Origin of the sequence: Cognataquiflexum nitidum, from assembly GCF_022538055.1 — a bacterium.
Classification (GTDB): domain Bacteria; phylum Bacteroidota; class Bacteroidia; order Cytophagales; family Cyclobacteriaceae; genus Cognataquiflexum; species Cognataquiflexum nitidum.
Window position 1 is genome coordinate 1 of record NZ_JAKZAM010000009.1, and the last position, 115,343, is coordinate 115,343.

A 115,343-nucleotide genomic window follows, 5' to 3' on the forward strand; every position below is an offset into this window, starting at 1 on the left:
CTCCATTCAACATTCACTAAACGCAATACCGGGGACTGCCAAATGGCACGGAGCAGTACAGCGTTTAGTTAACCGTTGGCGTGCATGCGAAACAAGAAATAGAACCACGAGAAAGATGCTAACTTTACATTCAAGCAAAGAATAAATGGAAAGATTATCAACGAAGAAATATCAGAAGGATATATCAAATGCGATCCAGCACTTTTGGAACACACGTGAAGCTCAGTTAAAGGGACAAAAAAGATCTGACCAAGGATCAAGAGGTTCAGTTACTGGTGGAAAACAACTTGATGGATTTATACAGATATTGGTTAAAGTATCAAAAGATTTAGGTGTTCCTGAAGAGTGCCTTTATATCAAAGGGAATAACCTACCCGGGTTCTTCAGACCTACCAAGGACTGGGACTTCTTGATTATCACACCTAATAAACAGCTGATTGCAGTTGTGGAGCTTAAATCTCAATTTGGTTCATTTGGCAATAATTTCAACAACAGAACAGAAGAGGCATTAGGAAGTGCTGTTGATTTATGGACTGCATTTCGAGAAAATGGGTTTCCACAAAAGCAACAACCTTGGGTAGGATATGTATTTCTAGTGGAACAAACTTCCAAGTCTACCAGCCCAGTTCGATTACAAGAGCCACATTTTAAAGTGAGACCTGAGTTTGAAAACACAAGCTATTTAGATAGATATGCCCTCTTTTGCCAAAAGCTTATGCAGGAGCGTCACTACTCCTCAACAGCAATGATATGGACTGATAGAAATATGAAGTTTGGATACCCGGATGATGATATATCCTTTGACACATTCTTGCTATCTTTCATGGGATTTATTCAAGGTAAGCTAAAAGAATTTGAAAAATGATTTACGGAATCAGATCAAATGGAAATAAGCACGGCCTAGTTTTAACAAAACCAATTGTCGTAGAGACAATGTTGGATAGGGTTCTATATACGAAAAATCATGATCTTAGAAACATTAGGGTCATCGAACCTTCTGCTGGTGATGGTGCTTTTGCTATTAAAATTATTGAACGGCTTTATCATTCATCTTTAAAATTCGACTTTTGTTTTCAAAAAGCCCTTTCAAATCTATTTTTCTTCGAATTAGATAATGAAATAGGTGTTCTTTTGAAGGAAAGAATCGAATCCGCACTGAATAAATATGCTAGTGTTATTCCCGATAACTTAATACGCATTGAAGATTTCCTCTTGTCCAAGTCAGATAAGTGTGATTTAATAATAGGCAATCCACCATACGTTAGACATGAAAATATTCCAGAGGAAAAAAAGGAATTATATAGAAGAAAATTTCCCACTTTCAAGCATAGGAGTGACCTTTACATTGGATTTTATGACAAAGGGCTTAGGTTGTTAAAAGAAAACGGTGCACTTTCATTCATTTGCTCTAATCGTTGGTTAAAAAATCAATACGGTGAAAGTCTCAGGAGCTTGATCCAACTAAACTACTCTCTAGAGGAAATTATTGACTTGGAGGAAACATGCCCTTTTGAAGAGGAGGTAATAGCTTACCCCGCAATTACAACAATCCGGAATTCTAAGACAAATACCAAAGCTAATTATTACTTAATTGATGATCTAGCCAAATTGCGGGATATAAATAAAGACTCTGAGATTACGAGGACTTTAGATATTGCTAACTCAAAAAATTGGTTCTCTTATGTATGGAGTGGTGAAGTTCACGAAAAGTTCCTGACCACAATTGAAAGCCAGGGATTTAACATAGGAATTGGTGTTGCCACTGGATTAGATAAAGTATTCATAAGAAATGATTTTAAGTCATTAGTTGAGGAAGAACTTCTGTTACCTATTTTAACCTCAAAAGATTTAAAAAATAACAAACTTAATTGGTCTGGAAATTACATTTTAAACCCTTTTGATTGTACAGGGAAACTTATTGACTTAACAAAACATCCCATGGCAAAAGAATATCTTGAATCTCATAGAGAGGTGCTAGAAAGACGTCATGTGGCTAAAAAGAATCCACAGCATTGGTATAAAACGATTGATCGAATTAAGCCTTCATTGACAAGTCAGTACAAAATTATTCTACCTGATATTTCAGGAAACAATCACATTTTTATAGATAAGGGCAATTTCTATCCACATCATAACTTGTACTACATTACAGGTAGAGATAAAAACAAACTTGTAATTCTAGCATCTATTTTAACATCCAAATTCATTAGAAACCAACTTTTAGAGCTAGGAACAACAATGAATGGTGGATACCCACGATGGCAAAGTCAGAACTTGAAGAAGCTCCGAATACCTATGATAGATGCCATGCCGAAAGAAACTTCTGATGCACTCATCAAAGCATATCATGATAAGGATTATCGGACTATAAATAAGTTAGTTGCTGAGGACGAGATTGGAAACTATAGTTTTCAAGTTGGTCAAACAACACTATTCGAACCAAAAGGAGTGGAATATGGTCAAAAATAAAAAAGCACGACACGCCAACATTGTATAAGCGTAATGCGGGCTGAACAGCAAAATTGAACTTATTTGCTCCTAAGAGACTATAGGGTGGTCAGATAATTATTCGCCCCAAAACCCGCACAACGCTTATACTTGACCGTTATGCTACACTTTAGAAAAACCACCTAAGCATTTTTCTCTTTTAAATAACTTCCATGTTCCATTATTCGTTAACTTTACAGCATGGAGAAAAAAAGAACACTGATTTTCTTTAAGGATTATTTTAATGACTTTTTTGACAAGCTTCCTGAAAAGGTGAAAGGCAAGATTGATGAAGTGCTTTATATGATTATGGTTCTTGAGAGAATTCCGGCAAAGTTTTTCTCACATATGACCGCTAATGATGGACTCTATGAAATCAGGATAGAATATAGCAGCAATATCTACAGGATATTTTGCTGTTTTGATGAAGGTAATTTGGTACTGTTGTTCAATGGCTTCCAGAAGAAGTCTCAAAAGACCCCTCAGAAGGAAATTGACAAAGCATTGAAAATCAAAGCCGAGTATTTTGAAGAAAAGAATAAACAAAAGAAAAATGGAAAAAATTAGCTCAGTTACAACATTTGAACAACACCTTGAAAAAAGGTACGGTCATGCTGGAGAAGAAAAAAGAATGGCTTTTGAAGCGAAAGCCAAAGCTTTTGCTATTGGTGAACTTATCAAAGAAGAGCGAAGACTTTCAAAAATGACTCAAGAACAACTCGCTACTAAAACAGGGACTAAAAAAAGCTTTATCTCGAGGATTGAGAATGGAAAAAGTGATATTCAACTTTCAACCCTTTATCGAATATTAGAATTAGGATTAGGTAAAAAAGTCTCATTCACGATAGAATAAAAGCGAAACACAAGATCACCTTGGATACACCGTGCGATTCATAGTAAATTGAAAGTTTAGTATCTTTAAGAAGTTAGGAGTATGCTTGAGGGATTCGACTCAATCTCAGCCTAGAAGAATATGGGTTGCGACTAGCAGTAGATTTCATTTCCACCTTTCTATCCTCACAAAATTGTAATTGATTCATATATGGTGTAATTTTACACCAAAAAAATAAAGCTATGGCAAGACAAAGTATATCTTTTTCGAAACCAAATGATGAATGGTTAAAATCCCAAATTGAAAACGAGGAATATTCAAGCAAAAGTGAACTTGTCAATGATTTGGTCAGACAGGCGAGAAAACAGCAGGCCACTATTGACTGGCTTAGGGCAAAGCTAGAAAAATCCGAAATGGATGGATTTACTACCGATTCCAAAGAGATGATTTTAAAAGAGTCAAAGAGCAAACTCAGTGGCTGATTATAGACTAAGTAATGCAGCCAAAGAGGACTTGATTCGCATTCATCATTATGGAGCTGGAAGGTTTGGTGTTATCCAGGCTGACAAATACTTCAACGCATTTTTTGATTATTTTGAAATGATTGCCGAAATACCCTATTCATTCGAATCTGTAGATTATATAAGAAAAGGTTATAGAAGATGTCCCTGTGGCTCTGATACCATATACTTTAGAATCACAGACAATGTCGTTGAGATTATGGCAATAGTTGGAATGCAGGATTTGAATAATCTACTCTAATTCATAATCACGATGGAAAAAGATATAGAAACTTTTTATCCCAAAAGCCGGCAGGAGTGGAGGGATTGGCTACAGGAACACCATGATAAAAAGCAATCCATTTGGATTATTTACTACAAAAAGAAATCAAATGCTCCGACTGTCGCCTACTCGGATGCAGTGGATGAAGCGCTTTGTTTTGGTTGGATTGACAGCAAGCAAATGCCTATTGACGCTGAGAAATTCATGCAGTTTTTTAGCAGACGGAAACCCAACTCTGTCTGGTCAAGGATCAACAAAGAAAAAATTGATCGGTTGATTTCCCAAGGACTGATGACCGAAGCCGGTTACCGGACCATTGAAATAGCAAAGCAAAATGGTTCTTGGACGATTTTGGATGGTGCCGAAGCCTTGCTTATTCCTGAGGATCTGGAGTCGGAATTCCAGAAAGTGCCTCAAGCCAAAGATTACTTTTTAGGATTAAGCAGGTCAGACAAACGCAATATCCTGCAATGGCTTGCCTTGGCCAAAAGGCCGGAAACCCGGCAAAACCGCATCACCGAGATAGTGGAACTTGCTGCCCAAAAACTTAAACCCAAGCAATTTCGCGGACCGAAAAAAGAGGGTTAGTGGAATATGGACTTTTTTGAGGTAAAAACTGAAGTATTGGATATTCGCTTCATTGCCAGTTACCCAATAATCTACTTCAGTCGGGACGGAAGACCGAAGTCGGAAGACCGATGTTCCGGACACCTCAGTCTCCAACATTTAATTACTTTGAATTAACGCTTTCACTGGCATCATTCCGAACATGCATGAAACAGAGATTTCAGATTCCTTGAAATTATATCTAATTGCATATAATTTCAATAAAATCTTATAAATTATATCTTATTGCATATAATTTGATAAAATTATCTATTTTTGTATGCAAATACATATAGAAATGAACTCAATTTCCGAATTTGTCAAAAGTAGACGAAAACTTTCCAAGCTTACGCAGGAGGAATTGGCTATGAAATCCGGTGTTGCCTTGACTGTCATCAGAAAGATCGAGCAAGGAAAAGACAATCTTAGCATGTCCAAAGTAAATCAGGTCTTGCAGATGTTTGGTCATGTATTGGGTCCTGTTAATGAGAAATTACCATGAGACAGGCCTTAATCAAATACAATAATATTCAGGCTGGAGTACTTAGGGAATTGGATACGGGAGAATATGAGTTTGTATATGACGAACGATATATTCAAAGCCATCCTGATAGGTTCATCACCTTCAAAATGCCTGTGAGTACCAGACCTTATCAAAGCAAGAGGTTATTTCCTTTTTTCGATGGTTTGATTCCGGAAGGATGGCTATTGAGCATTGCGACAGAAAGTTGGAAAATCAATAAAAACGACCGTATGGGTTTGCTTTTGGCATGTTGTCAAAATACAGTTGGAGCTGTGAGTGTTCACCCTATGCCTGAAAATCAAGATGTCGAAGTGTTTTTATTGCTACAGGGAATTGGAGGCAAATGATATCGGGGATTATCATCCTAAATGTATCAAAGCTTTTTACGGAACAAAATCTGCACCGGCCTTGCCTTATAGTTTTGAGGAAATAGAACAATTGGCAAAGGATGCGGTGGAATTGTCAGTGACGGTTCCCGGAGTACAACCTAAACTATCTCTTGGGTGGGTAAAAAACACGTTGGCAAATGGTTTCCTTGGCCGCTTGACCATCATGGATGCCCTCGAGGGATCCTATATTTTGAAACCACAAAATATCCAATATGAACAGATGCCTGAAAATGAACATTTGTCCATGAAATTGGCAGAACTTTTCAAAATCGATGTTGTTCCATCCAATATGATTCGGTTAGCTTCTGGTGAATTGTGCTACATCACCAAACGCATCGACCGAAAAGAGGACACCAAAATCCATATGATTGACTTTTTGCAAATCATGGAGTTGGAGGACAAGTATATGGGAACCATGGAGAATCTTGGCAAAACAATTGGAGAATTATCTGCTAATACTTTGATGGATAAACTCCGCTTTTTTGAACTGACGGTTTTCAACTTTGTCATTGGAAATAATGACATGCATTTAAAAAATTTTTCGATGCTTTTCACAGATATAGGATGGGTGTTGTCACCGGCTTATGATCTTTTCAATGTAAAAATCATCCTTCCAAAAGGTCACGAAGATATCGCCTTGCTCATGGGAGGGAAAAAAAGAAATTTCAATAAAGGGTATTTCGACCGTTTTGGGGCAGGTCTTAATTTGAATGAAAAACAAATCCAAGCTGTATATAAAAGATTGGGAAATTGGTTTCCAGGAGCACTCCAACTTATTGAGAATTCCTTTTTGACAGACAGTAATAAAACAAAATACAAAGTACTGGTTGAGGAGAGGGTAAATTTGATAAGTCATTGATCCAATTAGGACTCCTGATTTTACACTCGATCCCGGGATTTTTGAAAAATATTGACCCCTGATAAGCAGAAGAATTCCAAAAAAGACCTGAAACCCGGCAAAACCGCATCACCGAGATAGTGGGACTTGCTGCCCAAAACCTTAAACCCAAGCAATTTCGCGGACCGAAAAAAGAAAGCTAACTCGTCTTGATGGCGATAAGACTATTCAGAAAAAGGCAACTCAAAGTTTTTTACCTGCTTTTTCATAGCCGGCACTTCACATTTCCAGCACTTCCAAAAAGTATTTTTTAAGCTCTTTTTCTTCTTCGATATCAACTTTACCGTCTTCCATCACTCTTGACAACAAAGCATACATTTCTTTGAATGGGGACAAGCCGAGCACCGTGTTATTTTCCTCCAGCCACTTTTTGAGGACAGTGACTTCATACTTATTGATCTCCGCATCGGCTAATATTCCATAACAGATTCCCTGAAGAAAATGAATTTTGGCTTCTTTACTTTCAGAGACGCTAAGCTCAGATTCATACTTTTTGAGAATAGATTTCAGTTCCATGATTTCTTCAGCTGTCATCATCCCACCATCCAAAATCGCTTTGACTTCAGTAAAGAATTCTTTGAAAGGAGATTCTTCGCAAAGGCCCTGATGGGCTTGGCACCAAAGTTTCATTTCGGTGAATTCGCCTCTGGTGATTCTCCCGTCGCTGCTGATACCATGAATGATTCCTTTGAGGTGATTGAATGGTTTTTGGGTTTTCATATTCCGGTTTTTAAAAGTTACTCTTCTAAAGTAAGGATTGTTGTCTTTAGGTGTATATCAAGTGTAGGGAATTTTAACGGAATTGTAGAGAAGATATCTTGATTGCTATGGTTTTACAAGGATGAAAGAAAAAAATGCAGTGGATTTTGATCTTTGCAGAAAGTATCATGGAGTCTCTCTCAGAAATAAACTCCAGAAATATGGGATTTTGATTTCGGGAGTTTTGTGAAAAGAGAATGGTGTATGGAGGAAATTAGAAGTTTAAATTCTCAATTCGCGAATCGCGAATTGAGAATTTTTTTCTAGATTTGCTAAAAATCAGGTAATTATGAAAAAGCACAGTGGTATGAGGCCGCATGATATCGTCATCCTGCTCAAAATTGCTGCCAAAGGAAACAGCCCTTGGCTAATGAAAGATTTGTCAATAGAATTGGGTATCAGCGCAAGTGAAATTACTGAAAGTTTAAACCGATCAGCAATTGCGGGGTTGATTGCACGGGACAAAAAGCGTTTGATGAAAATGGCCATTCTCGATTTTTTGGAGCATGGGCTTCGGTATGTCTATCCCCAACAACCTGGAGCAAGGGTAAGAGGACTCCCCACTGCCCATTCAGCTCCACCTTTAAATGAAGAAATAGTTAGCGAAAACCCTTATGTTTGGCCTTATGAGGAAGGAATGGTCAGGGGTGAATCCATCGAGCCACTTCATCCAAAAGTACCGGAAGCATGCATGAGAGACCCTAAGTTCTATGAACTTCTAGCGTTGTGCGATGCACTGAGGGTGGGTAGAGCGCGGGAGAAAAACATGGCCATGATGGAATTGAGAAAAAGAATATGCTGAAAAATACACGTATCAACAGAGAGGCTACCAAAAAAATTGCTTTGGCTCTGGGCGAATTAAATGATCAGGTGGTTTTTGTAGGTGGTGCGGTGGTCAGTTTGTATATCGATGATCCTTCAGCGGATGATGTCAGACCCACAAAGGACATTGATATCACAATGGAAATTGACAACTTGTCTCAATTGGAGTCAATGCGTGAGTCAATCACCAATAAAGGATTTTACCAGTCTAGTGAAGATTCTGTAATTTGCAGGTTTAGATATGACGATGTAAAAGTAGATTTGATGTCCACCAAAGAGGTAGGTTGGGCTCCTGCCAGTCCCTGGTTTGCGCCAGGTTTTAAGAATTTGGTCACTTTTGATATAGACGGATTTCAAATCAAATGTTTGTCTTTGCCCTATTATTTGGCCTCTAAGTTTAACGCATTTTATGATCGGGGTATAAAAGATCCAAGAACCAGCCAGGATTTTGAGGATATTGTTTATTTACTTCAATACACCACAACAGTGAAGCGAGAAATCCTTGAATCGGAAGAAGACGTAAAAAAATACCTAGTTGATTGCTTCAAGGATATTCTTGAAGATCCTGTAAAGCAAGAAGCTATATTGGGGAATTTATATTTTGAAAATCAAGACTTTCATTTCCAAAAAATCCTAAAAACATTAAAAGATACCATTATTGAGATTTAACGAACTCAATAGCGTAGAACATCGCATTATCTTTACGTCCTTATTCTTTCCCAATCAAGTCCTTTTCGATCTGTTCCAAAGTTTTGCCTTTGGTCTCGGGCAAAACAAGATAAATCACCACAAATCCAAAAGCGCAGATGGCGCCGTACAGCCAAAAGTTATTGGCCCAACCCAGGTTTTCTTTGATCGTGGGAAAGGTGTAAGTCAGTGAAAAATTCCCGACCCAATGCGCCAAAGCCGCGATGGAAATCGCTGCCCCACGGATCCTTGTAGGAAATATCTCGGACAAAACCACCCAAAGCAAAGGTGCCAGGGTGAAGGAATAAAACATCACATTTGCCAGTACCAGAAATACAATCGCCAAACCGCCTTGCCCGACAAAAAAGGAATAACCGATAAAAAGATAGATGATGGCCATGGCGGATGTTCCAATCAGAAGTAGTTTTTTTCTCCCAAATCGGTCCACGGTAACAATGGTGATGAACACCGAAAGCACCATTACCCCACCGATCACGACGATATTGAGCATCATCTGCTTGAGGTTATAGCCAGCCGCCTGAAAGATATCCGCGGCGTAATAAATTACCACATTCAATCCGCTCCATTGTTGGAGAAAGGAAAGGAATATCCCGATTCCCAATAGCCGGATGATTCTTTTGTTGAGAAGTTCTTTGAAATTCACTTTGGCAAGGCTCTCCTCATCGACCGTGGATTTGATTTCGGTGATGGCAAGGTCTGCATAAAAGGTTCCTCCGATTTTTTCCAGAATCTTCCTTGCTTTGGTCTCGTGGTTGTTTTTGACAAGCCATCTTGCGCTTTCGGGAACAAAAAACATCAATCCAAAAAACAACAATGCGGGAATGGCTTCCACTCCGAACATCCACCTCCAGCCATATTGTCCGCTCCAGCTTGCTGCCAGCGTCGCAAAATCCGGATTGTCGGGAAGAGAATTATCTAAAAGTGAAATCTGCCAGTTGACAACCTGCGCCAATAACACACCAACCATCACCAAAAGCTGCATCAAGGTGACAAACATGCCCCGCTTCTCCGGTGGTGCCACTTCTGCGATGTAAAGCGGTGACAGGTTGAGAGCGATACCCATAGCCACACCCCCAAGGATTCGGTAGAAGTTGAACCACCAAAATGTATCCGCAAGGGCAGTTCCCACTGCCGAAACGGAAAAGAGAAAACCCGAAAAAATCAGGAGTTTTTTTCTTCCTAACTTATCACTCAATACAATACATAGAATGGCGCCTGCCATACAGCCTATGAGCGCGGAACTTGTCCCCCAACCTTGATCAGCAGGAGAAGTGATGTTGAAGTAAGGTTCATAAAAAGGTTTGGCTCCTCCGATCACTACCCAATCATAGCCAAAAAGAAAACCGCCCAAGGCGGCTGTCATGCTGATAAGCCAAATGTAAGTTTGGTTGTAGCTGATTTTTTGGTCCATGGTGGTTTGGGTTTGGGAATTCCAATTTAAGACGCTGAGGTGAATTTGCAACAAGGGTTAGAAATAAAAAGCTGAAAAATAACGGTGAGACAGGCATTTATTTGCCAAAAATCCATATCAGGCAAACAAATCAGGAAGTAAACATGAAAAGTTGGCTTTATTTTTTTGAATGATTTCAATTATCAATAAATTGTTTGGAATTATGGGCGGAAACCGAAAAGCCAAAAGAGTAGGTGAAAAAAATTTGATTGATTATTGACATGAAAAGATTTCTTTTTGGGATTTTGTTTTTGGGTCTTGTTTCGATGCAATTGGAGGTCAATGCGCAGGGAATAGGAGTAAGGGCCGGTTATCAGACTGCAAGTACTACCAACAACGGGAATCAGGTTGCGGGTAGTTTGGGAAATTTTTACTTAGGGGGGTACAAAAATATCAAGCTTGGAGTAGGTGATTTGCTCAGATTGAATACCGGATTGGAATACATGCAAAATGGGCACAGAACCAATGATGCCAATTTTAGAAGTATCAATTACCTCAGCATTCCTGTTGGGCTTAGAGCAAAACTTGGACCTCTATATGCCCAAGGCGGCATCAATGCCAATTTTAAAATAGGGGAAAGATATGAAGTCAATAGTCAGAGTGCCTTGAATGATTCCAACCGAACCGGCGCTTTTGATTTGCCTGTTCATATCGGGATAGGATTCAGGCTGTTTATCATTGATATAGAAGCAAGGTACCACCAAGGCTTTATGGATGTCAACAACGGAAACAAAAATTCTTACCTGCAGATAGGAGCCTCTTTTGGGTTTTAAGCAACATCAGGTGTTTTGATTTTCCGTGAATAGAGGAGGATAAAATCTTCCTTTTTTATTTCCGTCCCCAAAACAGTCAGGGTTATGATATTGTGTTTTAAATCGACATATTTGTTGAGTTGATATACTTGGAATTTTGTTTTATTTACAATGAATGCTTGTAAAAAATCCTTTTGATGACCATTCCTTCGCTTATGAAAAAAGTAGTGATGTTGATATTTTTTGGGGTGGCGGTATTGAAAGCAGGCTTTACTTTTTCTCAGGGAGATACCCAACTTTGGTTAACATATAACAATCAAACTCGAATTTCTGAAAAATGGGGCTATACTTTCGATGTCAATTATAGGACCTATGGATTTTTCCCTTTTTTTTCAACCTTGGCTGCAGGCAGGGTAGGTGGCAGTTATCTTGTGAATGAAAGAATGAGAGTCACCGGGGGGTATGCCTGGTTTGGGACTTATGTTTCTGACTTTGATATCAAATGGCTACCCGAGCACCGCCTATGGCAGCAGGCACAGTGGATGATTCCAAAATCCAAGTTTCAATTGGTACACAGGTTTAGATTGGAGCAGAGGTACAGGCAGGAATTGCTCAAATATCCTTCATCTAAGTATAGTTATGCTTATGCAACTAGAGCAAGGTATATGATCCAATTCCAGGGTCTGTTACTTCCTCCCAAAACTCCGGACGGGTTTCAACTCAGTTGGCAGGCTGCCAATGAAATCATGTTTCAGTCGGGGGATGTTATAAGTAATCAACTATTCAATCAAAACAGGACTTTGGCAGGTCTGGTGATTTCTCCAAACAGAAAATTTGACCTGGCGATATTGTACCAATTGATCATGCAATACCAGCCTGTGTTGGCTAGAGGGGAGGATATCCAATCCATCAGGTTGACGGCTTTCCATGTTTTGGATTATAGGAGAAAGAGATTATAGGTATAGAATTCCTGTAATTGTTATTAAATTTATAAATTGAATCTGGATTTTAAGTGAATCAATCGAGGAAAACCTTAGGATAGTTTTCACCATCCAAATTTCAAAAACATGAATAAATTATTATTCCTCCTTTTCTTCATCCAATTTCCCAACATTTCAATTTTAGTTGCTCAAAATCTCAAAGTGACTGAGAAAACCAAAAGTGAACTTATGGCTCTGATAGACTCCTATTCGGAAGCGAGGGACAAAAATGACACGGTTTTACTCAAATCAATTCTGACAGCAGACGTTGACCAATTGGTTTCCTCTGGAGAATGGAGAGAGGGCATCTCTGAGGCTGTGGAAGGCATGCAAAAGAGTTCCTATACCAATGTCGGGGCCAGGACCTTGACAGTAGAAAAGTGCCGATTACTTATGCCGGAAGTGGGAATAATAGATGCCAGGTATCAGATTGAAAGTGGGGATGGTTCTATCCGAAAAATGTGGAGCACCTTTTTCGTGGTCAGGGAAAAAGGTAAATGGAAAATCTCCGCTATCAGAAATATGCTTCCTTCCTCTCAATAAATGTTTTGAAAATTTCTAAATTCCCAGATGACTAGATTCTGCAAGATTGTACTGAGAGGCGCCTTTTTTGCTTTGGTTTTTCAATTTTTTGGGTTCGTAGCTTTTTCCCAAAGTGACAGCACAGCTGTGGATAGGGAAGGAATGCGAAAGGGTATCCAAGGTTTCCCAGTTTTGGGAATCATGAATGATACCATATTCTATGTGTACATCAAGATGGGAACTTCCAATCCTAGTGAAAGGGCTAAGCTTATAACTGAAAAAATCAGGAGGTTATATGATGATCCAAATTTCAGTGCCGATTCCCTGACCATTGTCGAATCTGAATACACCGTGGACCTTGTGTATCGTGACATCATCGTGACAAGTGTATCGCCTCCTGATGCAGCCATTTATGACCTTGGTCTCTATGAAATAGCCGAGGAAGCCAAGAGACGAATTTCCCAATCAGTCAAAAATGCGATTGAAGAAAACAAATTGAGCAAAATACTTTTTAGGATATTGTATACCTGTATCATGTTTTTGATTGCCTTTCTCCTCTATTGGCTTATCAATAAAGGTTATACGGCTGTTTTAAAGTATCTGAGAAAGAACCGGGATATACTACTCAAAAACCTGACCTATAAGGATTATACTTTTTTGACTGCAGAACAGGAATTGAGGGTAATACTTATTTTCTTGAAAGGGCTGCGCCTGTTTTTATTAGTGGTTCTCGGGTATGTAGTCTTATCCATAGGGTTCAGTATTTTTCCTCTTACCAGGGGCTGGGCCGCCACTTTGTTGGGCCTGGTTTGGTCCCCTTTCAGAGCGATTTTCATGGCAATTTGGGATTACCTGCCCAACCTTGTTACCATCTTGGTGATTTCTATCGTGATGCGTTTTTTTATTCGTTTTGTCAGGTACATTTTCTTGGAGATTGAAGCAGAAAAACTGAAACTTTCTGGATTCCATGCTGATTGGGCTATGCCTACATATGGTATAGCCAGGGTGCTTTTATATGCCTTTATGGTAGTGCTTGTCTTTCCATATCTTCCGGGTTCTGAGTCAAATATATTTAGAGGGGTGTCTGTTTTTATCGGGATCTTATTTTCTCTAGGTTCTTCCTCTGCCATAGCCAATATGGTAGCAGGATTGGTGATTACTTACATGCGTCCCTTCAAAATAGGAGACAAAATTAAAATCGCTGATACTACCGGGGTCGTTTTGGAAAAGACCCTATTGGTGACACGGATTCGTACCATCAAAAACGAGGAAATAACCATCCCCAATTCCTCAGTTCTTGGAGGAAATACTACCAATTACACCACCTTGGCTAAAACAGAAGGGCTGATTATCAATACCACTGTGACTATCGGCTATGATGTTCCGTGGAGAGAAACACACGCAGCCTTGATAGAGGCTGCTTTGAGGACAGATTTGGTATTGAAAGAGCCATATCCTTTTGTTTTCCAGACCAGCTTGGATGATTTTTATGTATCCTATCAGCTCAATGCTTACACCCGAGAGTCAATAGGAATGGCAGGAGTTTACTCAGAACTTCACCAAAATATTCAGGATGTGTTTTTCGAAAAAGGAATTGAAATCATGTCCCCTCATTATAGGGCTGCAAGGGATGGAAATACGTCCACGATTCCGTCCAAATACCTTCCCTTAGATTACCAGGCACCTCCCTTTAATATGAAGATAGACCAAAAAAATAAAATTTAATTTGATCAGGGTTTAAGCTACGCATTAGAAAAATGTCAGATACTTTAAAAATTGTACGTACCAACTCCCAAAATCTGGATTTCATCAGTCTTGTAAGGCAATTGGATGACTACCTAGCGGTCACCGATGGTGATGATCATGCTTTTTATGACCAATTCAATAAAATTCATAACATCAAAAACGTGGTGGTGTTGTACGAAAATCATTTACCGGTTGGTTGTGGTGCCATCAAGCAATTTTCCGAAGGGATTATGGAAGTCAAGCGGATGTTTGTCTCCGAATCCCACAGAGGAAAAGGCTTTGCAGGAAAAATCATAGCCCAACTTGAAACTTGGGCTGCAGAATTGGGTTATTCCAAATGTGTCCTGGAAACAGGAAAAAGGCAAATGGAAGCGGTAGCTTTCTATAAAAAATGTGGCTATACCATCATCCCTAACTATGGTCAATATATCGGAATGGACAATAGCCTCTGTTTTGAAAAAAAAATCTAAACAAAACATCCCGAAAATCCAGGCATCAATGAATCAGGAATTTGACTATATCATCGCAGGGGCAGGTGCGGCAGGACTGAGTCTGGCGCTTTATATTTTGGAAGAACCCGCGCTCAAAGACAAGCAGGTCTTGATTCTAGATAAACATGTCAAAAACAGCAATGACCGAACATGGTGTTTTTGGCAAAAGGAGTCCAGTCCCTTTGACCAAATTCTGCATGCAAGTTGGGATGAGCTTTATTTTCATTCTCCTGTTTTTTCCAAGGTTATGGAGATCCAACCCTATCGCTACAAAATGCTCCGAAGTAAGGATTTTTATGAATTCTGTTTGGGTAAAATACAAGAGTCAAAAAACTTCTGTTTTGTTCAGGATGACATCAAGGAAATAATGGCCGATGGCACTGTCATCTGTCAGGGACAAAAATTTAAAGGAAAGTATATTTTCAACAGTGCCTTTGTATCTATTCCCAAGACTGCAGGAAAATACCATCTGCTGCAGCATTTCACAGGTTGGTTTATCAAAAGTACCAAGCCCATATTTGATCCCCAACGGCCGGTTTTGATGGATTTTCGTATTGACCAAAAGGGGGATTGCAGGTTTATGTATGTATTGCCAAAAAACGCATACCAAGCCTTGGTAGAGTATACCATCTTTTCAGAAAGTCTTCTCGAGGAGGCGGAATATAGGACCGCTCTAGAAACATACTGCCGGGAGGTTTTGAAATTGGACTCCTATGAAATTGAAGAAACGGAGTACGGCGTCATCCCGATGACCAACGAACCGATTCCCAAAATCCAAAGCGGATATGTCATCAATATCGGTACCGCAGGAGGCCATACCAAAGCCTCAACAGGCTACACTTTTGCTTTTATCCAAAAGAAATGTAGGAAGATTGCTGCCAACTTGAGGGATGATAAGCATCCTTTGGATGGATTAGACAGCAAATTTGACAAGTACCTGCTTTATGACTCCATCTTTCTCAGGGTCTTGTCTGAAAAAAAATTTCCGGCATGGCGGGTATTCAGCGAACTTTTCGAAAAACTTCCTCCAAAAACAGTATTTGATTTTCTGGATGAAAACACCAACCTATTGACTGACATCAGGGTCATGAACTCCACCCATATCCCCACCTTTCTCAAAGCCGCATTAAAAGAGGTTTTCTGATTTATTTAAATGATGGAATTACAGAAATCATGTTTTTTAATTCCGATAATCACAAAACCCTTTTCAAATGATTGACAGTAATTCATATTTAAACTTTTTAAAAAATATCCTAATGAAATCATCTCATTTCCACATGTCGACAAATAAATTTCTTACCGCAGTTTTGTTTTTTTCTTTTGTCATCGTCGGATTTGATTCTTATGGACAGGAGATGAGTTTTGAGGAATACAATCCCCCTTCGACATTGGTGGTACCTGAAAACCCTATCAAAAGAGCCAAATTCCCTTTTATTGACATCCATAGTCATCAGTGGAATGTCTCCCAGGAAAGGGTCAATATTTTGGTCAAGGAAATGAATGAACTCAATATGGGCGTCATGGTCAACCTCAGCGGACGCGGTAGGGGAGCAGCTGGAGACATCGATGGACAGGAATACATGTACTCGATGATCAGGAGATTTAATGGGGTTGCGCCGGGAAGGTTTATAGTATTTACTAATTTATCATTCAGGGAATTTGGTGCTCCTGGTTGGAGTGAAAGAGCTGTAGCGGATTTGGAGAATGACGTTAAAAACGGAGCCAATGGATTGAAAATTTATAAAAGCCTTGGTCTTTCTACCAGAGATATCAATGGAGTCCGTGTGCCGATAGACCATCCTGACTTGGATCCGGTATGGAAAAAATGCGGCGAACTCGGAATTCCTGTCATTATCCATGCTGCAGACCCTGAGGCTTTTTGGCAGCCTTTGGATGCCAACAACGAAAGATGGTTAGAATTGAAACTAAATCCGGGAAGGAAGCGAAGCGATACGGACCCTGCACCTTTTGATCAGATTATCGCCGAGCAGCATCATGTATTTAAGAAGCATCCAAAAACCACTTTCATCAATGCCCATATGGGGTGGATGGCCAATAACCTAGACAAAGCAAGTGCGCATCTAGACATGTACCCCAATGTTTATTTCGGGATTGGGGCTGTGATTGCTGAGTTTGGAAGGCAGCCGAAGCGTGCCAACAAGTTTTTTAATGAATATCAGGACAGAATCCTTTTTGCTAAAGATGCTTATAACAAGGAGGAATTCTATACCTACTTCCGGGTTTTGGAAACCGAGGACGAATATTTTCCCTATTACAAAAAGTACCACGCTTTTTGGAGCATGTATGGATTAGGGCTATCGGATGGAGTCCTGAAAAAAGTTTACTACAAAAACGCCATCAAAATCATCCCAAATATTGACAAAAGCGGCTTTCCGGATTGAGTTAATTGAATGATGATTTTCACATGCCGTAAAATATCTACTTAATGATAGGCTTGAAGTTTAAATTAAGCAACTGTCGACTATGGACTATGGTCTATGGACTTACTAAATCCCCTCAAACAACTCAAAACTCTCTAGGTATTCAGGGATAATCGGATGCCAATCCAATTCTTCTTTGAGCCGAACTGCCAATCCTTCGGCAGCTTCCTTTTCCCCATGGATTAGGAACACTTTCTTGGGTCTAGTTGTAAATCCTTCCGCCCATTCTACCAACTCGTCTTGGTCAGCATGGGCAGAAAGTCCTTCTATGTAGAATACTTTTGCCTTTACTTTAACATCAATACCATACATTCTAACAGTATCTTCTCCGTCGAGAATTCTCCTGCCCCGTGTTCCTTCGGCTTGGTAGCCTACAAAGATGATGCTGTCCTGTTCATTGGGAAGTCTATGATAAAGGTGATGAAGAATTCTGCCTCCTGTAGCCATGCCACTTGCAGAGATGATGATGGCGTCTCCGCGCAGGTTATTGAGTGACATGGAGGATTCTTGGCTTTGGTAATAGTGAAGGTTTTTATGCAAAAAAGGATTGCATCCTTCCTCCTCCAAAACCGGCCGTATCCGGTGATAGGATGAGAAATCCTTGTACATCTTGGTGACGTCAATGGCCATCGGACTATCGACATAGATAGGGATATCAGGAATTTTTCCTTTTTGTAGGAGCAGGTGGAGGTAGTACAGGATCATTTGGGTCCTTCCCACCGCAAAGGCAGGAATGACGGCTACCCCACCATTTCGGAATGTTTCCCGGATCGCCCTTCCAAGTTCCTCTTCAGGTTTGGGATTGGACTGCTTTCTATTGCCGTAGGTAGATTCCATTAAGAGTATGTCTGCAAAGGGAACCCTTACCGGAGGATTGAAAATGGGGTCATGGTACCTGCCCAAGTCTCCGGAAAAGACAATTTTCTTTTCTTGGGTTACCCCTTTTACTTTGATTTTGAGGATGGCGGCACCTAGGATATGGCCGGCATTGAAATAGGTGAATGAGATCTGATCGTTTATTCGTTCCTCGCGCTCCATATAGACGGGCTGCAGCAGCGGGAATACCTTTTCAGCATCTTCTCTGTTGTAAAGCGGCTGTGGCTTTTCATGTTTGGAATATCCCTTCTTCTGCGCATAAGCGGCCTCTTCTTCCTGCAACTTTGCCGAATCCAACAATAGTATTTTGGTGAGTTCCATGGTAGGGAAGGTACAATAGATAGGACCTTCAAAACCCTCTTTGACCAGTTTGGGCAAATACCCCGTATGGTCAATGTGGGCATGGGTAAGGATTACCATGTTGATTTGGGAAGGATCCATGGGGAATTTATCCCAATTCCGAAGTCTGTATTCTTTCATGCCCTGAAAAAGGCCACAGTCCACAAGGATTTTGAGATGGTCGATTTCGAGTAAATACCTGGAGCCTGTGACGGTCTTGGCCCCGCCTAAAAATTTGAGTTTGACTTGCATCTTCTTTTGGGTTTGTTGATTTATAAAAATACGATTTTAATTGTAGCATGAAAGTGATTATTGTCAGCTAGGCCCAGAAAAAAGGGGTGTTTTATCAAATAAGGTTTTGTTACTGTTCCACCCATGTTTTCTGCAAAGTCAAATAGACTTAAAAAAATAGCGGGATACTTGTTGGTATCCCGCCAGTGCTTGTTGGTTCTGTCTTTTATTTTACTATCACTTCATAAAATAAGCCTCTTCAAACTTTACCCTTGACAGGCTATCAGCAGAAGTGGTTTTGCCGGCATCATTACAGGTGAGGCAGAGAAGGCCGTTTTCATTGAATACCCAATGGTTGCGGGAGTTGATGTCCCTTGTTTTGTAGCCATTGCGGTGGATAGTGTTCTGGATAATCGGAATGATCGACTTGTCCATCACAAAGGCTCTGTCATAGGGAATCTCTAGGTTAAGTCTGAGGTTTTGTACCCTGAATTTATCCAATTCATTTAGGTTGATGGATCTTTGAAAGGTAACCGTGGAGTCCGCGATGGTGTAGATGTATTTGATAGACTGTGCATTTTTCAAGGCATCAGCTTTGTTTTTTCCCCTGGCTTCAAAGTGCTGTAGCAGGATAGGTTCTGAGGCATCCGTACCATCAAGCTGAAGTTTGATCTGGTCAAAGATTCCATCTGCACTGTCATTTTCAACTGATTTGAGAACAATCGTTCCCGGAGCAAAAGTTAAGGGTTGCTCAACCGTATGAGTGGCTTCGGACTTGAAAGTGGCTACCACTCTTGGTATCTGGAAGGCACAAAATCCTATGCTCAACAACCAAATCCCCAAGGCAACCAAGCCAAATTTTGCATCGATAATACTTTTCTTGATGAGGACAGAAATTCCAAGTAGGACGATAATGATACCGGGGACTAGCAATACTACACTTGCTGATATTGCCAGCCATACTGGTACGATTTCGGTAATCCATTCCATAGGAATGCTTTCTCTGAGTCCTAGGTAGACATCATTTCCCGGGGCAATTCCGAAATAAACGCCTAACAATGCCAAAGGTGCTATGGTGATAGCCATTCCAATTATGAAAATTACCAATCCAAAGAAGACCCTGATAACAGCTAGCAGGAATGAACCCAAAGGCCCCAATGCTTCTCCTAGGGCATTGATTATTTTGCCAAGAAATCTGAACGGTGCCAATAAAATTTTTCTGGCTTGGCTTTCTTCTCTCGGCATGATCGGATTCTGGTTTTCCCTGATGGTAGTTTCGATATTGTCCAAAGTAATGGCCCCACCTTTCATTTCAATTCGCTCTGTGATTGATTTGGCCACCGGTGTGATGATCCACAGGATGATGTAGATGACGAATCCCGATCCACCGGCAAATATCAACCCGATAAACAGCAGTCTCATCCAGATCACTTCGATACCAAAGTATGCTGCAAGGCCACTTGCCACACCTCCTAGGGTTTTATCGTCAGGATTTCGGTAAAGTTTCTTGATGTTTTTATCCTCAGGCTCGTCATAAGATACCGGCAGTATTACCCACAATACGATATAGGCAATGATGGCAAAAAAGCCAAACGAAAGGCTGAAGTTGAAGTTCCAAGGAAGAAAATCCCAACCTGGGCTTCCGAGTTTCAAGTTGCCGCTGAAGATCAAAAGAATAGCTACCAACCTGGTCCACAGGGGATCTATGGAAAGGTAATTTGCCATGCCGGCGCATACACCACCTAGGATTTTGCGGTTTTCCAGTCGGGTCAGTTTCTTGTAACCTTTGGTGTTTTCGTTTGGAGTGATATGTTTGTAATAATCATATTCCTCTTGGGTTTCTTCTTTTTTGTCTGTAGAGGCATCATCCAATTCCTCTTCTATGGCTTTGAAATCAGCAATCGTCCCCATTTTTTCAATGAGGCTGTTGACATTGTCAGCAGTGATAACCTGCTTGTTGTTTTTTAGGTTGCTTAGGAAGATTTCAGCAATTCGGTTTTCGATATCGGAAATGATTTCCTGGTTGTCCGCATAATGGGAAAAATGCCTGTTGATGGATTCAAGGTATTTTTTTAATGTGGCATAACCATCCTCTTCTATGTGAAACAGGATCCCACTGATGTTGATGCTTATTGTCTTTTTCATGGCTTATTTCTTTGAGGTGATTAATTGGGTAGAATTGACCAGGGAATTCCAAGTTTCATTCAGTGTTTCCAAAAACCGTGATCCTTCTTCGGTAATGGAATAGTACTTTCTTGGGGGACCTGATTCGGACTCGACCCATTTGTAAGACACCAAGGAGGCATTTTTTAGTCTGTTTAGCAGAGGGTACAAAGTGCCCTCCACCACAATCATCTTGGCATCGGTGAGTTCCTCGATCATATCAGAGGCATACACTTCTCCTCTTGCGATGATATGCAAAATGCAGAACTCCAGAAGTCCTTTCCGCATTTGTATCTGGGTGTTTGAAGCGTTCATTTTTTCTAAGTGGTTTGGTTACCAAAGGGCTTTTTTTAAAGCTCGGATATGCCCCTTTTCTCTTCATCAATTAGAAAAACTATACCAAAGTGTAATACAGTACCCTGTATTGTAAGCCTAGTGTGTATTGAAAGGTACCTAAATCTGGAAAAAAAATAAAAAAAGTTGATTTTTTTTCATTGGAGCCATTTTTTAACCAAAAGTTGACCAAAAGTTTTTTTTTAGGCTTAACATACAAAAAGGATTTTAGGAAAAACAGGTGTGGCTGAAGTGGACAATATTATGTACGCTTGCGAACAGGTTTTTGGCTTCAAAACACTTTTTATTTTTGATTGAGACGCTTTTTCCTTAGCTATTTATTTTTACTTTGCATCATAATTTAATACATGATTAATGGTGATTATCAGGTGTTTTTTTGGAATACTGTTGTTTTTTAGCCTAGCCAAGCTTGATGCCCAGACAATAGCACCCAAGTATTCCAATGAATTCATGAACATAGGTATTGGCGCACGTGCCCTCGGAATGGGAGGGGCGCAGGTATCTTCTGTCCGGGATGTGACAGCAGCTTATTGGAATCCGGCGGGGCTGATCGGTATCCGTCATCAGCATGAGTTTGCGATGATGCATGCAGAGTATTTTGCAGGTATAGCCAAGTTTGATTACCTCGCCTACAGTACCAGTATCGACATGGATAATTCCATCGGAATTTCCCTTATTCGTTTTGGTGTGGACGACATTCCGGATACTAGGTTTTTGTACGATGCCAACGGCGCGCTCAATTACAACAATATCCAGTTTTTTAATGCAGCAGACTATGCCCTGATGCTGTCTTATGCCAGGGATGTCAGTGACGTATTCAAAATCGGATTCAACGGAAAAGTGATCCATAGAAACGTAGGTAAATTTGCCAAAGCATGGGGATTTGGTTTAGATGTAGGGGGAATATTCCTTTTGGAGCAATGGCGGTTTGGCTTTATGCTTCGCGACATCACGACGACTTTCAATGCTTGGTTTCACAATGCTGATATGGTCAGGGATATTTATTCTCAAACCAACAATGAGATTCCTGTCAATTCCATTGAACTTACCTTACCTAGAGCTATATTCAGTGTGACAAGGGATGTCATGATTAATGATGAATTCCGGGTGCAAGGTGTATTTGACCTTGATTTGACATTTGACGGAAGGAGAAATACACTGGTAAGAACAGGTTTGGTCAGCGTCGATCCTAGATTAGGAATAGAGGCCTCGTATAGAAATATGGTTTTCCTTAGGGCTGGAGGGAGCAATGTACAGCGGATCAAGGATTTTGATGCAACATATTATACATCTTGGAAGCCGAGCTTTGGCTTGGGTGTTTTTCTGAATGAAAAGTTTCAGATAGATTACGCCCTTTCGGACATCGGAGGTGTATCCCAAACACCCTATTCGCATGTTTTCAGTGTGAAGGTGAGTTTGAAACAACATGAACAGAAATTCAGATTGAACAAAGGCTGGGAATATTAAAATGGCAAAAAGACTCTTTTTTTCAGTGATGGCGGTCCTCTTTTCTGCTTTGGCATTTGGCCAAGGTGGATGGATCAACTATGACCAGACCTATTACAAAATCTCCACCGCCTCAGACGGCATACACAGGATTAATTTTACCTCTCTATCTGCTTCGGGGATCAATCCCAATGTAATCGACCCAAGGAATATCAGGGTGTTCCATCGGGGAGAAGAGGTAGCTATATTTGTCCAAGGGCAGGAAGACGGTAAATTTGACCCTTCAGATTTCATTGACTTTTATGGCAAAAAGAATGATGGTACCCTTGATGCCAAATTTTACAAGGATCCGGCCTTTCAAGGCAATACCATGTACAATATTCACAATGATTCTACGGCTTTTTTTCTGACTCTTTCCCCCGATATTCAAGGAAAAAGGATGGCAGTAAGGCAAGAATCCAATACCTCTTTCCCCCTTCTGACCAATTACCAAACTGTAAGGCAGGAAGTTTATTCTGAAAATTACAACCTTGGACAGATATATAATCCAGGCGTTTATCTTTCTGATTTTGAAGAAGGTAGTGGTTGGGTAAGTGCTGCAATTACCAAAAACAATCCCCGAACAATAACTTTGGCTGAACTTGGTCAGGTGCCGGCTGCAGGAGGGGTAAAAATAGAAATTGGACTCACAGGGAGATCTGCCACACCACATATTTCCATTATCAGTGTAGGCCCTAACTCCAGTAACTTGAGGCAGGTGGCTTCTTTTGATTACACCAATTATCAGGCAGTTCATAGGGAGCTTGAAGTATTGCCTTCGGATTTTAATGCCAATGGCTCTATTGCCATCAGGGTGGCTTCAGCAGGTACTAGTGCCACAGACAATGTCTCTATCGCTTACCTCAGGCTGACCTATCCAAAAACAATAGCAAATGGAGATTTTTCCAAGGAGATATTTATATCAGGTCCGGATAATGGAAGGATTCAAATAGGAAACGTGCTTTCGGATTACCTTGCACTTGAAGTATCGGATCCTAATAATCCCATAATTGTTCCTGTCACAAAAAGTGGAAATCAAATTAGCTTTACGGCAGGAATAGCAAGTACACGTAGCAAAATATGGGTTGAAAATCAACTTGACATAGTCAGGATAGCAAGTATGACACCGGTTAAATTCCGCAATCTGCTTGGCCAAAGCGCTGATTACATCGTGTTGTCTCACAAGACTTTGAGGAGACCTTCCTCTACTTATCCTGATCCTGTCAAAGCACATGCGGCCCACAGAGCTTCTGCCCAAGGTGGTGGATTTGATACCTTAGTAGTCAATATCGATGATCTTTATAATCAGTTTACTTTTGGAGAAAAGACACCGTTGGCGGTCTATGAGTTTTTGAGAGCTTATTACCCCATCCACAAACCTGATTTTCTCCTGATGATAGGTCGGGCCATGGGGATTTTTTCTACAGCAAGAGCGGGAGGTGTCAATCACTTTTACCGAAAAAACCCTTCAGTATTTCAATTTCAAGACATCATTCCGCCTGCCGGCTATCCCTATGCCGACAACAATTACTCCATGGGCCTTGATCCTGAAAACCCAAGTTTGGCTGCGATTTCGATAGGAAGAATTCCTGCCCGAAATCCCGAGCAGGTCGCAGCTTATCTTGACAAGGTAAAGGAAAAGGATGCCCTTGGCATATCAGAAGACTGGCAAAAAGAGGTAGTTCATCTCAGCGGAGGTGTTTCGGCATTTGAACTCAACAGGTATTTTAATTTTCTCAATGGCTTCAAAAATATAATTGAAGGACCCTACATGGGAGCCAATGTCACCACTTACCGAAAGCGCTCCAATTCCACCATTGAATTGATTGATATTTCCGGAGATATCAACAGAGGTACAAGTTTGGTTACTTTCTTTGGTCATGGATCGCCTTCGTTGATTGATATTGAAATAGGGTTTGCCTCAGATCCCAATTTGGGATACAACAATAAAGGGAAATATCCGATGTTGCTGCTCAACGGATGTGATGCAGGGAATTCCTTTGGAAATGCTTATACATTTGGCGAAGATTGGGTTTTAACTCCAAATAAAGGTGCTACAAATTTTATGGCACATGCTAATATCGGGGTGGATGTTTATCTAAGGAGATATAGTGAGTCATTTTATATCAAGGCTTTTTCTGATTCTACCACCATCTACCAACCTGTTGGAATGGTAAGAAGAGAAGCGGAAAAGTGGTTTTTTGACAGATATGGACAATCGGCGGTCAACCGCTCCCATGCCGAGCAGTTGGTCATGTTGGGAGATCCTGCTGTAAGACTTTTCCCAGCAAATAAAGCAGATTATTCCGTTGTGGAGCCTGATGTTACTTTGGGGAGTTTTGAGGGCGAGACCTTCAATGCACTTGTTGATTCATTGAAGCTCTCATTTATTCTAAAAAATATTGGTCGGGTAAATGTGGATTCTCTGGATTTCAAAGTGACCCGAAGGCTGCCCGATGGGACGCAGATCAATTATCCATTGGTAAGGATACCCGCGGTTTACCGGAAAGACACAGTTGACTTCACGATTCCAAATACCGGAATCCAATCTTTTGGAGATAATATTTTTACTTTGGAAATCAATCCAACTAGGGTAATTCCTGAGATGACATTTGGGAACAATGCGGTTACAGTGACCAAGTTTATACCTCTTAGTGGGACGATACACCTTATTCCTGAGGATTTTGGAATCGTCAATGAAGCCGACATCAACCTTATTGCTCAGATTCCCGGAAAATCCGTAGAGCCTAGAAATCTTGTCATTCAGCTTGATACTGCGGCTAACTTTTCTTCAGCCATCAGGAGAGAGACGAGGATTACCACTTCCAATCTTGCCAATTGGAATGTCAATTTATTTCAAAATGTACCCCAAAGGGATTCGGTAACTTTTTATTGGAGATCGAGGTTTTTGGATCCAAGGGAAGGTGAGAGTCAATCATGGACGGAAGGAAGTTTCTCTTTTATTGCCAATGGTCCTGAAGGTTGGACCCAAAGAGAACAGGCGCAAATCCAGAGTAACCAGCTAAACAACCTTGAAGTAGACCCTGTCAAGCGTCAATGGAAATATAAGGATACAAATTTGGATATCGGTGTGTTTACATTTGGAAACCAGACCGACAGTCTGACATTCCGAAATACCCAATTTTACCTCAAAGGTGTGCCTTACATCCTCGATAATGTGAACAATGCCAATTCAAGACTTTGTCCGGATGGATCACTAGGTTTGGTGGCATTTGAACAAAGGTCACTGACACCGTATTTGGTAATTCCTGTACCGGGATTTGATATTTTGGATGGAAGGAGCTGTGGAAGGGTACCTCAGGTAATACAAAGTGTCCGAAATGCATGGATTACGCAACCGGGCCAAAGGATGCTGTTAGACTATATAGATGGGCTAAAAGAAGGGGATTATGTTGTGATTTTCTCTGTAGGAAATGTGACTTACCAGCAATGGCCTGATGCCGTTTTTGAGAAAATGAAAGAAATCGGCGCCAATGAAGCTGTACTAAGAAATCTTCAAAATGGAGATCCCTACATCCTTTACGGCCGCAAAGGAATGGCTCCTGGAGAGGCAGTGGAGATCGTTTCCAAACAAAACATTGAACTTGAAACCAACCAGCAAATCATTGAGTTTGAAACTGAAATCCAGGGTTACTTGTCCTCGGGAAGTATAGTCACCCCTCGAATAGGGCCTTCATCAGAATGGAAGCGGTTTTTCAATCAGGTCAACTCGAGGGATTGGTTTGATGAAGAACTGGCCTATTTTGATGTCATCGGTGTCAAACCTACAGGCGAGGAACAGGTACTATTTAATCAGGTGCAGGATGGTGAGATTGACCTTTCTAGCGTCAACCCAGACCTTTTTCCTTTCCTTAGATTGAGGTATGCCATGGAAGATGAACTGTCTACAGCACCTGCCTACTTGGATAAATGGCAGGTAAATTATACAGGAGTTCCTGAGGGGGTATTGATTTTCAATGGTAAGGATGACAAAATGAACCTTCAGGAAGGTCAAGTGGTGAACCTCAGCTTTGAATTTGTGAATATTTCTCAGCTAGATTTCCAAGATTCAATACTTGTAGAATGGGAATTCAATAATACAACGACTAAGAAAATAGAGAAGTTTTCAAAGAAAATCCCTGCGGTAAAATCCGGTGAAAAACACGAATTCAATATTGTGTTTAACTCCACCGGAAATGGGGGAGATGTGCAGGTAGAGGTTTTTGCCAATCCAAGAATAATCCTGGAGCAGACATTCAGGAATAATATCATCGATCTTGGAACCTACTTTATAGTAGTGCCCGATCAAAATAATGCCATTTTGGATGTCAATTTCGATGGGGTTTATATCCTTGACGGAGATATAGTATCCCCGACAGTGATGATTACTTCCATTCTCAAAAATGAAAAATCACTTATACTCAAAAAGGATACATTGGGATTGGAAATTTTCCTCAAAAAACCTTGTGAAAACTGTCAATTAGAAAAAATTAACTTCTCTTCTCCTCTTGTGACATGGTCTGAAGCAACTGAGAGCAGTAGTTTCAAAGTGGAATTCCGTCCGGGACCTTTGGATGATGGCATCTATACCTTGCGTATCATTACAGAAGACTTAGGGGTAGACAAGTCTTACGAAATTAACTTTGAAGTTATCAACGAATCTACCATTACCAATTTTTATCCGTACCCTAACCCATTTAGTAGCAGTACAAGGTTCGTCTTTACGGTTACAGGATCAGAAGTCCCGGATCAGATCAAGATCCAGATTATGACGGTGACCGGAAGAGTAGTCCGTGAAATACTTCAGGATGAACTCGGACCAATTAGGATTGGCAACAATATCAGTGATTATGCATGGGATGGCAGGGATGAATTTGGAGATCAGCTTGCAAATGGAGTTTATATTTATAGGGTTTTGGTTAGAAAGGATGGCCAATTTGTAGAGCTCCGTGGGACTGCAGGAGACAAGGCCTTCAAACAAGGTTATGGGAAAATGTACCTTCTGAGGTAATCAATGGTAAACAAATAAAGCTTGGAGTTTTGCCAGGTAGTTAGTTTGACATTTGGTATTCTTTAAGATATAGAATTATTCGTGTTTATATGAAGACAAAAACGCTTATTTCTAATTTGAAATAAGCGTTTTTGATTTCCGTTAGTCTAGATTATTGGAACTTCAACCCTCCTCATCCTCATATTCCAAAACTATAATTTCGTACATGTTTTTGCCATTGACCTGTACAGGCTGGAAATAAGTTTCTCCGTACCTGACCAAAGTTCTTTCTCCAATTTTCACTTCCTCACCTCCTTCGGAAAGATTTTCTACCAAAGCTCCGGCCGTTGGTGGGACGACAACATAGCCGTTGGCAGTTTTTTCGTAAAATGCTCCGCCCCAATAATAGTTGACTTCATTGTCCTCTAATTTAACTATCTCGTAATTATCAGGTATGGATCTCACTTCTGCACCGATTGGTGCTGGTACGACCACCCATCCTTCATCATCCTGTTGGTAAAAAACCCCATCAGCATATTGGAATTCATTGATGACATTGGTCACATTGGTTACGTTTGTGATATTGGTTTCATTAGTGACGTTGGTCACGTTGACCACCTGGGCCTGTGGTGGAGGCATCGGCATCCAAAAACCCCAAGGATGCCACATTGGGCCCCAAAAGAACGGTCTGAAAGGGAAAAAGAAAAATGGGTGGAAGGCAAAAACCCTCATTCCTCCCCACATAAACGGTGGTCTCATCATCATGGGTGACATCACGTTTACCCTTACCACAGTGTTTCTTTGGGCATTGATATTTATATTGTTGTTGTTACCGATATTGATATTATTATTTCCACCGCCGGGTCTGTTACCTCCTCCGGGTCTGTTTCCATTTCCAGATCCCGGTCTGTTACTGTCTCCCACTCCGGGGTTTCTTCCTCCATCCGGACGGTTTGAAGGTCTATTTCCTGCCGCAGTTCCAGTCCTGTCGGACTCTCTATTCCCTGCCCTGTTTCCGGAAGCACTACCCTGTCCTTCAGAGCCTGTGCCTGGTCTGGACGCCTGGTCCCTTGACTGACGGGAAGAGTTGATAGATCTGTCATTAGTTGCCTGATTGGTATTTACTTTTCTGTCAGGGGCTCTTTGTGCTCCACCATTGATGGACCCTTGAGAACCTGTAGAAGGTCTCGCTGTAGGCTGAGATGCACGGTTTGATGGTGCTGCAGCGGGTTGCCTTGAAGGCCCGCCTGTGCTTGGTCTTGAGGCTGCTCCGCCACTCGGTCTAGATGGAGAGGTACTGCTTGGTCTTGTGGCTGCTCCTCCGCTTGGCCTTGCTGTGCCACCTCCCCCCGGTCTCGCGGCGGCACCACCGCTTGGCCTCGCTGCGGCAGCGCCGCCGGCTCTACCTCCTCCATGATTCATTCTTTGTGCCATCAGGCTATTTGGATCGGTAGCTAACAAAAGCATTAAAAGTGCTGTTCCTGCCAATTTGGAATATTTTTTAATCATTTTCATGGAATTTCAATTCAATAGGTGGATGATTTTGAAACGATTTTGAGACGTCTTGCGCTTTCGGGTACTACAAAATCAAAAATTGCCTCAGGCAAATCTGGGTTTAACTTCCAATTGGAAAATATCCCCTCAAACTGAAGTATTTCCCCATCCTTTTTCTCATGTATCACATATCTGGCAGGAAGGGCAAAAGTATCATTATGTATCCAAATCTGAATGTGTTTATCTATTCCTTTGGCAACAATATGGTGGTAATCTCTGCCGTCAAAATGTACCAATCCCACGTAATAGATACTTTCGCTATGTTCGATCAAATCATCTGTAAATGATGGATAAAAGAAATCACCCGCAGGAAAATCAACCCCATAATCCGCATTGACCATATCGATGGTTTCTAGGATGTTGTCAGGAGTCTCTATGAATCCGTAGGTATTGGCTGTAAAAGAGTAATACATCAGCATGTCCGTATTGTACCAGTACCCTAATTCTTCTTTGGGACCTTTGGTATGTACATGCATTTTGTCAGGACCTACCAAATACACATCATGCACTGAATACTGTCTGATTATCCCTTTGTCAGGATCATTGACATCTATTCCGGTTTTGAGCTGAAAGCTGCAGGATTTAAGGTTTCCAATAACCTCGCTCATTCGGTCCAAAAGAACCACCGCTCTTGCATCCATGGTACTATCCTGTGCTTTTGCACCGAATACCATAAAAAATGCAACTATAAAACATCCTATTTTTTGCATATACATAAGGAAAATTATAAATGAATACTCTTTAACGGAAATTTGATATTAAAATTAAAAACTATTGGGACAAACAACTATAGCATGTCAAAAAAATCAGGGGTGCTTTTGGTAGGAATCCTCCTTAAAGCATTATTGGCTGAAAATGGTTAGGTTTTTGGTTTTTATTTTCTTTTGAAAAACCGCCAAATCCCCCATAAACTCAACACTAATAGAAGAATGAAAATCCAAGCTTTTCCTGTGATACCTTCCTGATTGACTGCGCTATATACATCTGTACCAAGAGTTCCAGCCCAAAAGGTAAGAATTGTTCTTGGCAACATTCCGATACTTCCAAAAAGTACAAGTCTTTTCCATCCAACATAAAGGAGTGAAAATAGCAAATTGGATACTGCAAATGGCAGAACCGGACTAAGTCTGCCAAAGAATATCAATTCCCCAATCCGGGTTCTTTTTGAAGCTATCAAATTTCTAGCCTTTGGGTATCTGGCCAAAATGAGATCGAGACTGTTGCCTCCAAGCCTTTTTCCCCATCCATATCCAAGGATGGAGGCTAGGTTATAAGCAATAAACAAAAAGGGAAATGCGCCCCATCCAAAAACAAATCCAGAAAGTCCTGCCACTAAGGTCGTGGGCATCAGTGCCAATCCCATTAGAAATGTAGCCAAAAAAAGATAAGTGAACGCAACCAAATAGTCAGAAACAGCCATGTTTTGGAGGAATTCAGAATATTTGATCAATATCGGAACAGAGGTAAGACTTCCTACAGATGGCATAATTGCCACCCAAAGAAGCGCCAAGGCTATACTAGGATTAATCCTGTAGGCGGATTGGAATTCCTTGAATATGCCTTGCTTTTTTTCCATCTTTGGACCACTGAAGCGCAAAGGAAAACAAAACTTCGGAATTAAACCCAAAGAAATTAGATAGCATAAATATGAAATTTGGAACAAAAGCAATCCATGCCGGCGTAGAACCGGATCCATCCACAGGGGCAATCATGACTCCGATTTTTCAAACTTCGACATATGTCCAAAAATCCCCCGGAGTTCATAAGGGATATGAATATGCAAGAACCCAAAACCCTACCCGGGATGCACTGCAAAAAAACCTTGCTGCCCTCGAAAACGGCAAGCATGGTCTTTGCTTTTCATCAGGTCTTGGAGCGATAGACGCCGTTATCAAATTGCTCAATCCCGGTGATGAGGTGATTAGTACCAATGATCTCTATGGAGGTACTTACAGGATTTTCACCAAGGTTTTTGAGCGCTATGGGATCAAATTTCACTTTATCTCAATGGATGATCCCAAATCGATCGAATCTTACATCAACAAAAACACTAAATTGATTTGGGCAGAGACTCCCACTAATCCTATGATGAATATCGTTGATGTGGAAGAAATCGGTAAGGTGGCCAAGAAGCACAAGATATTATTTGCGGTCGATAACACTTTTGCGACCCCGTTTCTCCAAAACCCTTTGGATATGGGTGCTGATATCGTGATGCATTCTGTTACCAAATACCTTGCAGGTCATTCTGATACAGTCATGGGTGCATTGATAGTCAATGACGATGAATTGGCAAAGCAATTGGCTTTTATACAAAATGCATGCGGGGCAACCCCCGGACCGCAAGATTGCTTTTTGGTGTTAAGAGGAATCAAAACTCTCCATATCCGTATGGAAAGACATTGCCAAAACGGAGCGGAAATTGCCCGTTTTCTGAAATCCCACCCTAAAGTGGATAAGGTTTATTGGCCAGGATTTGAGACTCATCCCAACCATTCTATTGCCAAAAAACAGATGAGGGACTTTGGGGGAATGATTTCTTTTGTCATCAAAGGCAACAAATTGGAAGATGCCCTCAAGGTGCTAGAAAACATGCATTACTTCTCCCTTGCGGAATCTCTCGGTGGCGTTGAATCCCTTTGTGGACATCCTGCGACCATGACCCATGCAAGCATTCCAAAAGCAGAGAGAGAAAAAGTAGGGTTAGTGGATTCCCTGATACGATTGAGTGTGGGGATTGAAGATATCCAAGACCTGAAAGAGGACCTAGCGCAGGCTTTGGAACTGGTGTAGTATTGGCGGGTTTTCAGAAATGAAGGCATGTGATTTAAAAATAAATTTTAAGTGGGAAACATGGAAAAACAGAAATTCCATGTTTCTTTTTTTGGACGGGACAAAGGGTTTTAGAGAGGTGATTTGTGGCTTAAAGTCGCTCTAAAAATTCGCGGGAAGAAATGATCGGAAGAGCAATGGTTGATTTCTTTGAAAAATCTTTTTTTTGGGTTACAATATCGATAGTATTTTTTTCAACTATATGTTACGAGAGTCGAAACGTCAAGAAATAAATTTGATTTATTGAACCCGTACTGATTTCCGATGGTTTTAATTCTTTATTGTACACATTTTTAAACCAAAAATGACCATGCAGAATCTTGAAAACAAAACAGCACTGATCACCGGCGGTAGCAAGGGGATCGGATTTGGAATTGCAGCCGCATTGATGGCTCAGGGGATGAATATAGCCATAACAAGCCGATCTCAAAAAAGTGCAGATGAAGCGGCTATTGAACTGAATAAATCCGGAAAAGGAAAAGCAATAGGGATTAAGGCTGATGTAAGGAATTATGAGTCCCAACAGCAAGCCGTAGAAATCGTATTGAAAAAATGGGGGAGTTTAGACCTTTTTGTGGCCAATGCCGGAGTGGGATTTTTTGCATCCATAGAGGATATGACTTTGGAGCAATGGCATGAAACAATAGATACCAACCTGACAGGGGTTTTTTACAGTTTAAAAGCCGGATTGGATGGGTTGAAAGCCTCAAAAGGCTATTTTATTTCCATTTCTTCTCTTGCGGGGACAAATTTTTTTGTCAACGGATCTGCTTATAATGCTAGTAAATTTGGGGTCACAGGTTTTACCCAAGCTGCTATGCTTGACCTACGTCAGCACGGTGTCAGGGCGACTACGATCATGCCGGGCTCAGTTGCCACCTATTTCAACAACCACCAACCCAATGAAAAAGATGCATGGAAGATTCAGATCGAAGATATTGGACAGATGGTAGTGGACTTGATGCAAATGAACCCAAGGACACTTCTAAGTAAAATTGAAGTTAGACCAAGCATGCCTGCTTGATTAGGAAGAAATTTGTTTATTATTCAATCCTGGCTAAAAATTGTATCAACGATTTTGAGCCAGGATTTTTTTATTTTGCTGTCTCATTTCCGATAGCTCTAATTGACTTCTATGGATTTTATTATTGAAACTGACCGCCTATTTCTAAAGAAATTGGATATCGAAGATTTCCGATTTGTAATTACTTTGCTTAACAGTCCCGGTTGGTTGCAATATATCGGCGATAGGAAAGTTAAAAATGAGGAGCAGGCAATCAATTATCTACAGACAGGTCCACTCAAAAGTTATGCGGATCACGGATTCGGCTTGTACAAAGTAGAAGAGAAAATTTCATGTCTACCTGTTGGATTTTGTGGGCTTCTCAAAAGGGACACCTTGAACCATCCCGATCTCGGGTTTGCGTTTTTACCTGAATTTATCGGCAAAGGCTTTGGTCATGAGGCTGCACATGCGATTGTCGAATTTGCAAAAACCGGTCTTGGAATTGCTGTCTTACAGGCGATTGCTTTACCTGATAACATGCCTTCAATTAGACTTTTAAAAAAGCTCGGTTTTCATTATCAAAGGCCTTTCCGTTTTTTGGAAGGGAATGAGTTGACTCTTTTTGAACTCCACTTGTAAATCATGAGGAATCCAAAAATATTATTTTGACTCAAACGATCAGTCCGATACCACCGAAAATAGAACCAACCAAAGAGCCTAATACTAACTCCGTGTTGTTATGTCTGTTCATTTTCCTCCTAGACCAGGATATAGCCAGTGCAAAAATAAGGGCTAAAATTCCCGGCAATGGCCCAATTTCAAAGACATTCACAACGATATAAAAAGCAATTCCTGCATGCATGGAAGCCTTGATCTTTAGGTTGGCCAATGCCATTGTCAGTACCATCACAAAAAAAACCAGGGTTTGACGGATGACTTCCTCTGGGAATTTCAAAACCCAAAATGCCATTAATAATACTACAAAAAGGCTGATAGCGAAAGGATAGAATCCCATCCTTTGTTTTTGGTCCGATACATCAAAGTTGGAATATTCTCCCTTTTTCATTTTTTTCCAATTATGCCATATGATCGGAACCGCTACGAGCAAGATGACCAGGAGAGAAACCAAGATGGCCGTATTCCTATCCAGATTTTTAAATGACATAAAGATGACATAGGCATTTCCAAATAGGAGTGGATGTCCGACTATGGAGATTGCTTTTGCGGTTTTTTGGCTGTCCAATATCATCTGATTGGCTGTATAAGATCCCAAAGATTGCCATACAGGTCCTCAAATACCGCTACAGTCCCATAAGGCTCAGTGCTTTTTGGACGGAAGATTTTGATGTTCTGATCAAAGAGATTTTGGTAATCCCTTTCGAAATCATCGGTGTACAAAAACAAAAATACACGTCCCCCGCTTTGGTTTCCGACTGCCTGGAGCTGGACTTCATCTGCCGCTTTGGCCAATAAGATTTCGCATTGTCCATATTCATATCCCGGAGGTGCGATTCTGACCCATCTTTTGGAATCAGACATGCGGGTGTCTTCCAATAATTGAAAGGAGAGTTTTTTGGTGTAAAAAGCGATGGCTTCGTCATAGTCCCTGACTACCAAGGCAAATTTTGCGATGAATTGTTTCATTGTTTTGTCTTTTGATTGATTTGGTTCAACTGGAATATCCATGAGTGTTCCAAGCCAACAATTAATTATTTTCTACAGATTTTATTCCTGTTTTTTGTTATGGTTATTTTTTTTGATTCCGCGTTGTTGCACCCAGCCATAAAATTAATAGTAGAAGAATGATTAGCGAGCTCTGTGGATAGTGGACTGTCCATGGACGAATTCCACATCTGATAAAGTCTCTTCAAACCCTTGGTGCAATATTGCTGTTACTCATAATTATTTTTTGGATTTTGAGGTGGGAGATGGGGATGGTCTTCTTTTTTACATGTCATTTTTTATTTTCTCAGCGACGGAGGCAGCGATATGTTCATAGCCATTGTCGGAAGGATGTATTCCATCTTCGGAAAAAAAAGTATCTGACAATATAGCTTCGTGATTTTCAAAGGAAAGGTGTGGCAATTTTCTTTCTAGAAGTTGGAGTTCTCTAGTCAGCAATCCCCTATGCCACCCTAAGAAAAAACGCATGATACCCGGTATCAGCGGGAATTCTTGAACAGGTGGAATCAACGGAATAATTACTTTTTTCACTCCTTTTTTTTCTTTCAAAAATGCAATGAATGACTCCATTTCCTTTCTGAATTTCCAAGGGGCGGTGAATTTAAAACAATCATTGGCACCGATAAGAATGATGGTTTTGGATATGGAAATGGCTACTTCTTTTTCAGATTTTCCAAATAAAACCTTAAGACTTTCTGCCTTTAGTCCATTTTCTCCAATATTGAAAATGGTGAATTCACCTCTGGTATGTCTGAAAATCTGAGCTGCAAATGTGGTTTCAATGCTGCTTGCGCCTACCCCCGCGGCAGTGGATTCTCCGATAATAAGGAGGTTATTGGCTGTCTTGTCACCTGCAATTTTCAAAAAGTTGCTCCTTGAAGGAAGTTTGACAATATTTTCTTTAAGTTTTTTTCCTTTGACATAAAGGATCGGGAAAACTGAGACCAAAAGTACCATTTCCAAAAAATACAAAAAGGAGTTACGCATGGTTTATCGAAGTGGCTTAAACAAAACACCAAGTCTTAGTCTAAGACTTGGTGTTGATATTATCAACAATTGGAAGCTTATCCTCCCACTTTTTTGACTTTATAGCCCTCTTGAATCAGAATCTGAAGGACTTTGTCACGGTGGTCGCCTTGAATCAAGATTTCTCCTTCTTTAGCACTTCCCCCGACACCGCATTTGTTTTTGAGCAATTTGCCAAGTTCTTTGAGGTCATCCTCCGTCCCTACAAATCCTTCTATCAAAGTCACCTGCTTGCCGCCCCGGGATTTTTTGTCCAACATCACTTTTAGGTTTTGCTTTTGGGGAGATAATGTTTCTTCTTCCTGTTCACCTCCAAAATTAAAAGCAAAATCAGTACTTGTGGAATAGACAACTCCGTCTCTTTTCTTCCAATCGTTATTATTCTTTTTTGACATTTTATTTTTTTGATTTCATAGTCCATACTGGCCTTTGGGCAGCATTGACAACATCCTCCGCAATACTTCCGCTCAATAGGTGGAGAAATCCGGTCCTGCCATGGGTGGCCATGGCGATCATGTCTGCATCTACGTCGTCTGCAAACTCAAGGATACCTTCCTCCTCTGATGTGCTGTTGTACACCTGCATGGAAGCCGCATTGATCTCAAAATCTTCCACAAAGGTTTTCATCTTTTCAATAGAAGTCCTCGTGCTCTCAAACATCGATGGGGTATTGATTTTGACAAGATGTAAATCGGCATCGATCGTACCGATAGCAGCCTTTAGTCTGTCAATTACCTCACTTGGAACATTGCTGAAGTCACTTGCAAAGATCACTTTACGGATACTATCTGCCGAGATAGGTCCTTTGATCGTGATGACTGGGCAGGATGCATGCCTGACGACTTTTTCCGTATTGCTTCCTATCAAAACCTCTTCCATTCCCGTAGAACCCTTGCTGCCCATGATCACGATATCCGCTTTGGCATCGATTATTTCTTTTGAAATACCTGCATATGGATTTCCAAAAACCATTTTGGTTTCAAATTTAAATCCACTGTCTTTGAATTCATCTTCAAGAGCAGCCAATTGCCTTTTTCTCTTTTCAATCAATTCGATCATAAAAATCTGATTGGACTCACTGCTAAAAGAACCAACTTCACCTATAGTCGAGAAACTCTGGGGCGAGGGAAGTTCAATTACATGCAAGAGTTCTAGTTTGTTTTTTGTCCTTTTTGCCATTTCTGTGGCAAATTCAAAAGCATAGTCTGCTTCTTTGGAAAAATCATAAGGAACGAGAATTGTTTTCATGGTGTAGGGTTTTTATTGATTCTTGAAAATACAAAAATTAGCTCAATCCTTTAAACAACTAACTCTTTTTATCTAAAAAAATAATATTCCAATACCAAATGCTAGTACCCAAAGTAAAGTTGAAATCGCCATTTTTTTTAGGTAAGGGTCAAGTTCCCATGCTTCAATTTTGGATGCTACGGATCTCCCTACAAACACCATTCCAGGTAATGCTGCCAAAGCAATCAAACATCCATAGGTTTGATTCATTATCGCAAACAAGATCAAAAAAAGATTGCCTCCAAAAATCAATACCCAATTGTAGACAACAGCATTTTTTCTACCGATCCGAACTGGAATGGATTTTTTTCCGGCTAAAGTATCCGCTTTGATATCCCGGATATTATTGATGTTCAACACCGCTGTACTGAAAAAACCCAATGAAACAGCTGGCAAAACAATACTCCAATCGAAGGATAGGGAATGCAGAAAATACGTGCCTAAAACCCCCAGCAACCCAAAAAACAGGAATACCGAAATATCCCCTAATCCGGCGTAGCCATAGGGTTTGCTACCTGAAGTATAAGTCACAGCAGCTACGATGGCAGCGATACCCAAACCCAAAAACAAGAAAAATATCTTCCAATCCTGAAGAGAAATGAATAGGAGGATTATTCCGGATACAAACGAAAGCACACCCAAAAAGACCATTGCTTTTTTCATTTCTTCCAAGCTTATGATGCCCGACTGTACAGCCCTGATAGGACCTTCGCGCTCAGCAGAATCCGCACCATGGATACTGTCACCATAGTCGTTTGCGAGATTGGAAAGAATCTGAAGAAATACAGTAGTGATTGCTGCCAATAAAAATACCCAAAAGCGAAATTCCTCTTGGTAGGCTGCAAGAAATGATCCCATTAAAATACTTGATAAAGCCAACGGTAACGTTCTCAAACGGATGGCGTGCATCCAGGCTTGTTTTTTATTGGATAAGGTAACTTCCACGTTTTTATTTTGGGTCAAAACTAACAAAAAGACCTGTTTTCGGAAGGAAAACAGGTCTTTTTGTAACAAGAATTTGTGTTATGCTGCAATTAATTTCAAGATTTCCTCATCCATAGGTTTTACAGAGGAAGGGAAGAATTTTACCAATTCTCCTTTTTCATTGATGAAGTATTTGCAGAAGTTCCACGTCGGTTCTTTCTCGTTCCAACCGTTCATATCCTTGTCAGAAAGCCATCTGTAAAGGGGGGATTTGTCAGCACCTTTGACGGACACCTTGTCCATCATTTGGAATGTGACACCAAACTTTGAAGAACAGAATTCTTTTATTTCTTCATTTGTTCCGGGCTCTTGGCCGCCAAAGTTATTGGCAGGAAATCCAATGATGGTCACATCATCTCCATGTTCTTCGTGGAGTTTTTGTAAATCTTCATATTGTGGCGTATAGCCGCACTTGGAAGCGACGTTGACGATTAGAAGTTTTTTTCCTTTGTACTGGGAAAAATCAACTTCCTCGCCATTGATATCTTTCATTTTAAAATCGTAAATGGATTTTTCCATCATCATTTGGTCTAGTGTTACATCGGTGGATGGCTCTTGCTTTTGAATGCCTGCAGTGCAGGCAAAAGCGATGATTGCGAAAACAAAAAGGATTTTTTTCATATTACATTCTGTCTGGGACTTTGATACCTAATAACTGCATGCCCTTGCGGATTGTTTTGGCGGTAATGGCAGAAATCGCGATTCTGAAGGATTGGACCTTAGGGTCATTTTCATGAAAGATCGACAATTCTGCGTAGAATCTATTGTATTCTTTAGCCAAGTCAAAAAGATACTGGGCTAATACTGAAGGGGAATATTCTTCTCCTGCTGCTGTGATTTTTTTCTCAAATTCATTCAATATCACAATCAGGTCTCTTTCTGCAGGCTCCAATTTATCTAATCCTTCAAATCCCGCACTGCTGTAATCTACTCCGATCTGATCTGCTTTTCTGAGAATAGACGCGATCCTTGCATGCGAATATTGGATAAACGGACCGGTATTTCCCTGGAATTCTATGGATTCCTGAGGATTGAAAAGCATCCTTTTTTTAGGATCGACTTTGAGTAAGAAATATTTCAAAGCACCCATTCCCAATATTTCATAGAGTTCAGCGGCTTTTTCAGCGCTAAAACCATCGATTTTGCCCAACTCTTTGGTATGGCTTTCGGCAGTGTCTATCATTTCCTGCATGAGGTCATCTGCATCGACTACGGTTCCTTCGCGGGATTTCATCTTTCCGGTAGGCAAATCCACCATTCCGTAGGACAAGTGATACAGGCCATCTCCATATGGACGGCCTAACTTGCGCATGATCTTGAATAACACGTCGAAATGGTAATCCTGCTCGTTGCCGACTACATAGACCGATTTGTCAAAATGGAAATCCTGGTATTTCAATTCACAGGTTCCCATGTCCTGCGTGATGTAGACCGAAGTGCCATCAGCCCTCAGGACCAGTTTTTCATCCAAACCATCGGCTGAAAGATCGACCCAAACTGAACCGTTTTCTTTTTTAAAAAAGACGCCTTTTTCCAGGCCTTCGTCTACTATGTTTTTTCCCAAAAGGTAAGTATCTGATTCGTAGTAAAACTTATCGAAATCGACTCCCATTTTTTTGTAAGTCGCATCAAATCCCTCATAGACCCATCCGTTCATGGTTTTCCAAAGGTCTACGACATCTTTGTCTCCTGCTTCCCAGAGTCGAAGCATTTCCTGTGCTTCGAGCATCAGAGGAGAATTTTTCTTGGCCTGTTCTTCTGTTTGGCCTTCGGCAACAAGCTGTTGTATTTCTTTTTTATATTCCTTGTCAAAAATCACATAGTATTTTCCTGCCAAGTGGTCTCCCTTCAATCCGCTTGATGCTGGAGTTTCTCCATTGCCATGCTGTCGGTATGCCACCATTGATTTGCAGATGTGGATACCGCGGTCATTGACCAGGTTGGCTTTGACCACTTCATAGCCGTTGGCTTTCAGGATTTCAGCAACAGCATAGCCTAGGAAATTATTCCTCAAGTGCCCAAGATGTAGCGGCTTGTTGGTATTTGGGCTGCTGTATTCTACCATTACCTTTTTGCCATTTGTGGGAAGTTGGCCCAGATCCGCATTGCCGTAGATCTTTGAAAAAATATCCAACCAAGATGTCTCGCTCACGGAAATGTTCAGGAATCCTTTGACGGTGTTGAAAGAAGATACCACATCGCAGTTTGCCACGAGGTATTCCCCAATCTTTGCGCCAGAAGCCTCAGGATTGAGTTTGGTGATTTTCAAAAACGGAAACACCACAAATGTAAAAGTGCCCTCAAATTCCTTGCGGGTGGGTTGTAGGGCCAGTTCTTCTAAAGTTGCTTGATGGCCAAAAAGCTCTTGAAAAGCTTGTTGGATGCTGGCTGTTATTTTCTGTTCTATATTCATGAAATAGACATGAGACGTGAGATATGAGACGTGAGACTGTAACCATCGATCGGTATTAGTATCTCTTTCTCAGTTTTTAAATTTTATTTTTTTATTAACCAATAACCAAATAACCAATAACCAAATAACCAATAACCCTTAAACTTAAAAGTTATCCACTAATGACTTGGTAGTCGCTTCTAGAATGTCGAAGGCGTTTTCGGCCATCAGGTTTTCGGAATCTAGGGTTGGATTTACTTCGACGATTTCCCAACAGCAAACCCGTTTGTCTTTGATCAACTCTGTGTTGAGTTCAAGGGCTTCTTTCACGGTTAATCCATTGGCAACGGGCGTTCCGGTGCCCATAGAGATTGAGGAGTCTAGGCTGTCCACATCAAAGGAAATGTATATCTGATCACAATCTCCAAGGGTGCTGAGAGCTTCTGCGGCTACTTTGGTGATGCCAAGATTCCTGACTTCCTCTGTCGTGAAATTCTTGATCCCATATTTTTTTATCAGAAAATCCTCAGGTGCTTCTGTATCCCTTACGGAAATGAAGACAATGTCCTGCGCTTTTATTTTTGGTGCGTCTCCGCCGATTTTTTTTATTTTCTCCCAATATTGAACCGTCTCTTGGGTAGGCTGATTGACTTCGCAGTCCCTGTTGTCAGTCTGAATACACATCGCCAAAGGCATCCCGTGCATATTTCCAGATGGGGTGGTGTATGGGGTGTGGAGGTCTGCATGTGCATCGATCCAGATTACCCCGAGTCGCATTTCAGGATGCGCAGCCTTGATACCCATGATTGTTCCTGCTGCGGTGGAGTGGTCTCCTGCCAATACGATTGGGAATAATTTTTCCAATCTTAAAGATTCAATGGTGCTATAGACATTTTTCAAAACCTGATACACACCATCGATATATTTGGCATGTGGATGTTTGTTTCCTTTCCAAAGAAAATTGTTCGCGTCGGGGACATTTATTGGATCAAATCGGGTGAAGAAATCTGAAGTTTTGTCAAGACTGGCGATTTTAAGCGCGTCAATTCCAAGACTCGCACCTCTCGTTCCTGCTGCAATTTCAGATCGCACCTCGACCAATTTTATATCTCTCATAGATGGGTTATCCGGGCTTAATTCAATTTTTCTTCATTCGAAGTGCCGCAAAAGTAGTCAAAAAAAGGCTGAAAAACCATTAGGATGGATTGATTTGAGAAAGTCTCCTCTTCCTAAAACAGGCATTTTCCCAAGGTTGATTTTTTGGATCCCATGGTTTTGATGTTAATTCAATATTTCTGGTTTATTTCGGAAAATGATTTGTAAAATATGAAAATCGGGCTTTGCTAATGAACATCAAAAATAAAGTCGGATGGAAGACCGCATCAGGTTTGGTGATTGCCAACATGATCGGAACGGGGGTTTTTACCAGTCTGGGTTTTCAGGTTGCGGAAAGTCAGAATACCTGGAGCATCATCCTGCTTTGGGTGATAGGAGGGTTGATGGCGCTGATAGGTGCATTTGTCTATGCCGAGCTGGGTACCCATTTCAAACAATCCGGGGGTGATTACATCTTTCTTTCGAGAACCATTCATCCTGCTGCAGGCTACCTCTATGCCTGGATTTCCCTTACTGTGGGTTTTTCGGCGCCGATTTCCATTGCGGCCATGGCCATGGTCGAGTATTGGGAGCCATTGATAGGTTTCCACAATAGCAGGTCTATTGGTATGGCAGCGATTTTGATGATGGGTTTGTTTCACTCTTTTTCAGTCCACCAATCAGGTCTTGTCCACAATATCCTTACCGGTATCAAATTGCTTTTTGTCTTTCTCCTCATTGGATTGGGATTCGGATATGCTTCAGTTCTCTCGGAAAGTAGTTTTGATTTTAGCGCTTCTTGGAAAGGGGAGATTTTTGCTCCGGGATTTGCGGTCTCATTGATCTATGTTTTTTATGCCTATACAGGATGGAATTCTGCAGCCTATATCGTGGAGGAGATAGACAAACCGCGAGAAAGTCTTCCTAAGGCCTTGATATCTGCAGCTGTCCTTGTTATGGTCGTTTACGTGTTGTTGCAACTTGTATTTCTTAAGCATGCATCCATTGAGCAGCTGCAAGGAAAGGTTCAGGTGGCCACATTGGCATTTGGAAACCTTTTTGGAACACACGGGGTGTTTTGGGTAAGCCTGTTTATCGGAATCCAGCTCATAGCCACAATAAGCGGCTATACTTGGGTAGGACCAAGGATTACCAATGCGATGGCCAAAGAATATGTGTTTTGGAAACCATTGGCTTTGGTCAACAAAAACGGTATTCCAGTCAGGGCTATATGGTTCAATACTTTTGTGAGTCTTCTATTGATGTTTACAGGGTCTTTTGAGGCGATCATGTTGTATGCGGGTTTTGTTCTTCAAGTCATGGGAACCTTGACCATAGCGGCTTCATTGCGGCTGAAAAACAGGTCGGGGTTTCAAAGTCCATTCCGGCCATGGCTGCAATGGATATATATTGGTTTTAGCCTTTGGGTGATGGTATTCATGGTTTATGACCGTCCAAAAGAAAGCCTTTTTGGATTGGGAATAATCTTTGTAGGTTTCATACTTTATCTTTTTGATACATTGAAAAAGTCGAATAAAGTATGATCAAATCAAAGCTTCCTGATGTAGGTACCACCATATTTACAGTCATGTCCAAGTTGGCTACGGATTGCAATGCCATCAACCTTGCGCAGGGATTTCCTGGATTTGATTGCTTTCCCTATCTCCATGATCTGGTGACCAAATATGTAAGTGAGGGGTTTAACCAATACGCTCCCATGAGCGGAGTGCCGATTTTCAAGCAAAGGATTGCCGAAAAAACCAAATTGGCTTATGGGGTGGACTTCAAGGAAGAATCGGAAGTTACCGTTGTTTCCGGCGCTACTGAAGCCCTTTTTGCAGCTGTGACGGCAGTGGTTAGGCCGGGTGATGAGGTTATTTTGCTCGAACCCTCCTATGACAGCTACGCTCCGGCTGTGCTGTTGAATGGCGGAATTCCGGTATATGTTTCTCTAAAGCTTCCTGATTTTTCGGTGGATTGGGACAGGGTAAAATCAGCCATCTCTGACAAAACAAGACTGATCATGGTAAATACTCCCCACAATCCATGCGGCTATGTCTGGACTCAGGATGACCTCAACACCTTAGCCGAATTGATTCAGGACAGGGAAATATATGTTGTAAGTGACGAAGTATATGAGCATATTACTTTCGATGGAAGGAAGCACCGCCCCTTGTTCAGTCATCCTCTGCTTAAAGAAAGGACTTTTGCCTGTGGCTCTTTTGGAAAGACTTTCCATATCACAGGATGGAAAATAGGATATTGCCTCGCTCCCGAAAAACTGACTGCAGAATTCCGGAAAATCCATCAATTCCTGACCTTCAGCACAGCTACTCCATTACAGTATGCATTGGCAGATTTTATGGTGGAACCATCCAGGTACCTCCATCTCAATGACTTTTATCAACGAAAAAGGGATTTGTTTTGTCAGGGTTTGAAAAATACGCCTTTTGAATTCACCCCCTCTCAGGGAAGTTTTTTTCAAATGGTTTCCTATGCCCACCTTTCCCAGGAATCTGACTATGACCTCTCAGTGCGGATGACCCGGCAGATTGGTGTTGCAAGTATTCCAGTCTCTGTTTTTTACCATAACAAAACCGACCATAAAATGCTCAGGTTCTGTTTTGCCAAGGAAGATGATGTCTTGGAAAAAGCACTCGAATTGTTTCAGAAACCTTTGTTTTGAGGGATAAGCCTTATTCTATAAACTCTTAAGCCTTTACAGACATAAAAAATAACAGCCTTACTCTATTTTGGTAAATAGAATGGCGATGGAATGCGATGTGACTTCATAGGTAGGCTCTGTATAATTTCCACCTTCTGACCAAAGACAGATGTCGCAAGGCCCATCAAGGCTAGTATCTATCCACCTTCTCCAGATGACTTGTTTTCCATTGATTGTTGGGGGGATTTCGAAGTCGAGATTTTGGTTGTAGGAATTGATCAGGTAATGCATTGCCATTTTTCCATTAAGAGACATGATAGTCATGGCTATGCTGAGTGAGGTTGGAGACCAATCAGGTTTGTTGAGTTTGACCCCGTGCCAATTGATTTTGGAATTCATGAGCATTTCCTTCAGGCTCATGTTGAAGGTGGATTGGGAAGTTTCCCGCAACAAGCGTTTTTTGATCAGGATCTTGACAAATCTGAAAATTTCTGCATTTTTTTCTACCAAATCCCAATTGAACCAAGTGAGTTCATTGTCTTGACAATATGCGTTGTTATTGCCTTGTTGGGTGTGGAGGATCTCATCTCCCATCAAAAGCATGGGAGCCCCTAATGACAATAAGGTGACGGTGAAAAAATTTTTGATCTGCCGTTTTCGAATTGCCAAAACCTCAGGATCGTCAGTCGGCCCTTCGATACCACAATTCCAGCTTAGATTGTCATTGTGTCCGTCTCGGTTGTTTTCGCCGTTTGCAAAGTTGTGCTTGACATTATAGGAAACAAGGTCATTCAAAGTAAAACCATCATGGCAAGTGACAAAGTTGATGCTTTGCTCCAATTCTCTGTTTTTGGATTCATACATGTCAGGGCTTCCTATGAGCCTTGTTACAAAATCACCCACTTTTCCCTTGTCTCCGCGGAGAAAACTGCGGGCATCATCCCTGAATCTTCCATTCCATTCCTTCCAACTGTCGCCGGTGAAGTTGCCTACCTGATATAATCCTGAGGCGTCCCAAGCCTCAGCAATCAGCTTGGTGCCTGCCAAGATCGGGTCGGATTCGATATCCCAAAGAATCGGTGCGTTTTCGATAGGATTACCCCTTTCATCCCTTGACAAAATAGAAGCAAGGTCAAACCTAAAGCCATCCACATGCATGTCCCGCACCCAAAAGTGCAGACTTGAGATGATCATCTTGCGGACTATTGCTTGGTTGGCATTAAGGGTATTACCGGTTCCTGAATAGTTTTTATACTTGGAACGGTCATTGTCCAAGATATAATAAATGCTGTTATCTATTCCCCGGAAAGTATAAGTCGGGCCTTCTTCGTGGTTTTCTGAGGTATGGTTAAATACTACATCCATGATCACTTCCAATCCTGCGCGGTGAAGGGCTTTGACCATATCCCTGAATTCATCCAACACTTTCAAGGGATTTTCGGGATCGGTACTGTAGCCCTGATGCGGGGCAAAGAAAGAAATGGGACTGTAGCCCCAATAGTTGGATTTGCCCTCAGGGGCATCCTGAACATCAAACTGAAATACTGGCAGAAGTTCTACGGCTGTGATACCGAGTTCGACGAGGTAGGGGATCTTTTCTATCAGCCCTGCAAAAGTTCCCCTTTTGTGTGGGGCAACTCCTGAGTTTGGATTTTTGGTAAATCCGCCGACATGCATTTCATAAATCACCGTGGATGAAAATGCTTTTCTTGGATGTTTATCACCTTCCCAATCATACAATCCCAGATCGACAATGACACTTTTCAGGGACATGGCATCCTCTTTTCCGAATTTGCTGACGGCTTTCCTGTTGAATTGTTTGGGTATGGAAACAGCCTTGGAATAGGGGTCAAGCAATATTTTGGAAGAATCAAACCGGTGTCCAAGCATGGGTTCAAATGGCCCATGTACACGGTAACCATAAAGTTGACCAGGCTTAACTCCGGCAACAAAAATATGCCAATAGTGATATGTTTTATTTTTGGAGGCATCCAAACGGAATGTTTGGATTGGTTGGGTATCCTCTACTTTGTTAAAAAAAAGCAATTCTACCCAAACAGCATTTTTTGAAAAAAGACAAAAATTAACTCCTTCAGAAGTAATACTCGGTCCGATGGGGAAGCTTTGACCTACTGAAGTTGAGTATGGTGTGATAGTGATAGACATTGGGCGAATTTGTCTCTGCAAGTATTCTGCGCCGAATTAAGCAGGATTTTAAACGTGAAACAAGCAAAACCCCCATGCAGTTTGCAAATACTTAGTCATCTTTTAATGGAGCCACTATAGATTGGTATTAAATGTCCTCAAACTTTACTCGCCAAAAGTGATTTCTAGAGCTATTTGGGCTTAAGATAGTATTTTTTAAAAACCCTATAAAAATGATAGGGTAATTAGGATAATTAAAATCCATCTTTTATATTTGAAGCATGGTTTTGAAAAAACTGCATTCCAATACAAAATTATTATCCCATGGCATCTCAAATTTCCACCCAACAAGCTCCAATTCATGAATCATTCACTTTTCAGAGTGTTTCAAAAAAATCAGAAATTCTTGCTCCTTCGGTAAGCGTAACTGAAATGATCATGGCTTGTGATATGGTAGAATTGACAGGTCAGGGTTCATTCAATTTTCCGAACTATCCGGAAGCCAACAAAAATTTTCAGGTGCTTTATTTCAGGCTTGCTTCTGATTTCGAAAGCCTCAAAGGTTTGTTTAACGGTTTGATCAGCATCGGGCAACCGAATGGCGTGATGCTGGAATTCGAAAAGGAATTGAATAGGTATACTTTGAAGTTCTACTCTTCTAATGAACCTGTTGTTTTAGGATATTTTTCAAAAATCACCAAGGTAATTTCAGAAGAAATCAGATTTAAAAAGATTCTTAAAAGAATAATTGAAAACCAAAAGTCTTTTGAAGCAGAGGGCCAATTGCTTCGAAACGAGATCTTCGCATAACAGTTCTCTCTATATTAAATTTTATTGTTAAGGGGAAAGTCCAAGTGGATTTTCCCCTTTTTTCATTTGATATACCAATATTAAAAGCAAATTTTGTGATTCCTTTTCAATAATTACTTCCCCAATTTGAAATGAATAAATATATCGATCTGATCCAACAGACTTTTGACTTCCCCACCAAAGAATTTAAAGTAGAAAACAATGAGCTACACTTTAATGGTGTCAACCTCATGGAAATCATTAAAACTTATGGGACGCCTCTGAAGCTGACTTATCTTCCCAAGATTTCTGAAAATATCCAGAATGCAAAAACCTTTTTTGGGAATGCCATCGAAAAGCATAATTACAAGGGGAAATACACTTACTGCTATTGTACCAAATCGTCACATTTCAGCTTTGTACTAAATGAAGCACTGAAAAATGACATCCATATAGAAACATCTTCCACTTTTGACATTCCTTTGGTCAGGAATCTTTATGCCAAAGGATTGATCACAAAGGAGACTTTTATTGTCTGTAACGGTTTCAAAAGACAGCTTTACAAGCAGTATATTTCCGAATTGCTCAATGATGGCTTTGTCAATTGTATACCCATTTTGGACAACCTTGGGGAGATCGACTATTACTTAGAGCACGTCAAAGTTCCTTTCCAAGTGGGAATCAGGATTGCAGCAGATGAGGAGCCGAAATTCGGTTTTTATACCTCAAGATTGGGAGTCAGGTACAATGACATCATTTCTCTCTACGAAGAAAAAATCAAGGACAATCCCAATGTCAGTTTGAAGATGCTTCACTTTTTTCTCAACTCGGGCATTAAGGATACTGCTTACTATTGGTCTGAACTGACCCGATTTATCCAAAAATATGTGGACCTGAAGAAAGTGGCCCCTTCCTTGGATACCATGGATATCGGTGGAGGATGGCCGATCAAAACCAATGTCTTTTTTGACTATGACTACCAATACATGGCGGAGCAGATTGTCAAAAACATCAAGTGGATGTGTGCCAAAAACCATACGGATGAACCAAATATTTTCACCGAATTTGGAAGCTATACTGTAGGGGAAAGCGGCGCGGTTTTGTATTCTATTCTGGACGAAAAACTCCAAAATGACAAAGAACTTTGGTACATGATAGATGGCAGTTTCATCACGCAGCTGCCGGATAGCTGGGGATTGAACCAAAAGTACATCATGCTTGCAGTCAACAATTGGGAGGAAGAATACCACAACATATCACTCGGAGGATTGACCTGCGACAGCATGGATTACTATAACTCAGAAGCCCATCAGTTCAATATCTACCTTCCCAAAATCGAAGAGGGAAGGAAACAATATATCGGATTTTTTCACACCGGAGCTTATCAGGAATCCCTCGGTGGGTATGGTGGGATACAACATTGCCTGATACCTGCACCGAAGCACGTGATCATTGATAGGGGAGCTGACGGTATGATCAAACATTGGCTTTTTGCCCCGGAGCAGACGAGTGATAGTATGATGAAAGTACTTGGGTATGAAAAATAAAAAAAAGGGGTGGTTTGCCGCAAACCACCCCTTTTTATTTCAAGGTACATCGGTCTTCCGACTTCAATCTTCCTCCCTGACTGAAGAAAATTCTAGGGAAATGGCAAAGAATTATATTTCCCTTGAGTTTTCAACCTTCTGCGTGATCAACTTTTTGCCCGTTTATGGTGATATATCCTTTCATACAATCAGCCGTCATGCAACTGTGAATTGGTAGAATTCCCAGCAGATCTCCAACCTTTACTTTGGAGAGCAATTCATCAGAAGCTTTGATGATGCCATGTTCCTGCGAAATACTTTTCAAAAATGACCGCTGTAAGGGTATTTTCCATCCGGTTTCTGTCAAGTAGACTACCTCACCAAAATTCTTTCCGCCGTCTGCTTCAGTCAGTACATCTTTGGCAAGATGCACGCCTCCACCATGGATCAGGATTTCTTTTCTTTCTTTTTTGATGTCTACCACAGGAACGGCCAAAGCTACCGCTACATCTTCTCTGCTGCAGCTTCCCAATGCTACCTGCATCATGTCATAAAACACAAAGTTGCCGGGACCAAGCTCATCAATATCTCCAAAGTCCTCGATTACCGAGCAGCCGGGAGTATCTCCTGTCCTGGTGACAAGGTCAGGATACTCTGACCGGTATTTATTTTTCAGCATGCTCAGAGCTGCACGGGTCTGCTCATAGATTTTTGAGATGTCTTGTTCGTAATAAGAGTGACCCGCATGAAGATAAAACCCCTTGAATCTTAGTTTTTCTGTGCTTTTGGCTTTTCGAAGAATGTTCTCAATCAATCCAAAATCCGATACCTCTACTCCTGTACGGCCATAACCCGCATCTATTTCAATAAAAAAACCTACAGGATTTTCAAGTTCATTGGCTAGCTTTTCTGTGACAGCTTCGTTGATAAGCTGCACCGATAATGACTGGGTTTTGGCAAGGTCACTCAGGTTTTTTGTTTCGAGGGGATTGAAAGGGAAAGCGATATGGATATTGTCCCAACCCTGTCCACAAAAGTATGCTGCCATCTTGATTGAAGAGACGGTAATTTCCCTGATACCGAATTCCATGGCCCATTTTCCTACCAAATGGGATTGAGGGGTCTTGAAGTGGGGCACAAGTTTTTTTTCATGTCTTTTGGCTTTTTCCAACATTTTTTGAAGGTTATGTCTGCAGATTTTTTCATCTAGCAATAGGGTAGGAGAGGTGATAGCGGAAAGTACTGACATAGTATTGACGATTTTTAATTGGGAATTGAAAGTAGGGAAAATGACCCAATCAAAAAATATTTCCCGCAGCCGATCATCAAAATAATAGGAATGAACCTGACATTTTTGGTAATTTATGCCGTGTTTTCAATCAAATAAAACCCAATTGATACCTATGAAACCTATTTCCCATTTAAAGAACCTTTTCATCCCTTTAATGCTCGGTGCCACGTTGGTTTTTTCATGCAAAGAAAAAGCCCCCATAGACCTTCAGATCACCCAAATGGATCATGAAGAAGTGAAAAAACGGGCTTCCGAAATAGAGGCGACAGTAACTCCCACTTTGGCTGAAGGGCTTTCGATGAAGCTTTGGGCAGTGGATTCCATGATTATCGATCCGGTTTCTATCAAAGTCACCGATGATGGGACTCTGTATTATGTAAGTTCTGAGCGCTTAGGGCAGTCAGAATTTGACATCCGTGGACATCAAAATTGGGAGATACAATCCATCAGCTGGAAAACTGTAGCTGATAGAAAAGCCTTTTTACGTCAGGAATTTGCACCGGAAAGGAGCGAGGAGAATAATTGGTTGAAGGATCTAAACGGAGACGGTTCTTTTGATTGGAAGGACTTGACGGTGGAAAAAGAAAGCGTGTATAAAGTGAGGGACACCAATGGAGATGGTTTGGCGGATTGGTCTCAACGAATTGTATACGATTTTCATGAAGAGGAGACGGATTTGGCTTTGGCAATTACTGTCCATGAGGATGATGTATTTTTGGGTGTTGCTCCCGATTTTTGGAGGTTACAGGATACCAATGGGGATGGGTTGATAGACAAGAAAACTTCCATTTCCCATGGATATGGCGTGCATGTTGGTTTTGGGTCACATGGCATGTCAGGTGCCAAAGTCGGTCCTGATGGAAGAATTTATTGGGCTATTGGCGACATTGGATTTAGCGGAAAAGACCAAGAAGGAGTGGAGTGGAATTATCCTAACAGGGGAGTGGTTGTCCGGTCAAATCCCGACGGAAGCGACTTTGAAGTGTTTGCCATGGGTGTTAGAAATACCCATGAATTTGCCTGGGATGAATACAATAACCTCATTTCTGTTGACAATGACGGTGACCACAGAGGAGAAAGTGAGCGTTTGGTTTACTTGGTCAATGGTTCGGATACAGGCTGGAGGATCAACTGGCAGTTTGGAAAATATCGAGATCCTGATAACAACAACTATAAAGTATGGATGGACGAGAACATGTATAAGCCTAGACATGAGGGACAGGCTGCTTACATCACTCCATGTATCATCAATTATGTAAACGGGCCAACAGGGATGGTTTACAATCCGGGAACCGCTCTTGGAGAAAGGTGGAAGAAGCACTTTTTTGTGGTCGAATTTGTAGGTAATCCTGCCCGTTCAGGGATACATGCCTTTCAGCTTAAGCCTCAGGGGGCATCTTTTGAGCTTGCCAAAACCGAATTGATCCAAACAGGGATGTTGCCTTCCGGGATAGATTTCGGACCTGACGGTGCCTTGTATGTGGCGGATTGGATCAATGGATGGGGTAACAAAAACTATGGAAGGATCTGGAAATTGGATGACAATGAAGGTCAAAATTGGGCTGCAAGGAAGGAAACTCAAAGGTTAATCACATTGGATTATTCTAAAATGTCCGAGGATGATTTGGAGGGGCACCTTTATTATGAAGATGTTCGCATCAGGAGAAAGGCCCAGTTTGAACTTGCAAAAAGAGGGGAAAAGGGAGCAAAAGTATTTGAAAAAGTGATGGCCCAAAAGGCCAATCAGATTGCTAGGATACATGCCATTGTCGGTACGAGCCAAATTGCAAGGATGAAAGACATGAAATATGCGAAGGCTATTGTTCCGCTATTGAAAGACAGTGATCCTGAAATCAGGGCGCAAGCAGCCAAATGGATTGGAGATATCAAATACAAAGAAGGTGGGGAGTTTTTGTTGGCGTTGTTGGTGGACGATTATCCCAGAGCTAGATTTTTTGGTGCAGAAGCCATCGGCCGAATTGGTTATGTACCTGCAACGACATCTTTGATTGGTCTGCTAGACAACAACAACGATGAGGATGCCTATATCAGACATGCGGCCTCTTTGGCATTGGCTAGATTGAATCAGCCTGATCAGCTAATCGCCCTGACTGGCGATCCAAGCAATGCGGTTCGATTGGGAGCTGTATTGGCACTGAGGAGACTTAGCCATCCTGAGATCCAGCAGTTTTTAAAAGACCCGAATGAATATATTGTCACTGAAGCTGCTAGGGCGATCAACGATGATTTTTCTATTGAAGAAGCGCTTCCTGCTTTGGGTGACCTTTTGGTCACCACCAAGTTTTCAAATGAACCTCTGATCAGAAGGGCAATAGGTGCCAATCTACGTGTAGGTTCTGAAAAATCCATGCAAAATCTTATTGCTTATATTTCAAATCCTGCAGCACCTTTGGTGTTGAGACAGGAAGCTATTGATGCTTTGGGAACTTGGACCAAGCCTTCGGTTTTGGATAGGGTTGATGGAAGGTACCGTGGTGAAGTTAGTAGAGATGGCGCTTTGGTTCGAACTACAGCTGCGGGTCCTTTGCTTCAATTGTTGAATGAAAAAGAAAACAAATTAAAAATCTCTGCAGTCAACGCCATCGGAAAGTTAGGAATACAGGATGGATCGGATGAGCTCTTGGCTTTAATCCAAACAGATAAATCTCCTGAAGTACGTGTTGCTTCCATCCAAGCACTTGCCAAAATGAATGCATCAAACTCAGCTACAGGTATCGAAAAAGCCATCGCTGATTCGGACAAATCCGTCAGGGTCGCAGGTTTGAGTTTAATGGAACAATTGGATATGGACAAGGCACTGAAAGTAAAGCTTTTGAATGAAATCATTGAAAAAAGAACCACTGAAGAAAAACAGGCTGCTTTGGTAGCTTTGGGTAAATTGCCTGTGGAAAATACCAAGCCACTTTTTGAGGGGCTTTTTGCCAAGATGTCTGCAGGTAAGCTCCCCACAGACATTTTATTGGAACTTTCTGAATCTGTTGAAATATCCAAAGATCCATCCCTTGCAGAAGGATATCAAAAGGCTGCAGATATGCTTTGGAAAGGGGATGTATTAGCCTCTTATCAGAGTAGCCTCAACGGCGGAGATGAAATCAAAGGAAGGGGAATATTCTTCCAATCCCAGACTGGACAATGTATGCGCTGCCATGCGTATGACGATATGGGAGCAACCGTGGGTCCGAGTATGAATGGTATAGGGAGAAAGCTAAGCAGGCAGGAGATTTTGGAGTCACTGATCGATCCAAGCAAAAGGATTGCTCCGGGATATGGTATTGTCATGGTGGAATTGAACAATGGAAAAAATGTCAACGGCATCCTTGAAAATGAAACCAATTCTACACTTCTAGTCAAGATGGGGAATCAACCTGATACCTTGATCCAAAAGAAAGATATCAAAACCCAAAAGATGGCTGCCTCAAGTATGCCAGACATGAAAGCTATCCTGAGTAGGAGGGAAATCAGGGATTTGGTCAGCTACCTTGCTACTTTAAAAGAAGATTTTTGAAAAGTTTTGGAATAATACTGATTCTAGTTATTCTAATCATTGTGGCTTTGGGGTCGGGAATGATTTGGTGGGGTAGATCTATGCTCCATAATAAAGATATACCTCTAAAAAGCCAGCTTATTCAAGCAGAAGAACCGCAAAAAGTTATGGTGTTTTTTGCACATCCTGACGATGAGATTGCGGTGGGTGGTACTTTGCTTGCATTGAAAAGTCGAGGTCATGAACTCGTCATGGTATACCTCACCAAAGGGGAAGCAGGACCTACAGGAGGATTGGTCAAGCAGGAAGAGCTTGGTGATGCTAGGGCTCTTGAAATGAAAAATGTATCTGAAATTCTGGGAGCCCAAGCATTGGAATTGTTTGATTTTCCTGACAGTGGTCTTAAAAATCTGCCTTTGGATACCTTCAAAATTGTAGCTAGGGAAATGATCGAAAAGCACCGGCCTGATGTGGTAATCAGTTACGACAGTAAAGTCGGTCTTTACGGACATCCTGACCACCGTATGGTCTCCAAGGCGATGGAAGAAGTTTTTCTGGAGGATAGAAATAGACCGGAATTTCCGATCAAAAAACTTTATCAAGTCACTTTATCGCCCAAGCAAATTGAAATTGCTTTGAAAATAGCTCCCGGCTTCCAGAGGAATTATCCCAAGACAGGAGAAGGATTGCCGGTTCCCGATTTTTCGGTTAGAACCACAGCCTATTTCTCCACTTTGGTTAGAATGATGGAAGCACATGCTACCCAACAGGCGGTATTCAGAGATCTATTGCCTTACAGGGAACAGGTGCCGGAATTCATCTATTCAAGGATTTTTGACAGGGAGTATTTTTTTGAAGTGAAGTAGGTTTCAAAATAGGGCTGCCGGAAAGGAATTAAAAAAAAACTCAATTATGATAAGACATACGGTTGTTTTCAAACTCAAATTTCCAAAAGGGTCATCCGAGGAAAGGGAGTTTCTTCAAGCTGCAAAAAATTTGGCGAAAATACCCGGAATTCAAAAATTTGAATTGCTTAGGCAAATCAGTAAAAAAAATGATTTTGATTACGGCCTTTCCATGGAATTTGATTCGGAGAAAGAGTATGATTTTTATAACCATCATCCTGACCATAACAAATTTGTGGATAGTTACTGGGGGAGTTACGTTGAAAACTTTTTGGAAATCGATTATAATCTGATTTAAACCTCCCCATAGTTCTTTTCCCCAAAAAAAAATATTGGTTAAAAAAAAATGCCCTGATGCGAATCAGGGCACTTTTGTTTTTTATTTCACCATTGTCACTTCAAAATCCAATCCCACCTCTTCAAGGGTTTCGTCTTCATTAATGTCTTCTTCGAAAGATTCTTCAAAAGAGACGATCAGTCGGTTATTTGTCAGCGTTTCGATTACAAATTCCTGGACCGTTCCATCCGTTGAAGTTAACACCAATTTGGTATTGTTGTTTTGAACCAGATAAGTTCCTGAATCTTCTTCAACCCCTCCATTTTTCACAGAATATGAACCATCTGCGTTGAATGTAAAAGTCGTGCCTTCAAGGTCAGTTTCTTCAAAAAGTGAAGCTGTAAAAAACGCTTTTGCGAAAATTGCTTCCTCCTGTGTAAGACCCATTACCTGAACGAGATAGGTGAGAAGGTCCTGTCCATCCACTGTGATGTCCAAATTATAGGAATCATAATTCCATGTCCCAACGATCGGAGAAACTTTAGGTTCGTCATCGTCATTACATGAGACGAGAACTGAAAATATCGCTAACAATCCAAGAATAACGAGCAATCTTAATTTGTATACCATGATTTTTTGGTTTAGGTAAAAATTACAAATGCTTAAAATGTGCATCCTAATATGAAAATCCCATGTAAAAACAACAAGATCAGATCCTAGATGCACATATTGAATATACGAAACCTTAACCCTTTATGATGGTAAATATGCCTTTGCTTTTTAGTGAAAATCAATAAATGAGGTATTTTTTTCTGGATTTTTTGAAACTTTCAAGATCGACCTGCCATGAAGATTTGATTTCAGCTTCGCTTTTTCCTGCCAAAATATCCTTTCTCAATTGGTCGCTACCAGCCAATTTGTCAAAGAAGTTGTTGAAGAATTTTTCCCTCTTTCCCGAAATCTCATAAGCCTCCAAAAGGTATTTAAGAGTAAACTGATGGGTCAATGGTTCATCTCTCAGGTCCCTGCCATAGCACTTTTTATCCTGCTGTGGGGGCGTTTTGGACATGCCATCGATACTTACAGGAGTGAAGGTGAAATCCCCGAACTTGGGATCGGGATAGCCATATACCTGAAAAGGAAAATAGGTTCCCCGACCCAAAGAGACATCTGTGCCTTCAAAATAACAAAGCGTCGGGTATAGGCGGATGGCAGTATCATTTGGAAGATTTGGAGATGGCTTGACAGGCAGGCTGTAGGCCATGCTGTGGTTCCAGTTTTTGACAGGAATGACTTGGATATCGCTTTTTACGCCTCCTTTAAGCCAACCTTCCCCATTGATCATCTGGGCCAATTCCCCTACAGTCAGACCGTGCACCACAGGGATGGGATGCATGCCCACAAAACTTTCATATCCTTTTTTGAGAACAGGGCCATCGATATAGTTGCCATTGGGATTGGGTCTGTCAAAAATAAACAAGGGCTTTTTGTTCTCGGCGCAGCTTTCCATCACATAATGCATGGTGCTGATGTAGGTATAAAACCTGATACCCACATCCTGCAAGTCATAGACAAGGACATCAATATCCTTTAATGTTTCGGCAGAGGGCTTTTTGTTGTTGCCATAGAGCGATACTATCGGTAATCCTGTGCGCTTGTCAATCTCAGAGTTGACCACTTCTCCGGCATCGGCATCTCCCCGGAATCCATGTTCGGGAACAAAAACCTTGACCACCGCAATTCCCTGGGACATTAGAAAATCTACCAAGTGAATGTTGTTTTTGGAAGTAATGATGGAAGTCTGATTGACTACCATACCTACTTTTTTCCCTTTCAAAAGTGGAAGGTAAACCTCAGGCTGGTCGGCAGCCGGCAAGATCATGTTTTGATTTTGGGACTGGATTTCAAGTTCAGGTTGGGCTTTTGTTTTGCAAAATGCCAGACTCTGAAGGAAAAATGTGGCGAGTATGATTATTTTGAATGGCTTCATAGTTACTTTGCAGTAGAATTTCAACCAAATAAACAAAACCATTGAACCTTTCCTATTTCATTGCCAAGAGAATCAGTTTTAAGAGGACAGGCGGTTTCACCGGAACAATCCATCGCATTGCAGTTGCATCCGTGGCAATTGGAATAGCGGTGTCTTTGGTTTCTTTTATGATTTTGGGTGGTTTTCAGGACAAAATCTCCGATAAGGTTTTTTCATTTACCGGACATTATCAGGTTCAAAAGTTTGTTTCAGGCAATGCCTTCGAAGAAAGCCCCACCTCAACCAATTCTGATTTTTATAAGGATTATACCCAAAATCAACTGATCAGCCATGTGCAGGTTTATGCACACAAGCCCGGTCTGCTAAAAGGAGATGAAGAAGTGGAGGGGGTTTTGATGAAAGGAATAGGACCTGACTTTGATACGCTGGACTTTCACAATTCAATCATTAAGGGAAGATTTATCCAGTTTTCCGATTCCGGTGCTTCCAATGAAATCCTTGTCAGCCGCAAAATCGCCGACAAACTGAGGCTTAATGTCGGAGAAAGGATTACCATGTACTTTGTGCAGGAACCCCCAAGATTCAGGAGGTTTGAGATCGTCGGACTGTATGAGACTTTTTTGGAAAATTTCGATGATAAAATCATTATTGGAGACATTCAGACCATCCGAAACCTTAATGGCTGGTCTGAGGACCAAGTAGGAGGTTTTGAAATTTTTGTCCATGACAACAAAAATTTGGATGAAATGGCTGAACCTATTTATAATTCTCTGGACTTTGACCTCAAGCTGATCAAGGTGACGGACAAGTATATCGAGATTTTTGATTGGCTGATTTTGCTCAATAACAATGTGTATATATTTCTTGGGTTGATCCTATTTGTAGCAGCCTTCAATATGGTGTCGATTTTATTTATCCTGATCATGGAAAGAACCCAAATGATCGGGATTCTAAAGGCCTTAGGGTCGACCAATAAGCAGATCAGGAAGATTTTTGTCTGGAATGGTGTCCGAATCATCGGAAGGGGTTTGCTGATAGGCAATAGTATCGCAATCTTATTTGGATTTTTGCAGCAAAAATTCAATATTGTTGCGCTTGATCCCGCAAGTTATTACATGACCTTTGTCCCGATTTCATGGAATTGGCCGGTATTTTTTATCCTCAATGCAGCTGTACTTCTGGTGACAACTCTGGTGTTGTTTATCCCTGCAATGCTGATCAGCAATATCCAACCGATCAAAGCTATACGGTTTGATTGACGTTGTAAGTCTTGAAAAAGCTTAAAAATTTCATGTAAATCACTCCCCAAACAGCCTCTTTGAAAATGTGGGTGTTCATCTTGGAAGTCCCCTTGGTGCGGTCTGTGAAAATAATGGGTACCTCTTTGATCTTAAATCCAAGTTTCCAGGTAGTGAATTTCATCTCAATCTGAAAAGCGTATCCAATGAACTTGATCCTATCCAACCTGATGCTTTCCAAGACCTTCCTTGTGTAGCATTTGAACCCTGCAGTGGCATCTTTGATGGGCATCCCGGTGATAAACTGCACGTATTTGCTCGCAAAAAAAGACATCAATACCCTTCCCATAGGCCAATTGACGACATTGACTCCGGTAATGTAGCGCGAGCCGATTGCCATATCAAAGCCATCCTGTGAACAAGCATTGTACAATTTGATCAAGTCTGCGGGATTATGGGAAAAGTCGGCATCCATCTCAAAAACGTATAGATAGCCATTGACCAGTGCATAGTGGAAACCTTCCAGATATGCGGTTCCCAAGCCAAGCTTGCCGGTTCTTTGGATCAGATGAATCCTGTCGGGAAATTCTTTTTGTAATTTCATTACTTCCGCAGCAGTCCCATCAGGGGAATTATCATCTATGATCAGGAGTTCGAATTTTCCATCCAACTCCATGACAGCCTTGCTGATGTCATGGATGTTTTCCAGCTCATTGTAGGTGGGGATGATGACAAGTTTTTCTCTGTTCATAAAATTCGAAACCCAAAAATATGATTAAAAGCATGGAATTGTAAGCGCGGAGAGATTTTATGCAAAAATTAACATATAATTGCCTCCGGAAAAATTCACCCAAAATCATGAAAATTGCTGTAATCACCTATGAGGCAAGAGGATCTTATGCCACTACCGATGTGGCGGATGAAGACAAGATCCTGGAGCAAATCCTTACCGAACTTGGTCTTGACTTTACATTTGAAGTTTGGTCTGATGACGGTGTCGATTGGACAGCATATTCCCACCTGTTGATGAAATCCCCTTGGGATTATTTTGACCGATATTCGGAGTTTTTGGCGTGGTGCCAAAAGATTCAATCTTTGGGGATTCCGGTGATCAATGACTTGGATACGGTAATTAGAAATTCAGATAAGCGTTATTTACAGGAAATAGAGGGCCGGGGATTTTCCATTGTTCCGACGATTTTCAACAGCAAAAACCAAATCCCTGACCTTGAGGCTTGCTTTGAATCTTTTGAAACAGAACAAATGGTGATCAAACCTACAGTCAGTGGCGGGGCAAAGAACACCATGAAAATCCAAAAGGAAAATTGGAGGGATAATCAGGAACAAATTGAAAGTTTGTTGGCCTCAGAAGATTTTATGTTGCAGCCATTTATCAAGGAAGTGGCCGAGGTAGGCGAGCATTCCTACCTTTTCTTCAATGGAAAGTTTTCCCATGCGGTATTGAAAAGCGCCAAATCAGGAGAGTTTCGGGTACAACATTTTTTTGGTGGACAGATCCATGTTGTCGATCCGACTTTGATCGAATTGGTTTACATCCAAAAGATCATTGATGAATTTGCTGCCGATACCCTGTATGCGAGGGTAGATGGTGTTTGGATCAAGGGTGAATTTTACCTCATGGAGCTCGAACTCATTGAGCCTTATCTTTTCCTTTTTACTTCCAAAGAGGGCAGGGAAAATTATAAAAATGCGATTAGGGAGAGGTTTGGGGTTTGAGAGAGACGAGAGACGAGAAGCGAGATCGAAGATTTTTTGAACGAAGTATAAGGTACCAAGTACCAAGATCAACCTATCTTTGTCATTTCGAGACCGCAACATTTTCAAAAAACATTCAGAAAAGGAATGACGGTTGGTCTTGCGTCATCTTGAATCCGAGGTACAGCCTGTCCCGATTTTTCGGGAAGGATGAAAGATCTCAGAAAAAAGAGACCCTTCTCCGCCGCGGCGGAGAAGGGTGACGAACAAGAGATTCACGTCATTGGTAAGGAAGGAGGTACGACTGAGAAATCTTTTGAATAGACCTCTTCTTCGTCAAGGTGACAAGGTTAAGTTTATAACCTTTTGAATCCCTGTTTTAACATTGGTCACTAGCGAATAGAAAAAACATCTTGTCCTTTTTCACGGAGACAGTTAATCATATAACCAATAATCAAATAACCAAATAACCATTAACCCATCACCCAATCACTCACACCTTTCCAGATTCATTTGGGCATAAAGACTTCCTTTTTCGGCTGCCTCCCGGAGGTCTTTGCAGCCAGTAGGGTCATTCATATCTATTTTGGCATTCCCTCTTCTCGCCAATGCTTCGATATGGTTTGGGTTGGCTTTGAGCACATCTTCAAAATCCTCCAGGGCCCAATCTGAATTTCCAATCAGCAAAAGTATCAACCCCCTGTTGTATTTGGCAGTAATATTTTCAGGATCGTATTTGAGACACATGTTGAATGAACCTGCGGCACCCAAAATATCCCCGATCTGAGACCTTGCCATACCTTGGTAGAAATAAGCCCGTGAATCAGTGGGATTCAATTCTTTGGCAAGCTGTAAAAATTCATCTGCTCTTTGATAGTCTTCATTCATGAGCATTGCCCTGCCTAGCATCAAAAGAGTATCAAAATCCTTTTCATCCTCTTTGGCCGCAAGGAGCAGGTATTTTTGGGCGTTTTTATAATCTTCCCTTTTCCAGTAGAGTTTTCCAATGCCGGCATAGGCTTGGGCATAGGTTGGATCATATTGGATGATGGTTTGGTAATCTTCCACCGCTTTGTCAAATTCTTCTAATTCCTCATAGGATCTAGCCCTTAGGTGCAGGGATTTGATGTCGGTAACATTGAGAAAAAGCGTCCTGTTGAACTCAGAAATGGCGTTTTCGTATTCACCTCGGCGAAAATACCGTTCACCTTCAGAAAAACTTCCAAAACAAGAAACACAGGTAATCAGGAGAAATATTGAAATAAAGAGACGCATCTGTTTTTTAATTAAAAACTAAAAATAACAAAACATTACGAAAAAATCATAATGACACTAAGAAAATTCTATTTGATTTTCATGATCCTCTTCGGATACTTAAAATAATTATGGAGAAGGATAGTAAATAGAAAAAGCTTTGGAAAATAGATAGGAGATATCGATTTCCAAAGCTTTGAATAGGGTTGAGTTTACACTGAGTTTCTTACCCTCCGATATTTCTGTCTTTTCTTGCTTCTATGTAAGCATTTAATTCCGCCCTAGACATCGGTAATTTGTCGTTGGGAAGGCTTCTTAGGTAATCGTAAAATTCCTTATTCATTTGCTCGGTATAATTGCTGTCAATCTGACCTGTCGTCCAATCCCCGGCTTTGTTGCGCATGATACCATAACCGTGTCGCATGTTGCTGATTTCGGCGTTGAGGACAATCTCGGCTACCAAGTAGGCTGGAAAAAAGAGGGTTCCGTATGGACTTGCAAAAACCACATCACCCGGCAAAACCGTCACATCTCCGATTCTGATCGGGGCATTGATCGAAGTCAGCATGACTTCAGCAATGGAAGAAGGATGGTCTCCAAGGATCCAACCGTTAAATCCTTCTACTTTTTTGATTTCTTGAATATTTCTGACGGTTCCATAGAATACCACACCGCGTTTTGTCTTTGCATAGATCGAGTTGGCCAACCTGTCCCCAATCAAAGTGCCCTGCTCGACTTTGGCAAAGCCGTCAGCGACATAGACATCGCCGTCTTTCAGCATTTCGATAGGCCAAACATTGGATTGGGCTTTTTCTCCGTGGCCTTCGGCTAAGCCAACTTCCCGGATCAAATCCCCAAAATCAGGACGCTGAGGCATATATTGTGCAGTCACTGCCCGTCCTGTCATGACGGTGTTTTTGTCGGGAAGGATCATCATCCAATCTCCTTGGTACTGATTGTTGAACTTGTGGCTGCGCAATCCTCCCCAAGCATGGGTCAAGACAACACTCTTCAGCCTTTCAAGTAATTCATCAGAAACATAAGGCCTTCCATCCTGCAGCCGTTCTCCGGTCCAGCGTGAAGTCAATGAAATGATATATTCCCTGTCCATGGCTACCCGGTCATATTGGGCAAAGGAAGGAGTAAGTGTGCAGAGGATCAATCCTGCAAAAATCAAAGCGGTCAATAGGTTTTTTTTCATGGTGTATGTTGGGTTGAATAAAATGGTTATAATTGTTTTAGTTGTTGTAATGGTTGAAGGGTTGTCAGGCCCGCGTTGTCATGTTGTCAAGTTCTTGGGACCTGCTCACTGAAAACTGCTTCCTCCGACTTTTCACACTTCTCGGCTATGGCTTTTTACCTCAAGAAATTAATTCACCATCTATCCTTCAAGAAGATAATCAAACCATTTATTGCCGAGAAAACTATCAATTTTGGATAAATGGCTCATTTTCAATCAAATTACAGGGTTTTTTCTGTTTAATTTTTAACGGGCTAATATTCGGTTCCAAAAAAACAATCCCGCTTTCTTGCTAGTTATCAAGCCTGTATTAACTTTGCTTCCGCAATGAGCAGTAAGACATCCTACAGCGTTTCTTTTTCTATCTGCACCATCCTCGGTGGGGACAATCATTTGCATCATTCCTCCTAAGGAGGAAATTTTTGACATATCGCCCGCGGACGGCTGTTGGTATATCTTTACAGCCCTATCATCCAAAATTCTTATTGGCATTTTGATACTAAACGTATATTGCACCCATGAATTCAATTATCCGAATAGCCGTACAAAAAAGCGGCAGATTAAGTGAAGATTCCCTCAGCCTTATTAAGGAATGTGGCATCAAATTTTACAATGGTACCGGCAAACTCAAGTCCACTTCCACCAATTTTCCAATTGAATTCCTTTTTCTTAGAGACGATGACATTCCGGGATACGTCTCTGACGGCGTGGCAGATTTGGGTATCGTGGGGGAAAATGAATTGGTCGAAAAAGACAAAGACGTCACCGTGCTCAAGAAATTGGGTTTTTCCAAATGCCGGCTTTCTCTTGCTATTCCCAAAGGGGAACACTATGAAAGTGTGCGTTATTTTGATGGAAAAAGCATCGCCACTTCCTATCCAAAGATTCTTGCTGACTACCTCAAATCCCAAAATATATCAGCCGAGATCCATGAAATCAGCGGTTCTGTGGAGATTGCGCCAAGTATAGGTTTGGCACAAGGAATCTGTGACATCGTAAGTTCGGGTTCGACGCTGATGATGAACGGACTCAAGGAAGTGGAGGAAATCTTCAAATCCGAAGCCGTCCTGATTGGAAATAAATCCCTTGCTGAAGAAAAATTAGCGATTGTGGACAAACTTCTCTTTAGGATGAATGCTGTCCAAAAAGGGAAAAGCAATAAATATGTCCTTCTTAATGCCCCCAACGCTTCTTTGGATAAAATCATCGCTCTTATTCCCGGAATGAGAAGTCCAACGATCCTGCCACTAGCGGAAGAAGGTTGGTCTTCTGTGCATTCGGTATTGAGCGAAGACCAGTTTTGGGAAAACATCGAAGGCCTCCGTGCCGCCGGTGCAGAAGGGATTTTGGTCGTGCCAATTGAGAAAATGGTTATTTAAGACAAGAGATGTGAGATTTGAGACATTAGAAGCGAGAAGCGAGATTCGAGAAGATAGGTCGAAGGTAGCAGTCTCAGTTACAGATTAACAGATCCACGACCTTTCGACAACTTGAAAACCTGACAACCTACCTACGGCAGGCAGGCGCGAAGCAGACAACAATTACAACCACTACAACAATTACAACCATAAAAAATGAGACCCTTCGTGCCTCAGGGTGACGGACCAGACAACAATGACAACCCGATAACCTGACAACGCGAAGCAGACAACAATTGCAACCACTACAACAATTACAACCATAAAAAATGAGACCCTTCGTGCCTCAGGGTGACGGACCAGACAACAATTACAACCATTTGAACCATTTTCCATGAAAACCATATACAATCCGACCAAGTCTGAATGGACCAAGGCCTTGCAGAGGCCAATTCAAAAGACAAAAGCCATTGACAAAATCGTCAAGCCGATCATGAGGAAAGTCGATCGAATGGGGGATAAGGCTTTGAAAAAATTCGCTTTGGAGTATGACCACGTCACGATCAAAAACCTGCTCGTAACCAATGAGGAGGTGCTTCAGGCCCGTGAGCAAATAGAACCAAAACTCAAGGAGGCTATATTATTGGCCAAAGACAATATAGAAAAATTCCATGCCGCCCAAGCCCAACCTGACCTAGTCATGGAAGTAATGGAAGGCGTGACCTGCATGCGTAAATCTGTTCCGATCCAAAGGGTAGGTTTGTACATTCCTGGGGGAACAGCTCCATTATTCTCCACAGTACTGATGTTGGGAATCCCTGCAAATCTTGCCGGCTGTGAGGAGATCGTCATCTGCACCCCACCCGACAAAGAGGGAAATATACATCCGGCCATTCTTTACACTGCCGACCTGATCGGGATTGATAAGATAGTCAAAGCAGGTGGTGCTCAGGCCATTGCCGCGATGACTTTTGGAACAGAATCTGTTCCCAAAGTGGATAAGATCTTCGGACCGGGCAATCAATATGTGACTGCGGCCAAGCAATTGGCCACTAAAAAAGGGGTAGCCATTGACATGCCGGCAGGACCTTCTGAGGTTTTGGTATATGCCGACAGCTCTGCAATTCCTTCTTTCGTGGCGGCAGATTTACTTTCACAAGCTGAGCACGGCGTGGATTCACAGGTAATTTTGGTGGCTAGTTCCGAAAAAGTAGCCAAGAAAGTCCTCAAAGAAGTGGAAGAACAATTGGAAAATCTGCCACGAAAAGACATTGCCAAGCGGGCTTTAGACAACTCGGTAGCCGTCGTCATGGGCAAAGAAGAAAATGCCATCGAGCTGATCAACGATTATGCGCCGGAGCATTTGATTATCTGTGTCGAAAACGAGGATTTTGTAGTTTCCCAGATCGTCAATGCCGGTTCTATCTTTATCGGCAACTTCACCCCTGAATCTGCAGGTGACTATGCCTCAGGTACCAACCATACTTTGCCTACTTATGGCTATGCCAAAAACTATAGCGGAGTCTCTTTGGATAGTTTTGTTAAAAAAATCACTTACCAGAAAATCACTGAGAAAGGCATCAAGAAACTTGGCCCCACTGTGGAAATCATGGCTGCCAATGAATTGCTTGAGGCACACAAGAATGCCGTCAGCATCCGCCTCAAATACCTAAAAGAGAAAAAGTAATGGCTTTTGATATCCAAAAATTCCTTCGTCCCCATATCCTAACCATCAAACCCTACTCTTCTGCAAGGGATGAATATTCGGGTCATGACGGCGTGTTTCTTGACGCCAATGAAAATCCATATGGATCGCTGACAGGGGAGGCTTTCAACCGATACCCTGATCCTTACCAACAGGAGATCAAATCCAAATTGGCCGTGATTAAAGGTGTTTCTCCAAAACAGATATTCTTGGGAAATGGGAGTGACGAAGCCATTGACCTGTTGATGCGTGCCTTTTGCAGGCCGGGAATAGACAATATCATTTTGCTACCACCGACTTATGGAATGTATGAGGTCTCGGCCTCGATCAATGACATTGCCATCAAAAAGGTAAATCTGACTGAAGACTTTCAACTCCGGCCAAAAGAAATCATTGCGGCAATAGATGAATACACCAAGGTTATTTTTATCTGTTCTCCCAATAACCCGAGTGGCAACAAGATGAAAAGGGAAGCCATACGTGAGATTCTGGCAGGCTTTGAAGGTTTGGTTGTCGTGGATGAAGCCTACATAGACTTTAGCGATGAGGAAAGTTTTACTTCTGAATTAGGACAATATCCAAACCTCCTTGTGATGCAGACTTTCTCCAAAGCTTGGGGACTTGCCAATCTCCGGATCGGGATGGCTTTTGCTTCGGAAGATGTCATCAGAATCCTAAATCTGATCAAACCTCCTTACAATATCTCAGGTTTGACCCAAGAGAAGGTTTTGGATTCACTTGAAAAAGCAGATGAGATCGGTAAGGTGGTGAAGACTATTTTGCAAGAAAGAGAACACCTCCAAAAGGATTTGGAAGGTTTGTCATTTATCAAAAAAATCTATCCTTCCCATGCCAATTTTCTTTTGGTGAAAGTTCCGAATGCCAAGAAAATGTATGATGACCTTGTGTCAAACAAAATCATCGTCCGCGACCGCTCCAAAGTGGTTTTGTGTGAAGATTGCCTCCGGATTACCGTGGGAACAAGGGAGGAAAATGAAGCATTTCTAAATTCATTCAAAAAACTCGCCGGACAATCAGTTTGACATTTATTATCCCAATATCTGGTTTAAAACCGGATCTAAATAATTTTATTGATCCCAAATATCAATAAATATCCAGTATCAATTAATATCTATTTGAGAAGTAAAAGAACCTCAAATCATATTTAGCTCCACAAAAATAAACGACGTTCAATTAAGAAATAAATATGAAAAAAGCACTTTTTATCGACCGAGACGGTACCATCATCGTTGAGCCGCAGACGGATTTTCAGATCGACAGTTTGGAGGATTTGGAGTTTCTCCCAGGTGTCATTTCCAACCTGAGAAAAATCGCCGAAGAATGCGACTACGAACTCGTTATGGTCACCAATCAGGATGGCATGGGGACCGCTTCTTTTCCGGAAGAAAACTTTTGGCCGGCACACAACAAGATGATGCTTACCTTGGAAAATGAGGGTGTGAAATTCACCAAAGTCCACATCGACAAGTCCTTTGAACATGAAAACCTTCCTACCCGCAAACCGGGAATTGGAATGCTCACAGAGTATTTTGACGGTTCCTATGATTTGGCAAACTCGTATGTGATCGGGGATAGAAAGACAGATATCCAATTGGCCAAAAACATGGGCGCCAAGTCAATTTATATCGGAGATGATGACGAAAATGCGACATTTTGTTCCAAAAGTTGGGATGCGATTTACCGATTCCTAAGGATGCCGGCAAGGATCGGGGAGGTTTTCCGCAAAACATCCGAAACAGAAATCCATATCCGGGTCAATCTTGACGGCTCAGGAAAATGCGAAATCTATACCGGATTGCCGTTTTTTGACCACATGTTGGAGCAATTGGGGAAGCATGGAGGAACTGACCTGTTGATCGAAGTCAAAGGCGACTTGCATATCGATGAGCACCACACGATAGAGGATACTGCTTTGGCTTTGGGTGAAGCCTACCTGAAAGCCTTGGGAGATAAAAAAGGAATTTACCGCTATGGTTTCCTGTTACCGATGGACGATGTCTTGGCGCAGGTGGCCATCGATTTTGGAGGAAGGCCTTGGATGGTTTGGGATGCGGAATTCAAAAGAGAAAAAATCGGAGACATGCCGACTGAGATGTTTTTCCATTTCTTCAAGTCCTTCAGCGACACCGCCAAGTGCAACCTGAACATCAAAGCTGAAGGAACCAACGAGCACCATAAAATCGAGGCAATCTTCAAAGGTCTTGCCCGCGCCATCAAAATGGCGGTCGCAAAGGATATTTCAGCCCTGAACCAATTGCCGAGTACGAAGGGAGTTCTTTAGAAAGGATGAAGGCTGAGGGTAGAAGGATGAATTAATGATTCAGGCGCAATTGGCAGTGTTCAGTCGTAGAATGCAGTTTACAGTGTCCCGATTGGACAGTTTTCAGTTAAACAAATAACCCTTTAACCAAATAACCATTAACCATTCACCATGCGTCTCCTTTATTTTCTATTGGTTTTTCTTTTTATTTCACCGTTCACTTTTGCCCAAAAACAATCCCTGCAGCAGGTTTTGGAAAAGGAAACGGCAGGTTTTCGGGGCGATGTAGGCATTTATGTCTTACATCTGAAAACGGGTGAAGAGGCGGCAATCAATGCCGATACGATATTTCCGACAGCAAGTATTGTCAAAGTTCCGATTTTGGTGGGCGTGATGGATAAGATTGAGAAAGGGGAATTGGCATACCATCAAAAAATGGTTTACAGGGATTCGATCAAATACGGAGGTTCGGGATTGATGCAATATTTCAAAGATAGCACTGAAACTGAACTCAGCATCCTGATGTCGCTGATGATTACCTACAGTGACAATACGACCTCGCTTTGGTGTCAGGCTTTGGCGGGTGGTGGAGAGCGGATCAATGAAATCATGGAAGGTCTTGGTCTCCAACATACACGAGTCAATTCGAGAACTCCCGGTAGGGAAGATATCTGGAAAAAATACGGTTGGGGACAGACCACTCCACGGGAGATGGCCCAACTTTTAATCAAAATCCGAAAAGGTGAAATCATCAGTCTCGCAGCTTCGGACCGAATGTACCGGTTGATGGGGAATATTTATTACGATGAATATGCCCTGTCAGCGATCCCTGCCCAAGTCCATACTGCATCCAAACAGGGAATGGTAAATGCATCCCGTTCAGAACTCGTGATGGTCAATGCCCCAAAAGGAGATTATGTCTTTTATTTCGCCACCAAAAACAACGAGGACCAACGGTGGGAAGACGACAACGAAGCCCAGTTTTTGCAAAAAACCATTTCCAAGATCTTGTGGGAATGGTTTGAGGGAGATTGAATGTTTACATAAATTTAAAAGGATTAGATGATTATGTAACATAGATATTTGTGAATACTAATTTACATTCAATTGATTAGGCGAGATTATTTCAATTCTTCAGATTCAACTCTTTTCTCAAAAATGCATCTTCGACCTTGGTTTTGGTCCAATAGTCCACAATTTTCAGGCCTTTGCGGGTGGCTTTGGTGATTTCTTTGGTGCCGTCGGATTTGGTTTGGATTTCTTCCCAACCCATAATCTGATAGGGAAATCCCTTTTCGAAGTCAATCTTCAAAACCCTGCTACCCGAAGCGTATGCCACATCTAATTGACTTCTGCCTTCACTGAGATCCAAAATCCGTATAAATGCCTCCTCTGTTTTGAATTCCTGATGGGTGAATCTTTGGTGAAAAAGAGAAGGCAGCATCTGCACGCTTCCTGTCGGGATTTGCTTGGGATCGATGCGGATCAGGTTCCAAAGGTCATCTTCGGCTATGCCGCTAAAAGAAAACGTATCGTCTCCTTCTTTTTCGAAGTAGGAAAAAATCTTGCCGTTGTAGCTGTCACCGCTTTTGAGATTGAGTTGGGTAAAAGTATGGCCGCACCATTCTTGGGAGGAAGCTGTAAATTTCAATCCCTGACTTTGCTCTTTGGTAGGGGTAAAAGCCGACAACATCATATGGTAAGGATAGATTCCCGTCACAAAATCCCGCGTTTGGTTCATCTTCAGGACAGATATTTTATCTGAGTTCTTGGCTTCAGGATCATCTAACTTGACCTGCTTTTTTCTCGAAAAATCCTCCGTTACAAAGATCAAAACCGCTTCGCCTTCCCTCGCTTCTCCGTATCGGTATTGTGTCAGGTCAAAACTGCTGATTTCCGCTTTTCCCTGAAACCAATACTTGCCCCATTGTTCAAAATCAACATCAGCGCGCTGTGGCTTGGAACAGGAAATCATGATTGCCGAAAAAATAAGAAGGAAGAGGAGAGATTGATTTTTCATGAATTTATTGGGTTAGCTGTATTCCTAAAATTAATCAATATGCCTGAGTCTTTGGCCATTTATATTTATTAATATCATTCAAGCTCTTGCCCAAAAGTTAGCAAATTATGGTCAGGATCAAGGAGAGAAAATTCCTTCATTCCCCAAGGTTTCTCCTGCAAAGGTGCGTTTGGATGGATTGGAATTTTTTTGTCCAATAGGGACCGGTAAAACCCATCGATATCGTCAGTCCTGATGTAAACCTGTCCATAATTTTCTTTGGGATCGAGAGCCTTGAATTCAAAAAAGTGGATCTCAATTTTATCCTTATATAACATCAGGTAACCCTCATAATCCTCAGTTCCATTTTCCTGAAAGCCCAATTTGTTGATGTAATACTCCCTTGTGATGGCTTTGTTACGCATGGGAAGTTTGGGATGGATTTCGGTGAGCATGGTTTAGGATTTTAAGATGAAATTACTCCTGATTTAAACTTACTTACTTTTGGTAAATTTTCAAATCCACCCCTCAACCTTCGTTTTTAGCTTTCTCGATCTGCTCCAAAAGGTCTGCGGCTTTCATCATCGGATCCCATTCTATACCGCCGAGGAGAAATCGAAACCATTTTTTGTCCCGATTCTCAAATCTGATATTTTTGAAAAGCCAGATCCCAAGATAGGCCATACCCAATGCGACCCCTACCATGATGCTGATTTGAAATGCATGGAGGTTTTGGAACAAATCTTTGGTCCAATAGAAAACCGTCCAAGCTGGAAGTTGCAAAAACAGTAACCTTGTGATCCAGATGGTGCTTGACTTCAGTTTGGCGATTTTTTCTTGGGTGCTGAGAATCGGTTCGTTGATGTCCACAAGATTGATCAGGACGAGCTGATATATATACACTCCTATAGATAACTTGGTGAGGACGATGTGAAATCCAATTGAGATCAAAAACATCGGACTGGCATATGCCCAAACATTGATAACAATGACATCCAAAAACCCAACCCAGACGATACCCACTAGGATGGCAAAGATTTTTATCGGCTGCATGCTGGAAAGCAGGGATTTGACTTTGAATTTTGTGATGTCTTCTGCATTTTGTCTATTCAGCACAAGATTTTGGGACAGCTTGCGGTCGTATGATTCCCAAAGGGCAAGGAGTTGGTTTTCTTCCATGGTTTTATCTGTTTATGGCAGCAAATTTTTGTTTGAGGGTCTGTTTGATGCGGGAGACTTTTGTCGAGACATTGGAGACAGTGATTCCGAGGATGTCGGCGATTTCCTGTTGGCTGTTTCCTTCGAGATAAAGGAGAATCACCGCCCGGTCAATTTCTTTGAGTTCCCTGATGAATTTCTGAAGCATTTCAATGTCCTCGTTTTGTTCCAGCGGGAGTTTTTCGGCGGTCAGATAAATTATTTCCTCAGGAAATGGTTGGCTGATCCTGCCCCTGCGGCTTTCTTTTCTGTAAAAAGAAATGGACACATTGAGCGCAATTCTGTATATCCAAGTACTCAGCTTGAAACTCGGGTCATATTTGGGAAAGCTGAGCCACAACTGCAAAATGATCTCTTGGATCAGGTCTTTGCGGTTTTCTTCATCCCGACAATAGGAGTTGGCGACCTTGTAGATGATGCCTTTGTTGGCATCTATGATTTTCAAAAATGAGGTCGAATCATTAGAAAACATGGTGTGGCTGTGGTTGTCGGACCAGATTTGGACTTTGCTTTAAATATGGCGAATTTCCCATGATTGAAATCAGGTTTGGTGGAGTTGTTTACCCAATTATTCGCCTGAGGTCAAAAAATCTCACATGCATTTGAAATTTATTTTACCCAGGAAAAAAATAGTAAAAAAGCAAATTCGCAGAAGTAATCCGGCATAAAAAAGGGCCAATGCTTTCGAAGACATCAGCCCATTGTTACTTTGGGTTTTAGTTAACTTGTTGTGGTTTACAGTACTTACGAGTTGCAGATAAGGTTTTTCAAAATATTGCTTATTGATTTAATCCAAATATCTATTTCTGATAAATTTATGTTTCCTAATTTAGAACCTTATTGATCTTTTCGATTTTTCCATTGACGATGGAATCCACCTTCGAACTTGATTTCCTGACAAGGGAATCTAGGACTTTGACCTTTTCTGTTTCCAAATTGATGATGGAATCAAGAGAATTGATTTTATCAAGTTCTTTGTTTACAATCGAATCAAGCTTCAATGCTTTGTCGGTAATGCTGTTGAGTTTGTCCTCTACTTTCTTTTCAAGGTCCCCGCAGGAAGTGAGAACATGTAATCCAAAGAAAATGGATAGGGTTTTGAAAATAGTTTTCATTTTTGTTTAGATTTTTGGACGAATTCTATGAATCCATCACATTAATCCATACGCCGAATTTAAGTGGTTGTTTTTTTAAAACAGCCTGAAAATCTGATAATTAACCATAATTCATTTGATGCCTAACATAAATTATTTTTATGATCGGCCAAAAATTCATTTTTTCCTCTTCTCAGACTTTGCATTTCTAAGATTTTCATCCAAACGAAAAATCACAATGTCTGAGATAAGTTCCAAAGGAAGGGGTTTATCCAAGGGGAACTGAACAGTTCCTTTGGCGGTATTGTAGGACTCAAGTTCCTTCTTGAATTCGGCTATTCCTGAAGCGCCTGGATAGAAGCCAAAGTGGGTTTTGTATGCCGCAAAGTGGACAAGATTGCCATGAATCTTAAAAGTTGGGATGCCATAATTGATGCATTCTTCTGCTTCAGGAGCAGCTTGCCTGATCGTGTTTCGGATGACTTGGAGCTTTTCCTGAATGTCCTCCGGAAATTCCGAAATATAAGCGTCGGTGTCTTTGGCGGCTGGTTTCATGGCTTCAAAGTAGTTTGAAAATTGAAAGTTTATCCTAATGCTGTCGCTATTTCCCTGCCGTTCCTTGACCATTCACTCCAAGAACCCACATACAGTTTTGGAATATCCATTCCTGCATGCGCCAAAGCCAACAGGGTGTGGCAGGCCGTGACACCTGAACCGCAATGCACGATGACTTTTTCAGCAGATTTTCCTTCCAAGGCTTTCTCATATTTCACTTTGAGTTCTGCAGGGGAGAGGAACAACCCATTTTTATCAAGATTGGAGGCAAAGGGAATATTCACCGCACCCGGGATGTGACCTGCTACTAAGTCAATTGGTTCTTTTTCTCCCCGGTACCTTTCATTTTCACGCACATCGATGATCAGGTAGTTTTTGTCTTGCGATACTTTGTCGATTTCCGAGATGTCGGCAATAAGCAATCTCCATTGATCCGCTTTATAGGTTCCCTTTGTGGGAATTTTTTCAGTTTCCGAACTCACAGGGAAACCCACTTGCACCGCCGCATCCATTCCCCCATCCAAAACCTGGATTTTTTTGTGGCCTACAGCCTTCATCATCCACCAAAACCTAGCAGCTGCATTTGCTCCGTTTCTGTCATCATAGACGACTACACGCGAATCAGGGCTGATGCCAAGCGACTCCAAAAGTAGGGAGAATCTCGCTACGTCAGGCAAAGGATGTCTTCCACCATCCGAAAAATCAGGTTTGATGTCTGAGAGTTGGCTGTTCAGATCCACATGCAAAGCACCTTGGAGATGGGATTTGTCGTAGTTTTCTTTGCCAAATCTGGCGTCAATCAGCACAAATGCTGACGAAGATGATAAGGTTTGTAAATCAGAAGCTGATATGATCGGGGAAAAGGCTTCGTTCATTTTGGCTTTTATTTGATTGTTTAGGATATTTCTGTGCTTCAGCAAGTATTGGATAATCACCCGCTTTTTTGAATTTATCGGGACTTTTTAATTTTCTTCAATATAATTCTTTGTCTTTATGTATGTACGCTTTATTTCCACAAACCATATAAAACTCGAATTGAAAATCCATCGCAGTTGCTATGGACTTTCGACAATGGTCTAAGTACTGATTGAGCGCAGTTTAAATCTTTATGCTTTTGGCAAATTAGCAGATAATCATATTGCCTTTTCAAAAGTCTCAATCCCCAAAGCCATACTTCCAAAAATTTTTCTTTTCCTTTAGTTATTTCTATGAATTAGGCAATCCTCCTGTATTTCCAAAAGCAATCTCCTCTGTTTTTCCCTATATTTAAAAACAACCAATAACTCAATACTTTTACTGAGCGAAGTCGAAGTAACCAATGACCCAATACTTGTCCTGAGCGAAGTCGAAATAACCATTAACCAAATAACCATCCATGAACATAGCAGCAATAGACATCGGTACCAACTCCATCCATATGGTCATCGTCAAAGTGACATCAGGACAGTCTTATGAAGTTTTGGTTCAGGAAAAGGAGATGGTCAAACTTGGTGTTGGGGTGTTTACAAACAAAATGCTGAGTCAGCGCGCCTTTAATGCCGGTATTGAGACCATTGCTAGGTATGTGCAGTTGGCAGATGAATATGGTGTCGAACACATCATTACCGCTGCCACGTCCGCAACCCGGGAAGCCAAAAACGGTAGAGAGTTTCTTGACCGTCTGATACAGGATGTGGGTCTCCATCCACAGATGATTTCCGGAAAGGAAGAAGCAAGGTTGATTTTTTTGGCAGTAAGAAAATCCATTGACCTCAAAAACCAAAAAGCCTTGGTCATTGATATCGGCGGGGGAAGCACCGAAGTGGTCATTGGGAATAAGGATGAAATACTTTTCAAAAACAGCCTTAAACTTGGGGTTTTGAGGCTTTTGGATTATGTTGGTAACCAAGGCCCATTGAATAAATCCAAGCAGACCGCACTTCGGCAATATATCAGAGAAATCGCCCGCAAAACAATGGAAGAGGCATCCTGCGCGGGTTTTTCAAAAGTTATCGGTACTTCCGGGACCATCAGGGCCTTGGGCGAAGCGGCTTTGGAAATGAGGGATGTCAACATCGTCAATTCTGTCAATGCAGAGGTGGTCAATGTCAAAGACCTCGAAAAAATCGTGGCAAAACTCCTTGAGTTGCCTGCAAACCGGAGAACTGAGGTGAAGGGGATCAGTGAAAACCGGGTAGATGCGATCCACCTCGGTGGTATGCTTATCCTTGAACTCCTCCATTTGTCAGGAGCTTCCGATATAACGCTCTCAGATGCTTCTCTCAGAGATGGGCTGATTATCGATTATATCGAACGAAACAGGCCGAAATTGGGTGAGCTTGTTGAAGGAAAAAACATCAAGGAACGATCGAGTTTGCTCCTAGCCATGCGGTATGAGACAGATATTGAGGAAAAAAGGCATGTGTCCAAGTTGGCATTGCAGCTTTTTGACCAACTCAAGGAAGAGTATCAGATGAATGAGGAAGCTAAGGAATTGCTCCACAATGCCTGCCTGATCTATGATGTGGGCTTATTTGTCAATTTTCAGGATTATCAGAAGCATTCGGCCTACCTGATATTGAATGGCCGACTACGGGGATTCAATAATGAGGAAAGGGCCATGTTGGCACTCATGGCACGGTATCACCGGAAGTCAGGTCCAAAAAAGAAACATAAAGAATTCCATGCTCTTCCATCTGAGGATCAAAAACTGGTAAAAGGATTGGTGGGGATTTTAAGAATCGCGGTAGGCCTAAATAAAACCAAAAACCAATGGGTAGAAAATATCCAATGCCACGTGGATGAGGAAAATCTGGATATCAGGATTTTTGGCGCTGCGGCCATGGACCTGGAAATATGGGAAGCTCAACGGTTTTCTGATGTTTTGTCAAAATTTTTGGGTAAAAAAATACAGGTCCTTAAAGGCTAGTATTAATGATCTAGCCTATGCAACATTTAAATGGCGGAAATCATGCCATATGCTCGCCAAGCAGTACTTTCTTAAGATCACCTTTTTCCTGGACCAAAAGATAAACCATGTAGGGGGCAAAAACCACAATCCCAAGTATCATGGCGACAATTGCGATGAAGACGGATTTGGATTGAAATCCACCACGCCACATGATCCATATCCCGGAGAGCAATAAGTAACAGGCAAAATCCAATGTAAACTGACCGCTCCAGGTCAGGGAGCCGATATTTGAAACTGCTATCTGTAAAAATCCCCAGCCTTCATTCCGGACTGCAAAGGCAGTATAGCCTAGCAAAAGGATTGTCTGAGTTAACAAGATGGCTTTAAGAATGAATTGGTTGTGTCTTTGGTTTTTCATAAGGAGGATAGATTGTTTCTTGAAATAGAAATACAAGTATCCAAATACGGAAAGAATGATTTTAGCCCCTTCCGTACAATTTCAAGGATTTTATTGGGTCACGTTAAACTGAGAAACAGTTTTTTTGAGGTTGGTGAAATAGGCCGATAACCATTCGACATTCAGTGTTTCTTCGGTGACTTGCAGGTAAAAATTATCCAGGGCTAGGTCAAAAAGGGAAGCCGCAAGCTTTGGGTTATTTTCTAGTCGTAGGTCCTTGATTAAGACAGAAATGAATCCCTGACTGACGATTTCATCAGATTTTTGGAGACATTTCTTAAAGTTTGGATCAGTCCTATGAACCCTCAATTGGCGGTTAAACAAAAGGTCGGTTTTGGAAGCAACCAATACATTGATAAGTTCAGGGTCAATATTCCTGCATTTTTTTTCTTCCTCAGCGATTGTTTTGGATCGGACCAAATGATGTTCGAGCAATAGTCCCGTAAAAATTTCCAATTCAGCAAAGTGATGGTAAAAAGACGATTTGCTTTTTTTCACATTCCTTGCGATCACCTCAACTTTGAGGCCTTTCGGACCTTCTTTCGAAAAAATCAGGTACCCGGTTTCAATCCACACCTGCTTATTGTCTTGCGCCATATTTATGATGAAGTTGAGACCGAAAACTGTATCATGATCTTAAATTAACCTGAAATCCAAAATTTCAATTGGCTTCTCTCGAAATATCAAGAAATATCTACAATCAAAAAATAGGCAAAAGGCTTTATTTTTTTATTTAAGGGTATGTTCAAATCAAAGATCCTGTATCGCAATCCTTCTTTTCTCTTTCAGTTTTTTGAAATGTGAAGGAGAGAGGCCCCTCACCTTTTTAAATTGGTTGGAAAGGTGTGCCGCACTGCTGTAATGCAGCTTGAAGGCAATTTCCGACAAGTTGAATTCTTCCAAAATAATCATTTCCTTGACGCGCTCGATTTTGAGGGAAATAAGGTACTGTTCGATCGTAGTGGCTTCTACTTCAGAGAAAAAATTGGACAGATAGGTATAGCTGTGCTTGAGTTTGTCACTTAATAGTGTTGAAAAATTCACGTTTGGTTTTTCATCGGGATGGTATACATAATCCACCATCACTTTTCTGATTTTCTCTATGATAACACCCTGTTTTTTTCCGAGGAGCTCTAATCCTACTTTTTTGATCCTTTTGTTGAGTTCCAGTTTTTTATCATCGTTGACATCATTTTTGGTCTCAATTTCCCCCAATCCTACTTTGATGGGAACAATATCCATTTCATCCAATGCTTCTTTTACGAAGGCCTCGCAACTTTGGCAAGCCATATTTTTAATTTAGATTTTCATAAACTTAATAATGGTGATTTAATGGGGTAGACCCTTTTATGTATTCTTGTTGGAAAGTTAATTTCATACTTCAAAACAGCCCATTCACTTTCGAAGGTGGCAATGACAATCCTGTATAGTTGAGATTTGGGATTATAAAGTCTAAGGGTAAAGTAGCATCAAAACTAATTTTGTTCTGTGTGGAAAATAGAAATTTGCTTTTCAGAGACTAAAGTTGGGAAACTAAAAAAATTATGTTTATCTCATTTTAAAGGATTATTGCATGTTATACAGGGGGAAGAACCTGATGAAACAAAGTCAAAAAATATGGTCTTTAATCGGTATATCAATTTTCTTCTTTCAATTCTTTTTGAGGATTTTTAAACTATTGGGGAGGTTTACTGTTAGTTCATCGGATTTAAACCAAACCAAAACATGAAAAAATTAAGATTCTTATCCTTGACAGTCGCTACTGTCGCCACTGCATTCCTAGCCAGTTGTGGCGGTGCATCTAAAGAAGAAACTGTTGAAGAAACAACCGTAGAAATAGTTGAAGGAACTCCGGTCGAAGCGCCAAAAACTGTTGTAGATATTGCTGTTGGTTCTTCTGACCATACCACCCTGGTAGCGGCCGTTACTGCCGCAGGATTGGTAGAAACTTTGAGTGGAACAGGACCATTCACCATCTTCGCCCCAACCAACACCGCTTTTGCGGCATTGCCGGCAGGAACAGTGGATAACCTATTGAAACCTGAGAGCAAAGACCAGTTGACTTCAGTATTGACCTACCATGTGGTAGCGGGTAATGTGATGGCAGCGGACCTTTCTGACGGACAGGTAGTAACAACCCTTAACGGACAGGAACTGACAGTATCTATCAAAGATGGTAAGGTAATGATCAACGGTGCGACTGTGACTGCTGCTGACCTTGCAGGCAGTAATGGGGTCATCCATGTAGTGGACGCAGTATTGTTGCCAAAGTAATCCGAAAGTGAAAAAACTGAAAACCTGCCAATTGGCAGGTTTTTTTGTTTTAAAGGTAATGGTATATTCCTGCGTGTTCTCTAGTAGAAAAACAGGAGGAATAAAATTGTTAGGGTAAATGACAAAAAGGCTTGGATAATTTGGTTCATTATCCTGCATTGTCATAAGCCATTCTGATCCAGTCAATTACCTCTTGGTCGATTTCATGGAGATCTGAAAGGTTGATTTTATGAGAACAGATGGCCTCGGGCTTTTCTGCCTCAAGTTTCCCTTTTGCCGGAACCCCTTTTAAATTAAAGCCTATCTCAAACCTTGTTTTTGATGCGGGATTGAGGGTGATAAATTGTTTTTTTCTTCTCAGACTTACATAAGCCTTCTTGGGAGAAATCTCAAAATCACCTTCAAAATTCTGAATTTCAGAAATCAATTTGTCGTAGAATGACTTCAGATGTTCTTTCCCTTTGTACTGATTTTGGATCAGTTCGTCGGTATCATCTGCCGAATCCGCATCCGAACCTAGTACTTTGGAAGCAATGGTCGTCGCATACCCGTGTGTGATATTGCAGGTTTCTTTTAAAAACTTCACGATTTCTCCGTGTTTTGAAAAACTTTGAGCGGAGATCAAACTTTTCCATTCATCAAGTGAATGCCCTGTTTTCTCTTTCAGGTTTTCAAGCATGGTTAATGTTGCCTTGTCCATAGTTGTGAGTTTTAGTTTTCTACAGCCTTTTTCAACAAATCCAATCCCTGCTGATTGGTTTTTTCCATCTCAGCTTTTGCACCAAAAAGCCACATAAAAGCCGCATCAACCAGCCCGGACTCAAGCTTAAAATCCTGCTTTACTTCAATGCCACCGGCCGTCTGGGCAAAGTGATAGTCAAAGGTAGGTTTGGCTACAAAAGGCTTTTGAATATCACATTTCATTCCGATAAACTTGTGATGGTCAATTTTTACAAGCTCCTGAAAACCCAAGTCTTTGCCCTTGTTGCCATCCCAATGGTATTGGGCACCTACTGTGCCGTCTGTTCCTTTTACCTCATACTTTTGGCTGGGGTCCTGTGCCAAAAACGGTGACCATTTAGGGAAGTTTTTTTGATATTTCACCATGTCAAAAACATCATCCATCGAGCCTTTGATGGTAACTGTCTTTACGATTTGAATTGATTTCAAACCACTGCCTTGGTACAAGACAAATCCTATGAATGCCACTAGAGCAATTCCAATTATTGCGTAAATCATCTTTTTGTTCATTTTTAAGGTTGATAAATTAGTTCATGGGGATTACAGTCCTTACTTCAACAGTGCCACCCATCATAAGTATTGGGCATCTTTTTGCAAGTTCGGAGGCTACTTCTATCGATTCGGCCCTCAAGACCATATTGCCACCCATAGTTTGTCCCTCCGCTACGAGAAGTCCTTCTTCAATAGTCTGATTCGGGTTAATTTTTTTGCCTTCAAAACCCAATTGGTGGGTGCTTACCAATTTTCCCTGCATGGCAATTGTACCGATAAATTCACCCCAGTACCTGTGCATTTCCTGCATTTGCACCGGGGTGGGCTGTTCGTTGCTAGGCGGGTATCTGAATAGCAACATAAACTCTTTTAAATTTTCCATATTTTAAGTTTTTGGTGAATGATGTTGCTAAGATGCAGCAACTCAAAAAACCAAAACTTGTCATATGGCAAGAACTGCTATTCGTTTGCAATTTCTTTTCGGATGCGGCTCAAAGAGGTGTCGGTGATTCCCAAAAAAGTAGCAATATGCTTGAGTGAGACATTTTGGACAATATGCGGTTTCATTTTCAGAAGTCTGAGATACCTGTCTTTGGCCTGATCAGCAATCAGGGAAATGCTATGTTCTTTTAAGGCAAAGTAACTTCCTACAAGCAGTCCTCTTTGCTGTTCCCTGTAATTCAATACCGTGTTAAACAATTCTTGAAAGGATTCAAAGTTTATTTCCCAACAAATACAGTCAGTAAGGGCCTGAATATTCTCTCGGGTAGGAGCAAAAAAGAACATAGAAGGATAATCAATCACGACATCACCGGATGCATAGAGATTGAAAGTAATGTCGTTGCCTTCAGTATCAATAATGTATGAGCGGACAAACCCACTTTCAATGAACCAGTATTTTTTTTCGACCTCACCCTCTTTTAATAAATAATCATTTTTTTCAAAAGTCACTTTTTTATAACGGGGAATAATCCGCATCAATTCCTCTTGGGTTATGCCGCTTGAGGCAAATACTTTATTCAGGAAGTGCTGTTCAATAGAGTCTTTCATGCTTTTTTAGTTTATGGTTTATGTTTGGGGGAATTGGTCTGACTTAAGTCAGCTAAAAATATAGGAATTTCTTTTTTTTAGTGCAATTATTTTTGGTTTAATCCTCGAAATAGAATTTTTTTCACAATTATTCTTAAATTTTCCAAAGAAATTATTTCTGATTTATTTTACAACCGATCCCCAACTTTTTAAAAAATCAAGTAGAAATCCAGCTAATGAATTTGGATCAAAAAATAAAGCAGGATCATTTCCATGTTCAGGGAAATTCACACCATTCAGTATAAAATGAGGGTGGGTTTTGAATGGCCATCAAAGAGTAAATTCACCAAAATACATGTTTCTAAAACTCTTTACTCCAAATCCTGTTTCTCCAGCATGGACAGCTATGCAATCATCGACGAATCGAATTTTCCCATTATCCGGATTCGATTTACAGGCAATAAAAGTACAGATCAAAACTTCCAAACTTACCTCGACCAAACAAAGGCTTGTTACCGGTTAGAAAAGCGGTTGGCGATCATTTTTGATGCTTCGGATGCGGCAATTCCTTCCCTTTCTCACCAAAAAATGCAGGCCAACTGGCTCAAAGAAAATGAGCAACTCATGAAGGAATTTTGTGCAGGAACAGCCTACATTATCCCCAATGCAGCAATCAGGGCGATATTGAAGATGATTTTCTCCTTTCAAAAGCAACCGGTTCCTTACAAAATCTTTGAATCTGAACCTGAAGCCAACACTTGGGTAAACGGACTTGACATGGATCGCAACTCCACTACATAAGGTTTGGAGCGGGGTTCATCAAAGGACGAAGCGGATTGGCACCCTCCCAAGAACCAACAGTTTTGTAAGGAACGAAATTTGCAAAAAGCTCCTCGCTATACCAGCCTAGGGCACGGGTTTTTTGGATCACTTCCCTATGGAATTTGGAGCGATAGGCATAATTCCGCATGGATTCTTCGTCTTCCCACAGGCTGAACGTCGCCTGCATCAGCCATGGATATTCACCGATCCCGACGGAGAAAATCGACCCGTCCCGGTCGTCCATATTTTTGCTGACCGCGGGAACGTAGCTCCAGAATTTTCTTAGAAAGCGGAATTTGATCCTTGCTCTAGTAATGACTGCAATCGGTCCTGATTCGTAAGGTTGAATGGTTTCGAAGGGATTCTTGCCCGACCATTTTCCATGAGCTTTGCTGGTATTCATGAAAATATTCCAGAATTCGGTGGCACGTTTTTGAAAACCCGAAAAATGTGCGGACTCCTCAAAATAGCTAGAGGCAGACTGTTCGGATTCCCACACTGCCAGCAAGGCATATACATTGACGTTGAGCATTTTGGAAAAGCCGTTTTTTCCGCCACTTCCCATCAGCTTGAAGAATTCCAAACCTTGGACCGCTTTATAATCTTTGATGGATTTTTGCATTTGTCCAAAAATCCAGAATGCCTGCCTTCCCTCAAATCGGAAAAGCGTAAAAGTGATGACCTGTTGTTTTGCGTTGGTAGATAATCCCATTAGAAAAATCAGTTTGGAAAAATATGGAAGAGAGATAGATGCAGTATTACTTATAGAGTAACTGAAAATTCAGATTTTGGTTGTACAACATAGCCGACCACAAATTTTCATCGGCATTAATTGCTCCCTGTAAGCCACTTCCATTCCTAAGGTTTATTGCAAAGATTCAATGATAATTGAAGAATTTTTCAATAATCCCTAAAAGCGTTTTTGTTATTTGGCAATCAAAACTAAAATCAAGCCAATACATGAAAAAAATGAAATCATTTCTTGCTCTAAAGGTATTGCCAACATTTTGTCTCCTTTCTTTTTTCTATCAGCTTCCCACTTTTGCCCAGACAAATGAGAAAGAAAAAAAAATGGATTTTCTGGTGGAGCCTTATATTATGTTCCCCAATATGAATGGGCAAACCGGAATCGGTGATTTATTAAACATCCCTGTGGACGCAAATCCGGGAGATATTTTTAGCAGGCTTCAAATGGCTTTTATGCTGAATACGGAATTAAGAACCGACAAATGGGCAGTCACGTCCGATTTCGTATATATGAGACTGAATCAGGATATCCGGTCCGGATTGGTGATCAACTCCGGAGATGTTACCGCCAAGCAATTTATCTGGGAAGCAGTGGGATTGTATCGGGTGAAACCTTTTTTGGAAATTGGTATTGGAGGTCGGTTAAACAGTCTAGATATCGAAGTGGATGCCCTTATCAATCAACCTTCTATTGGGGAGCCTGTGATAAGGACTTTTTCAACAAGTCAAACGGAAACATGGTATGACCCCATTATTGTCACTCGACTGACGACTGAATTTAAGGAAAAATGGGAGTTACAATTCAGGGGCGATATTGGTGGGTTTGGAATCGGATCGGATCTGACTTGGCAATTGCAAGGATATGTAGGCTACCGTTTCTCAGACTTGTTTCTGTTAACTGCCGGATATAGGGTGATTTATATGGATTTTGAGTCAGGACAAGCTCCCAGAGCTTTTGTGTTTGATATGCATCAGTTTGGACCAGTTATTAAATTCGGGTTTAATTTTTAGAAACCAGAAAAAAGTCAAAGTTGGATAAGATAAATAGGGGAGGTTCAGTCCTGAAAACTCCGGATCAGTAACTATTCAAAATTATAACCACCATCCTATAACATCAAAAAAATCACGGATACAGGTTCAGTTTAACCGGATATTGCCTGTGTAAGATGCATAGGCAATATTCAAAACCTGAATTGTACATACTGCCATCATCGCAGATACTCCTTTTATTTATTTCAGATTTCGTTGGGTGAGCAATGCATTGACTTCTTTGGTTCTTTTATTTCTAGGGTCATTTACCATCTTATAGACAAAGTATAGGGGGATAAGCATCAAAAATCCAAAAGTGCTCTTGAACAGGCTGAATATTACAATTCCGATTAGAAATCCGATAAGAAAGGCATTTGTGATTTGAAATGATTTCAATTTTTTTGCTTCAGCCAAAAGCTCTTGGTCTGTCATTTGGGAGAGTTCTTTGTTTTCCATGTGGTTTAATTTTTTTTCGATGATTTTTGAATTATTTCAAACTATTCAAAAGAACTCACAATTTTTATATGATTTCGTCCTAGTCAGGCAATTGTTTTTTTGGTTTTTTTCGGTTTCTCTTTGGTAAATAAGTCTGCTGTATATTTTTCATAAAGTTCAAATAGAAACACCATTCTGATGGCTTCACTTGTAAATATTTGCGGCCTATAAGCCAAGTCCACTGCTTTGTCTAACTCGTTGTGTGCTTTGATTAAAGCAGATGGCATTGTCAAGGGGTCATATAAATCCGCTAGAGAATTGTTTGGAAATAGTAGTCTAGTGTTTAATACTTTTTGGGCTGCTGTTTCAATGGCTTTGATTTGTTTTTCCGTTGGATTTTCTGGCCATGGATAATTATTGTAAACAATATCTTTTGAATAACGAAAATCACTTTTCAAACGACCACAAACTGATTTAACCCAAGCCATATGCATTATTGAACTTAATATACCTAAGTGGAAAAGACTACATTCAGGTATTATAAAAAGCAGATCTGTTGCAATGTATTCATCAGTAAAAAAATCTAATGGTATATACTTGCGCCTTTCTGAACTAACTTTTGGAATTACAATATACCTTTTAGAAATTCTTCTGTCTCTAAACAATGCTGGAGTTGCAGCAAACTTTTGAGTTGATGGTGCAATACTATTTAACCTAAACTTTTTAACTAAGTCAATTCTCTTTAAGACTTCAGGCATTGACTGCAATTCACTTGGTTTAGCTTCTGCTAACCATAAGCACCAACGAATTTTATTATGCAAAAACTCCTCCGCTCCAAAAACTCTTTTGATGAATTTAATCGATAAAGGATTTTTTTTAATCAAATCCTCTTTTTCCTCATTTGATAATAGTAAATGGCCGCCATCAAGAGGCATATTTCCAAAGCTTAGCTTCGGAACATTAGAAATAGGATTAGAACTTTTGTTTATTAATAAATCTTTTGCGTCAACTAAATACGGATTAATATTTTTTGCTTTGATTTCATGGGCTTCACCCTTAATGTCTTCATACTCAAAAATGCTCTTATTTACAGTGTCGAAGTTGGCGAACCCAACTATCACACAATATACAGCAGCATTTCCTTTGGCTTCATTACTCCATTTAAATGTGCGGTGTGCAAAATGAATTTTGATTTTGTATTTGTGAAGCATTTGGCCCCAAAGAATACTCGTTTGCTCGCCCTGAACAATGGAGTTTGTTGAAACGAAAGCTACTTTAATTTTTGTGCCTTGAATATATTTGGCTGCTTTGATATACCAGCCCGTTACATAGTCCAAAACCCCACTTCCATCAGCATTGGAAAACTGACTGATAATTTGGTCACGCTGATGTTGCTTCATTATTTTAGAACCAATGAAGGGGGGATTTCCGATGATATAGTCAAACCTTATTTCATTTGTATGTTCAGGTTTACCTGAATGAACCGAATATGTTTCAGTCTGGACATTTACTTTGCCGTATTCGACTGGCGGTTCATTTACAACATATATATTGGTGTGTTTGGCCACAACATACATTGAGTTGATAGGATTTAATAGTGATTGCCAGTCAATTTCCAATGCGTCTCCTTGAACAATGTTTGCGGATTTATTTAATGGCAATCGGACAAAGTATTGTCCAAACTCATTGCTGACCATCATATTCATTTGGTGGTCAATAAGCCACATGGCTACTTCGGCAATCCGGGCAGGGAATTCTTCATACTCAATGCCACTAAATTGGTCCACGTCAATCCATAGAATTTGGCTGACGTCCAGAAATGTCTGACCTGATTTGTTGAGGGCTTTCAGAACTTCAAATTCTAACAAACGCAATTCTCGGTAGGTGATCACCAGGAAGTTTCCACAACCGCAAGCAGGGTCAAGGAATTTGAGTGTGCTTAATTTTTTATGAAACTCCCTTAACTTGGGTATTGAACCTATTGAAGCATAAAACTCTCTCCAGAGTTCGTCTAGGAAAAGTGGTTTGATAAGCTTTAAAATATTGGTTTCACTAGTGTAATGGGCTCCTAAGTTTCTTCGTTCCTTTGGGTTCATGACGCTTTGAAACATGGAACCAAAAATGGCAGGCGAAATCTTACTCCAATCTATATAACAACACTCCAATAAAGCTGTGCGCATTTTGCTGTCAAAACTTGCTGTGGGCAGGATTTCTTCAAACAACTTCCCGTTTACATACGGAAAGTCGGCAAGCTGTTCGTCGAGGTTCTTAAATCGGTTTTCTTTTGGTGTATTTAGCACCTGAAAGAGTTCTTGCAGCTTTGCCGCAAGGTCGGTACCATCAACATTTGTGCGTTGTTCTATGAATTCTTGAAATTGTTGTTTGTTGAAAATAGTTGTGTCTTCGGCAAACAATAAAAACAGAATTCGAACCAAATAAACTTCTAACGGGTGTCCGATATAGCCGATTTCTTCCAATCTGTCGTGAAGTTTACCCATCAGCTCGGCAGCTTTTATGTTTGCTGGGTCTTGTTCTTTATAAATTTTCTTTTGGTAGCCCAATAAATACCCAAAATGCTGGACGTTGTTTACAAGTTCATTGACTTTAAAGTCCACCGTTTGGTTAGCCTCAAGATCATAAAGTCGAAAGTTTTCAAAATCCGAAATGAGAATGTATTTCGGTAATTCGTGTTCTTTCAATCCATGCGTGTATTCAATGGCTTGGCTGTAAGCTCTGTCAAGGTTTTTGCCCCGACTTTTCATTTCAATTAGGATCGTTCCTTTCCAAAGCAAGTCAATGTAACCATCCCTATCATCCAATTTTTTCACTTTATGCTCAAAAGTCGAAACTCGTTTTCTTGTAATACCAAACACTTCAAAAAACTCAATCAAAAACGGTTTTGCGTCAGCTTCTTCATTGAAAGTGTCAGCCCATTCTGTTGAGAATTTTAATGCTCGGTCTTTTATTTCGTTCCAACTTAAAGCCATTCTTTTTTCTGTTTTATATAGGGAGGTGTATTTTTTGCTGTTTGTTCAACATTTGTAATTAAAGACACAGAATGTTTGACATTTCTAAGATAAACATCATTGAAGCTAAACTTCTGTTATTTAGCCTTATTTCACCAATTCTTTCAACTTGTTTGATGTTTTTTGGCTATATCCCCTAATGATTTCCTCCAACTCTCCTTCGGCATTGATGACATAAAATGTAGGCCACATCTTATTGTTCAAATAGGTGGATGCAAAACCAAATTCATCCCAAAGGTTGGTCCAGGTAATTTTCTCCTTTTCGTCTTTGCGGGTATTTAGCCAGATTTCCCGTGAGGAATCTTCCCAAATGGTTATCATTTCTATTTTGTCATTGTTCAGGTCAGCAACCTTCTCGAGTATCCCAATACTCGCCACAGAATACCCGCAACCGGAGGAGAATAAAGCGATTAATGTCGTTTTGTTATTTGGTTGAATCACAGAAACTTGGTTACCATCTTTATCAGGCAAGGTGAAGTCTCCGACTTTACTGCCTATTTTGATCTTGTCCAGTTTTTTGGCAGCGATATAATTTTCAATCCTTTTCACATAAGCAGCGTTTTGGTGTTCCTCTTTGACAAGCTGGGTAAAGCGCTCCAAATCAGGAATACCAATCTTCTTTTTTTGCCTTTCCACAAAATACAAACTGGGAATATCGATGGGATTGGCAAGGATAAAATCGAATTGATCCTTTCCTTTTAAGGCTTCTATCTTTTCCGAATTGTCTTGAAAAGGCAATAATCCCTGCATTTGGTAAGATTGGTCTGACCAATCTTTGGTGATTTGGACACTGTCACTTTCAAACCAAATCGAGGGAGTTTTTTGTTCGAATTTCCTTCCCTTAGTGATATGCCCCAAATAAAAAAAAGAAGGGGTCTGCGAAATGTTGACATCAACAGAAAAAGTCCCGTCAGCCGGTGGGTTTAAGGGGAATAAGCGCCCATCTATTCCCAGATAAATTGATTCTGCTGCATTCAGGTTTTCTATTTGCCCACTGATGTTGACGGCAACCTGTGCCTGAGTCTGGCAAAATGCCATGATGAGAACGAATGTCAAGAAATGCTTTTTCATTTTATCTGTCAATTTAAATTTGTTATATGAGTATCCGCATTGTTGCACGTTGGCCTCTAGGAGGTAGTTTCGAATGCGGATACTCGTCTACAGACGACAGCCCACTGTCTACTGGGTATTTTTAATGGCTCCTCAAACAAATTATTGTTTGGCTATGTGCAAGAAAGCGGATATACATAAATATTTTAGTGTGATTTGAAATTGATAATTAAGTAATAATAATTTCTTTCAGCTTAAAAACTATCTTGATCTTATTATAATATTCAAACTCCATTCTAATAAAACCATAATATTTCTCATCAAAAATAAATGTAGACCTAGATTCTCCCAGTATACTGTGCGTATCTACAGATTCAATTTCCCAACAATTGGTTATTGATTTTTCACCGACACTATCAGATACCAATCCGTTAACTTTAAAATCATTAATAACATTACCGACAAATTCTTTATTGTTTGGAAAGCCTCTCGCGATGAACAATTGACTTTTCCAATTCCCGCCGATTCTGAGCTCTTTTAGTAGCACTTCAGGATAAGCTGATAAGTAAGTGTATTGATACTGATTAGATCTTGGAGGGTGCAACCAAATTAAAGAATCATTTTCTATAAATCCGGTAGTTTCACTTTTAGTAATCCATGTATAATTTTCCCAACGTTTTTTTCCTTGTGCTCTATTTGATTTCCCTTTCGCAATTCTTTTTCTTTCTGCTGCAAAGGGATGCATAAATTTTTCTAGATTTAATGAATCAGGATAATAGCTAATTTCTAATTCCTTTTGTTTTTTCTGATATACCCAAGGTTTATTGTTAGCTTTTAGTTTTATCAACTCTCTTGTCAATGTGTCTACATTATTTTCAATAAAATAAGCATCATAAACAAATGTCTTCGTTGTATCGAATATTTTAAAATTATTCTGGGCAATTAGCTCACTGCTAAAAATTAAACTAAGGGAAAGTAAAATTATTCTATTCATATTCATGGTTTTTATGACCGTTTTGTTTACCTGTACATGCTTGTTGTTTTTATATATCACACGCATTTCATTCATCCTAGCATTTTTTTACTTGACGTTTTTAAACCCAATAATAATTGCCAAAAGGGTCAATAACTCCTGAATGCCTGTCTTTCTAAGGCATTTCTTCTGTTTCGTTTTCCATTGTCAATATTATTTACAGGCTGCGATTAAAAATAGTTGCCTGGATCGTCTTTGAACATGGCTTCAGTTCCATAAAAATTCTTTTGTTGGTGCTTTGATAAATTCAACACCTTTTGCTTTGAGCTCTTCGTAGGTGGCAAAAATGTCTTGGCAGGTAAAACTCCGCATCCAAACACACCTGCATTGATAAGTCTAATTAAGCTTTCTGCTACATTTTTGGGAAATATTTTACTCACTTTAACCGGAAATAATTCCAACTGCAAATCATTGAACAGAAGCACAAAGCTCCAAGGTTGCACACTACCCACCAAGCCCCGCTATTGTTGGCTTTACCATGTTGTGCCGCCGTGCTTTTAATTTCATTTATTTCGTCCGTTAATTTAAATTTCAATTCCAAGGGTTTCAAATAAAGGTAATCGGACAAGCATTGTGTTTACACGCAGGTTGGGGTGCAGTTTGATGGCGGTGAATCCCGGAGTTTCTTGGTTGATTTGTTGCCGCTGTGCGGGTGCCGGTGTTTATTTTTCATTTATTTTTGGTATTCTTATGTTTTTTGGACTTACTATAACATAATTTGTTTTCTTTCCGCTGTCTTCTGTTTTCAACATTTCTTTTGTGACTAAATCCTGCAAATCTCGCAAGGCTGTGTCTGTAGAGCATTTGGTAAGTTTCGCGTAGGTTGATGTTCGTAAAAAGCCAACTTTTTTACTGTAATTGTCATAAAGATAATTAATTACAAGCCGTTGTCTTTCGTTAACGTTTATCGACTTGTGTCTGCCCCAAAAGTGTGCTTTATCCAAAATGATTTCCAAATTTTGTTCACTTGAAATTAACGCTCTTTCAAAACAGCCAAGAAACCATTCTACATATTTTGTGATGTCCGATGTTCCTTTTTGTGTTTCTTCAATAATGTTGTTATAGTATTTATGCTCTTTGAAGATTTGGTTTGATAAGCTATAAAAACGAATTTTACTATTATCGCTTTTTGCTAACCACATATCAAAAATCGCTCTCGCTATTCGTCCGTTGCCGTCATCAAAAGGGTGAATCGTAACAAACCAAAAGTGAGCAATGATAGCTTTCAAAACTAAGTCTAAACTTGTATCACTATTCAGCCAATTTAAAAATTGTTCCATTTCGTGCTGAACCTTGTCGGCTGATGGTGCTTCAAAATGTATTTTTTCCTTACCAAAATTGCCCGAAACCACCTTCATACCGCCTGAACGATATTTGGCAACATCTATTTGCTGAAAACCACTAAAACCTGTTTGGAAAAGTGAGTTATGCCAACCTAAAAGGCGTGTTTCGGAGAGTGGTTTGTCGAAATTTTGTGTAGCATCTAAAATGACATCAACAATTCCTTCAATGTTTCGGGATGTCTTTATAAAATCAGCATTTTCAATACCCAATTTTCGGGCGATAGACGAGCGAACAAGTTTGGGATTTAAAAATTCACCTTCAATTCTTGATGTATCTACAACATCTAGTATAAGCGATTCCAAAGTGGCACGCTCTATAAAATCGAAACCTAAACTTTCCATACGACCCAATAAACGTCCTTGTAAATGCCTTACAGAAGCCAAGATGGGTGTTAACTTGTCGTTATCCCAAATGAAGTTTGTCCAGTTTTCTCTTTCGTGTATGTACATAATTTTCACCGCAAAGTATGCGGTTAAAATACATCTTTTTCACCGCAAACGAATTTTTTACTTCTAAAATCTTTAATTGTCAGTTAGTTTATTGCTTGCAGGGTTTGGGGTTATTTGAATTACGGGAACCCGTGAGTGTTTCAAATCAACAGGTAATCGGACAAGCATTGTGTTTACACGCAGGTTGTGGTGAGGTTTGATGGCTGTGAATCCCGGAGTTCCTTGGTTGATTTGTTTGTGAATGTTGAATGGAGTTGTCCAATGGGCCTTTTATTTGATTTGGGATTACCTTCAATCCCGCTTCACCACCCGGATCCACTTAAATACCGGAAAGGCATTGAATTTCTAAAAGTATTTGGGATTTTTTCTATTTCAACCTGATCGGTTCAAAAACCAAGGAAGTGCCGTCCAATTTGGTGATGGTCATGGATTTTGGTTTGTTGGTAAATGACCACCTCATAAAATCACAGGCATCCGCAAAATCCTCCGCCCTGCGGCCGTTCACAGAAAGGATTTCCTCTCCGATGCTGAGCATGATGTCTTCAGGGACTGCCCCGATGGATTTGCTCATGACGACAAGTTTTCCCTCTTGGTAATGCACCCCGACTTGGATCGGATCTTTGAACTTCACCGCTTCCCGCATGCGGAGGTGGTAGGTAGCTTCAGAATTGTTGATGACCAGGCTGCTGCCCAAAGTTTTGAAAAAACCAATGCCCAGTTTTGGTCCAGAGCTACCCTCAAAGCTGACCGGAATACCGTCAAAGTAATTTTCACCGATCTGTAGGCTGTCCACCAATACGGTCCTGGCGCTGTCGGTTTGGATACTCAATGCACCCATAGAACTGCTGATATCGGGATTGCTGAGTCCAAGGCTGTCCTTCAGAGACAGAAAATCCTGAAGTGATGGGTTGTTGGACGGAAAACTGAAAAACTGTGTATATCCTGTATCAATGAGGACATTTTCGATTTCTTGTCCGGCAAGCTTTACTGTCACAAAAGGCCTCTTATTGAAAAAATAAACCGGAATCGTTGTCCATTCATTTTCGATAGAAAAGGGGGTTTTCGAAAAACGGATAACGTTTTTTTCAAAATCAATCTCCCAATTAAGCTGACGGATGATGTCCGAACCGAGCAGGTAATAATCCATGCAGTAGAGGTAAGCCATGTCATTGACTAGGCTCCGGACTTTGGGAAAGGTAATCCCACCGATCCTGATTTCTTTGGTCAGTCCAGTCGGGACTTTGGCCACCTGCCTATTGGAATCACGCATTTTGATTTTTTTGCCTTTGACCTGCAGCCTTTCGGCTGGTTCGGCGAGGGTGTTTGCCAAGCCCATACTCGCGCCTGTATCGAAGGCGAAATCCGTTTCGACCCCGTTCATTTGGCCTTTGAAGACAAGCAAACCAGCATCTAAATGGAAAGGAAGAGAATAAACAGAATCGGAAATGTTCTGTCCTTGTACCGTTTCACCGGACTTAATAGCAAGCAGGGCAAAGAATACAATCAGGAATCGTTTCATAAATACCAAAATAAGACTTTTTGAAAAATAATTTTTTGATTATTCTTTTCACCAGTTTCTAACCACAGTTTGTGTAGTGAAAATAAAGTTGAAATGCCATTGGCTTTGGACAAAGTCAGCCTGCCAATAATCCAAATAAGAATACCGTCAGCATTCCCCAACTCGTACCTGTCACCATGCTCAATATGGCCAAAACGATCGCGTGGGGCATCAATTCTGTCTTATATGCCGAAGTTACTGCGGGTGCGGTGGATATTCCTCCCAGATTTGCCATGCTGCCGATCGCAACCCAAGCTACGTTGGTATTGAGGATCCTAGCGACTAGAAGCATAAAACCGAAATGAAGCAACAGCCAAACCAATACAAGGATTACCAGATTGATCGGCAATGAAAGATTCTGAAAGTCCAGTTTTAGGCCAAGTATCGCCATAATCAGTACAATTGAAAAGCCCGCCATTCTCAGGACAAGCTTGTGATTCCAAGCAGGGATCAAGTTGCCCAAAAGAATCCCCACAACCGACAGTACGACTATACCCATCAGAAAACTCATTTGGATGAAGAATGTAAGCACCATGATCATCAAAATACCACCCAAGGTCAACAGGTTGATCTTGAAGATACTTAACCCATTTTTACTTTTAGGAGGTTCAACGACAGGGATTTCACTGTCAATTCCCCATGCGCGATTGATCTTTTCACTCCGTTTGATAAATTGAAACATCAGAATGGTCCAGATATTTACCAGGATATTGTCCAGCACCAAGATAGATAGGAACAAATCCTCAGGCGTCTCCGCCAATTCCTTCAAAACAAGCTGACTTGTACTTCCGCCGATCCAACCCCCAACTATGGGCGCCAGACCTTTCCAATAAGCCTGTTCGAGAAACATCACATTGTTCTGTGGATCTATCATCCCAAAAATCACCACGAGCAGTACGGGCAAAGTGGCGATTACAAAAGATCCTGAGACAAAAACAAGGATTGGTTTTATGCCCACAATCTTCAGTTGCCTGAATGACAAGGCACTCATCACCGATAGGATGGTAAAAGGAATGATCCAGGTTTTGCTCCAGTCATGGAGAATTACCTTGGATAAGTCAATCCCAAAAGCATGGGTAAATGCCGCAGGAATCACGTAGGCAAACAAGATCGCCGGGAACCAATCAAGCAATGACTTGATCCTCTTGGATTTGGCTTTCCCTATCCAGGATACGAAGGCGACTGTTACCGATACCAGTACGACGGAGATGATCAGAGATTGTGGGTCACTCATAAGGCTGAGTTAAAATCCCAAGGCACATTTTTAAGCCCTCGTGAAAATTCCCGATCCTCAGGTTTTCGTTTGGTGCATGGATATTGCTGTCGGGATTGGAAATCCTTACTGAGACCGCAGGTATTCCAAGGGTCGAAATAAAAGGTTCAATAGGTTGGGATCCTCCTGTGGCCTGCATACTGATATATGCCCCTTCGCCCAATGACTGATCCATTGCCAACCTCAACCAAATCCCTATCGGAGAGTCAAGGGGTGTTTTGAAAGGTTTTGACCCTATTCTTGACTCCAGTCTGATAAGTTTGGGGAATTGTTTTCTTTCAGCATCTGTGGGCAAAGAATCCAATATTTTGAAACCACGGCCTTCAATATGGTCTTTTACCAATTGGATTTGCCGCTCAGCAGGTGTTTCTGTCACCAGTCTCATGTCGATCTCAGCGATTGCTTTGGAGGGAATGATCGTCCGGACCTCTTCATCCACCCAACCGGCCTGTAGTCCCCGTACATTGAATGAAGGATATTGGAGGGATTCCTGATAAGTATCCCCGACCATTTCAGGTTGAAAAATCCCCATGGATTCCAGCATTTCGGTCCGATCTTCAGGTACTTTATTGATCAGTTCTTTTTGCTGACTGCTGAGGTTTACTCCCTCATAGAAGCCCGGAATCAATACCAGTCCATTTTCATCTTTCATGCTTGCCAACAGATGGGAAAGTGCAAAGACAGGATTTGGGGTAAAATTTCCATACTGCCCGCTGTGCATGTCGTTTCTGGGGCCAAATACGGTAAGTTTCAATGTTGCGATTCCACGGGCACCGAAAGTAATGTTTGGGATATTTCCCGGTGGCCGCGTCCCATCCATGATCAGAATGACATCAGAGGCCAATAGATCACGGTATTGGGCCACCAATGATGGAAGGGTAGGGGAGCCAAGCTCTTCCTGAAAATCCATGATCACTTTGATATTGAAAGCTGTAGGAATATTTTCTTGACGAAAAATCCTGAGGGACTGGATGAAGGCTACTGCCGGTCCTTTTGAGTCTGAAGCAGACCGGGCAAAGATCCTCCAATTTGGATCCCAGTCCTTTCGAAGAGCATTCCAATCTATCTCGTGACAATCAGCCCTGTCACAATTTTTGAGAACGGCGGTAAATGGATTGGTCTGAAACCATTTGCTTGCATCTACGGGTTGCCCATCTATCTGAAGGTACACCAGAACTGTGGGTAATGTTTGATCCAATGTTCTTTCTGCAAGAAGGTATTTGACACCATCCGAGATGAGGACAGAGGTTTTAAAATCCAAAGATCCAAACTCTTCCTCACACCATTTGATATTTTGATCTATGTCGGAAGGTATGCTTCCCAAATTGGAGAGGGCTAAAAAATCCCTGAGCGTATTGACTCCCTCAACCAAATAGGCATCCGCCAGTTTGGTTATTTCCTCTTTTTTCAAACTTTGACCGAAGCTCGGCAACAGAAACAAACTCAATGCAATTGTCGCAATAATTCTCATTTTTGAAAGTAACATTAAATTTAAGGTGCATCCACATTGTAGCACTTGCCCGACCAATTTCGAAATTTCCTAATTAAAACTGAACCTCAGACCTTTGATTTTCCTTTTACTTTTTTTTCCACCAGTCAGGCAAAGAATAATTCACTTTTTTCACACTTTCAATTCTAAAAAGCAGCATCGGGAGAGTCACTCCCAAAGACAGCGCCAGGATAATAAAAAAGGTCATCACGCCATGATGGGCAGTTTTGGTGAGGACTTCCATTTCGGTATTGCTGACAAAAGAAATCAAGCCCAAAATGGTCCTATAGGCAAATGATCCCGGAATAAGCGGGATGACCGATGGAATACTGATCACAATCGGCGGAACATGCCTCCAATGGGATACAGGGATACTCGCAAAGCCGACAGCGGCAGCACCTGCAGCTGAGGCCATAATTATCCCGCCGCCAACACCCGGCAGAAGAACGCTAAACTTTAAAAATCCCGCCAAAGACCCACATAAAAAAACAGCAAACAATGCCCGTGCAGGGCTATTGAACAATATGGCAAATCCCACAGCAGCACATCCGCACCAAAAAGCCTTGAATACGATATCCATCCAGTCTGTCATCACAATACCTTAAAAATATAGAGTACAGTCGCCAATCCGGAAGCTATGGAAAAGGCATGTAAAAGGGCATTGATACCGCGATCTACACCATTGATGATATGGCCATCGATCAGGTCAATGATGGCATTGATCAACAGCACGCCGGGTATCAAAAATAATATGCTTGTAGCAAATGCATGTTCTAAGTTGCTTTCTATCCCGATCTTCCAACAAATCCCGACGACTGCAGCAGCCACCACCGCACTGCCATAAGTGATCATAAAGGGATTGTATTTCTTGTGTACCATTTCCTGTTTAAAGAAAAGACCAACAGCCGTAGCCAAAAATGTAATGGCCATTTCTATAGAATTTCCTCCAAAAGTAAAGCAGAAGGCAGATCCTGCGATTCCTGTAAAAAGTAAAATGACGGGCCTTTTGTAGGTAGGGATGTCAAAGACCCTGTTGATGATTTTTTCCGATTCCTCCAGGCTGATTTTTTTCTCCGCCACATCCCAACTCAATTGACTTATGGCTGTGATAACTTTAAAATTGGCTCCTGGCAAGGTTGCAATGCTCCTTGATCCCGAGAAAATGTTGCCCCGAGTTTCCCGGTGGAGAGATATCGAAATGTTTCGCGTGCCCAGGTCCACATTGGCCTCATAGCCGTAGGCATTCGCAAACCTGGAAAGGTTGGTGATGACACGGCTGCTGCCGGCACCTGATTTGATCAGAGCGATCCCGGCCTGTAACAGGAGGTTTCCCAATCTGGCAGGTTCTTCTATGGTATGGCCTGTCATTACTCGCTTGGAGGTTTGGTTTATTTTGCAAATTAAGGCTAAAAAGGGAGAAAGAAGTAAAATGATAGTCTTATCTAATCCCAATTTGCTGTATATCCTTTTCTAGATTTTGATTGATTTTGTCAGGAGTATAAGGGGTACAAGAATCCCAATTACTTGAGAGGCAATTTTATCTCGGAAAATAACAAGGAATGAAGGTTATTCATGACACTTTCAATCTGTCAAGCTGATTTTTTGAATTTATTTTTTTGAACCTTCTATCAAGGCATCAAGCGCCTGTTGGTCAAATACAGTATTGGTCCTCCGGTCAAAAAGTCCTGAACCATTGTTGCCTGTCCCGCCTGCATCCCAATAAAAAGGCAAGATTCCATTTTTAATGGCCTGCTGTGTTACGTATTTGAGGTAAAATGCCCTAGAAGCCAAGTGGAGGTCTAGGTTTGTGCCTGTCAGTGTAAGCCTTCTGCCTACAGCATATTCGCCTAGAATCACAGGGACTCCTTTGTCCACAAATTTGGTCTTCATGAGCCGCATCATGCTGTCAACGGTAGCTTCTTCCCCCCATGTGGCATTTCGCGTAGGGTCCGTCAGGGAACGGAAATCCTTTCCCCAATAAAAAAACATGTTGCCCCAATTGGCATCTGCATCCATCAAACTAAACTGAAATGGGGTGTAATAGTGGATTTCGGCCATCATCCTGTTTGGAATATTGTCAACAGGCAGGGAAGTCATTAGGGTATTGGTTTTTTCTATATCTGTATAGGGCCCTTGTATGACCAATATCCTGTAACTGTTTCTTCCACCCGTAGACCGCACCGCATCCACAAAAGTCTGAAGGTAAGAGTTGAGCACTGCCATTTCTGTCGCATTTTCCACATTGGGTTCATTGGTGCCTGCAAACATCAGGTGCTCATCAAAATCCAGTAAATGCGTAGCGATCTGTTCCCAAAAGGCTTTTTGCTTGGCATTGTTTTCTGCCTGCTTGGCCAGAGTGACATTATTTTCCAGCCAACCCCCATCCCAATGGATGTTTAGGACCACATACATACCCTCGTCAACACAGTATTGAACCACCTCCTTTACCCTATCCAGCCATTCGGTTTTGATCTTGGCGGTAGTACTGTTTTCCATATATTGGTTCCAGGAACAGGGAATACGGATGGCATTGAATCCGTTTTGTTTGACCAATTGGATCAGTTCCGGTGTAATGAGTGGATTGCCCCAAGCTGTTTCGCCTCCGATGGCTTCCAATGAATTGCCTACATTCCAACCCAACTTGATTTTGGCAGCCAATTCTATCGCTGAACTTGACATGCCGCTTGCATCGGGTGGGATAGGAAAGGTATTGTAACTTGGATAGAGTTGGCCTTTCTGGCTTACTTTGATTTCTTTAGGTGCGGCATTCCCCGCTGTCAGGGTCAGAGTTCCTGTTCTGACGACATTCTCCGGATTGGCCAAAGCAGTGACTTCAATGGTGGCAGCCCCGCTTGTACCGGTACTTTTACTCAGCTGTATCCATGGCAGGTTTGATGTTATCTCCCACAAAGCTGCATTGGTAGTGATCGAAAAATCCGTAGTACCACCTTCTTCGGTAAATTCAAATTTTTCTTTTGAAACAGATACCGAAATCAGATCCTCTTTTTCACATCCGCTAAAAGCGAAAAAAGCAAACACAAATATCAATCTTACTAAAATCCGCAACATCAAGGAAATCGGTATGGTTTTATGGAGAATAGGGCTGTCTGTAACGCTGTGGCAGATTTGAAATTATTAGAATGGAATTTTCAAATTGCAGAATGAATTTATGAAAAAGATTTAGGTTTCAGCAATGCTGCAAAGTAAATAGGCATTTCTGCAAAGTTTTTCAAGCGGAGATAGTAGACTTAGCATTTCTTTCACCATTAATTCCTAATTCCTAATTCCTAATTCCTAATTCATAATTTTCTCCCCCTCTCTGCGTGAGATGTTTTTTTTTACCGCAAAGAATAAAGTCTGATGTTTTACTTGGGGTTTTCGATGGATTCATAATCGAATTAAGGGTCAATTGAAAGATTTCCTATAGGCAATGGGCGTTTGGTTTGTTTTGCTTTTAAATAATTTGTTGAAGGATTGGGGATGCTCAAATCCCAACAGGTAAGCAATCTCACTTACCGAAAGGTTTGTGGACGTCAAAGTTTCCTTTGCTTTTTCAATAAGCTTGTTGTGGATATGCTGTTGGGTGTTTTGCCCTGTAAGGGTTCGTAACAAGTCGCTCAAATAATTTGGTGAAACATTGAGTTGCTCCGAAATGTAAAGCACTGAGGGAAGTCCAAATTCCTGGACTTTTTCACTTCCAAAATAATCCGTAAGCATATTGTCTAGATTGACCAATAGATCATTGCTTGCTGTTTTTCTCGTGAGAAACTGCCTGTTGTAGAATCGGTTACAGTAGTTAAGCAAAAGGTCAAGATGGGAAACCATCACATCTTGGCTAAACTGATCAATGGAGGTTTGGTATTCTTGTTCGATGTTTTTGAACAAACCCTCGATCATTTTTTCCTCCTTGTCCGAAAGGTGCAAAGCTTCATTTAATTCGTAAGAAAAGAATCCATATTCCTTAATGGTCTTGCCCAAGGGATAATTTTGGATGAAATCAGGATGAAAAACCAACCACCAACCCGACACTTTGTAGTTTTCGGCATCACCGACGGACAGTACTTGTTTGGGTGCCGTCATTGCCATCACACCCTCGTCAAAATCGTAATGCCGCTGTCCGTATTTGAGTTTTCCTTTCAGGTTTTTCTTCATGGAAATGCCATAAAAATTTAGGATAAACTGTACAGGTTCCGAATGCTTGGAAGGCAGCACTTCATCCATGTTGATCAGGCTCACCAAAGGGTGCAGTGGCTTGGACAAATTCATTAACCTGTGCAATTCAGAAATGGAATTAATGACGATATGCTTGGAGTTGTTTTGCATTTTTTGGGAAATAAGGAAATCAGCAGTCCAATTTTGTCAACTTAAAATTTGACTGCTGAAATGGTGCCGATCAATTTTCAAGAACTTTTTTTGGTAAATAGCCATGCCCAAGCGATAAACAAGAACTGCACCGGCAACCTGATCATACTTGCCACAAAATCAGGGTGATCTATTTGATAATAATCTATGCTTTGCGGAATATGGATGGCAAAGAAGAAAACAAGCAACATCACAATAATGATTTTTGCCGAGTAGGGACGCGTTTTGACAGGAATAAGCAATACAGCTAAAGCAATCTCAACCACACCGCTCAGATAGATCAGCAAGGTAGGTGATGGCAGCCAAGAAGGCATCATCGCAAAATACTGATTAGGGTTGATGAAGTGCATTGAACCCATAAAGAGGTAAAATGCAACCAATATATAAAGCAAAATGATCTTTATTGTTTTCATGTTAAAAGTCATATTTGAAATCGACCAAATTTTCTGATACCTCCCACAATTTCCTTGCTAACTCTTTGTCATAAGAAGTGTCACTGGAAGAAACCAATTCCGGATAACCTTTCATCTCATTCATTTTTGTAGGGCCATAGAACTCACCGCCTTTCAAATCCGGTTCGATGGCAGCTCTCAAGATTGGTAAAACACCCATATCCACTTTTTGAGCCAATACCACATTCATAATCTTCATCATAAATCCGGCATCTTTTTGAAGGTTGGTGGCCGTATATCCCGGATGGGAAGCTGTGGCTATTGCCTTGATGTCAGATTGCTTCAATCTGCGGTCAAGCTCATAAGTGAAGAGAAGGTTGGCAAGTTTACTTTGTGCATAGACTTTTTTGGTGTCGTAGCTTTTGGTAAAATTCAAATCTTCAAATTGGATCTGAGGCTCGAAATCCTGCCCTTGCGTTTTTTTATGCAACACGCTGCTTTGTGTTACGATACGGCTGTTTGGCGTTGCTTTGATCAAAGAAAGCAATAATCCGGTAAGTATAAAATGACCCAAATGATTTGTAGCAAACTGCATTTCGTTGCCTTGCTTTGAAAGCATTCTTTGCGGTGTCCACATGATACCGGCATTGTTCATAAGTAAGTCAAGTTTGCTGTATTTGGTCTTTACTTTTTCGGCAAACTGTCTGACTGAATCAAGGTCAGAAATATCCAGCGGCATCACTGCGATGTCAGCGTCAGGAAACCGCTGCTTGATTTCCTTCACTGCATTTTTTCCCTTTTCAGCGTTGCGAACAGGCAAAATTAATTTCGCTCCTTTTGCAGCTAGAATTTTGGCTGCCTCAAGTCCGATCCCACTTGTGGCTCCGGTGATAATTATTGTTTTTCCTGTTTGGTTTGGAATGTCATTCGCAGTCCATTTTTGATTTGTCATCGTTCATTGTGTTTTGTTCGATGCAAAACTCCAACTATTGTCAGAGATAGAATTAGCCTAATCCCTGATAGTTGTATCCAAAATCAGGATTTCTTGAAAATCACTTCTAGAATGACTTTTAAACTCTAGGAAAGATTTTTTACCACAGCGCGCACGGAGGGCACAGAGACCGCGCCGTTATTAATTCATCTTGGCTAAAGCCCTGAAAGGGCGGAACAACAAAGGGATGGGTGCAGCCCATCCTTAAAGTTTGGGTGGATTCTCAGGAGCCCTGAAGGGGCGGAATAATTTCTTTGACAAGTTTCGCCCTTTCAGGGCTGATGGGATTTTACTGCATTGGAAAAAGAAGGAGTATCAGTTGTAATAATTTACTACTGAGCGCACTGAGGGCACAGAGATCGCGTTCATTCTGAATACCGAATCCCTCATCCTTCATCCCTTTTCCTTCATCCTTTCAAATTTCTCCTTTTTCTCCGTGTCCTCTGTGTCCTCTGTGGTGAATAATTTTTTTCCCGCATCGCAAAAAAAAAGACCTGTCTGATTTAGAGGATGCAGACAGGTCTTGTAATAAAATCTTTCACTCTTTACAACCCTTAGTTAGGGACAACCGGAATTATGAGTTGGACATTGCTCCATTCGAAATAAATGACAGCACCTCCGGACCCTTCTTCAATACGTGTGGTAAATTGTTCCACGGGCACCACAGGCCGGGTTACGGGAACTTCGGTTACGAACACGTTTTTGCTAAAATCAGGCTCCCAAGCGCCCCATTGTCCGGTTTCTGAATTAACGCCAATCTGAAATGAATCCGGGCCGGGGATGGCATACAGGCTGTAGCTTCCTGCCTTCAGTGGCATGCCGTTGAAAGTCACATCTTGGTTGAGGGTGATGGTGGTAGCCTCATTTGCGCCCAAGCGCCAATAGCTTCCATACGGCTGGAGGGCGCCCTCATCTTCGGATCCAAAAATTACACGGCCTCTAACCGAAGGACGGCTGTAGCTGATTTCCACATGAAGTCCATTGACATCAAGATGCGATGTGTCGGGCGGGCTCATTGAGCGGTTACGGTTGTTCAAATAAATAAACGCAACGGCCAGCAACAAAGCCAATATGCCTACACCGATAAGAATCTTTTTTAACATGAGGATTTTGTGTTTTGAGTAAGATAGAAAAGTAGGAAAAATTGGGAGAAATGGCAATGTAAGTGCTCAATTTTAACGTTAGGTAAATACCAAGAAAATCAATTAAAGACACTCTATTTTGGCTATATGAAATGGCTTAATGGCAAAGAATGTCAGCACAGGAATACGAAATTCTGCTAGTTCCAAAATAAATGATCAAAGGAAAGGAAGTAAAGAAGGGGTAGGAAATAGACAGGGTAGGCTAGTTTTGTGGCAACTTTAAAAAGTAACGTTTTGCCGCTTTGCGAAGGCGGGGATTTTCAGCACTAAACTGTCATAGAAGCACAAAACTTGAATTTAGCACTTCACTCTCATAGAAGCACGAAACCCCCGCTTTTGCAAAACGGCTGTTGTGTGTAGGTGTTTATTGTTATTCCGTCATTCCAAATTGGTCAATTGCTTGTCTACCATTTTTTTGAAGTGTGAAACTTAATTCTTTCCAAGCTGTCCCTTCAATACCCGTTAAGGTAATTCCGTCTTTTGTCTTGGTAATTGTAAATAAGTAGTCTGCAAGTTTGGGGTCTTTATTATTTGCTACTTTCCCCAATTGGGTCATTCCATATTCATCAATTGCTTGTGGCTTATTGTTAGAAAGACTAAAGCTTAAATCAATCCAAGCACTTCCATTATCACTTTGCATTTTAAGTCCGTTGTCAGTCTTTTCAATTGTGATTTTAAATTCTTTCAAGTCAGCTGAGTTTTTTTCTTGTGCTATTGCTTCTGAGCTAACTGTCATTACAAATAAGGCAATTAATGTTCTCTTTAAAAGCCTTTCGATTTTTGATTTTGTTTTCGTTCTTGTCATTTTATTAAATTTTAAAGTTAAACGGTTTTTGTTTTACACTTACACACAACGTTTTGCTTTATTCTATTATTGGGGAAAGCATTCCAATTTAGGATGCTTTCCCTAATATAGTGGAAAGAAACCCTATAAAACTAAAGGATTTTGATTATAAATCTAAACCATCCAATGGACTTTTTATCTGATCAAAGCCTTTGGTTGTAATATGTGTATATATCTGCGTTGTTTTTGGACTGTCATGCCCCACAAGAGACTGAATGTACCTTCGTTCAGTCTTACTACCTTCTCCCATACTTCTCCTACACCTCCCCTAACCCCTAGTATACCTTCCCCTAAAGATACTCCGTGTCCTAGCTAGGGATACTCCGTATATGGGACACCTTTGAGCCAATTCAAACCTATACTGTATCCAATTCATAATTATGAATTCTGAATTCATAATAAAAAAATCCCTAAACCAATCCATCCTTCTACAAATCAAACTTCCCGCTTTTTCCCTAATTTAGAACCATGAAAAAGATACAGGATCAGGAAGTCCGTTGGGGGGTGTTGGGTGTAGGCAATGTCTGCGAAGTCAAGTCCGCACCGGCCATGAAGCATGTTCCCCACAGCAAACTCGTGGCCGTCATGCGCCGCGATGAAGCCAAGGTCAAAGACTATGCAGTCCGCCATGAAGTTTCCAAATGGTACACTTCTGCAGAAGCATTGGTCCATGACCCGGAAGTAAATGCGGTCTACATCGCTACCCCGCCTCACATGCACCTGCCACTTACAAGGTTGGTGGCTGCTGCCGGCAAACCTGTCTATGTCGAAAAACCCATGGCTAGGACCTATGCCGAATGCAGGGAAATGATCGCCGTCTGTGAGGAAGCCGGAGTTCCGCTGTATGTGGCCTATTACAGAAGGGCACTGCCCCATTTTTTGAAGATCAAAGAATTGATGGATTCAGGCGCCATCGGAGATATCCGAACTGTCCACATCAACCTGAAGCAGGTACTCAAACCAGATGTGGTCGTACACTTGGAAAACAACTGGCGCATCAATCCCGAAATTGCCGGCGGAGGATACTTCTTTGACTTGGCTTCCCATCAGTTGGATCTGTTGGATTTCTTCTTTGGTCCGGTGACAAAGGCAAGCGGTTTTTCATCCAACCAAGCCAAAGCATACCATGCGGAGGATATAGTGACAGGAAGTTTTGTCTTTGAAAACGGGGTCTTGGGATCTGGGAATTGGTGTTTTACTACCTCCAAGACAGCGGAGATCGATGAGATCATCATTTATGGCAGCAAGGGGTTGATCCGTTTTGAGACTTTTGGAAAAGGGGAGTTTACCTTGGAATCAGATCAGGAGGATCCTATCCATTACCATGTCGACCTGCCCAGACACATCCAACAGCCTTTGATCAAATCCATTGTGGAGGACTTATTGGGAACAGGCACTTGCCCAAGTACCGGCCGCACAGCCGCTAGGACCAATTGGGTGATGGGGGAGATGGTGGGGTGAGAAGCGAGAGACGAGAGACGAGAAACGAGAAGCGAGAGGCGAGAGGCGAGAAACGAGAGGCGAGAGGCGAGAAGCGAGAGGCGAGAAGCGAGAAACGAGAAAAGACAATAATTCGAACAATTTGAACCAAGTACCAAGTACAAAGCTACGATCCAATCAACCTTCCAGCCCGACAACCTGACAACGCGAAGCAGACAACTTGACAACTTGACAACGCGAAGCAGACAACAATTACAACCACTACAACCATTACAACCAAGAGACCCTTCGTGCCTCAGGGTGACGGTTCCCAACCCGACAACGCGAAGCAGACAACTTGACAACTTGACAACGCGAAGCAGACAACAATTAGAACAACTACAACAATTACAACCAAGAGACCCTTCGTGCCTCAGGGTGACGGTTCCCATGAGAGGCGAGAAACGAGAAACGAGAAACGAGAGGCGAGAAGTTGACAACAATTAGAACAACTACAACCATTAGAACCAAGTACCAAGTACAAAGTACCAAGCTACGATCCAATCAACCCGACAACATGACAACCTGATAACGCGAAGCAGACAACAATTACAACCACTACAACCATTACAACCAAGAGACCCTTCGTGCCTCAGGGTGACGGTTCCCAACCCGACAACGCGAAGCAGACAACTTGACAACTTGACAACGCGAAGCAGACAACAATTAGAACAACTACAACCATTACAACCAAGAGACCCTTCGTGCCTCAGGGTGACGGTTCCCAACCTGACAACGCGAAGCAGACAACTTGACAACTTGACAACGCGAAGCAGACAACAATTAGAACAACTACAACAATTACAACCAAGAGACCCTTCGTGCCTCAGGGTGACGGTTCCCAACCCGACAACTTGACAACGCGAAGCAGACAACTTGAAAACGCGAAGCAGCCACCAACTACAACTACAACCACTACAACAATTACAACCTCTTCCACCATTTTTCCTCAATTGGTTGCTATAAAGGTGAATAATAATATCTTTGTCGCATTAAAAATTTTAGGGTTAACCCAAGATAATTTATGGAACAAGCAATTGTATATCTCGTCCCCGCTATGGGGATTATCGGCCTCATCGTGATGGCCATCAAATCGGCCTGGGTGGTCAAGCAAGACCCGGGAGATGCAAACATGGTTGAATTGGCAGGACACATCGCCAAAGGTGCCATGGCATTTCTAAAGGCAGAATGGAAAATTCTATTCTATTTCGTTGTGATTGCCGGTATCATTTTGGCATGGTCAGGAACTTTGGTTCCGAATTCCAGCTGGATCATTGCCGTATCCTTTGTGATCGGTGCGGTGCTTTCCGCTTTTGCCGGATACCTTGGAATGAACATTGCCACCAAGGCAAATGTCAGGACTACCCAAGCTGCCAAAACAAGTTTGAAAAAGGCGCTTGATGTATCCTTTACAGGAGGTTCTGTGATGGGAATCGGTGTTGCAGGTCTCGCCGTTTTGGGTATGGGCTCGCTCTTTATTGTATTCTACAACATGTTTGTAGTTTCTACCGGAGGCGATGTCAACGGTGCTGCCATGGCAACAGCCTTAGAAGTATTGGCAGGATTTTCCTTGGGTGCTGAGTCCATTGCGCTTTTTGCAAGAGTCGGTGGAGGTATTTATACCAAAGCTGCTGACGTAGGTGCAGACCTTGTAGGGAAAGTGGAAGCAGGTATTCCTGAGGATGATGTGAGAAACCCTGCTACCATTGCAGATAACGTCGGTGACAACGTCGGTGACGTGGCAGGTATGGGTGCTGACCTTTTCGGTTCTTATGTGGCTACAATTTTGGCTTCCATGGTATTGGGAAGGGAAATCGTCTCCAATGATAATTTTGGAGGAATTGCTCCTGTATTGTTGCCTTTGGTGATCGCCGGCATGGGATTGTTGTTCTCTATCATTTCTACCTTCTTTGTCAAAATCAGCAAAGATACTGACAGTGTGCAGGCTGCCTTGAACAAAGGAAACTGGATTTCTATATTATTGACCGTAACAGCATCATATTTCTTGATTGACTATATGTTGCCTGCAGGTGAATTGGTGCTTTCAAGAGGAGGTTCCATTGGTTTTACCAAAATGGGTGTTTTTGGAGCGGTTGTCATCGGTCTGATTGTTGGCGCACTGATGAGTGCGATTACTGAATATTATACTTCCATGGGCAAGCGCCCTGTGAATTCTATCATCAAGCAGTCTTCTACAGGACATGCGACCAATATCATTGGAGGTCTTTCCTTGGGTATGGAATCCACCGTTGCTCCGATCCTGGTATTGGCGGCAGGTATTTATGGGTCATTCCTAAGTGCGGGATTATACGGTGTGGCCATTGCGGCGGCCGGCATGATGGCGACTACAGCGATGCAGTTGGCCATCGATGCTTTTGGTCCGATCGCTGACAATGCAGGTGGTATCGCTGAGATGTCAGGTTTGCCAAAAGAAGTGCGTGAAAGAACAGACATCCTTGATGCTGTCGGTAATACCACTGCGGCTACAGGAAAAGGTTTTGCCATTGCCTCTGCTGCATTGACAGCTTTGGCCTTGTTTGCAGCTTATGTTGGCATGGCAGGAATTGATTCTATCGATATTTACAAAGCAGATGTGTTGTCCGGATTGTTTGTCGGGGCGATGATACCGTTTATCTTCTCTTCCTTGGCCATTGCGGCAGTGGGAAGGGCAGCGATGGACATGGTCAACGAAGTAAGAAGACAGTTCAGGGAAATACCCGGTATCATGGAATACAAAGCCAAGCCTGAATATGAGAAGTGTGTGGAGATTTCTACCAAAGCATCTTTGAGGGAAATGGTTGCTCCGGGAGCAATTGCATTGCTTTCACCGATTATTGTAGGATTTGCTTTCGGCCCTGAAGTATTGGGTGGCATGTTGGCAGGTATTACTGTTTCGGGCGTGTTGATGGGTATCTTCCAAAACAATGCCGGTGGTGCTTGGGACAATGCCAAGAAGTCCTTTGAAAAAGGCGTGATGATCAATGGCAAAATGGAATACAAAGGTTCTGACGCCCACAAAGCTTCAGTAACGGGAGACACTGTGGGCGATCCTTTCAAGGATACTTCAGGTCCTTCGATGAACATCCTGATCAAATTGACTTCAATCGTGGCTTTGGTCATTGCCCCACACATATCAGATGGCGATGGTCACGGACATGTCCATACCAAAAACGATGATGTAAAAATCACCAAGGAAATCACGTATGAAGACGGCAAGGAAGTCGAAAAAACCGTCACAGTGACGATTACTAAATAAAAAAAGAATTCAATTGACTTGAAAGCCACCTATGTGAAACGGGTGGCTTTTTTCGTTTTTTAAATGGAGGATCCCCATTTTTTTGTTACCTTTTTAATTCAAAAACCACCATGCTATGAAATTCCCAAAATCATTCCTTTTGCTTGTTCTCTTCTTTTTGGTAAATGGACTTTTCGCCCAGTCCTTTACCATGGAGCAGGTTTCTTCCTTTTCCTTTCCTTCAGAATTGGTCACGTCCAATTCCGGAAACAAAATGGCATGGGCGATGAATGAAAAGGGTCTCAGAAATGTCTATGTGGCTCAGTCTCCAGATTTCAGCCCAAGAAAAGTCACAGCTTTTGACAAAGATGATGGACAGGAGATCAGCAGTCTGCAATTTTCCCCGGACGGAAATTGGTTGCTGTTCGTCCGTGGCGGAGAGCATGGCAGCAATTGGGACCCCAATGTGGGTTTCAATCCCGGGCAGTCTGCCTCTATTCCCAAAGTGGAAATATGGACAGTTTCTTTTGAAGGCGGTAATGCCAAAGCCTTGACAGAAGGAGATTATCCTACGATTTCTCCCGATAACAAAACCATTACTTACCTCAAAGGCGCACAGGTTTGGACTATTGATTCTCAGGTAGGAAAGGCTTCCCAATTGTTTGAAGCCAAAGGAAACATCAATTCTATAAAATGGTCTCCTGATGGAAAAAAATTGCTTTTTGTAGCCAATAGAAGTACACATTCATTGATTGGATTATACACAGGTCCTACTCACCCTATCCAATGGGTTGCGCCATCATTCAGCCGCGATGTAAGTCCAAGGTGGTCTTTAGATGGCAGTCAGATCGCCTTCGTGAGGTTAGCAGGAGGCAAAGGGCAGGAGCTTCCCTTATTAGAGCAAAGGCACAATCCTTGGGAAATATGGGTAGCAAATACCGATTCAGGCACGGCTTTCAAAAGGTGGAAAGCTCCCGAAACCTTAAGGGGTTCTGTCCCGACAGTCAATGGGGGATTCAACCTCCATTGGGCGGCGGACAATAAAATTGTGTACTTGTCATACGAAGATGGCTGGCCGCATCTCTATTCCATGGATGCTAGCGGAGGGCCTTCTATTCAATTGACAAAAGGCAGCTTTATGGTAGAACATATCAGCCTGAGCCCTGACAAGAAATTTTTGGTTTTCTCTGCCAATGCCGGTCCGTCCAAAGAGGACATCGACAGAAGACATATTGGTACGGTTCCGGTAAAAGGGGGAGAAATGAAACTTTTGACCGAAGGGGAAGGTATTGAAGCCATTCCTGCTGTCCTTTCTGACAACGAGTCTGTTGCCTTTTTTTCTGCCACTCCAAAGAGATCTCTCCTGCCGGCTGTGGTAGACATTCAAAGTAAAAAAACCAAGCTACTAGCGGAGAACTTGGTTCCTGTAGATTTCCCTTCAAAAAACCTCGTGGTACCCAAACAGGTAACTTTCAAATCTCCCGATGGCCTCACTGTTCATGGACAGCTTTTTGAGAAGGAAGGTGGTCCTGCCAAAAAAGCAGCAGTGCTTTTTGTCCATGGGGGTCCTCAGCGTCAGATGCTGTTGGGATGGAGCTACATGGATTATTATTCTAATACCTACGCTGTGAACCAATACCTCGCGGAACTGGGATTTGTAGTCCTTTCGGTCAACTTCAGGTTAGGGATCGGTTATGGGTATGAATTTCACAAACCAGCAAGAACCTATTGGCAGGGGGCTGAAGAATATTTGGATGTCAAGGCTGCAGGTGAATATTTGGCAGGTTTGCCACAAGTTGATGCAGGGAGGGTAGGGATTTACGGGGGTTCCTACGGCGGATATTTGACAGCCTTGGCTTTGGGAAAAGATTCTGAACTGTTTAAAGTAGGGGTAGATATCCATGGAGTTCACAACCTTTCAGGTAGGTTGGAAATGCCGGAAGGCTATGAAAAAGCTCCTGATTTTGATGAAGCAGTGAAGACGGCCTGGTTTTCATCGCCGCTTGCTTACCTGGAATCTTGGACTTCTCCTGTATTGTTTATTCATGGAGATGATGACAGGAATGTTCAGGTCAGTCAGACCACTGATTTGATCAGGAGATTTGAAGAGCAAAAGAAGCCATATGAGTATCTGATGATTCCTGGGGATAGCCACCATTGGATGGTTTTTAACAACATGGTCAAAGTCAACCAAGCTACTGCTGATTTTCTCAAAAAACATTTGAAGCCATGATAATTAATATCTTATTCATAGTTGTTGACCTTTGTGAAATTGTTTTTCATTAATAAAATTGTTTTTGTTAGAATAAGGGTGACTGAAAGGTTGTGCTTTAAAGAACCTTATCCGATTTGGTATTTATTCATGGGTGAGTGCCTACACAACAGCTAATCCTTCCCCACCATTGTTTGTTTGGCTATGTGCAATAATGCGGAAATGCATGTATTGAAAATCAGAAAAAATAGTGGAATTATTATTGATGATTTTCCAAAATACCTATAGAGGCCGAATTTAAGTGTTATTTACGCACCGACTTGGCTCGACAGCCCACTACCGCCGATCGTTGCACGATGGTTTTGTTTTTCTTTCTTAATCATCATTCCATATCAGGTAGCTGATCAAAGTCGATGTGATTTTGTCTAAAAGAGATGGTGGTAAAAAAGCAGACATGCACAATAAAGTTAATTATAAGACTTTTTGCGAAGTGATTTCTTCAATTAAAATCAGTTTTTTCATGAAAAATAACCTGTTTACGGTATTGTTTTCAACTAAATGGTAAATTAAATTTACCATTATTAGTAAATCGGTTTCTGACATTTAAAGTTTGCTTATGGATTCGGATAAAAAGCAATGCGTTTATTGTGGTAAATCAATTCTAGGAAGAATAGATAAAAAGTTTTGTGATGACTACTGCCGCAACAGTTATAATAACCAGCGGAGAATAGGGGACAGTGCAGAAGTTAAAAATATCATTGGATACTTGAAAATAAACAGGAATATCCTTGAAAGCATTTTGGTGGATGGCATAGAAAAAGTAAAGATCCCCAAGGAAAGGCTCCAACAATTAGGATACCATTTTAAATACCATACCCATACTTACATCAATTGGAAAGGGAATGTATATACCTATAGTTTTGAATACGGCTATGTGGAAATGGAAGGGGGGTGGGTTCTTGTGGTAAGAGATTTAGGTGATTCCTATTTGAAAGGAGAGAAAAGGGAATGACCGTTTAAACTCAGCTTACTTTTGAAAAGGCGATAAACATTTTGATTGATAAAAGAACCTAAAGGTGTCAAAATGGGTATAAGTAAATGCAAACAAATGAGATTATGCCCCAATTTTTGTCAATAGCATTGTATGATGACATTGCATCCGCCGAACTGAATGCATGGTTGACAAAAACCAGAAAAAGGCCTGGATTTGTCGATAGGCTTACCAAAAGCACACAGGAAGGGATCAATAGCCTGATTCCAGAAAAAGTACATCAGGTAATCACCTACGCGATTGAGAAGATGGTAAAAGGGGTCTTGTTTGGGACCAAGTATATTACTCCGTCACCATTTCTTGCCTCAACTTTGGAAGAAAAGGAAAATAAGGTCAAGAAAATTATAAAGTTATACCAAAATACAGCCTCTGCCGAAGGGGCAATCACAGGGGCCGGGGGTATTTTGTTAGGATTGGCAGATTTTCCGGCATTTCTCACTATCAAAATGAAAATGCTATTTGAAATTGCTGCAGCTTATGGGTATGATGTCAAAAAATTTGAGGAGCGGCTTTACCTTCTGTATATCTTCAAGTTGACATTTTCTAGTCAGGGAAAAAGGAATCAGACTTTGGCCCTTCTTGAAAACTGGGATGAATATATCACAAAACTTCCGGCAGACGTCTCGGATTTTGACTGGAGGGATTTTCAGCTAGAATATAGAGATTACTTAGATTTAGTGAAATTGGCACAGCTAATTCCAATAATTGGTGCCGGAGTCGGTGCAATAGCCAATTACAAATTGGCCAATAAGCTTGGTCAAAATGCCATTCAATGTTATAGATTAAGGCATTTTGATTGGCAAATTTAAGCTACAATAATGATCTCTGAATTTCTGAAAATTTTTGGTATATTGATTTTAAATTCTTTTATATTACATTTGCGGTTGTAAAGTATTCTCGAAGATACTCTGCTTAATACCCACTAAAATTAAAATTTGTATGTTAAAGCCCGTAATATTATCGTCAAAATCGGTATTACTGATATCGTTTATCCTATTTTTTATCTTTTCAGGCTGTGTCAAAGAAGAAAGTCCTGAAAATGTTATTGTAGGTGAACCTTATCAAGGAGGTGTTGTTGCTTATATTTTTCAACCCGGAGATGCGGGTTTTAAAGAAGGAAAAACTTCAGGAATCATAATAGCACCTTCGGAGGACGTCTTTAGATCCCAATGGGGTTGTCAAGGTGCTTCTGTAGGGGGTACGTCTTCAGATTTAGGTGCAGGACGATTAAACACTGAAAGGGTTTTGGCGTTTCATGATGCACTTCCTGATTTCTACAATAATCCCACCCAATGCCATCCTGCCAATGATGGAACAGTTGCGGCGCGGGTAACAATAGGTTTTAATCTTGGGGGATATAATGACTGGTTTATGCCTAGTCTTGAAGAGATGAATTATTTGTACGATAACAGGGATTTGATTGGTGGTTTTTCAACTGACGAGTATTGGAGTTCCTGTGAGACCAATGCGACCAATGCCTGCGTCATGTCATTTGTGACAGGTGAGCAACTTTCTATGCCAAAAAGTGAGGAAAGAAGGGTAAGGGTAATCCGATTCTTTTGATTCGAATACAGTACTAAGAAAAAGCCTGTGGGTATCTCTCACAGGTTTTTTTTTGTCAAAAAATCAATTATAATTCACAAAATTCTTGCAAATCTATGTCACTTCAAATTCCGGATTGCTTCTATCGTGTATCAGTCAAAGCGCTCGTTGTCAATTCGTCCAATAGGTTTCTTTTGGTAAGAGAAGAAAACGGCCTTTGGGAACTTCCCGGCGGAGGATTGGACTTTGGTGAAAAACCGCAGGAAGGATTGAGAAGGGAACTGATGGAGGAAATGGCTTTGGAGATTAAGTCAATCTCTGACCAACCGCATTACTTCTTTCCTGCCATCAATCCCAAAGGACAATATATCGTCAATGCCGTCTACCTGACTGAACTTTATCACTTAGAATTCATACCCTCGGCCGAATGTCAGGAAATTAGATTTTTTAGCCCGGATGAGGTATTTGAAATCAAAGAATGGATGTATCCCAATGTTTTGGAATTTGCCAAAATTTATAAAATGCCTTAACTAGCATCATTAACTTCTTTATCTAGATCAAAAATCGGTACCTTTTTCTCCCAGATCGATGCTTTTGATCCAAATGTTGCGGTAAAGTACATTATGTCCCTCAGCCTGTAATTTTATTCCCCCTGGCCGGTCTGTGATACCTTTTCCGCCATCATTGCCACCGTCTTGTCCTGAATTGGGGCCTCCCCATACCTGACTGATTTCCTTGTCTTCATGTATTTTTTTGCCATTGAAGTAAATGGTGACGCGGGCTTTTTCAACCAACTTCCCGTCCTTGAACCTTGCAGCTTTGAAATTGATGTCGTAGGCGTTCCATTTGCCTAGGCCATTATATGCCTGAAGGGTAGGAATGTGCTCATTGATGATAGCTGCCAAGCCGTGGTCTCCATAATCTCCATCGAGAATCTGGATTTCGTACCTGTTTTGAAGGTAAACTCCCGAGTTACCGCCTGCTTCTTGGATCAAAAACTCAACATGCAACCTAAAATCCCTGAATTCCTCCTTGGTTACAATATCTGCTGCACCATACAGTCCTCCTGCTGCTGCCGGGTCATTGCTGTTCATAGCTGTACCTTTGTCCACAGGATCTTTTACGATTTCCCACTTGATGGGTAGCTCGGCCTTAAATCTTGGGCCTTCCCAATAAGTCCATTTTTGATCCAGCATTTTTCTGCTTCCATCAAAAAGCTGCTGTGCATCTTTTGGTTTTTTGGCACTGACTCCAATTTGGGCCATTGCCAATATTGGAGAGAGGATGCACACAGTAATTAGTAATGCTCTGTTTAAAATTTTCATGGTTATCTGGTTTGATTCAATTATCAAGATAGCCAGCAATCTATTCTTTTTGAAAAAAAATTATGCAATCGGAAGTTATTTACTGTTATTCCAAGTCCTATTAGGTAAATTTTTGGAAAATGACGGTTTTTGGAAAATAAGATTTTTAAATTGCCCAAAATTCCAACCTTCGGTTTAATGAAACAGTCGCCATTCTTTCTGATTTTAGCTTTTATTACTATCGCATTTGCCTGTAATCCAAAGGCAAATCAACCAAATGAACAAGACCATGCCGCAGAAGTGGAAGCGTGGTATCAAGACCGGGTCAAATCCTTGAAAGCGGATGAGGGTTGGCTCAACTTGATAGGATTACATTGGCTAGAGATAGGAGAGACCACTTTTGGATCGAGTCCTGAATCAGGTTTTCGATTGGCATCAGAGGGTTTTCCTGATGCCATTGGGATATTTTCATTAGAGGGAGATAAAGTCTATTTCAGTCCAAAAACTGACAGTATTTTTTTGGGAGAAAATGAGTTGAAAGAAAGAATCAAGATTTTTGATTCTGAGGATCAACTGTCTGAGAAACTCTCCCTCGGAAGCCTCAAGTGGAACATCATCAAAAGGGCAGATGCTTATGGAGTCAGATTGAGAGATTTGGAAACAGCTGCCGTTACCCAATTCGAAGGCATAGAAAGGTTCCCTGTTGACATAGATTGGAAGATTGAAGCCAAATTTATCCCTTATGTCCCGGTCCGGGAAATCCCGATTACAAATGTTCTCGGTCAGACCACACCTAACCCATCACCGGGTTATCTTGAATTTGAAAAAGACGGTAAATCATACAGAATAGATGCTTTGGATGCAGAAGACGAATTATACCTGATCATTGCAGACAATACCAGCGGGGAGGAGACCTATGGTGGAGGAAGGTATATGTATGTCAAAAAGCCTGTTTCCGGAGATCTTGTGGTCTTGGATTTTAACAAAGCCTATAATCCACCCTGCGTATTTACGCCGCATGCGACTTGTCCTTTGCCACCAAGGCAGAATATGCTTGATTTGGCTATTATGGCTGGGGAAAAGACATTTGGAGAACATTAGTAGAAGCGAGAAGCTAGAGACGAGAAGCGAGAAACGAGAGGTGAGAAGCAAGATCTGAGACTTGAGATATGAGACTTGAGAAATGAGATAAAAGTAAGATGGGGATTTTTTAAAACCTTTTGAGGCAATAATGCTTTTTGGTATATGAAGAAATCGGAATTGCCAACCAAGACTTGCCCTGTCTGCAATCGGCCATTTGCCTGGAGAAAAAAGTGGGAGAAGAATTGGGAAAATGTGAAATACTGCTCCAAAAAGTGCGCAGGATCAAAGAAAACACTGAAATAAAAAAAACCGATTGAAATACTTCAATCGGTTTTTGCATTTTTGTTTGGTTAATTTTAATACTCAAAATCGCAGCTCAGATCTGTCGTTCCGATCGGTGCCCCGTCAGGAATAGCCAATTCTGCCGGAATGCTAAATTCTCCTTTTTCACTGAAGAAATCATTGATTTTGTCAGCCAGGTATCTATGGAATTCGCCTGAGGCCCCTTTGGTGGAAGCTGTTTTGCTTTCATTTTTGTTCCAGTTCCAATAGGCAATCTCCCTTAGTTGGTTTCTTGTAATTCCTTTGACTGTGGCAGTTGCCCTAGGGTCTTTGGCAAGGTTGATCAAGTGGTCTGTCAGTTTGTTTTGTACCAAAAGGTTGATTTCCCCCTGATAGGTGCCATCGTAGCCATTTTCAAAAACCTGTGCGGTAACCTTTTCCAATACCTCAGAAAATGAAGGTAATCCGGCATCAAATAGTTTTTGTTGATGCAGCCTGTTAGCCCTACCGGCCTCAAACAGGAATCCGAAAATGTGGTCCACCACGTTTTCGGCAGGGGCCAAAGGATCAAAGTTTAGTCCATTTCTGGAAGGGAAAGTCTCTCTGTTTCTTGAATATCCCATCGGTCGCGGGGGAATTCTGTCCAAAATCTGTGTTGGCACTGCCAATTGATCGGCCTGAATGGCATACAGCAAAGCATCTAAAGCACTGTTTTGCTTGGATGCTTCTAACCTGGATTGAATCCTTTGGTTGTCTCCTTTGACCTTATAGGTGTAATCCAATCCACCGACAAGCTTGGTAGTCGCCTCTAATTGGTACCTGTGCATCAAGAAAAGAGGAGCCAAAACTTCCTCCATCAATGCTTCAGGCTGGTTTTCATCTATTGAATTTAATCCAAATGATTTCAGTTTTTTGGACCGCATGGACATCATTCTCATGAGCTCATCCGGGGCAGAGGCACCATTGTCCCAAAGATGGGAAGTAGGATGGCTGCCACTAGGATGCCTGGAATCCATGTCTGAAATAAATGTATGTCCTGCAGCATAGGT

The 115,343-nt window shown here is 41.3% G+C and carries 109 protein-coding genes (1 of these 109 running past the window's edge); 51 read left to right on the plus strand and 58 right to left on the minus strand.

The features are described from left to right. Positions 1-145 precede the first annotated feature (145 nt). The 10 genes from MMU07_RS07600 (at position 146) to MMU07_RS07645 (ending at position 6,479) form a co-directional block, all read left to right on the plus strand. Positions 146-865 carry a PaeR7I family type II restriction endonuclease gene (locus tag MMU07_RS07600; protein WP_241125259.1) on the plus strand — a complete coding sequence of 240 codons (720 nt, stop codon included), beginning with the start codon at positions 146-148 and terminating at the stop codon, positions 863-865. Then, positions 862-2,469: an Eco57I restriction-modification methylase domain-containing protein gene (locus MMU07_RS07605; protein WP_241125260.1), complete on the plus strand. Its 1,608-nt coding sequence runs from the start codon at positions 862-864 to the stop codon at positions 2,467-2,469. Before MMU07_RS07600 ends, MMU07_RS07605 begins: the two co-directional genes overlap by 4 nt. Positions 2,470-2,688: 219 nt before the next feature. After that, complete coding sequence (locus MMU07_RS07610) at positions 2,689-3,054, plus strand: type II toxin-antitoxin system RelE/ParE family toxin (RefSeq protein WP_241125261.1); 366 nt, start codon at positions 2,689-2,691, stop codon at positions 3,052-3,054. Further along, entirely contained in the window at positions 3,041-3,340 is a 300-nt protein-coding gene (locus tag MMU07_RS07615) for a helix-turn-helix domain-containing protein (RefSeq protein ID WP_241125262.1), read from the plus strand. Before MMU07_RS07610 ends, MMU07_RS07615 begins: the two co-directional genes overlap by 14 nt. A 221-nt stretch (positions 3,341-3,561) precedes the next feature. Next, entirely contained in the window at positions 3,562-3,801 is a 240-nt protein-coding gene (locus MMU07_RS07620) for a ribbon-helix-helix domain-containing protein (RefSeq protein WP_241125263.1), read from the plus strand. After that, a complete protein-coding gene (locus MMU07_RS07625) occupies positions 3,794-4,081 on the plus strand; it encodes a type II toxin-antitoxin system RelE/ParE family toxin (protein ID WP_241125264.1) in 288 nt (95 codons plus the stop codon). The genes MMU07_RS07620 and MMU07_RS07625 overlap by 8 nt, the downstream gene beginning before the upstream one ends. Before the next feature lie 12 nt (positions 4,082-4,093). After that, positions 4,094-4,690: a YdeI/OmpD-associated family protein gene (locus MMU07_RS07630; RefSeq protein WP_241125265.1), complete on the plus strand. Its 597-nt coding sequence runs from the start codon at positions 4,094-4,096 to the stop codon at positions 4,688-4,690. Positions 4,691-5,006: 316 nt separating this feature from the next. Next, a complete protein-coding gene (locus MMU07_RS07635; protein WP_241125266.1) occupies positions 5,007-5,210 on the plus strand; it encodes a helix-turn-helix domain-containing protein in 204 nt (67 codons plus the stop codon). Continuing rightward, entirely contained in the window at positions 5,207-5,578 is a 372-nt protein-coding gene (locus tag MMU07_RS07640; RefSeq protein WP_241125267.1) for a HipA N-terminal domain-containing protein, read from the plus strand. The genes MMU07_RS07635 and MMU07_RS07640 overlap by 4 nt, the downstream gene beginning before the upstream one ends. Further along, positions 5,535-6,479, plus strand: a complete 945-nt coding sequence (locus tag MMU07_RS07645) for a HipA domain-containing protein (RefSeq protein WP_241125268.1) — start codon at positions 5,535-5,537, stop codon at positions 6,477-6,479. Before MMU07_RS07640 ends, MMU07_RS07645 begins: the two co-directional genes overlap by 44 nt. Before the next feature lie 258 nt (positions 6,480-6,737). On the opposite strand, the gene MMU07_RS07650 is transcribed toward MMU07_RS07645, so the two are convergent. Then, on the minus strand, positions 6,738-7,238 hold the full coding sequence (locus MMU07_RS07650; RefSeq protein WP_241125269.1) for a hypothetical protein: 501 nt from the start codon (positions 7,236-7,238) through the stop codon (positions 6,738-6,740). 328 nt (positions 7,239-7,566) lie between these two features. On the opposite strand from MMU07_RS07650, the gene MMU07_RS07655 reads away from it, so the two are divergent. After that, on the plus strand, positions 7,567-8,079 hold the full coding sequence (locus tag MMU07_RS07655) for a hypothetical protein (protein WP_241125270.1): 513 nt from the start codon (positions 7,567-7,569) through the stop codon (positions 8,077-8,079). Next, the gene (locus MMU07_RS07660; RefSeq protein WP_241125271.1) at positions 8,073-8,768 is read left to right on the plus strand and encodes a nucleotidyl transferase AbiEii/AbiGii toxin family protein; all 696 of its coding nucleotides are present in this window, start codon (positions 8,073-8,075) and stop codon (positions 8,766-8,768) included. The genes MMU07_RS07655 and MMU07_RS07660 overlap by 7 nt, the downstream gene beginning before the upstream one ends. Before the next feature lie 40 nt (positions 8,769-8,808). On the opposite strand, the gene MMU07_RS07665 is transcribed toward MMU07_RS07660, so the two are convergent. Beyond that, positions 8,809-10,218: a sugar porter family MFS transporter gene (locus MMU07_RS07665; RefSeq protein ID WP_241125272.1), complete on the minus strand. Its 1,410-nt coding sequence runs from the start codon at positions 10,216-10,218 to the stop codon at positions 8,809-8,811. Positions 10,219-10,478: 260 nt separating this feature from the next. Here MMU07_RS07665 and MMU07_RS07670 point away from each other — a divergent pair, with 260 nt between their 5' ends. The 7 genes from MMU07_RS07670 to MMU07_RS07700 all read left to right on the plus strand — a co-directional run bounded on the left by MMU07_RS07670 (position 10,479) and on the right by MMU07_RS07700 (position 17,150). Continuing rightward, entirely contained in the window at positions 10,479-11,030 is a 552-nt protein-coding gene (locus tag MMU07_RS07670) for a PorT family protein (RefSeq protein ID WP_241125273.1), read from the plus strand. A 194-nt stretch (positions 11,031-11,224) separates the two neighbouring features. Beyond that, positions 11,225-11,968: a DUF2490 domain-containing protein gene (locus tag MMU07_RS07675; RefSeq protein WP_241125274.1), complete on the plus strand. Its 744-nt coding sequence runs from the start codon at positions 11,225-11,227 to the stop codon at positions 11,966-11,968. A gap of 108 nt (positions 11,969-12,076) precedes the next feature. Continuing rightward, positions 12,077-12,532 carry a DUF4440 domain-containing protein gene (locus tag MMU07_RS07680; RefSeq protein ID WP_241125275.1) on the plus strand — a complete coding sequence of 152 codons (456 nt, stop codon included), beginning with the start codon at positions 12,077-12,079 and terminating at the stop codon, positions 12,530-12,532. Positions 12,533-12,559: 27 nt separating this feature from the next. Continuing rightward, complete coding sequence (locus MMU07_RS07685; protein WP_241125276.1) at positions 12,560-14,236, plus strand: mechanosensitive ion channel family protein; 1,677 nt, start codon at positions 12,560-12,562, stop codon at positions 14,234-14,236. Between the two features lie 32 nt (positions 14,237-14,268). Further along, a complete protein-coding gene (locus MMU07_RS07690; RefSeq protein ID WP_241125277.1) occupies positions 14,269-14,727 on the plus strand; it encodes a GNAT family N-acetyltransferase in 459 nt (152 codons plus the stop codon). Positions 14,728-14,755: 28 nt separating this feature from the next. Next, positions 14,756-15,892, plus strand: a complete 1,137-nt coding sequence (locus MMU07_RS07695) for a lycopene cyclase family protein (RefSeq protein WP_241125278.1) — start codon at positions 14,756-14,758, stop codon at positions 15,890-15,892. A gap of 112 nt (positions 15,893-16,004) precedes the next feature. Further along, complete coding sequence (locus tag MMU07_RS07700; RefSeq protein WP_241125279.1) at positions 16,005-17,150, plus strand: amidohydrolase family protein; 1,146 nt, start codon at positions 16,005-16,007, stop codon at positions 17,148-17,150. A 105-nt stretch (positions 17,151-17,255) separates the two neighbouring features. Here MMU07_RS07700 and MMU07_RS07705 read toward each other — a convergent pair whose 3' ends face one another. The 3 genes from MMU07_RS07705 to MMU07_RS07715 form a co-directional block, all read right to left on the minus strand. Beyond that, positions 17,256-18,656: an MBL fold metallo-hydrolase RNA specificity domain-containing protein gene (locus MMU07_RS07705; protein WP_241125280.1), complete on the minus strand. Its 1,401-nt coding sequence runs from the start codon at positions 18,654-18,656 to the stop codon at positions 17,256-17,258. Between the two features lie 216 nt (positions 18,657-18,872). After that, a complete protein-coding gene (locus MMU07_RS07710; RefSeq protein WP_241125281.1) occupies positions 18,873-20,780 on the minus strand; it encodes a PspC domain-containing protein in 1,908 nt (635 codons plus the stop codon). A gap of 3 nt (positions 20,781-20,783) precedes the next feature. After that, the gene (locus tag MMU07_RS07715) at positions 20,784-21,113 is read right to left on the minus strand and encodes a PadR family transcriptional regulator (protein ID WP_241125282.1); all 330 of its coding nucleotides are present in this window, start codon (positions 21,111-21,113) and stop codon (positions 20,784-20,786) included. Positions 21,114-21,506: 393 nt separating this feature from the next. On the opposite strand from MMU07_RS07715, the gene MMU07_RS07720 reads away from it, so the two are divergent. Together MMU07_RS07720 and porU2 are read left to right on the plus strand one after the other, a co-directional pair. Beyond that, positions 21,507-22,619, plus strand: coding sequence for a putative type IX sorting system protein PorV2 (locus MMU07_RS07720; protein WP_241125283.1), 1,113 nt, complete (start codon positions 21,507-21,509; stop codon positions 22,617-22,619). Between the two features lies 1 nt (position 22,620). After that, positions 22,621-27,648: a putative type IX secretion system sortase PorU2 gene (gene porU2 / locus MMU07_RS07725; protein WP_241125284.1), complete on the plus strand. Its 5,028-nt coding sequence runs from the start codon at positions 22,621-22,623 to the stop codon at positions 27,646-27,648. 162 nt (positions 27,649-27,810) lie between these two features. On the opposite strand, the gene MMU07_RS07730 is transcribed toward porU2, so the two are convergent. The 3 genes from MMU07_RS07730 to MMU07_RS07740 all read right to left on the minus strand — a co-directional run bounded on the left by MMU07_RS07730 (position 27,811) and on the right by MMU07_RS07740 (position 30,757). Further along, positions 27,811-29,142 carry a DUF6515 family protein gene (locus tag MMU07_RS07730; protein WP_241125285.1) on the minus strand — a complete coding sequence of 444 codons (1,332 nt, stop codon included), beginning with the start codon at positions 29,140-29,142 and terminating at the stop codon, positions 27,811-27,813. An 11-nt stretch (positions 29,143-29,153) separates the two neighbouring features. Next, the gene (locus MMU07_RS07735) at positions 29,154-29,891 is read right to left on the minus strand and encodes a DUF2092 domain-containing protein (protein ID WP_241125286.1); all 738 of its coding nucleotides are present in this window, start codon (positions 29,889-29,891) and stop codon (positions 29,154-29,156) included. Between the two features lie 164 nt (positions 29,892-30,055). Beyond that, on the minus strand, positions 30,056-30,757 hold the full coding sequence (locus MMU07_RS07740) for a TVP38/TMEM64 family protein (protein WP_241125287.1): 702 nt from the start codon (positions 30,755-30,757) through the stop codon (positions 30,056-30,058). 71 nt (positions 30,758-30,828) lie between these two features. Between MMU07_RS07740 and MMU07_RS07745 the strand changes: the two genes are divergently transcribed. From MMU07_RS07745 to MMU07_RS07755, 3 genes are all read left to right on the plus strand, one after another. Further along, complete coding sequence (locus MMU07_RS07745; RefSeq protein ID WP_241125288.1) at positions 30,829-31,974, plus strand: cystathionine gamma-synthase; 1,146 nt, start codon at positions 30,829-30,831, stop codon at positions 31,972-31,974. A gap of 349 nt (positions 31,975-32,323) precedes the next feature. Beyond that, on the plus strand, positions 32,324-33,037 hold the full coding sequence (locus MMU07_RS07750; protein ID WP_241125289.1) for an SDR family oxidoreductase: 714 nt from the start codon (positions 32,324-32,326) through the stop codon (positions 33,035-33,037). Between the two features lie 111 nt (positions 33,038-33,148). Continuing rightward, a complete protein-coding gene (locus MMU07_RS07755; protein ID WP_241125290.1) occupies positions 33,149-33,658 on the plus strand; it encodes a GNAT family N-acetyltransferase in 510 nt (169 codons plus the stop codon). Positions 33,659-33,689: 31 nt separating this feature from the next. On the opposite strand, the gene MMU07_RS07760 is transcribed toward MMU07_RS07755, so the two are convergent. From MMU07_RS07760 to MMU07_RS07800, 9 genes are all read right to left on the minus strand, one after another. After that, complete coding sequence (locus MMU07_RS07760; RefSeq protein ID WP_241125291.1) at positions 33,690-34,292, minus strand: hypothetical protein; 603 nt, start codon at positions 34,290-34,292, stop codon at positions 33,690-33,692. Beyond that, a complete protein-coding gene (locus tag MMU07_RS07765) occupies positions 34,265-34,663 on the minus strand; it encodes a VOC family protein (protein WP_241125292.1) in 399 nt (132 codons plus the stop codon). The genes MMU07_RS07760 and MMU07_RS07765 overlap by 28 nt, the downstream gene beginning before the upstream one ends. 303 nt (positions 34,664-34,966) lie before the next feature. Continuing rightward, positions 34,967-35,689: an SGNH/GDSL hydrolase family protein gene (locus MMU07_RS07770; protein ID WP_241125293.1), complete on the minus strand. Its 723-nt coding sequence runs from the start codon at positions 35,687-35,689 to the stop codon at positions 34,967-34,969. Between the two features lie 77 nt (positions 35,690-35,766). After that, on the minus strand, positions 35,767-36,123 hold the full coding sequence (locus MMU07_RS07775; protein WP_241125294.1) for a translation initiation factor: 357 nt from the start codon (positions 36,121-36,123) through the stop codon (positions 35,767-35,769). A 1-nt stretch (position 36,124) separates the two neighbouring features. Continuing rightward, positions 36,125-36,976: a universal stress protein gene (locus MMU07_RS07780; protein WP_241125295.1), complete on the minus strand. Its 852-nt coding sequence runs from the start codon at positions 36,974-36,976 to the stop codon at positions 36,125-36,127. 72 nt (positions 36,977-37,048) lie between these two features. Next, the gene (locus tag MMU07_RS07785; RefSeq protein ID WP_241125296.1) at positions 37,049-37,960 is read right to left on the minus strand and encodes a 1,4-dihydroxy-2-naphthoate polyprenyltransferase; all 912 of its coding nucleotides are present in this window, start codon (positions 37,958-37,960) and stop codon (positions 37,049-37,051) included. 78 nt (positions 37,961-38,038) lie between these two features. Next, on the minus strand, positions 38,039-38,620 hold the full coding sequence (locus MMU07_RS07790; protein ID WP_241125297.1) for a glutathione peroxidase: 582 nt from the start codon (positions 38,618-38,620) through the stop codon (positions 38,039-38,041). Position 38,621: 1 nt separating this feature from the next. After that, a complete protein-coding gene (gene argS / locus MMU07_RS07795) occupies positions 38,622-40,412 on the minus strand; it encodes an arginine--tRNA ligase (RefSeq protein ID WP_241125298.1) in 1,791 nt (596 codons plus the stop codon). Positions 40,413-40,556: 144 nt separating this feature from the next. Then, positions 40,557-41,507: an arginase gene (locus MMU07_RS07800; RefSeq protein ID WP_241125299.1), complete on the minus strand. Its 951-nt coding sequence runs from the start codon at positions 41,505-41,507 to the stop codon at positions 40,557-40,559. A gap of 230 nt (positions 41,508-41,737) precedes the next feature. Here MMU07_RS07800 and MMU07_RS07805 point away from each other — a divergent pair, with 230 nt between their 5' ends. Together MMU07_RS07805 and MMU07_RS07810 are read left to right on the plus strand one after the other, a co-directional pair. Then, a complete protein-coding gene (locus MMU07_RS07805; protein ID WP_241125300.1) occupies positions 41,738-43,030 on the plus strand; it encodes an APC family permease in 1,293 nt (430 codons plus the stop codon). Then, positions 43,027-44,172 carry a methionine aminotransferase gene (locus MMU07_RS07810; protein ID WP_241125301.1) on the plus strand — a complete coding sequence of 382 codons (1,146 nt, stop codon included), beginning with the start codon at positions 43,027-43,029 and terminating at the stop codon, positions 44,170-44,172. Before MMU07_RS07805 ends, MMU07_RS07810 begins: the two co-directional genes overlap by 4 nt. Before the next feature lie 57 nt (positions 44,173-44,229). Here MMU07_RS07810 and glgX read toward each other — a convergent pair whose 3' ends face one another. Next, positions 44,230-46,317 carry a glycogen debranching protein GlgX gene (gene glgX, locus MMU07_RS07815; protein ID WP_241125302.1) on the minus strand — a complete coding sequence of 696 codons (2,088 nt, stop codon included), beginning with the start codon at positions 46,315-46,317 and terminating at the stop codon, positions 44,230-44,232. 303 nt (positions 46,318-46,620) lie between these two features. Between glgX and MMU07_RS07820 the strand changes: the two genes are divergently transcribed. Together MMU07_RS07820 and MMU07_RS07825 are read left to right on the plus strand one after the other, a co-directional pair. Beyond that, positions 46,621-47,106 carry a hypothetical protein gene (locus tag MMU07_RS07820; protein ID WP_241125303.1) on the plus strand — a complete coding sequence of 162 codons (486 nt, stop codon included), beginning with the start codon at positions 46,621-46,623 and terminating at the stop codon, positions 47,104-47,106. A 131-nt stretch (positions 47,107-47,237) separates the two neighbouring features. Further along, complete coding sequence (locus tag MMU07_RS07825; RefSeq protein WP_241125304.1) at positions 47,238-48,632, plus strand: arginine decarboxylase; 1,395 nt, start codon at positions 47,238-47,240, stop codon at positions 48,630-48,632. A gap of 130 nt (positions 48,633-48,762) precedes the next feature. On the opposite strand, the gene MMU07_RS07830 is transcribed toward MMU07_RS07825, so the two are convergent. Then, complete coding sequence (locus MMU07_RS07830) at positions 48,763-49,860, minus strand: alanine racemase (protein ID WP_241125305.1); 1,098 nt, start codon at positions 49,858-49,860, stop codon at positions 48,763-48,765. Between the two features lie 154 nt (positions 49,861-50,014). On the opposite strand from MMU07_RS07830, the gene MMU07_RS07835 reads away from it, so the two are divergent. From MMU07_RS07835 to MMU07_RS07845, 3 genes are all read left to right on the plus strand, one after another. After that, on the plus strand, positions 50,015-53,428 hold the full coding sequence (locus MMU07_RS07835; protein ID WP_241125306.1) for a HEAT repeat domain-containing protein: 3,414 nt from the start codon (positions 50,015-50,017) through the stop codon (positions 53,426-53,428). An 80-nt stretch (positions 53,429-53,508) separates the two neighbouring features. Beyond that, complete coding sequence (locus MMU07_RS07840) at positions 53,509-54,273, plus strand: PIG-L deacetylase family protein (RefSeq protein WP_241125307.1); 765 nt, start codon at positions 53,509-53,511, stop codon at positions 54,271-54,273. A 46-nt stretch (positions 54,274-54,319) separates the two neighbouring features. Beyond that, positions 54,320-54,610, plus strand: coding sequence for a Dabb family protein (locus tag MMU07_RS07845; RefSeq protein WP_241125308.1), 291 nt, complete (start codon positions 54,320-54,322; stop codon positions 54,608-54,610). 81 nt (positions 54,611-54,691) lie between these two features. On the opposite strand, the gene MMU07_RS07850 is transcribed toward MMU07_RS07845, so the two are convergent. Together MMU07_RS07850 and MMU07_RS07855 are read right to left on the minus strand one after the other, a co-directional pair. Next, on the minus strand, positions 54,692-55,219 hold the full coding sequence (locus tag MMU07_RS07850) for a lipocalin family protein (protein ID WP_241125309.1): 528 nt from the start codon (positions 55,217-55,219) through the stop codon (positions 54,692-54,694). Between the two features lie 160 nt (positions 55,220-55,379). After that, positions 55,380-56,579: an exo-beta-N-acetylmuramidase NamZ family protein gene (locus MMU07_RS07855; RefSeq protein WP_241125310.1), complete on the minus strand. Its 1,200-nt coding sequence runs from the start codon at positions 56,577-56,579 to the stop codon at positions 55,380-55,382. Between the two features lie 41 nt (positions 56,580-56,620). Between MMU07_RS07855 and MMU07_RS07860 the strand changes: the two genes are divergently transcribed. After that, a complete protein-coding gene (locus MMU07_RS07860; protein WP_241125311.1) occupies positions 56,621-57,838 on the plus strand; it encodes an ABC transporter permease in 1,218 nt (405 codons plus the stop codon). On the opposite strand, the gene MMU07_RS07865 is transcribed toward MMU07_RS07860, so the two are convergent. Further along, positions 57,822-58,568, minus strand: a complete 747-nt coding sequence (locus tag MMU07_RS07865; protein WP_241125312.1) for a polyprenol monophosphomannose synthase — start codon at positions 58,566-58,568, stop codon at positions 57,822-57,824. The two genes, MMU07_RS07860 and MMU07_RS07865, sit on opposite strands and share 17 nt — an antisense overlap. 107 nt (positions 58,569-58,675) lie before the next feature. Here MMU07_RS07865 and MMU07_RS07870 point away from each other — a divergent pair, with 107 nt between their 5' ends. After that, complete coding sequence (locus tag MMU07_RS07870; protein WP_241125313.1) at positions 58,676-59,554, plus strand: ATP-grasp domain-containing protein; 879 nt, start codon at positions 58,676-58,678, stop codon at positions 59,552-59,554. A 468-nt stretch (positions 59,555-60,022) separates the two neighbouring features. Here MMU07_RS07870 and MMU07_RS07875 read toward each other — a convergent pair whose 3' ends face one another. Next, positions 60,023-60,808 (minus strand): tetratricopeptide repeat protein, encoded by a 786-nt coding sequence (locus tag MMU07_RS07875; protein WP_241125314.1) that lies wholly within the window; start codon positions 60,806-60,808, stop codon positions 60,023-60,025. A 205-nt stretch (positions 60,809-61,013) separates the two neighbouring features. After that, a complete protein-coding gene (locus MMU07_RS07880; RefSeq protein WP_241125315.1) occupies positions 61,014-61,988 on the minus strand; it encodes an RraA family protein in 975 nt (324 codons plus the stop codon). A gap of 557 nt (positions 61,989-62,545) precedes the next feature. Here MMU07_RS07880 and hisG point away from each other — a divergent pair. The 5 genes from hisG to MMU07_RS07905 all read left to right on the plus strand — a co-directional run bounded on the left by hisG (position 62,546) and on the right by MMU07_RS07905 (position 68,406). Continuing rightward, positions 62,546-63,406 carry an ATP phosphoribosyltransferase gene (gene hisG, locus MMU07_RS07885; RefSeq protein ID WP_241125316.1) on the plus strand — a complete coding sequence of 287 codons (861 nt, stop codon included), beginning with the start codon at positions 62,546-62,548 and terminating at the stop codon, positions 63,404-63,406. 373 nt (positions 63,407-63,779) lie between these two features. Further along, the gene (gene hisD, locus MMU07_RS07890) at positions 63,780-65,072 is read left to right on the plus strand and encodes a histidinol dehydrogenase (protein ID WP_113925392.1); all 1,293 of its coding nucleotides are present in this window, start codon (positions 63,780-63,782) and stop codon (positions 65,070-65,072) included. After that, positions 65,072-66,133: a histidinol-phosphate transaminase gene (hisC, locus tag MMU07_RS07895; protein ID WP_241125317.1), complete on the plus strand. Its 1,062-nt coding sequence runs from the start codon at positions 65,072-65,074 to the stop codon at positions 66,131-66,133. The genes hisD and hisC overlap by 1 nt, the downstream gene beginning before the upstream one ends. Before the next feature lie 164 nt (positions 66,134-66,297). Further along, complete coding sequence (hisB, locus tag MMU07_RS07900; protein WP_241125318.1) at positions 66,298-67,392, plus strand: bifunctional histidinol-phosphatase/imidazoleglycerol-phosphate dehydratase HisB; 1,095 nt, start codon at positions 66,298-66,300, stop codon at positions 67,390-67,392. Positions 67,393-67,542: 150 nt separating this feature from the next. Further along, positions 67,543-68,406, plus strand: a complete 864-nt coding sequence (locus MMU07_RS07905; protein WP_241125319.1) for a serine hydrolase — start codon at positions 67,543-67,545, stop codon at positions 68,404-68,406. A gap of 91 nt (positions 68,407-68,497) precedes the next feature. On the opposite strand, the gene MMU07_RS07910 is transcribed toward MMU07_RS07905, so the two are convergent. From MMU07_RS07910 to MMU07_RS07940, 7 genes are all read right to left on the minus strand, one after another. Further along, positions 68,498-69,391, minus strand: a complete 894-nt coding sequence (locus tag MMU07_RS07910) for a hypothetical protein (protein ID WP_241125320.1) — start codon at positions 69,389-69,391, stop codon at positions 68,498-68,500. Positions 69,392-69,465: 74 nt separating this feature from the next. Next, a complete protein-coding gene (locus tag MMU07_RS07915) occupies positions 69,466-69,825 on the minus strand; it encodes a bleomycin resistance protein (protein ID WP_241125321.1) in 360 nt (119 codons plus the stop codon). A 73-nt stretch (positions 69,826-69,898) separates the two neighbouring features. Next, on the minus strand, positions 69,899-70,549 hold the full coding sequence (locus tag MMU07_RS07920; protein WP_241125322.1) for a hypothetical protein: 651 nt from the start codon (positions 70,547-70,549) through the stop codon (positions 69,899-69,901). Positions 70,550-70,553: 4 nt separating this feature from the next. After that, positions 70,554-71,060 carry an RNA polymerase sigma factor gene (locus tag MMU07_RS07925; protein ID WP_241125323.1) on the minus strand — a complete coding sequence of 169 codons (507 nt, stop codon included), beginning with the start codon at positions 71,058-71,060 and terminating at the stop codon, positions 70,554-70,556. 352 nt (positions 71,061-71,412) lie between these two features. Further along, positions 71,413-71,703 (minus strand): hypothetical protein, encoded by a 291-nt coding sequence (locus tag MMU07_RS07930; protein ID WP_241125324.1) that lies wholly within the window; start codon positions 71,701-71,703, stop codon positions 71,413-71,415. Between the two features lie 156 nt (positions 71,704-71,859). Continuing rightward, positions 71,860-72,237, minus strand: a complete 378-nt coding sequence (locus MMU07_RS07935) for an iron chaperone (protein ID WP_241125325.1) — start codon at positions 72,235-72,237, stop codon at positions 71,860-71,862. A 29-nt stretch (positions 72,238-72,266) separates the two neighbouring features. Further along, a complete protein-coding gene (locus MMU07_RS07940) occupies positions 72,267-73,112 on the minus strand; it encodes a sulfurtransferase (RefSeq protein ID WP_241125326.1) in 846 nt (281 codons plus the stop codon). A 500-nt stretch (positions 73,113-73,612) separates the two neighbouring features. Here MMU07_RS07940 and MMU07_RS07945 point away from each other — a divergent pair, with 500 nt between their 5' ends. Continuing rightward, complete coding sequence (locus MMU07_RS07945; protein WP_241125327.1) at positions 73,613-75,145, plus strand: Ppx/GppA family phosphatase; 1,533 nt, start codon at positions 73,613-73,615, stop codon at positions 75,143-75,145. Positions 75,146-75,185: 40 nt separating this feature from the next. On the opposite strand, the gene MMU07_RS07950 is transcribed toward MMU07_RS07945, so the two are convergent. From MMU07_RS07950 to MMU07_RS07960, 3 genes are all read right to left on the minus strand, one after another. Beyond that, on the minus strand, positions 75,186-75,545 hold the full coding sequence (locus tag MMU07_RS07950) for a hypothetical protein (RefSeq protein ID WP_241125328.1): 360 nt from the start codon (positions 75,543-75,545) through the stop codon (positions 75,186-75,188). Positions 75,546-75,635: 90 nt separating this feature from the next. Next, positions 75,636-76,181 carry a TetR/AcrR family transcriptional regulator gene (locus MMU07_RS07955; RefSeq protein WP_241125329.1) on the minus strand — a complete coding sequence of 182 codons (546 nt, stop codon included), beginning with the start codon at positions 76,179-76,181 and terminating at the stop codon, positions 75,636-75,638. Between the two features lie 153 nt (positions 76,182-76,334). Further along, the gene (locus MMU07_RS07960; RefSeq protein ID WP_241125330.1) at positions 76,335-76,874 is read right to left on the minus strand and encodes a helix-turn-helix domain-containing protein; all 540 of its coding nucleotides are present in this window, start codon (positions 76,872-76,874) and stop codon (positions 76,335-76,337) included. 435 nt (positions 76,875-77,309) lie between these two features. On the opposite strand from MMU07_RS07960, the gene MMU07_RS07965 reads away from it, so the two are divergent. Beyond that, positions 77,310-77,858: a fasciclin domain-containing protein gene (locus MMU07_RS07965; RefSeq protein ID WP_241125331.1), complete on the plus strand. Its 549-nt coding sequence runs from the start codon at positions 77,310-77,312 to the stop codon at positions 77,856-77,858. A gap of 148 nt (positions 77,859-78,006) precedes the next feature. On the opposite strand, the gene MMU07_RS07970 is transcribed toward MMU07_RS07965, so the two are convergent. The 4 genes from MMU07_RS07970 to MMU07_RS07985 form a co-directional block, all read right to left on the minus strand. Next, on the minus strand, positions 78,007-78,558 hold the full coding sequence (locus tag MMU07_RS07970) for a DUF5655 domain-containing protein (protein WP_241125332.1): 552 nt from the start codon (positions 78,556-78,558) through the stop codon (positions 78,007-78,009). Between the two features lie 11 nt (positions 78,559-78,569). Further along, entirely contained in the window at positions 78,570-79,097 is a 528-nt protein-coding gene (locus MMU07_RS07975) for an SRPBCC family protein (protein WP_241125333.1), read from the minus strand. A gap of 28 nt (positions 79,098-79,125) precedes the next feature. After that, complete coding sequence (locus tag MMU07_RS07980) at positions 79,126-79,473, minus strand: YciI family protein (RefSeq protein WP_241125334.1); 348 nt, start codon at positions 79,471-79,473, stop codon at positions 79,126-79,128. Positions 79,474-79,550: 77 nt separating this feature from the next. After that, on the minus strand, positions 79,551-80,141 hold the full coding sequence (locus MMU07_RS07985; RefSeq protein WP_241125335.1) for a Crp/Fnr family transcriptional regulator: 591 nt from the start codon (positions 80,139-80,141) through the stop codon (positions 79,551-79,553). Between the two features lie 375 nt (positions 80,142-80,516). Here MMU07_RS07985 and MMU07_RS07990 point away from each other — a divergent pair, with 375 nt between their 5' ends. Further along, a complete protein-coding gene (locus MMU07_RS07990) occupies positions 80,517-80,921 on the plus strand; it encodes an STAS/SEC14 domain-containing protein (protein ID WP_241125336.1) in 405 nt (134 codons plus the stop codon). Here MMU07_RS07990 and MMU07_RS07995 read toward each other — a convergent pair. Then, a complete protein-coding gene (locus tag MMU07_RS07995; RefSeq protein WP_241125337.1) occupies positions 80,914-81,654 on the minus strand; it encodes a spheroidene monooxygenase in 741 nt (246 codons plus the stop codon). The two genes, MMU07_RS07990 and MMU07_RS07995, sit on opposite strands and share 8 nt — an antisense overlap. A gap of 248 nt (positions 81,655-81,902) precedes the next feature. On the opposite strand from MMU07_RS07995, the gene MMU07_RS08000 reads away from it, so the two are divergent. Then, the gene (locus MMU07_RS08000) at positions 81,903-82,700 is read left to right on the plus strand and encodes a hypothetical protein (protein ID WP_241125338.1); all 798 of its coding nucleotides are present in this window, start codon (positions 81,903-81,905) and stop codon (positions 82,698-82,700) included. Positions 82,701-82,919: 219 nt separating this feature from the next. On the opposite strand, the gene MMU07_RS08005 is transcribed toward MMU07_RS08000, so the two are convergent. The 17 genes from MMU07_RS08005 to MMU07_RS08080 form a co-directional block, all read right to left on the minus strand. Continuing rightward, on the minus strand, positions 82,920-83,174 hold the full coding sequence (locus MMU07_RS08005) for an FUSC family protein (protein ID WP_241125339.1): 255 nt from the start codon (positions 83,172-83,174) through the stop codon (positions 82,920-82,922). Between the two features lie 83 nt (positions 83,175-83,257). Continuing rightward, entirely contained in the window at positions 83,258-86,140 is a 2,883-nt protein-coding gene (locus MMU07_RS08010) for a class I SAM-dependent DNA methyltransferase (protein WP_241125340.1), read from the minus strand. 126 nt (positions 86,141-86,266) lie between these two features. Beyond that, positions 86,267-87,250 carry a TlpA family protein disulfide reductase gene (locus MMU07_RS08015; RefSeq protein ID WP_241125341.1) on the minus strand — a complete coding sequence of 328 codons (984 nt, stop codon included), beginning with the start codon at positions 87,248-87,250 and terminating at the stop codon, positions 86,267-86,269. Between the two features lie 208 nt (positions 87,251-87,458). Continuing rightward, the gene (locus MMU07_RS08020; protein WP_241125342.1) at positions 87,459-88,223 is read right to left on the minus strand and encodes a hypothetical protein; all 765 of its coding nucleotides are present in this window, start codon (positions 88,221-88,223) and stop codon (positions 87,459-87,461) included. Positions 88,224-88,469: 246 nt separating this feature from the next. Further along, the gene (locus MMU07_RS21825; RefSeq protein ID WP_418884510.1) at positions 88,470-88,574 is read right to left on the minus strand and encodes a VOC family protein; all 105 of its coding nucleotides are present in this window, start codon (positions 88,572-88,574) and stop codon (positions 88,470-88,472) included. 350 nt (positions 88,575-88,924) lie between these two features. Next, positions 88,925-90,055: a Fic family protein gene (locus tag MMU07_RS08025; RefSeq protein WP_241125343.1), complete on the minus strand. Its 1,131-nt coding sequence runs from the start codon at positions 90,053-90,055 to the stop codon at positions 88,925-88,927. 367 nt (positions 90,056-90,422) lie between these two features. Further along, positions 90,423-91,574 (minus strand): aspartyl protease family protein, encoded by a 1,152-nt coding sequence (locus tag MMU07_RS08030; RefSeq protein WP_241125344.1) that lies wholly within the window; start codon positions 91,572-91,574, stop codon positions 90,423-90,425. 115 nt (positions 91,575-91,689) lie between these two features. After that, a complete protein-coding gene (locus MMU07_RS08035; protein WP_241125345.1) occupies positions 91,690-92,847 on the minus strand; it encodes a DUF819 family protein in 1,158 nt (385 codons plus the stop codon). Next, on the minus strand, positions 92,840-94,357 hold the full coding sequence (locus MMU07_RS08040; protein WP_241125346.1) for a M20/M25/M40 family metallo-hydrolase: 1,518 nt from the start codon (positions 94,355-94,357) through the stop codon (positions 92,840-92,842). Before MMU07_RS08040 ends, MMU07_RS08035 begins: the two co-directional genes overlap by 8 nt. A gap of 106 nt (positions 94,358-94,463) precedes the next feature. Continuing rightward, positions 94,464-94,955, minus strand: a complete 492-nt coding sequence (locus tag MMU07_RS08045; RefSeq protein WP_241125347.1) for a threonine/serine exporter family protein — start codon at positions 94,953-94,955, stop codon at positions 94,464-94,466. 11 nt (positions 94,956-94,966) lie between these two features. Beyond that, positions 94,967-95,743, minus strand: a complete 777-nt coding sequence (locus MMU07_RS08050) for a threonine/serine exporter family protein (RefSeq protein WP_241125348.1) — start codon at positions 95,741-95,743, stop codon at positions 94,967-94,969. A 240-nt stretch (positions 95,744-95,983) separates the two neighbouring features. Continuing rightward, the gene (locus MMU07_RS08055) at positions 95,984-97,444 is read right to left on the minus strand and encodes a cellulase family glycosylhydrolase (protein ID WP_241125349.1); all 1,461 of its coding nucleotides are present in this window, start codon (positions 97,442-97,444) and stop codon (positions 95,984-95,986) included. 336 nt (positions 97,445-97,780) lie between these two features. Further along, a complete protein-coding gene (locus MMU07_RS08060) occupies positions 97,781-98,698 on the minus strand; it encodes a helix-turn-helix domain-containing protein (RefSeq protein WP_241125350.1) in 918 nt (305 codons plus the stop codon). Positions 98,699-98,775: 77 nt separating this feature from the next. Next, positions 98,776-99,150 carry a DoxX family protein gene (locus MMU07_RS08065; protein WP_241125351.1) on the minus strand — a complete coding sequence of 125 codons (375 nt, stop codon included), beginning with the start codon at positions 99,148-99,150 and terminating at the stop codon, positions 98,776-98,778. A gap of 1 nt (position 99,151) precedes the next feature. Next, positions 99,152-100,081: an oxidoreductase gene (locus MMU07_RS08070; protein ID WP_241125352.1), complete on the minus strand. Its 930-nt coding sequence runs from the start codon at positions 100,079-100,081 to the stop codon at positions 99,152-99,154. A 593-nt stretch (positions 100,082-100,674) separates the two neighbouring features. Further along, the gene (locus MMU07_RS08075; protein WP_241125353.1) at positions 100,675-101,136 is read right to left on the minus strand and encodes a DUF2911 domain-containing protein; all 462 of its coding nucleotides are present in this window, start codon (positions 101,134-101,136) and stop codon (positions 100,675-100,677) included. Positions 101,137-101,632: 496 nt separating this feature from the next. Next, positions 101,633-102,067: a hypothetical protein gene (locus MMU07_RS08080; protein WP_241125354.1), complete on the minus strand. Its 435-nt coding sequence runs from the start codon at positions 102,065-102,067 to the stop codon at positions 101,633-101,635. A 507-nt stretch (positions 102,068-102,574) separates the two neighbouring features. Here MMU07_RS08080 and MMU07_RS08085 point away from each other — a divergent pair. The 7 genes from MMU07_RS08085 (at position 102,575) to MMU07_RS08115 (ending at position 112,155) form a co-directional block, all read left to right on the plus strand. Further along, positions 102,575-103,567: a Gfo/Idh/MocA family protein gene (locus MMU07_RS08085; protein WP_241125355.1), complete on the plus strand. Its 993-nt coding sequence runs from the start codon at positions 102,575-102,577 to the stop codon at positions 103,565-103,567. A 1,042-nt stretch (positions 103,568-104,609) separates the two neighbouring features. Next, a complete protein-coding gene (locus MMU07_RS08090) occupies positions 104,610-106,841 on the plus strand; it encodes a sodium-translocating pyrophosphatase (protein WP_241125356.1) in 2,232 nt (743 codons plus the stop codon). A gap of 115 nt (positions 106,842-106,956) precedes the next feature. Further along, positions 106,957-109,053 (plus strand): S9 family peptidase, encoded by a 2,097-nt coding sequence (locus tag MMU07_RS08095; RefSeq protein ID WP_241125357.1) that lies wholly within the window; start codon positions 106,957-106,959, stop codon positions 109,051-109,053. 595 nt (positions 109,054-109,648) lie between these two features. Next, positions 109,649-110,044 (plus strand): DUF2116 family Zn-ribbon domain-containing protein, encoded by a 396-nt coding sequence (locus MMU07_RS08100; protein ID WP_241125358.1) that lies wholly within the window; start codon positions 109,649-109,651, stop codon positions 110,042-110,044. 104 nt (positions 110,045-110,148) lie between these two features. After that, positions 110,149-110,892 carry an EcsC family protein gene (locus tag MMU07_RS08105; protein ID WP_241125359.1) on the plus strand — a complete coding sequence of 248 codons (744 nt, stop codon included), beginning with the start codon at positions 110,149-110,151 and terminating at the stop codon, positions 110,890-110,892. A gap of 130 nt (positions 110,893-111,022) precedes the next feature. Further along, a complete protein-coding gene (locus tag MMU07_RS08110) occupies positions 111,023-111,646 on the plus strand; it encodes an Lcl C-terminal domain-containing protein (protein WP_241125360.1) in 624 nt (207 codons plus the stop codon). A gap of 95 nt (positions 111,647-111,741) precedes the next feature. Continuing rightward, positions 111,742-112,155, plus strand: coding sequence for an NUDIX hydrolase (locus tag MMU07_RS08115; RefSeq protein ID WP_241125361.1), 414 nt, complete (start codon positions 111,742-111,744; stop codon positions 112,153-112,155). 27 nt (positions 112,156-112,182) lie between these two features. Here MMU07_RS08115 and MMU07_RS08120 read toward each other — a convergent pair whose 3' ends face one another. Beyond that, positions 112,183-112,950 carry a 3-keto-disaccharide hydrolase gene (locus tag MMU07_RS08120; protein WP_241125362.1) on the minus strand — a complete coding sequence of 256 codons (768 nt, stop codon included), beginning with the start codon at positions 112,948-112,950 and terminating at the stop codon, positions 112,183-112,185. A gap of 177 nt (positions 112,951-113,127) precedes the next feature. Between MMU07_RS08120 and MMU07_RS08125 the strand changes: the two genes are divergently transcribed. Together MMU07_RS08125 and MMU07_RS08130 are read left to right on the plus strand one after the other, a co-directional pair. Then, positions 113,128-114,030: a DUF1684 domain-containing protein gene (locus MMU07_RS08125; RefSeq protein ID WP_241125363.1), complete on the plus strand. Its 903-nt coding sequence runs from the start codon at positions 113,128-113,130 to the stop codon at positions 114,028-114,030. A gap of 144 nt (positions 114,031-114,174) precedes the next feature. Beyond that, on the plus strand, positions 114,175-114,315 hold the full coding sequence (locus tag MMU07_RS08130) for a DUF2256 domain-containing protein (protein WP_241125364.1): 141 nt from the start codon (positions 114,175-114,177) through the stop codon (positions 114,313-114,315). Between the two features lie 53 nt (positions 114,316-114,368). Here the strand turns inward: MMU07_RS08130 and MMU07_RS08135 are convergent, their stop codons facing one another. After that, on the minus strand, positions 114,369-115,343 hold the end of the coding sequence (locus MMU07_RS08135) for a zinc-dependent metalloprotease (RefSeq protein ID WP_241125365.1). It continues 1,473 nt past the right edge of the window; 975 of the gene's 2,448 nt are visible here — the last part of the coding sequence; its start codon lies beyond the right edge, outside the window; the stop codon is at positions 114,369-114,371.

Excerpts from the sequence above, each read along its gene's own strand:
- MMU07_RS08055 (WP_241125349.1), bottom strand. The coding sequence starts at position 97,444 with ATGTTGCGGATTTTAGTAAGATTGATATTTGTGTTTGCTTTTTTCGCT.
- MMU07_RS07805 (WP_241125300.1), top strand. The coding sequence starts at position 41,738 with ATGAACATCAAAAATAAAGTCGGATGGAAGACCGCATCAGGTTTGGTG.
- MMU07_RS07910 (WP_241125320.1), bottom strand. The coding sequence starts at position 69,391 with ATGAAAAATCAATCTCTCCTCTTCCTTCTTATTTTTTCGGCAATCATG.
- MMU07_RS08040 (WP_241125346.1), bottom strand. The coding sequence starts at position 94,357 with ATGAGAATTATTGCGACAATTGCATTGAGTTTGTTTCTGTTGCCGAGC.
- MMU07_RS08035 (WP_241125345.1), bottom strand. The coding sequence starts at position 92,847 with ATGAGTGACCCACAATCTCTGATCATCTCCGTCGTACTGGTATCGGTA.
- MMU07_RS07730 (WP_241125285.1), bottom strand. The coding sequence starts at position 29,142 with ATGAAAATGATTAAAAAATATTCCAAATTGGCAGGAACAGCACTTTTA.
- MMU07_RS07615 (WP_241125262.1), top strand. The coding sequence starts at position 3,041 with ATGGAAAAAATTAGCTCAGTTACAACATTTGAACAACACCTTGAAAAA.
- MMU07_RS07960 (WP_241125330.1), bottom strand. The coding sequence starts at position 76,874 with ATGGCTTGCCAAAGTTGCGAGGCCTTCGTAAAAGAAGCATTGGATGAA.
- MMU07_RS07605 (WP_241125260.1), top strand. The coding sequence starts at position 862 with ATGATTTACGGAATCAGATCAAATGGAAATAAGCACGGCCTAGTTTTA.
- MMU07_RS07655 (WP_241125270.1), top strand. The coding sequence starts at position 7,567 with ATGAAAAAGCACAGTGGTATGAGGCCGCATGATATCGTCATCCTGCTC.
- MMU07_RS07780 (WP_241125295.1), bottom strand. The coding sequence starts at position 36,976 with ATGAAAACAATTCTCGTTCCTTATGATTTTTCCAAAGAAGCAGACTAT.
- MMU07_RS08025 (WP_241125343.1), bottom strand. The coding sequence starts at position 90,055 with ATGTACATACACGAAAGAGAAAACTGGACAAACTTCATTTGGGATAAC.
- MMU07_RS07855 (WP_241125310.1), bottom strand. The coding sequence starts at position 56,579 with ATGAAGCCATTCAAAATAATCATACTCGCCACATTTTTCCTTCAGAGT.
- MMU07_RS07635 (WP_241125266.1), top strand. The coding sequence starts at position 5,007 with ATGAACTCAATTTCCGAATTTGTCAAAAGTAGACGAAAACTTTCCAAG.
- MMU07_RS07740 (WP_241125287.1), bottom strand. The coding sequence starts at position 30,757 with ATGGAAAAAAAGCAAGGCATATTCAAGGAATTCCAATCCGCCTACAGG.
- MMU07_RS07750 (WP_241125289.1), top strand. The coding sequence starts at position 32,324 with ATGCAGAATCTTGAAAACAAAACAGCACTGATCACCGGCGGTAGCAAG.
- MMU07_RS07600 (WP_241125259.1), top strand. The coding sequence starts at position 146 with ATGGAAAGATTATCAACGAAGAAATATCAGAAGGATATATCAAATGCG.
- MMU07_RS07820 (WP_241125303.1), top strand. The coding sequence starts at position 46,621 with ATGGCATCTCAAATTTCCACCCAACAAGCTCCAATTCATGAATCATTC.
- MMU07_RS07950 (WP_241125328.1), bottom strand. The coding sequence starts at position 75,545 with ATGAAAAACCAAAGACACAACCAATTCATTCTTAAAGCCATCTTGTTA.
- MMU07_RS07845 (WP_241125308.1), top strand. The coding sequence starts at position 54,320 with ATGATAAGACATACGGTTGTTTTCAAACTCAAATTTCCAAAAGGGTCA.
- MMU07_RS07720 (WP_241125283.1), top strand. The coding sequence starts at position 21,507 with ATGGTGATTATCAGGTGTTTTTTTGGAATACTGTTGTTTTTTAGCCTA.
- MMU07_RS08110 (WP_241125360.1), top strand. The coding sequence starts at position 111,023 with ATGTTAAAGCCCGTAATATTATCGTCAAAATCGGTATTACTGATATCG.
- MMU07_RS08050 (WP_241125348.1), bottom strand. The coding sequence starts at position 95,743 with ATGACAGGCCATACCATAGAAGAACCTGCCAGATTGGGAAACCTCCTG.
- MMU07_RS07710 (WP_241125281.1), bottom strand. The coding sequence starts at position 20,780 with ATGAAAAAGACAATAAGCATCAACATCAGTGGGATCCTGTTTCACATA.
- MMU07_RS07870 (WP_241125313.1), top strand. The coding sequence starts at position 58,676 with ATGAAAATTGCTGTAATCACCTATGAGGCAAGAGGATCTTATGCCACT.
- MMU07_RS07620 (WP_241125263.1), top strand. The coding sequence starts at position 3,562 with ATGGCAAGACAAAGTATATCTTTTTCGAAACCAAATGATGAATGGTTA.
- MMU07_RS08075 (WP_241125353.1), bottom strand. The coding sequence starts at position 101,136 with ATGAGCCCGCCCGACACATCGCATCTTGATGTCAATGGACTTCATGTG.
- MMU07_RS07700 (WP_241125279.1), top strand. The coding sequence starts at position 16,005 with ATGAAATCATCTCATTTCCACATGTCGACAAATAAATTTCTTACCGCA.
- MMU07_RS07920 (WP_241125322.1), bottom strand. The coding sequence starts at position 70,549 with ATGGAAGAAAACCAACTCCTTGCCCTTTGGGAATCATACGACCGCAAG.
- MMU07_RS07765 (WP_241125292.1), bottom strand. The coding sequence starts at position 34,663 with ATGAAACAATTCATCGCAAAATTTGCCTTGGTAGTCAGGGACTATGAC.
- MMU07_RS07695 (WP_241125278.1), top strand. The coding sequence starts at position 14,756 with ATGAATCAGGAATTTGACTATATCATCGCAGGGGCAGGTGCGGCAGGA.
- MMU07_RS07995 (WP_241125337.1), bottom strand. The coding sequence starts at position 81,654 with ATGGGATTATCTACCAACGCAAAACAACAGGTCATCACTTTTACGCTT.
- MMU07_RS07945 (WP_241125327.1), top strand. The coding sequence starts at position 73,613 with ATGAACATAGCAGCAATAGACATCGGTACCAACTCCATCCATATGGTC.
- MMU07_RS07840 (WP_241125307.1), top strand. The coding sequence starts at position 53,509 with ATGCTCCATAATAAAGATATACCTCTAAAAAGCCAGCTTATTCAAGCA.
- MMU07_RS07935 (WP_241125325.1), bottom strand. The coding sequence starts at position 72,237 with ATGAAACCAGCCGCCAAAGACACCGACGCTTATATTTCGGAATTTCCG.
- MMU07_RS08085 (WP_241125355.1), top strand. The coding sequence starts at position 102,575 with ATGAAAAAGATACAGGATCAGGAAGTCCGTTGGGGGGTGTTGGGTGTA.
- MMU07_RS08030 (WP_241125344.1), bottom strand. The coding sequence starts at position 91,574 with ATGAAACGATTCCTGATTGTATTCTTTGCCCTGCTTGCTATTAAGTCC.
- MMU07_RS07990 (WP_241125336.1), top strand. The coding sequence starts at position 80,517 with ATGGACAGCTATGCAATCATCGACGAATCGAATTTTCCCATTATCCGG.
- MMU07_RS07610 (WP_241125261.1), top strand. The coding sequence starts at position 2,689 with ATGGAGAAAAAAAGAACACTGATTTTCTTTAAGGATTATTTTAATGAC.
- MMU07_RS07755 (WP_241125290.1), top strand. The coding sequence starts at position 33,149 with ATGGATTTTATTATTGAAACTGACCGCCTATTTCTAAAGAAATTGGAT.
- MMU07_RS08010 (WP_241125340.1), bottom strand. The coding sequence starts at position 86,140 with ATGGCTTTAAGTTGGAACGAAATAAAAGACCGAGCATTAAAATTCTCA.
- MMU07_RS07985 (WP_241125335.1), bottom strand. The coding sequence starts at position 80,141 with ATGAAAGACTCTATTGAACAGCACTTCCTGAATAAAGTATTTGCCTCA.
- hisD (WP_113925392.1), top strand. The coding sequence starts at position 63,780 with ATGAAAACCATATACAATCCGACCAAGTCTGAATGGACCAAGGCCTTG.
- MMU07_RS07775 (WP_241125294.1), bottom strand. The coding sequence starts at position 36,123 with ATGTCAAAAAAGAATAATAACGATTGGAAGAAAAGAGACGGAGTTGTC.
- hisC (WP_241125317.1), top strand. The coding sequence starts at position 65,072 with ATGGCTTTTGATATCCAAAAATTCCTTCGTCCCCATATCCTAACCATC.
- MMU07_RS08060 (WP_241125350.1), bottom strand. The coding sequence starts at position 98,698 with ATGCAAAACAACTCCAAGCATATCGTCATTAATTCCATTTCTGAATTG.
- MMU07_RS21825 (WP_418884510.1), bottom strand. The coding sequence starts at position 88,574 with ATGCGGAGTTTTACCTGCCAAGACATTTTTGCCACCTACGAAGAGCTC.
- MMU07_RS08125 (WP_241125363.1), top strand. The coding sequence starts at position 113,128 with ATGAAACAGTCGCCATTCTTTCTGATTTTAGCTTTTATTACTATCGCA.
- MMU07_RS08020 (WP_241125342.1), bottom strand. The coding sequence starts at position 88,223 with ATGAATAGAATAATTTTACTTTCCCTTAGTTTAATTTTTAGCAGTGAG.
- MMU07_RS07790 (WP_241125297.1), bottom strand. The coding sequence starts at position 38,620 with ATGAAAAAAATCCTTTTTGTTTTCGCAATCATCGCTTTTGCCTGCACT.
- MMU07_RS08105 (WP_241125359.1), top strand. The coding sequence starts at position 110,149 with ATGCCCCAATTTTTGTCAATAGCATTGTATGATGACATTGCATCCGCC.
- MMU07_RS07630 (WP_241125265.1), top strand. The coding sequence starts at position 4,094 with ATGGAAAAAGATATAGAAACTTTTTATCCCAAAAGCCGGCAGGAGTGG.
- MMU07_RS07680 (WP_241125275.1), top strand. The coding sequence starts at position 12,077 with ATGAATAAATTATTATTCCTCCTTTTCTTCATCCAATTTCCCAACATT.
- MMU07_RS08015 (WP_241125341.1), bottom strand. The coding sequence starts at position 87,250 with ATGAAAAAGCATTTCTTGACATTCGTTCTCATCATGGCATTTTGCCAG.
- MMU07_RS07975 (WP_241125333.1), bottom strand. The coding sequence starts at position 79,097 with ATGATTTACGCAATAATTGGAATTGCTCTAGTGGCATTCATAGGATTT.
- MMU07_RS08120 (WP_241125362.1), bottom strand. The coding sequence starts at position 112,950 with ATGAAAATTTTAAACAGAGCATTACTAATTACTGTGTGCATCCTCTCT.
- MMU07_RS07940 (WP_241125326.1), bottom strand. The coding sequence starts at position 73,112 with ATGAACGAAGCCTTTTCCCCGATCATATCAGCTTCTGATTTACAAACC.
- MMU07_RS07980 (WP_241125334.1), bottom strand. The coding sequence starts at position 79,473 with ATGGAAAATTTAAAAGAGTTTATGTTGCTATTCAGATACCCGCCTAGC.
- MMU07_RS08065 (WP_241125351.1), bottom strand. The coding sequence starts at position 99,150 with ATGAAAACAATAAAGATCATTTTGCTTTATATATTGGTTGCATTTTAC.
- MMU07_RS08005 (WP_241125339.1), bottom strand. The coding sequence starts at position 83,174 with ATGGAAAACAAAGAACTCTCCCAAATGACAGACCAAGAGCTTTTGGCT.
- porU2 (WP_241125284.1), top strand. The coding sequence starts at position 22,621 with ATGGCAAAAAGACTCTTTTTTTCAGTGATGGCGGTCCTCTTTTCTGCT.
- MMU07_RS08090 (WP_241125356.1), top strand. The coding sequence starts at position 104,610 with ATGGAACAAGCAATTGTATATCTCGTCCCCGCTATGGGGATTATCGGC.
- MMU07_RS08080 (WP_241125354.1), bottom strand. The coding sequence starts at position 102,067 with ATGACAAGAACGAAAACAAAATCAAAAATCGAAAGGCTTTTAAAGAGA.
- MMU07_RS07930 (WP_241125324.1), bottom strand. The coding sequence starts at position 71,703 with ATGAAAACTATTTTCAAAACCCTATCCATTTTCTTTGGATTACATGTT.
- MMU07_RS08095 (WP_241125357.1), top strand. The coding sequence starts at position 106,957 with ATGAAATTCCCAAAATCATTCCTTTTGCTTGTTCTCTTCTTTTTGGTA.
- MMU07_RS08045 (WP_241125347.1), bottom strand. The coding sequence starts at position 94,955 with ATGGATATCGTATTCAAGGCTTTTTGGTGCGGATGTGCTGCTGTGGGA.
- MMU07_RS07970 (WP_241125332.1), bottom strand. The coding sequence starts at position 78,558 with ATGGACAAGGCAACATTAACCATGCTTGAAAACCTGAAAGAGAAAACA.
- MMU07_RS07955 (WP_241125329.1), bottom strand. The coding sequence starts at position 76,181 with ATGGCGCAAGACAATAAGCAGGTGTGGATTGAAACCGGGTACCTGATT.
- MMU07_RS07670 (WP_241125273.1), top strand. The coding sequence starts at position 10,479 with ATGAAAAGATTTCTTTTTGGGATTTTGTTTTTGGGTCTTGTTTCGATG.
- MMU07_RS07865 (WP_241125312.1), bottom strand. The coding sequence starts at position 58,568 with ATGAACAGAGAAAAACTTGTCATCATCCCCACCTACAATGAGCTGGAA.
- MMU07_RS07685 (WP_241125276.1), top strand. The coding sequence starts at position 12,560 with ATGACTAGATTCTGCAAGATTGTACTGAGAGGCGCCTTTTTTGCTTTG.
- MMU07_RS07675 (WP_241125274.1), top strand. The coding sequence starts at position 11,225 with ATGAAAAAAGTAGTGATGTTGATATTTTTTGGGGTGGCGGTATTGAAA.
- MMU07_RS07875 (WP_241125314.1), bottom strand. The coding sequence starts at position 60,808 with ATGCGTCTCTTTATTTCAATATTTCTCCTGATTACCTGTGTTTCTTGT.
- MMU07_RS07770 (WP_241125293.1), bottom strand. The coding sequence starts at position 35,689 with ATGCGTAACTCCTTTTTGTATTTTTTGGAAATGGTACTTTTGGTCTCA.
- MMU07_RS07715 (WP_241125282.1), bottom strand. The coding sequence starts at position 21,113 with ATGAACGCTTCAAACACCCAGATACAAATGCGGAAAGGACTTCTGGAG.
- MMU07_RS08070 (WP_241125352.1), bottom strand. The coding sequence starts at position 100,081 with ATGACAAATCAAAAATGGACTGCGAATGACATTCCAAACCAAACAGGA.
- MMU07_RS08115 (WP_241125361.1), top strand. The coding sequence starts at position 111,742 with ATGTCACTTCAAATTCCGGATTGCTTCTATCGTGTATCAGTCAAAGCG.
- MMU07_RS07905 (WP_241125319.1), top strand. The coding sequence starts at position 67,543 with ATGCGTCTCCTTTATTTTCTATTGGTTTTTCTTTTTATTTCACCGTTC.
- MMU07_RS07735 (WP_241125286.1), bottom strand. The coding sequence starts at position 29,891 with ATGCAAAAAATAGGATGTTTTATAGTTGCATTTTTTATGGTATTCGGT.
- MMU07_RS07650 (WP_241125269.1), bottom strand. The coding sequence starts at position 7,238 with ATGAAAACCCAAAAACCATTCAATCACCTCAAAGGAATCATTCATGGT.
- MMU07_RS07660 (WP_241125271.1), top strand. The coding sequence starts at position 8,073 with ATGCTGAAAAATACACGTATCAACAGAGAGGCTACCAAAAAAATTGCT.
- MMU07_RS07690 (WP_241125277.1), top strand. The coding sequence starts at position 14,269 with ATGTCAGATACTTTAAAAATTGTACGTACCAACTCCCAAAATCTGGAT.
- MMU07_RS07665 (WP_241125272.1), bottom strand. The coding sequence starts at position 10,218 with ATGGACCAAAAAATCAGCTACAACCAAACTTACATTTGGCTTATCAGC.
- MMU07_RS08000 (WP_241125338.1), top strand. The coding sequence starts at position 81,903 with ATGAAAAAAATGAAATCATTTCTTGCTCTAAAGGTATTGCCAACATTT.
- MMU07_RS07925 (WP_241125323.1), bottom strand. The coding sequence starts at position 71,060 with ATGTTTTCTAATGATTCGACCTCATTTTTGAAAATCATAGATGCCAAC.
- MMU07_RS07830 (WP_241125305.1), bottom strand. The coding sequence starts at position 49,860 with ATGTCAGTACTTTCCGCTATCACCTCTCCTACCCTATTGCTAGATGAA.
- MMU07_RS08130 (WP_241125364.1), top strand. The coding sequence starts at position 114,175 with ATGAAGAAATCGGAATTGCCAACCAAGACTTGCCCTGTCTGCAATCGG.
- MMU07_RS07705 (WP_241125280.1), bottom strand. The coding sequence starts at position 18,656 with ATGCAAGTCAAACTCAAATTTTTAGGCGGGGCCAAGACCGTCACAGGC.
- MMU07_RS07645 (WP_241125268.1), top strand. The coding sequence starts at position 5,535 with ATGTCGAAGTGTTTTTATTGCTACAGGGAATTGGAGGCAAATGATATC.
- MMU07_RS07835 (WP_241125306.1), top strand. The coding sequence starts at position 50,015 with ATGAAACCTATTTCCCATTTAAAGAACCTTTTCATCCCTTTAATGCTC.
- MMU07_RS07825 (WP_241125304.1), top strand. The coding sequence starts at position 47,238 with ATGAATAAATATATCGATCTGATCCAACAGACTTTTGACTTCCCCACC.
- MMU07_RS07915 (WP_241125321.1), bottom strand. The coding sequence starts at position 69,825 with ATGCTCACCGAAATCCATCCCAAACTTCCCATGCGTAACAAAGCCATC.
- MMU07_RS07640 (WP_241125267.1), top strand. The coding sequence starts at position 5,207 with ATGAGACAGGCCTTAATCAAATACAATAATATTCAGGCTGGAGTACTT.
- MMU07_RS07965 (WP_241125331.1), top strand. The coding sequence starts at position 77,310 with ATGAAAAAATTAAGATTCTTATCCTTGACAGTCGCTACTGTCGCCACT.
- hisG (WP_241125316.1), top strand. The coding sequence starts at position 62,546 with ATGAATTCAATTATCCGAATAGCCGTACAAAAAAGCGGCAGATTAAGT.
- glgX (WP_241125302.1), bottom strand. The coding sequence starts at position 46,317 with ATGTCTATCACTATCACACCATACTCAACTTCAGTAGGTCAAAGCTTC.
- MMU07_RS07880 (WP_241125315.1), bottom strand. The coding sequence starts at position 61,988 with ATGAAAAAAAACCTATTGACCGCTTTGATTTTTGCAGGATTGATCCTC.
- MMU07_RS07745 (WP_241125288.1), top strand. The coding sequence starts at position 30,829 with ATGAAATTTGGAACAAAAGCAATCCATGCCGGCGTAGAACCGGATCCA.
- MMU07_RS07810 (WP_241125301.1), top strand. The coding sequence starts at position 43,027 with ATGATCAAATCAAAGCTTCCTGATGTAGGTACCACCATATTTACAGTC.
- MMU07_RS08100 (WP_241125358.1), top strand. The coding sequence starts at position 109,649 with ATGGATTCGGATAAAAAGCAATGCGTTTATTGTGGTAAATCAATTCTA.
- MMU07_RS07850 (WP_241125309.1), bottom strand. The coding sequence starts at position 55,219 with ATGGTATACAAATTAAGATTGCTCGTTATTCTTGGATTGTTAGCGATA.
- hisB (WP_241125318.1), top strand. The coding sequence starts at position 66,298 with ATGAAAAAAGCACTTTTTATCGACCGAGACGGTACCATCATCGTTGAG.
- MMU07_RS07800 (WP_241125299.1), bottom strand. The coding sequence starts at position 41,507 with ATGAGAGATATAAAATTGGTCGAGGTGCGATCTGAAATTGCAGCAGGA.
- argS (WP_241125298.1), bottom strand. The coding sequence starts at position 40,412 with ATGAATATAGAACAGAAAATAACAGCCAGCATCCAACAAGCTTTTCAA.